This window comes from Streptomyces sp. NPDC085946, from assembly GCF_044540485.1.
Taxonomy (GTDB): domain Bacteria; phylum Actinomycetota; class Actinomycetes; order Streptomycetales; family Streptomycetaceae; genus Streptomyces.
In genome coordinates this window covers 55159-168769 of sequence record NZ_JBITSF010000015.1, presented here as the reverse complement: position 1 = coordinate 168769, position 113611 = coordinate 55159, and the positions used below count along the sequence as shown (strand labels likewise).

The following is a 113611-nucleotide window of genomic DNA, read 5'->3' as shown; positions in this document are numbered from 1 at the left end:
GCCGCGCCAGCCGAAGGCGTCCAGCAGCCAGCCCGACAGCAGGGGCGCGAGCAGGCTGAGCACACCGACCGAACCGGCGACGGTGCCGAGGGCCAGGGCGACCTTGCGGGGCGGGAACAGATCGCGGACCGCGGCCAGCACGAGGACCGCGACGGGACCGTACAGGCCGCCGACGACGCGGCCGAGGACCATCACGGGGTAGGTGGGCGCCACCACGGTGACGACGTCTCCGACCAGCCCCAGCGCGGCCAGGACGAGCATGACGCGCCGCTTCCCGTACAGGTCGCCCAGCCGTACCGCGAACGGTGTGGCCACGACGGTCGCCAGGGTGAACGACAGGCCGAACCAGGCGATCTGCGTGGTGTGGAAGTGCTGGGCGATCTGCGGCTGGGCGTTGGCGGCGATGATGCCGGCCACCACGAGGAGCTGGCCGGGCCAGACGAGGGCGGCCAGCCGGCGCAGTTCGGCGGCGCTCCAGCGGGAGCCGTCGGAGGCGGGGCGGGCCGGGCCGGGGCCGGGGGGCGTGGTGGCCGGCGCGGAGGACGGCGTCGGGTCGGGCGCTGTGTTCATGGTCGCTCCGGGGAGAGGTCGGCGCTTCGTCACGCCGAGGAGTCCGCTCGATGATGCGGAGTGAAAACCGAGTGCGCTATGTTTTCAGCGAGTGATCAACATCACACCCGTCGCCGCGAGGGCACCGGCCGGTCCCCCGCCGGGGCGCGGCGACTACGGTGAACGCCATGACCAGCAGCACCCGAAGCCGGCGCGGCAGCTACTCGGTCGGCATCGCCCGGCGCCGGAAGATCGTCGAAGCGGCGGCGCAGCGATTCGCCCAGGAGGGCTACCACCGCACGGCGCTGAACCGGATCGCCGAGGACGTCGGCATCACCGAGGGCGGCCTGCTGCACCACTTCCCCAGCAAGAAGCACCTGTTGCTCGCCGTGATGGAGCACCGCTTCACGGCAGAGGCCCAGTGGTGGGCGCACCTGCCGCAGGACGCCGACGGCCGTACGGTCCTGCGGGCGATGGTCGAGGCCACCGAACGCCACCTCGCCGAACCGGGCCTGATCGAGCTGTTCGTCCTCACGTCCGCCGAGGCGGCCGACCCCTCCGGCGCCGCGCACGCCCTCTTCGCGGAGCGCTACCGGAGCGCCGTCGAGGCACTGGCCCGGCAGCTGCGCGGCGCCGTGGACCGGGGCACGCTGCGGGCGGACACCGACTGCCACGCGGTGGCGCGGGAGTGCATCGCCGTCAGCGACGGCCTGCAGCTCCAGTGGGTGATCTCCGGGGGCACGCTGGACCTCGCCGACGCCGTCCGCACCCACGCCGACCGCATCGCCCGCACCGTCCTCACGGACGGCGGGGGACTGTGACGACGGGCCGGCCGGTGCCCCCGGCGGTCAGGCTCTGCCCGCCGGCCTTCCCGGGGCCGGCCGTCGCGGTCCGCGCCGGTCTCCTGACGGCCGGCCCCGGCCGGACGGTGTCCGTCCGGCGCGCGCGGGTCAGGAGCCGGCCCGTCCGACCGTGAAGCGGAAGTCCCGGACGGACAGGGCCAGCAGCGGAGTGCGCCCGGCGAGGAAGGCGAGCGGCCCGCCGGGACGGGCCGCCAGACGGGCCCGGCCCAGACGCACCCTGCCCGTCAGCCGCAACGGGACCCTGAGCGTGCGCCGGCCGCCCGGCGGGCCGGGGGCGGGCTGGAGCAGCCGGCCCCGTGCGGGCAGCGGGCCCGGGAGGCGCAGCAGGTCCTGGTGCCAGGCGGTCACCGGCGCGCCCGCGTCCCCGGTGGCGGCCCGGCCGTCGGGGAACAGGCCGGTGCGCACCGTCCCGCGGGGCGAGGGAGCGGCGAAGGCGAAGGAGCCCGGCCGCTTGGGCACGCCCCACAGGGCCCGTCCGCCGGCCAGGGACCGCTCGTCGTCCACCCACGCCTCCACCGCGCAGGCCGCGACGCGCCACCGCTCACGGACGGCGAGGGCCACCAGGAGTTCGCGGTAGGCCAGGGTGCCGCCGGGCCGGTAGTCCACCCAGGCCGTCACCACCAGGGCGTGCCGCCCGACGAGCAGCGGGCGCGCCGGTTCCGGCAGCTCCCAGTGGCCGGGCAGCAGCCGGCCGGGCAGCCGCCACAGGGCCGCGTACATGGTTCCGCGCAGGTGCCAGGGGGCCGGGGGGTACGTCCGCGCGTACGTCTCGTCCATCGCCCGGCTCCTCCGCACTCCGGCCGGCACCGCTCACGCCACCGACGCTTCTTCCCCCGGGTGCCCGCCTCCAGCGCCGCCACAGCCCTTGGGCCGTGGCAGCCGTCTACGGCAGCGCACGCAGGTACCGCCCGCGGACGCGGCGCTGCGCCAGCAGGAGGAGCGGGAACGCGAGCCGCCACGGGCCCGCCGGAGCCGCCCTGGTCAGGGACCGCAGGGTCAGGAAGACGCGGCCCTCGTGGTCCCGGTGCACGACGAAGGCCTCCTCCCCGCTGACCGGGTGCCCGTGGCGGGTGCCGTAGGCGAAGCCGCAGCGGTCCGGCGTCCCGACCACGGCGACGACCTCGACGGGCTCCCGGACGGCGAGCGGGCCGAGGCCCGCGGTGACGGTGTAGCGCCCGCCCCGGCGCACCGCCGCGTCCGCCCCGTCGTCGGCGGTGACGGTGAAGCCGCTGCGCGTCTTGACCTCCCACCGCGCCACGGCCCGCGCGGCGGCCGTCCAGACGTGCTCGCCCCGGCCGATCGGCACCGTCCTCTCGAAGCGGCGGAAGCCGGACGGGGTCCGGGGCCAGATCAGGGCGCCCGGGGAGGTCGCGCCGGGAGTGCCGTAGCTCAGGTCGCCGTGCGGGTGGCCGGGCGCCGCCCGGCGCGGTCCCGTCGCCCCGTCGTCGTCCGTCATGCCGTACCCCCGTGTCGTGTCCGCCGTCCGGACCCAAGCTATCCGCGGGGCCGGCGCGGCGCGGCGGCGGCCCGGGCGGGGGTGCCGGTGCGGGTGGCCGATCATGGCCGGGCGGGTGCCCGTTACCGTTGTCCCCATGGGGACACCTAGAGGGCCGCGCGGCGCCTACGCGGCGGGACAGGCGAGGCGACCGCAGATCCTGGAAGCGGCCATGAAGCGGTTCGGCCAGGACGGCTACCACAACACCTCGCTGGCCCGGGTCGCGCGGGACGCCGGGATCACCGACGCGGGGCTGCTGCACCACTTCGGCGGCAAGCAGCAGCTGCTCCAGGCGGTCGTGGAGTACTGGCACCACCAGCTGGACGAGCGCTGGCGGCGCGTCCCCGACTCGGTGCGCGCGGCGTTCCGCTGCCATGTCGAGGACATGGAGGACGCGCTGCGCATGCCGGGCATCGTCGAGCTGTCCGTGGTGCTCGCGGCCGAGGCCACCGCCGCCGGCCACCCCGCCCACGACTTCTTCACGCAGTGGCAGGAGAAGGGCGTCCGGGAGCTCACCGACCGGTTGCGCGCCGCGAGCGAAACCGGGGAGCTCAAGCCGGACCTGGACCACGAGGCGATCGCCCGCGAGTGCGCGGCCGTCGACGCGGGACTGCGGTTGCAGTGGCTGGCCAGCGGCCGTGCCTTCGACCTCGTCGGGGTCATGCGCTCGCACCTGGACCACCTGATGCGGGCGATCTCCGCCGACGGCAAGGGGCTGTAGCGGCCGACGGCAAGGGACTGTGGAGCGGGGCGGGGCCGCGGCCCCGCCCCGCTCGCCTCCTACGCGCGGTAGCGCAGGCCGTGGCCGAACGCGAACAGCGGGTCGCGGCTCTCCTGCGGCACGTCGGGCCGGCCGGCCACGACCTCGGCCATCGACCGCGGCAGCTGGAACGGCAGCCGCCCCAGGGGCTCGGCCCGGCCGAACAGGACGTCCAGCAGCGCCCGGTCGCCCGCGCCGAACGCGGCGAGCAGGGCCGCGCAGCGGTCGGCGATCTCCGGGATGACGGCCGGCCGTTCCAGGTGGACGGCCACCACGGTGGGCACCGTGTCCAGCAGCGTCAGGATCTCCTTCAGCCGGTCCTCGGCGAAGTCGAGCCGCCCGGCGTGGAAGAAGGACTCGAACAGGCCGGGCCGCGGCTCGTAGGGGGTGGCCAGCCGCAGCACCGCGAGGTCGGCGTCGGCGGGGTCGTCGACGAGCGGGGCGTACTCGGCGGCGACGGCCGGGTCGACGCCCTCGACGTACAGCCGCGGGGTGCCGGTGAGCGGCAGCAGCGCGTCGCCGTTCTTGAGCAGTGTGAGGCCGGAGCGCTGGGCGGCCTCGCCCGCGGCGCGGAAGTCGGCACGGCCGACGACGGCCTCGGCCGCGTCCACGTCGACGTAGCGGCGCTCGTCGAACAGGCCGAGGCGGAACTTCTCGGCGAGCAGCCGGGCGACCGAGGCGTCCAGGCGGGACTCCTCCAGCTGTCCGTGCCGGACGAGGTCGGCGACCAGCTCGGAGCAGGACTCGCCGCCGATCTGGTCGGCGCCCGCGTGGAAGATCCGCAGGACGCGTTCGGCCGGGGTCAGGTCCTCCACGCCCCAGGCGCGGGCCAGGTGCGGTTCCCCCAGGACGAGCTGGTCGGTGACCAGGCCCCAGTCGGTGCAGACGATGCCGTCGAAGCCGAGCTTCTCGCGCAGCAGGCCGGTGATGACGCCCCGGTTGAAGCCGAAGCCGACCTCCTCGTGGTCGGTGCCGACGGGCTTGCCGTAGTACGGCATCATCTGGGTCGCCCCGGCGGCGACGGCCGCCTCGAACGGCTTGAGGTGGTAGTCGAAGAAGCCGCCCGGGTAGACCTGCTCCTTGCCGTAGGGGAAGTGCGGGTCCTCGCCGTCCTTCTGCGGGCCGCCGCCGGGGAAGTGCTTGACCATCGCGGCGACGCTGTCCGGTCCGAGACCGCCGCCCGGTCCGCGCAGGCCCTCGATGTAGGCGGCGACGAGCCGGGACGTCAGGTCGGCGTCCTCGCCGAAGGTGCCGGAGATGCGGGCCCAGCGCGGCTCGGTGGCCAGGTCGATCTGCGGGTGCAGCGCGACGCGCAGACCGACGGCCAGGTACTCGCGGCGCACGGTGTCCGCGTGCCGGCGCACCAGGTCGGCGTCGCCCACGGCCGCCAGGCCGAGCGTCTCGGGCCACTGGGAGAACGGGCCGGCCATCATCGCGGTGCCCGGGTTGTCGGTGAAGGCGTGCCGCGGGTCGGTGGACAGGGTGACGGGGATGCCCAGCCGGGTGTGGGCGGCCAGTTCCTGGAGCCGGTTGTGGAAGGCGGCCATCTCGCGCGGGGCGGCGGCGCCCAGGACGTTGAAGTGCGTCATCCGGCTCTCGGAGAGCATCTGCTCGGCGGTGCGTCCGGCGGGCGCGGCGTGCGGGGCGGGACCGATCGCGTGGTGGAAGACCAGTCCGGCCTTCTCCTCCACCGTCATCCGGGGCAGCAGGTCGGCGACGCGGTCGCGCACGCTGCGGGCGGGGTCCTGGTACGGGTGGGTCACTGCTGCTCCTCGGCGGGCGTGGGGGTGGGGTGGGGGGTGCGGAAGGTGTGGCGGCCCGGCCCGGCCTCGACGGGCCCGGCGCCCGGCAGGTGGACCTCGGCGGTGGTGCCGGGCGGGACCAGGACGTCGACGAGCAGGAACTGCCCGGTGAGGCGCCAGGCGACCTCGGCGCGGCCGTACGGCGTCTCGTGCGCGGCCTTCGCCCAGGTCAGACCGCCGCCCGGGCGGGGCCGGACCAGCAGGCGGCGGTAGCCGGGCGCGGCCGGGGCGAGACCGGCGACCGTGCGGTGGAGCCAGTCGGCGACCGCGCCCAGCGCGTAGTGGTTGAAGGAGGTCATCTCGCCGGGGTTGACGCGCCCGTCGGGCAGCATGCTGTCCCAGCGTTCCCAGACGGTGGTGGCGCCCATGTCCACCTGGTAGAGCCAGGACGGGCAGGACCGCTCCAGCAGCAGCCGGTAGGCGGTGTCCAGGTGCCCGGTGGCGGTGAGCGCGTCGCACACCAGGGGGGTGCCGAGGAAGCCGGTGCCGATGCGGTGGCCGCGTGCGGCGACCAGGGCGGCGAGCCGGTCGCCGGCCGCGGCCCGCTCGGCCGGCTCCTCCAGCAGGCCGAAGCTCAGGGCCAGGGCGTACGCGGTCTGCGTCTCCTCGGTCAGCCGGCCGCCGCCCGCGTGGAAGCGGCGGCGGAAGGCGTCGCGCACCGCGTCGGCGAGGGCGTGGTGGCGCACCGCGTCGTCGAGGTCACCGAGGACCTCGGCGCTGCGGGCGAGCAGGCGGGCGGAGCGGGCGAAGTAGGCGGTGGCGACGAGGTCGGAGGGGGTCACGGCCCGGCCGGGGTCCTCGGGAGGGGCCGTGGGGTCGAGCCAGTCGCCGAACTGGAAGCCCTCGCCCCAGACGCGGTCCGGCCCGGCGATCCGCTCGACGGCGTCGACCCACGCCCGCATCGAGGGGTACTGCGCGCGCAGCACGTCGGTGTCGCCGTAGCGCTCGTACAGCACCCAGGGCACGATGACGGCGGCGTCGCACCAGCCGGCCATCGGCGGGTTGCCGGGCGGCAGCGGGACGTCGGCGACGACCGGGATGTCGGGGGTGAACACCGGCGGGATGCCGTGCTCGTCCTCGCCCTGGTCGGCGGCCAGGTCGCGCAGCCAGGACCGCAGGAAGGCGCGCACGTCGTACAGGAACGCGGCGGTGGGGGCGAAGACCTGCACGTCGCCGGTCCAGCCGAGGCGCTCGTCGCGCTGCGGGCAGTCGGTGGGCACGTCGAGGAAGTTGCCGCGCATGCCCCACACGACGTTCTCGTGCAGCCGCTCCAGGGCGGGGTCGGAGCAGGAGAACCAGCCGGTGCGGCGCAGGTCGCTGTGGAGGACGACCGCGGTGACGTCGTCGGGCGTCACCGGGCCGGGCCAGCCGTCGACCTCGGCGTAGCGGAAGCCGTGGAAGGTGAAGCGCGGCTCCCACTCCTCGCCGTCCGCGTCGCCGCGCAGGGTGTACCGGTCGGTGGCGACGGCGGTGCGCAGCGGCCGCACGCACAGCTCGCCGTCCTCGTCGAGGACCTCGGCGTGGCGCAGGGTGACGGTCCGGCCGGCCTCGCCGCGTACCCGGATGCGCAGGCGCCCGACGAGGTTCTGCCCGAAGTCCAGCAGGGAGCGGCCGCCGGGCAGGGCGGTGACGGCGACGGGCCGTACGGTCTCGACGCGGCGGACGGGCGGGCTGTCGGCGGGGAACAGGACGGCGGTGTCGAAGTCGAGGACGCGCACCGGGTGCCAGGCGGAGTCGTCGAAGCCGGGCTCGCTCCAGCCGGGCTGTTCGCGGCGCGCGTCGTGGTGCTCGCCCTCGTACAGGCCGGCGGAGAGCACCGGGCCGTGGCAGGCGCGCCAGTCGGGGCCGGTGGTGACGGTCTCGGCCGTGCCGTCGGCGTACTCGACGCGCAGTTCGGCGAGGAGGCCGGTGTCCGGGCCGTAGATGTCGCGGGTCCCGCCGTTGAAGCCGAGCCGGCCCCGGTACCAGCCGTCCGCGAGGTGGGCGCCCCAGGCGTTGGCACCGGTGCGCAGCAGCCCGGTCACATCGAAGGAGTGGTAGCGGTGCCGGTGGCGGTAACTGGTCCAGCCGGGGGCCAGGACGTGGTCGCCGACCACGGTGCCGTTGAGCTCCAGTTCGTAGACGCCCAGCGCGGTGACCGTCAGCCGGGCCGCCCGCACGCCGGACCGTACGGCGAACCCGCCGCGCAGCAGGACGGCGGGGCGGGCCGCCGCGTCGGCGGGCGGATCCCCCTCGGGCGGGCGGGGGCTGATGACCTGGGCGGTCCAGTGGTGCAACATCGGTGCCTTTCCTCAGGGCCCGGCCACGCGGGGCGTGGCCGGGCCGGACCGGGACGGGGGTGCGTCAGACTGCGGCGGGTGCCTCTTCGGCCTCCTCCTCGGGTTCGCGCAGCGCGGGGATGAGCAGGCCGATGGCGAGGGCGACCAGGCTGAGCAGGGCGCCGACCCAGAAGGCCCAGGTGTAGCCGGTGTCGCCGTAGAACGCGGTGCCCTTCAGGACCGTGCTGTCGGAGGCGAGGGCGGCGAACATCGCGGCGCTGAACACCGCGCCGAAGACGTGGGTGAGCATGGTGAGCATGCCGCTGCCCAGGCCCTGCTCGTCCGGGGAGACCGCGCCGACGACCAGCACCGGCGCGGCGGCGACGACCAGGCCGCTGCCCAGGCTGGCCACGCACATCGTCCAGGTCAGCTGGACCGCGTCGGCGTGGAAGAGGCCCGCCAGCAGGTAGCCGAGGCCCATCGTCGCGAGTCCCGCCCACCAGACCGGGCGGGTGTCGGCACCGCGCAGGAAGCGGCTGGCGACCAGGCCGGTGACGAACAGCAGCAGGTTCCAGGTGACGCCGACCGTGGCGCTGTGCTGCGCGGTCCAGCCGAAGCCGGCGGAGACGCCGGGGATGTGCGGGTAGAGCGCCAGCAGGATGGCGACGACGGGGGCGGTGTAGGCGACCGCCTGGGCGAGGGCCCCGGAGACGACGGTGGTCACGACCGCGCGGCGGCGCAGCACCCCCAGGTCGAGGATGGGGTGGCTGCTCGCCCGCTCCACGAGGAGGAACCCGGCCAGGGCGGCCGCGCCGACCGCGAGCCAGGCCAGGGTCTTCGCGCTGCCCCAGCCCCAGGACTGGCCCTGGCCCACGGCGTAGACGAGCACGGCCAGGGCGCCGCCGAGGACGATGCCGCCCAGCCAGTCGAAGCCGGACTCGAAGGCGTGCCTCGGGGTCTCGGGCACGAGCGTCGCCACGAGCACGAAGGAGACGGTGGTGGCGGCGGCCAGGAACCACATGGCCCCCCGGTAGCCCCAGCCGTCGATCAGCCAGCCGGCCAGGAAGGGCGAGCCGAGGGCGACCAGGCCTAGGCTGCTGCCCAGGATGCCGCTGGCGGACTTGACCAGCCTGCCGGGGAAGATGTCCCGCACCGCGGGGAAGGCGAGCGCCGGGAAGGGGCCGTAGCAGGCGGCGAGACCACGGCCGACCAGCAGCATCTCGAAGCTGCCCGCGGTCGCCGCGACGACGTCGCCCACCACGCCGAGGGCGATCATGCCGAGCATGATCCGCTTCTTGCCGTACAGGTCGCCCAGCTTGATGACGAACGGGCTCAGCAGGGCGGAGACCAGCGTCACGATCAGGGAGAACCAGGCCACCTGCGTCGTGTGGAAGCTCTGCGCCACGTCGGCGGTGGCGTTGGAGCCGAGGATGCCCACCGTGACCAGCAGCTGGGTGGGCCAGATGAGGGCGATCAGCACGCCCACGAGACGGGGGGTCCACCGGTGTCCGTGCGGGGAGGGTGCTGCATCGAGCGAGGGGCTCGCTGACGTCGGTGTCACGAGTCCGCTCCTTTCGGGGGATCAGCCGGGCGCAGGAGGCGAAGAAGAGCCGCGCCGTCAACGGAGTGGCCATGGGGGACGCGATGAGAACGAAACGTTTCAGCCGCGGCTCGATGATGAATCCGAACACCTAGTGGACACTAGGTGTTCGTGTTGTGACTCATGTCACAACTCTTCGTGCCGCCCGTGCGGCGGCCGACCGGTGACGGGGTGCGCCCGGGCCGCCGTCCGTGTGCGGGGCCGGCGCGGCGCTCGTACCCTGATGCTGCTCGGGGCCGACGCGGAGGTCTGCCATGCCCCGAACCGTCTGGTCAGGAGCCATCTCCTTCGGCCTCGTGACCGTGCCGGTCGACGTGGTCAACGCCACCGAGGACCACAGCATCCGCTTCCACCAGTACCACCTTCACGACATGAGCCGCGTCCGGGTGCGCAAGTACTGCGAGGTCGAGAACCGCGAGGTCGCCAACGAGGAGATCGGCAAGGGCTACGAGCTGACCAGGACGCAGGTCGTGCCCCTCTCGGACGAGGACCTGCGGGACCTGCCGCTGCCCACGGCGAAGGCGATCGAGATCGAGGCGTTCGTCCCGCTGGAGTCCGTGGACCCGATCCGCATCGGCGAGGGCTACTACCTCCGGCCGGCCGGCCAGGTCGCCCTCAAGGCGTACAAGCTGCTGGTGAAGGCCCTGTCCCGCTCGGCGAAGGTGGCCGTCGCCAAGTACGCCTGGTCGGGGCGGGAGCGGCTGGGCCTGCTGCGGGTGCGGGACGACGTGATCGTGCTGCACGCGATGCACTGGCCGGACGAGATCCGCGACCCCGCCGAGCTGCTGCCGCCGCCCGTCGAGGTCGGCGACGACGAGATCGAGGGCGCGCTCGCCCTCATGGACACCATGACCCGTGACGACCTCGACGGCGAGGAGTTCCAGGACCGGTACACCGAGGCCGTCGCCCAGGTCATCGAGGCCAAGCGGGAGCGGCGGGAGCCGCCCGCCGCGGCGGGGGCGGGGGCCGGGTCCGGCCGGGTCGTCGATCTGATGGCCGCGCTGCAGGAGTCCGTCGCCAAGGCGCGCGCCTCGCGCGGGGAGGACGCGCGGGTGAGCGAGCTGCCGAAGAGGAAGGCCGCCGCCGGCGGGAAGCCGGCGGCGGGGAGGTCCACGGGGCGGAAGGCGGACGGGGAGCCGGCGGAGAAGCCGGCAGCGAAGGGGGGCGCGGCCAAGCGGACCGCGAAGAAGGCTGCGGGCCGGAAGCCGCCGCGCAGCGCCTGAGGTGGTGCCGGGTCCGAAATCCGGGGCGCAGCGCCTGAGGTGGTACCGGGTCCCGGAATCCGGGGCGGCCGAGCCGCGGGCCGGGGACGGGGCCGCCCGGCATGCCGGGCGGCCGGTGCGGGGTACCGCGTACGGGTGCCTGGGCTCGGCGGCGGTCGGTGCCGGGCGCCGCGTACGAAGCGACCGCATCCCGCGGCGACCGATGCCGGACACCACACACGAAACGACCACACCCCGCCGCGACCGGTCTCGCCGCGCCGGGGACGCAGTGCCCGGAGGGCCCGTCCCGCCCGCGCCTGAGTACGCGTACTCAGGTCCGCTGTGTCGCTCGGCCCTGACGGGGGCGGCCCGTCGCTCCTCATCATGGGCGCGTTGCCGACCCACAGAGGAGCCCCATGAGTTCCGCCCTGCAGCTGCGCGCCGCCACCCCACAGGACCGCGACTGGATCCACGAACTGCGCCACCGGGTGTACGCGCGGGAGCTGGGCCAGCACGCGCCGGACCCGGCCGGGCGGCTCACCGACGGACTGGACGGCGACAACGTCTACCTGGTCGCGGCGCGCGGCGCGACCCGCATCGGCTTCGTCAGCCTGACCCCGCCGTGGGTGGGGCGGTACGCGCTGGACAAGTACCTCACCCGCGAGGAGCTGCCGCTGCTCGACGAGGACGACCCGTTCGAGGTGCGCATCCTCACCGTCGAACCGCGCTGGCGGGCCACCGCGGCGGCACCGCTGCTGATGTACGCGGCGCTGCGCTGGATCGCCGCCCGGGGCGGGCGCCGGGTCGTGGCGATGGGCCGCACCGAGCTGCTCGACATGTACCTGGCCGCGGGCCTGCGCCCGGTCGGCCGCACCGTCCGCAGCGGCGCGGTGACGTTCGAGGTGCTGGCCGGCGCCGTGGGCGAGCTGACCGGTCTCTCCCTGGGCCGGTTCGGCGCACTCGTGCGACGGCTGCGCTCGGACGTGGACTGGCGGCTGGACGTGCCGTTCGCGCCCCGGCCGGACGGCTGCGAGCACGGCGGTGCCTCCTTCACCGCCGTCGGCACGGACTTCCGCACCCTGCACCGGCGCGAGCGGGTGGTCGCGGCGGACGTGCTGGACGCCTGGTTCCCGCCCGCGCCCGGTGTACGGGCCGCGCTCACGGAGGATCCCGGGTGGGCCGCCCGGACGTCGCCGCCGACCGGTGCCGAGGGGCTGGTCGCGCAGATCGCCGCGGACCGGGCGCTGCCGGCGGACACGCTCGCGGTCGGCGCCGGCTCCTCCGACCTGATCTTCAGGGCGTTCGGCCGGTGGCTGACCCCGGCGAGCAGGGTGCTGGTCATGGACCCGGGCTACGGCGAGTACGCCCACGTCACCGAGCGCGTCATCGGATGCGCCGTGGACCGGTTCCGGCTGCGCCGCGAGGACGGCTGGCGCATCGACCCGGAGCGCCTGTCCGCCGCCGTCGGGTCCGGCCGCTACGACCTCGTGGTGGTGGTCAACCCCAACAACCCGACCGGACGGCACCTGCCGGCGGCGGAGCTGCGCCCGGTGATCGAGGCCGCGCCGGCCGGGACCCGCTGGTGGATCGACGAGGCGTACCTCGGCTACGTCGACCCGGCCGAGTCACTGGCGGGCCTGGCCGCGACCGACCCGCGGGTGGTGGTGTGCAGTTCGCTGTCCAAGATGTACGCGCTGTCCGGCATGCGCGCGGCGTACCTGGTGGCCGAGCCGGTCACCGCGGCGGAGCTGCGCCGGTGGACGCCGCCCTGGCCGGTCAGCCTCCCGGCCCAGCTGGCCGCGGTGGCGGCGCTGCGGGACCCGGCGTACTACCGCGACCGCTGGCGGCGCACCCACGCGCTGCGCCGGCAGCTCGCCGCCGGCCTGGCCGGACTGGACGACGCGGTGGAGGTCGAGGAGGCCGTGGCCAACTTCCTGACCCTCACGCTGCCGCCCGGCGGTCCGAGTGCCGCGCGGCTGGTGGAGGAGTGCCGGCGCCACGGCGTGTACCTGCGCGACCTGTCGCCGCTGTCGCCGCGTTACGAGGGGCGCACCGTGCGCGTCGCGGTCCGGGACACCGCCGGGAACGCCCGGATCGTGGCCGCCTGCCGGGCCGCTCTGGAGGCGCTGCGGCCGGGTCCGGACCCGCTCGGCGCGCGGCTCCCGGACGGCGTCGCCGCCGGAACCGCCCGGTGACCTCCGTCGCCTCCCTGGCGCCCTTCCTCGGCGGGGCGCTGGCGTTCGGCGGGCTCGCGGTGGCCGTGTCCCGGCGCCGGGAACTGATCGTCCGCTGGTGCGCGTGGGCGGTCGGCGTGCCCGTGGTGACCGCCGCGTTCTGGTGGGGCCGCCCGGGCGCCGCGGCCCTCGCCGTCGTCGCCGGGATCGTCGCGGTGCTGGAGTACGGCGCCCTGGTGCGGCTGGGGCGGGCCGACCGGGTCGTCCTGGCCGGGGCGGTGACGGGCGTGGTGCTGGCCGCCTGGCTGGCGCCCGGGCAGACGCTCCGGGTGGTCGCGGTCGGCGCGCTGGCGCTGGCCGCGGTCCCGCTCCTGGCCGGCGACGCGGACCACGGCCTGCACCGGCTCGGCGCCGGCCTGCTCGGGCTGGCCTGGCTGGGTGTGCTGGCCGCGCTGGTGCCGCTCGGGGCGAGCGCGCTCGTGCTGTTCCTGGCGGTCTCGGTCGCCGACATCACGGCGTACTTCGCCGGCCGGCGGCTGGGCGGGCCGCGGCTGTCGCCGCTGTCGCCGGCCAAGCGGTGGAGCGGCACGGTGGCCGGGGCCGCGGCGGGGCTCGGCGTGCTGGCCGTGCTGTCCGCGCTGACCTGGCCGACGGCCCTGGCGGTGGCGGTCGGCGGCCCGGCGGGCGACCTGGTCGAGTCCATGGTCAAGCGGGGGGTCCGGGCGAAGGACGCGGGCCGCTGGCTGCCCGGCTCCGGCGGCCTCCTGGACCGGATCGACTCCCTGCTCGTCGCGATGGCCGTGCTGCTGGTCCTGCGGTGACGCGGCCGTCCCGCCCGGCGGCCGGTGCGTGAGCCGCTCAGTGCCGCCGCGCCGCCGCAGGGCTGCGCCCCTCCCTGGGGGCCGCGTCCCGGCCCCGTTCCGGTCCGAACGGCCTCTCCCCGAACGCCGGACGGGCCGGTGTCACGAAGCCGGCTGCCCGTCCACCGCGTCGGCCCCCCACGCGCTCGCCTGCGGACTGAAGCCGTGTGCGGCCGCGTACGCCGCCATGCGGGCGTCGCGCGCCCGGGCCTCGGGGCCGTCGGGCAGGTGGTAGTCCTCGCCCGCCCGCACGGAACCGGCCTGCACGCTCGTGGCGGTCGCCCGCCGGCGCCGCACATAGCGGTCGAGCGCCTCGGGCACCTCGGCCGGTGCCGCGCCCGCGAGCGCGTCGCCGAGCACGGCCGCGTCCACGATCGCCTGCGCCGCGCCCTGCGCCTGGAACGGCACCATCGCGTGGGCGCTGTCGCCCAGCAGCGTCACCCGCCCGACGTTCCACCGCGCGAGCGGGACCCGGGTGTGGATGCCGTAGCGCCACACCCGCCCCGCGCGTTCGAGCAGCGCGAGCACCCGGGGGTCCCACCCGTCGAACTCGCGCAATTGCTCGCCCGGTTCCGCCCGGGCGGTCCACGACTCGCGCGCCGCCGGCGCCCGGAACACGGCCACGACGTTGAGCAGTGCGCCCCGGCTCACCCAGTAGTGGACGACGTGCCGGCCCGGGCCGAGCCAGCCGGCGTAGGCCGGCAGGTCCAGGTCGGCGACCTCGGCGGCCGGGAGCAGCGCCCGGTAGGCGGCGCTGCCGGAGTACACCGCCTCGTCCGCGCCGAAGAGCCGGCGCCGGACGGTGGAGCGCACCCCGTCCGCCGCCACCACCAGGTCCGCCCGCAGGTGTTCCCCGCCCGCCGTCGTCACCCGGGCGGAGCGGTCGTCCTGGTCGACGCCCACGACCTCGGTGCCCAGGCGCACCGACCCGGGCGGCACCGCCGCGGTCAGCACCCGGTGCAGGTCGGCCCGGTGGAGCTGGAGGTAGGGCGCCCCGAACGCGTCCTCGGCGGCGCGCCCGAGGGCGTAGCGGCAGATCTCGGTGCCGTCGGACCAGGTGCGGAAGCTCATGTACGGCGGGCGGGTGGACCGGTCCGCGACCGCGTCGAGCAGTCCCAGTGCCCGCAGCACGCGCGTGGCGTTGGGCGCCAGCTGGATGCCCGCGCCCGTCTCCGTGAAGCGCGGCGCCTGTTCCACGAGCGTGACCTCGTACCCGGCACGCCGCAGGCTCACCGCCGCGGTCAGCCCTCCGATGCCCGCTCCCACGACGATCGCCCTCATGTCCGCCCCCCGCCTCGGCGGCCCCCGCCGGTCCGCGTCCTCACCGGCCAACCTGGCCCGCCGGGCGGCTCCGGGTCAACCCGCCGGGCGCCAACTCGCGCCGTGGGCAAGGTGGTTGCGGCCTACCGGATGGGTATGTCCCGTCCGAACGCCCGCGGACGGAGGGTGGGGGGAGCTGGCCCGGTGACATGGTGGCGCCTGGGGACCGGCCGTCAGGAGTCGAGGGGTGCCCGGCGGCGGCGGGTGGTGCGCCTGCTGCGCGCCCAGGGGCGGTACGGGCCCGAGCTGCGGGAGGTGCTGCCGGCGCTGGCCGGGGTGGTCGTCGTGGCGGGCGGGACGGCCGCCGGGCTCGCGGTGGCCTCCCGGGTCCTCGGCGCGGGCGTGCCGCTGGCGGTGCTGGCCGTCGCGGCGGTCACCGTGCCGGTGGTCGTGGGGCGCCGCCGTCCCCTGGTGCGCCGGCGCCTCGGGTACTACACGCCGCAGGAGATCGCCGAGCTGGACGCCGACGGTCTCGCGCTGGCCGTGTACCGGATGCTCCGCCGGGACGGCTGGTCCGCGCGGCGGGCGGCCGGCGGCGTCCGGCCCCGGATCCAGGCGCGCCACGACCGGGGGCACCGGCTGGAGGTGGTGTTCCGTCCCGTCGCCGAGCCGCTGCCGGACGAGGACCCGCCGCTCGGCCCGGCGCGCCACGGGGGCGGCGGGCCCGCGCTGCGGCTGATCGTGCACCGCGGCACCTTCAGCCACCGGGACCTGCGGTGGGCGCGGGCCCGGGACGACACCCGCCTGATGGACGGCAGGCTGCTGAGGCGTTGGGCGTACGGCACCCCGCTGCACCGGTTGATCGACCTGCGCTGAGCGGTGGACGCGCCCTCGGACGTCCGTACGGCGAACGGGTGAGCGGCGTGCCGGGCGGGACGGGGGTGCGACAGGCTCCCGTGTCACCCGGGTCGCACGGGAACCACCCGTCCCCTCCTTGATCGGCGGCGATGCGGGCCCCGGCCAGGAAGTTCAACGGAAAACCCTCCGCGTGCCACGGCCCCCGCATAGCGTGCGGTGACCCGAACCGCTCCCCCACCTTCCGCGGTCCGTGACCGTCGGGCCCCGGCCGCGCTTGGAGACTCGGTATGTCCCACGACAACTCGGAGTTACACCCGGTCCGGCAGCGAAACGGCCGGGCCCCCTTCCCCGCCGCCCACCCGCCGGTGCCCCCGCCACCGGCCGGCGGGCAGCCGGGCAACGGGGCCCGGCCGCATTCGTGCTCCGGGTACCACCGCGCCCTGCGGGTCCTGCGGCGCGCCTGCCGCTGGCAGCGGCGGGTGGCCGCCCTCGCCGCCCTCGGGTACTTCGCCGTCTTCCTGGCGCTCACCGTCCGGGCCCCCGCCCTGATGTCCCGCCCCGCCCCCGGCGGCCTCCCCACGGGCCTGCTGCTCGCCGTGGTCCAGATCCCCGTCACCTGGCTGGCCGTGATCCTCTTCGAGTGCGCCGCGAGCCGGTACGTCGACCCCCTCGCCCGCAGGGTCGGCCGGTACGCGCGTCCCGCCGGCGGCGACGGAGGACCCCGGGGATGACGGACTTCGGCGGCTCCGCGCAGTCCTGGTCCCTCGTCGCGTTCTGCAGTGTCGTCACCGTCACGCTGCTGCTGTGCGTGGTGACCGGGCCCGACCGCGACGACCTGGAGGAGTTCTACACCGGCTACCGCTCGCTGTCCCCGCTGCGCAACGGCCTGGCCGTCGCCGGCGACTACGTCTCGGCCGCGACCGTGCTCACCATCGGCGGCGTGATCGCGCTGTGCGGCTACGACGGCGTCGTCCTCGCGCTCAGCACGCTGCTGTCCCTGCTGCTGCTGATGTTCCTGCTGGCCGAACCCCTGCACAACACCGGGCGGTTCACCATGGGCGACGCGCTGGGGCGGCGCATGCCCGGCCGGGCGGTGCGCGTGACCGCCTGCGCGGTGACGGTGCTCTCGCTGGTGCCGATGATGATCGTGCAGCTGGCGGGCGTGGGACAGCTCCTGGCGTTCATCCTGGGCTTCTCCGACAGCGCCATGAAGACCGGCTGCATCGTCGGCGCGGGCACCCTCATGATCAGTTACGCGGCGCTGGGCGGGATGAAGGGCACCGCGCTGATCCAGATCCTCAAGACGGTGATCCTGCTGGGCTCCGGGCTGGTCGTCGCGGTGCTCGTCCTGCACGCCTTCGGCTGGCACCCCGGCGCGCTGGTCGGCACGGCCGCGCGGCGCAGCGGAGCCGGCGAGGCGTTCCTGCGGTACGGGCTGCAGTTCGCGGACGGGCCGCATCCGGGGCCGGACATGATCAGCACGCAGGTCGCGATCGTGCTGGGCGGCGCCTGTCTGCCGCACGTCACCATGCGGATGTACACGGCGGGCAGCGCCCGCCAGGTCCGGCGCACCATGTCCTGGGCGGTGTCGTCGGTGGCCCTGTTCATGCTGGTGATCACCGTCATCGCCCTCGGCGCCACGGCGCTCGTCGGCCGGCAGCACATCACCGCCGCCGATCCGCGCGGCAGCACGGCGTACCTGCTGGGCGCCCGGGCCGCGTTCGGCGCGGAGGTGTCGCGCGGGGAGAGCCTGCTGTTCAGCACGGTCACCGCGGCGATCTTCCTCACGCTCCTCGCGTCCGTCGCCGGCATGACCCTGGCCTGCGCCAACTCGCTGGCCCACGACGTGGCGGCGTCCCGCCGCACGGGCATGACACCGCTGCGGGAGATGACCCTGGCGCGGGTCTGCGCGCTGGTCGTCGGGGTGCCGGTGGTCCTGCTGGCCGCCCTCGCCCAGCACCGCAGCCTCCAGCCGCTCGCGACGCTGTCCTTCTGCCTGGGCGCGTCGGCCATCGCACCCGCCCTGGTCTACTCGCTCTTCTGGCGGCGCTTCAGCCGCGCGGGCCTGCTGTGCACCCTGGTGGGCGGTTCGGCCGCCACATTGGTCCTGATGTCGGGCACCCGGCTGGTCTCCGGGTCACCGACGTCGGCCTTCCCGGAGGCCGACTTCACCTGGTTCCCGTTCACGACGACCGCCCTGGTGTCGGTGCCGCTGGGCTTCGCCTTCGGCTGGCTGGGCACCGTCCTGGGCGGCCGCCGGGGCGCCCGGCGCGAACGCGAGCGCTACGCGGCCGTCGAGCCGCTGATCCTCGCCGGACCGCCGCGGCGCAGGCCGGGGTGGAGTCCGGACGGCCGGTGAGCGCGTACGGCCGTCCGCCGCGGGACGGGCGTCCCGGCGGGCTCCCCGTGCCCGGTTCGGCAGGGACCCGTCAGGACTGGGCAAGGCGCGGGACCGGAGGGAGCATGGAAGGGCCGGTGGTCACCGCCAGGTGCGGCGGCGCCGGCACGGGCCGGCGCGTCCCGCCGGCCGGTACAGGAGGGTCAGGATGACGACCGAATCCTTCCAGCCCGACGGCGACCAGTACGGCACCGGGGCTCCCCGGACCACCAGCCTGCTGGACGTGCTGAGCGTGGCCGCGCTGGTCCTCGACACCGAGGGCCGCATCGTGTTCTGGACCCCGCAGGCCGAGGAGCTCTTCGGCTTCACCGCGGACGAGGTGCTCGGCAAGTACGCGGCGCGGCTCATCATCCACCCCGAGCACCTGCAGGCGGTCGTCAAACTGTTCACGGAGGTGCTGGAGACCGGCCGGAGCTGGGCCGGTGCCTTCCCCGTCCGGCACAAGGACGGCAGCAGCCGCCTCATGGAGTTCCGCAACATGCGGCTGCTGGACGACCTCGGGGACGTCTACGCGCTGGGCATCGCGGCCGACCACAGCCTCCTGCAGCGCGTCGAGACCGACCTGGCGCTGTGCGAGCGGCTGATCAACCAGTCCCCGATCGGCCTGGCCCTCCTCGACCCCGACCTGCGGTACCTGCTGGTCAACCCGGCGCTGGAGCGGATCGACGGCATCCCCGCCGCGGACCACATCGGCCGGCACCTGCGGGACACCTTGTCCTTCCCGGACGTCGACACCATCGAGTCCGCGCTGCGCCAGGTGTTCGCCACCGGCACGCCGCTGCTCGACCAGTACCACGTGGGCCGCCCCCCGACCGACCCCGAGCACGAGCACGCCTGGTCCCTGTCGTTCTACCGCCTGGAGGACCCCGGCGGGCGGGTGCTCGGTGCGGCGCTGTCGGTCGTCGACGTCACCGAGCGGCACCGTGCCGCGGCCGAGGCGGACCGGGCCCGGCGGCGCCTGGCCCTGATCGCCGACGCCTCCACCCGCGTCGGCACCAGTCTGGAGGTGGAGCGCACCGCCCGCGAACTGGCCGACATCGCCAGCCCCGAACTGGCCGACGTGGTCGCGGTGGACGTCCTCGACTCCGCCCTGGCCTGCCGCCGCATGCGCAGACCGGACAACGGCCCCGAGCTGTTCCGCGCCCTCGCCCTGAAGGCGGCCCACCCCACCGTGGCGGTGCGCGCCGCCGACCCGCCCGGCGACCTGGCCTCCTACGACGGCGACCGCTTCGTCACCCTGTGCGTCCACACCGGCCGGCCGGTCCTGGTGCGGCACGTCGGCGAACGGGACCTCCCGCGCATCGCCCGCGACGCCGAGGGCAGCGCGCTGCTGGCCCGCGCCGGCGTGCACTCCTACCTCGCCGTGCCGCTGATCGCCCACGGCGAGGTGCTGGGCGCGCTGGACCTCAAACGCACCCGCAACCCGCAGCCGTTCGACGAGGACGACGTCGTCCTGGCCGGCGAGCTGGCCAGCCGGGCCGCGGTCGCCATCGACAACGCCCGCTGGTTCCAGAGCGTGCGCAACACCGCCCTGACCCTCCAGCGCAGCCTGCTGCCCGACCACCCGCCGCACCACACCGGTCTGGAACTCGCCTCCCGCTACCAGCCCGCCCAGGCCACCAGCGAGGTCGGCGGCGACTGGTACGACGTCATCCCGCTCGTCGACGACAAGACCGCCCTGGTCGTCGGCGACGTCATGGGCAACGGCATCGACGCCGCCGCCACCATGGGCCGGCTGCGCACCGCCACCTGCGCCTACGCCGACCTGGACCTCGACCCGGGCGCGGTCCTCCAGCACCTCGACAAGATCACCTGCGATCTGGAGCACTACATCGTCACGTGCCTGTACGCCGTGTTCGACCCCGGCACCCGGCAGTGCCGCATCGCCAACGCCGGGCACATGCCGCCCGCGCTGGTTCGCGCCGGCCGGGCCCCCTCGCTGCTGACCCTGCCCCCCGGCGCGCCGCTCGGGGTCGGCGGCATCCCGTTCGGGACCACCACGGTCGAACTCGGCCCGGGCGACCTGCTGGTCCTCTACACCGACGGCCTCGTCGAGACCCGCCAGCACCCCATCGACGACCGCCTCGACGTCCTCCTCGGCTTCCTGGACGAGCCCCAGCGGCCCCTGGAGGAGACCTGCGACCTCCTCCTGTACGGCCTGCGCCACCCCGACGACCACGACGACGTGGCGCTGCTGGTCGCGCGGGCGCTGTGAGGCGGCGGGCGTCCGCCCGGAACCCCGCTCCGAACGCCGCCCTGGGCACCGCCCTGGGCACCGCCCGGGGCCGGTCGCGCCCCGGGAGCGAAAGAGATCCGCCGTTCCGGTCGCCGACGGGCAATCACGTGGCGGGCGGCGGGGCCGGTGTGATCGCATGGACGGACAACGTCCGCTGCGCCCAAGGGAGTTCACGGTGACCGTGCCGACGGGTCCGACGAGTGTGCGTCATGTCGTACGGGAGGTGGTGGCGGAACGGGCGGCGCACGAACTGCCGCTTCTCGACGCGCTGTGGCCGATGGACGACGAGCGGGCCGTCCGGATCCTCGCCGGGCGGGGCGAGCGCAGGGAACCCCTCGGATTCGGGCTGGTGGAGGTCACCGGGCTGGTCACCGCCGTGCTGTGGCTGGTGCTGGACCAGGCGGCCCGGCGCGCGGCCGACTCTGCGGTCGACGGACTGGTGGAGCGGGGCCGGGGCGGACTGCGCCGGCTGCTGCGCCGCGGCCCCGCCGAACCGCCGCGGGTCCTGCCGGAGCTGGACCGTGCCGAGCTGGCCGCCGTGCGGACCCAGATCCTCGAGCGCGCGGCCGAGCGCGGTATCGACGCCGCGGAGGCCCGGGCTCTCGCGGACGCCGTCGTGGCGCGGCTCGCCACGGCGGATTCCGGGACCGGCGGCGCCGGTCCCTCCGGTCCGGGGGGTGACGATCCCACGGCTCCCGGGGCGGGTTCGTGACGGCGTCCCGGTCGGCGCCGGCCGGGCACGACGCCGTCCCGGGCGGCCACGGACTGGCCGACACCGGCCCGCGCTTCGTCCTGCTGATGACCGTCCTCACCGCGTCCAGCGTGAGCATGCTGAACACGGTGCTGGCTCCGGAGCCCGACGACACCCCGGGTGACGCGCTGGGCTGTCTGCTCGCGGCCGGGATGGATCCCGACGGGCGGAACCTGGACAACCTGCTGATCAACCTGCGCAGCCCGGACGCGCTGGCGGCGTGCATGTCCGGGGTGCCGGCGGTGCAGTACGGGAAGGGCATGGTGGCGACGGCCGTCCTGCTGGCGGTCGCGGCCCTCGTCTTCCGGTGGCAGCCGCGCCTGCGCGAGCGGTGGCGGCCGACCGTGCCGAGCGAGGACCTGGACGCCGACGGTTCCCTGGCCGCGGCGCTGCGGGAGCTGTGCGGGCGCGCCGGTGTCACCTCGGGGGTGCGCTTCCGCGTGGACCCGGCGCGGACGACCTCCGGGGCGGTGGTGTACGGGCGGCCCGGCGCGTACACCGTGTGCCTGCACGCGGGGCTGCTGGTGCGGCGGACCACCGATCCGGAAGGGTTCCGCGCCGTCGTCCTGCACGAGCTCGCCCACGTCCGCAACCGCGACGTGGTGTACGCCTCCGCCAGTACGGCCCTGTGGCGGGTCTTCGTGGTGCTGGCGCTGCTGCCGTACCTCTGGCACGAGGGCGGGCTGCTCCTGTCGGGCCTGACCGGCCGGACCGACTCGCCGTTCTGGCCCGGCGCGGCCTCCCGGATCACCTTCTCGGTCCTGACGGGCCTGCTGCTGGTGTGCCTGGTGCACCTGGCCCGCGCCGATCTGCTGCGCCGCCGCGAACTGCACGCCGACGCCCGGGCCGTGAGCTGCGGCGCGCTGCCCTCGGCGTGGGCGCACCGGGATCCCGACGGCGCGGTGACCACCTCGGTCCGCCGGGTGACCGCGCTGCTGCGGACGCATCCGAGCTGGGCCGAGCGGCAGCGCGCGCTGGCCGAGCCGGGACGGCTGCCCGGTGCGGGCGCGCCGGCCCTGCTGCTCGTCGGAGTGAGCGGCACGCTGCTCGTCAACACCGTCGGCGAGGTGGTGCCCCGGTTGTCGACGAGCGAGGGCGGCGCCTGGCTCGCGACGGCGTTCCTCGCACCGGTGCTGTACGTCTCGCTGGCCCGTTCGGCGGCGACCGCGCGGACCCGCGGGCAGACGCTGTCGGGGCTGCGCGCGGGCGGGTGGCTGGGCTGCGGTCTGGTCCTGGGCGAGGTGGTGCGCGGCAACCGCGGCACCGACTGGCTCGGTCCCGAACCGCAGTTCCTGCTCGGGCTCCTCCTCACCGCCGCGGTCGCGGCGGCATGGTCGGCGCAGTGCGCGTACCTGGCGCTCGGCCTGGCGGGCAGAGGGCCGCGGCACGCGGCCGGGCTGCTGAACCTGCTGGTCACCGCGGTGGTGCTGTGGGGCGGGCTGTACTGGTGGTATACGACCGGCGCCTACCAGTCGATGGGCGTGTACAGCCGGGCCGAGCAGTTCCGCGACCTGGTCCGGCAGGCGAGCCCGGGCGCATGGGGGCCCTACGCCCGCGAACTGACGGCCATCACCGAGTCCCTGCCGACCCTCACGGCGCTGGACACCGGCGTCCTGCTGCCGGGCGCCGCGCTCGCCCTGTGGCTCCTCCCCCTGGTGCTGCGGGCGTCGACGGCCGGCGCGTCCGGGCTGCGGCTCGGCAGGACGCTCGCGGCGGGCGCGGCGGGCGGACTGCTGTGCTGGGCGATGCTGCTGGCGGTGTACCGGGTCCAGCACGGGCGCCGCCCGGCCACCTGGGCGGAACGCTCCGGGCCGTACGGCTTCGTCCACGCGTGGCTGGTCATCGCCGCTGTCCTCGCCGCCTGTGTGCTCACCGCGGCGGTGGTCGCCGCGGTGTCCCGCCGGCTGTGGCTGCCGCGCGCCCTGCTGGCCGTGGCGGCCACCCAGCTCCTCGCTCACGCGGCCGTGTTCGTGCTGTTCTCGGCCGACGGCTGCCTCGGCCCGTTCCGCGTCTTCGCGGACCGGTGCCACTGGGTGCCCTCGTCCGGCCGGGTCCTCGTCACCCTGGTCGCCGGGAACACCCTGGCCCCCGCCGTGTTCCTCGGCGCGTGCGCGGCGGTGGGCGGTGCGGCCGTGGGATGGGCGGTGCGGCGGCCGGGACGCGGACGCGCCGCACGGCCCGGGGATCCGGCGCCCGCGCCGGTGCCGGCGGCCGGCTCCCGGTGGCGGAGACCGGCACCCGCGGGCGCCGTCCTCGCCCTGGCCGTTCCCACGCTGCTGCTCTTCGTGACCGCCCGTACCGGTGACGCCCCGTCGTCGCCGGCCGGGAAGGTGAGCGCGTCGGACGCCCCCGGCGATCCGGTCACCGACCTCGTCGACGCCGCGCCGAGGGCCCGGTCGGAGAAGATCCGCGTGTGGCAGGCGCTGGCGTGGCTCGGGCACGGCGGCCTCGAACACTCCCGGGCGATCGGCGAGGCGGCCGGCGACCTCGGTGACGCGCTCACCGCCGCGGGAGAGCAGCGGCCCGGCGAGGACGGCAGGGTCAGGCTGGACGAGGGCAGGTTCCGCCGCGTCTGCGGCACGCTGGCCGAGCGGGCCACCGACGCCTTGGCCTACTTCCCCGTTCCCGACCGGGACCTCCAGAAGAGGTGGTCCGCGTCCCTGTCGGCGGTCTCCCGCCACGGCCGGACGTGCCGCGAGGCGATGACGCCCGGCAGCGGCGGGTACCGGTCCGACGCGGAACGGGCGCGCGCGTTCGACACGGCCCTCCAGAAGATGCTCGACGCGGTCGGCTCGCTCATGCCGCTGCTGGAGGAGATCGGCGAGGTGGCGCTGCCCGCGAGCCGGGACCCGGACGCCGGGTGAGCCCGGCGTCACCCGGCGAATTCCTCCCGGGTCAGGTCCTCGACGAGCCGCCACCCGTCGCTCGCCGGGGCGAACAGGAACACGCGGGACGCGAGGCAGGGCACGCCCGGCCGGGGGTCGGCTCCGGTGGGTCCGACCGTGTAGGGGGTCGTCACCGCGTCGACGTCGACGCGGGCCCGTCCGTCCTCCACGGTGACGTGCGACAGGACGGCCTCGGCCCGCGCCTCGCTCCACGTCCGGCCGGCGGGCGGCCGGTCCTGCCGCCACGGCGCGCCGGGCGCGTCGGCTTCCCGCTGGACCACCCGCTGGGCCGCGCGCCGCAGCTCCTCCCGCTCCGCCGCCTCCGCCCGGTCCTGCACCACGGCCCCCGTGGCCATGGCGACGACCGCGCCCGCGACGGCGGACGCGATCAGCTTGTTCTTCCTCCGGACGGAACCCCCCGGCTTCGACACCCCGACAGCGGCACCACGGACGGTGCCGCCGCAGCGGAGTGGATCACGTGCCCGGGAGACGGCGCGAGCCGCTTGAGCCGATCCAGAGGTCGGCGGTCCTCCCGGCCCGGGGCCGGCGCTCAGCCCAGCACGAACGGAAGCCGCGCGGCCAGGCCGCCCAGCGCGGCGGTCTCGGCGGCCGTCGGGGCGCGCCGGCCGGTGCCGACGAGCAGTGCGTCCCGGTCGGGGAACGCCTCCGGGAACGGTGCCCCGGCGATCGTCTCCAGCGTCGTGCGGGCGGCCGCGAGGGTCTCGGCGGGCGGGCCCGCGGCCGAGGGCAGGTGGGCGATCAGGTCGAGGTGGTGCAGCGTCCACTCCATGACGTACGCGGACAGGTAGTCGCCGGCCGTCAGCACCTCGTCGCGGGTGGCGACGCGGACGTCCGGGTCGGCCAGGCGGGCGGCGCGCCCGGCGGCGGAGCCCACGTCGTCGAAGTGGAACTTCAGCCACCGCGGTTCGCCGTACGCGGCGGCCAGCCGGGGGATCAGGGCGTCGAGCGGGTCCTCGCCGGTCGGGGGGTCGACGAGCCTCCAGTAGGTGACGGCGTCCACCGTCGGTTCGGCCTCGGCGGGGGTGACCAGCGTGATCAGGACGTCCTGGGCGTCGATGACCAGGTGGCACACCAGGTCCCGCACCAGCCAGCCGGTGCAGCCCGAGGGCCGTTCCCAGTCCTCGTCGGTCAGGTCGTCGACCGCCGTGCGCAGCGCGGTCCAGGAGCGCGAGAAGAGATCCACCGCGGCACCGTAGGGCCGTGCGGGAGCCGCGGACAAGCCCGATGCGCGGCCGCCACGGGTCCTGGCGTACGGTCGGCCCGTGACGTGCGCGACGCGATCCCGCCCGGTGGGCCCGTGAGCGGCTGGTGGCCCTGCCTGACGGAGGCGACCCGCCGGGAGGTCGACGACCACGTGGTGCACGACCGCCTCCTGCCGGCGGTCAGGACGGTGTGGGAGGCGCTGCGCCCCCTGGGTCTCGGTCTGCGCGAGGCGGAGGAGGTGGTGCACGCCCGCTACGGGACGCTGGGCGACCGCGTGCGGCGCCGGCCGCCCGACCCGCTGGACACCGCCTCCCTCGCGGCCCGCGCCGCGGCGCTGCCCGGCCGGGTGGCCGCCGTCGAGGCGCTCTGGGACGGCGACACCGTCCACGGCTGGTTCGTGGAACTGGTCGCGGTGCTGGAGGACCCCGTCGGGGAAGGCCGCCTGGCGACCGTCCGCCGGCGCCCCGGCGGGCCCGGGCCGGGCGCCGCCGCGGCCGGGGCGGGCCGGGCCCTGGCCGCCCGCCTCGGGGTGCCGTTCCACTTCGCCTCCCCGGACGTCCCCGACGACGGGGCCCCGCGGTGGCGGCCGGTCCGCTGAGCGGTCACCGCGCGGCCGAAGCTCTGGAGTCGCTCAAAAGACGCTTGGCCCCGTGACCGGCCGGGGCATCCCTCCCGCCCCGACGACGACGGAGTGCGGGACGACGGGGAGCGGACCATGGAGATCCCGGTGATCGTGGGCATCGTGCTGGTCGCGGTGTTCGCCGCGGCGGTGCGCGGCAAGGGCAGGCCGTCGCGGGGGCGCCGGCGGGGAGGAGGTGACGGCGGCGGCCACGCGTGCGGGGGCGGCTGGTCCTGCGGGGGCGGCTCGTCCTGCGGCGGGGGCGGAGGAGGAGGCGACTGACGCGCCCGGGGACCCGTCCGCCGCGCACGGTGGCCGGCGCCTCCCGGGTGCCGCACAGGTGCACGGGCGAGGTCCGCTCCGCGGGGGCGCCCACGGGGCGCCCCCGCCTGACGTGGGGGGGGGGGGGCCGCGGGGGCGGGGGCCCCCCCCCCCCGCGCCCCCCCCCCCCCCCCCCACGCCCGGGAACGACACGTCCGACGGACCCGGCACGTCACGCCGAGCGGGGGCACGCCCGGGCCGCGGCCTTCCGGCGACAGGACCGACGGCTCCGACGGCGGCGGCTAGCCGACCCGCTGCATCGCCTTCCGGCGCCGTTCCGCCATCGCGGCCCCGGACTCGCGGCGGGCCATCCTGCGCAGGACGGACGGTGCGAGCAGCAGCCCGACGACCGCCCAGGCACCCAGCACGCCCGCTGTCTCCAGGTGCCGCCAGGAGTCGCCGACCTCGGCGGCGACCGCGTCGGCCGGCAGCAGCGCGGCCCTGAGACCGAGGCCGAGCCAGTACACCGGGAAGAGCTGTCCGACGGTCTGCAGCCACCCGGGCAGTTCCGACAGGGGGAAGTAGATCCCGGAGACGACGACGAGTCCCATGACCGGAAGCATCAGCAGCCCGACGGTGCGCGGACTGTCGACGAGCGAGCCGATGACGGCACCCGCCGGCAGGGTGGCCAGGAGCCCCAGCGGCACCACCCACACCAGCGTCAGCAGCGCTCCGCCGCCCTGCCGGGCGACGCCGTCGACCAGGAACACGCCGGCGGCGAACGGCAGCGCCATGGAGACGAGGGCCGTACCCGACACCATGACGATCTTGCCGACCAGGTGGCCGACCATGCCGTGCGGCAGGGCCTTGGCCCGCAGCAGCGTGCCGTCCTCGCGCTCGGTCGCGAGCAGTTGTGCCGTGGTCATGACCCCGGTGAACGCGAGCGTCATCCCCACCATGCTCGGCAGCATGAAGGCGCCGGCCGAGATGCCCGCGCCCTTCAGCGGTTCGTCCCCGGCGAGGAACAGCGGAACCATGAGCAGGACCGTCCAAAGCGCGTATCCGAACACGTCCTGGCCGGAGGTGAAGGTCTGCCGGAGTTCCGTCCAGCCGCGCCGCACTCCCACGCGCACCGCGTACGCCACCGGACTCATCGCGCTCCCTCCCCGAAGGCGTGCGCCGCCCGTTCGCCGGGGACACTCCCCGTCTCCAGCTCCCGCACCATCGTCAGATAGGTGTCCTCCAGGCTCGCCCGGCGCACCTCCAGTCCGCCGATGGCCTCGCCGTGCTCCTCGAACAGCCGGCGGACGAACCGGGTCGGCTCGGCCGTCCGCCGCTCGAAGGACCGCCCGTCCCGCGTCCAGCGCACCGTGGCCTCGGCCGACGCCCGCCGCGACAGTTCCTCGGCCGTGCCGTCGGCCACGATCCGGCCACCGGCGAGGACGAGGATCCGGTCGGCGAGCCGCTCCGCCTCGGCAAGGTCGTGCGTGGTCATCAGCACGGTGGTGTTCTCGTCGGCGAGTCCGCGGACCAGGCCGTGGAACTCCTGTCTGGCCTCCGGGTCCAGACCGGCCGTCGGCTCGTCCAGGAACAGCAGCTCGGGTCTGCCGACGATGCCGACGGCCACGTCGAACCGTCTGCGCTGCCCGCCGGACAGGGTGCCCACCCGTTTGTGCGCCTGCCCGGTCAGCCCCACGGCGGCGATGAGTTCGTCGACGTCCCGCGGCCGCCGCACCAGGGGGGTGGAGTAGGGCGCGTAGTAGGACCCGAGATGGGCCAGCAGTTCCCGCACCCGCCACTTGCCGTGGTCGCGCCAGGACTGCAGCACGATGCCCAGGCGCGCGCGCCACCGCTCGTCCCCGCGGGCCGGATCGGTGCCGAGGACGGTCACGTCACCGGCCGAGCGCATCCGGAAGCCCTCCAGGACCTCGATGGTGGTCGTCTTGCCCGCGCCGTTCGGCCCGAGCAGTACGACCACTTCGCCTCGCCGGGCGGTGAAGTCCACCCCCGTCAGCACCTCTTGGCTGCGGTAGCGCATCCGCAGGTCCCGCACGTCGATGACCGTGTCGCCTTCCGGCGGCGGGCTGCTCCCCGCCCCGGAGAGGACATGAGCGGTCGTCACCCGTGTTCCCCCGTCCGTCTCGTGATCCGTCGTCCGGGGCCGGGGGCCGGAACCGCGCCGACGTCCCTGGTCGTGGGACGTGTCCGTCGCGGTCACCGCCGGTGCCGCCTGGCAGCGGCCGTTCGACCCCTCCCCGAGCGAACACATTACCGAACGGTCGGGTGTTCGCCGCTGTCGTGCCGGCCCGGCGCACCTTCCCCGGCCCCGCCCGCGGCTGTCGGGCACCCGGACGCACGGACGGGCCCGGGAGGAGATCCTTCCGGGCCTTCCGGGTCCTCCGGGCTTCCGGTGCGCGGCTTCTTGGGAGGTAGCCCCGCTCCAGGGGCCGAGGAGGTGCCGCACGGCCGGGCCGCGTGTCTCCGCGCGGGACATGCCCCGGACTCCTCCGGCCCGGGCGCGCGCGCTCAACGGGGCCGGGATCCGCGCCTCGCTCGCGATGCTGGGCTCGCTGGACGCCGCGGCGTGGTCGAGGCCGACCGCGTGCACCGGACGGACCGTCCGGGACACGGTCGCCCACGAGGTGGGCCGGTTCGAGGAACTGCCCAGGCCCTGGCTCATGGTCATGCGGGTCAGGCGGGCCCGGCGTACCCGTCCCGGGAGGGGCGCGCCCGACGGCCACAACGCGAGCCAGGTCGAGGATCGCGGCGGCGTACCGGGAGAGCGGCCGGTCCGGGGGTTCGCCCGCATCGCCCCGAAGGGGGCCCGGTCGTTGGCCCGCGTGCCGGCTCCGGTGCGGCGGCGGATCCGCACGAGCATGGTCTTTCCCGAGGCCCGGGCACTGCCCGAGGACTCCCTGGAGTACATGAACAGCGTGCTGCTCGCCCGCGACACCTGGACGCACCGCATCGACATCAGCGACGCCACCGGTACCGAGCCGGTCCTGGACGCGCACGACCGCGAGATCATGCGCCGGGTCCTGCTGGACCCGGCGCTCGGCTGGACGGGCCCGCCCTGCCTCCTGGACCCCTCGGGTCCGATCGGCGGCCGGTACCGCATCGGCACCGGTCCCCGGTGGTCACGCCGTGGGCCGACGCCCTCGTGTCCGCCCGTCACCTGCCGGGGCGTCCGCCCCTGGGTGAGCCGGTGTTCGAGGGAGATCCGGACGCCGCGGCGGCCCCCACCGCGGCCCGGGTCCTCTTCTGCCCCCGTCCGGCCGGCGTGCCGGGCCGCCGGTGCACGCCGGGAGGGTGAGCCTCGCGGCGGCCGCGCACCCCCGGGGAGGGCCGCCCGGGCGGGAGGGCCGGCGAGGCACCTGCCGAAGTCCTGCTAGGCCCGCCCGCCCCGGGAGCCGCGGGTGCCGCGCGCCCGGCCGGATCCCGCGCCGCGCCGGCGGGCGCCGCCCTTCGGCGCGCGGTTCTCCTTCCCGGCCGGCCGGCCGGTGTCCGGCAGGGACCGGCCGGCGAGCCAGTGGGCGGGCCGGGCGAACCCCGGGGGCAGTTTGGTGGCGGCGTCGCCGCCGGCCGCGTTCACCTGGGCCTGGGTGAGGAAGAGGCAGCCGGTGAGGTCGGCGCCGCTCAGGTCGGCGTCCCGGAAGTCCGCCCCGATGACGTCGGCTGTCCTGAGGTCGGCCCCGCGGAGGTCAGCGGCGATGAGGTACGCGCCCCGCAGGTCGGCGCCGCGCAGATCGGCGCCGCGCAGGCGGGCGCCCATGAGGTCGGCCCCCCGGTGGTCGGCCCGGCGGCCGGGGGCCTGGGCCCGCACCAGCTCGCTGGTCCGCAGCAGCAGGGGGTTGACCGCGCCGCGCAGCGCCGCCACGTCGAGCTCGGCGAGTTCGGCGGGGCCGGCGTGCGTGAGGCGGCCGACGGTGTCCCGCGCCTCGGCCAGTTCCCCGCGCAGCGGCCGGGCCGGCGGCAGCGCGAGCGCCTCGGTGACGTACCAGAGCAGTTCGTGCAGCTGGCGCATGACGCCGAACACGTCGAACATCTGCTGTGCGGTGCCGGGCGCGGTGCGCCAGTCGCGGCCGCCGAAGGTGACCTGGGAGACCTGCTGGCCGGCGCCGAAGCAGTCGAAGACGGTGCAGCCGGGGAAGCCCGTCTCGCGCAGGCGTGCGTGGATGCCGCAGCGGAAGTCCTGCCGGAGGTTGGCGCACGGCCGCCCGGCGGCCTTGTCGACGGCGAAGTCCGCCGAGGCGGTGAAGGGGAGCGCCACACAGCACAGTCCGAAGCACCGCGCGCAGTCGGCCCGCAGACCGGCGCGGCCGTCCTCGGGAGCGGCGGCCCGATATTCCCGTGACACCGTGGGTGAACTCCTTGCAGGGGGGGAGGTTCGGCGCTTCCGCGAGTGAACGCGCATTCGAAGACCGGGGAGAGTCTAGCCACCGCCGCGGAGGCGTGTCCGGCCGCTCTCACGCGTCGAGCAGCTGCTCCGTCCAGATCGTCTTGCCGTCGTGGGTGTACCGGCTCCCCCACCGGTGGGCCAGCTGGGCGATGAGGAACAGGCCCCGGCCGCCCTCCTCGGAGAGGCGGGCGCGGCGCAGGTGGGGCTGGGACTGGCTGGGGTCGGACACCTCGCAGATGAGCCGGTCCTGCCGGGTCAGGCGCAGGCCGATGGGGCCTCCGGCGTAGCGGACGGCGTTGGTGACCAGCTCGCTGACGAGGAGTTCGGTGGTGAAGCCCAGCTCCTCCAGGCCCCAGCGGGCCAGTTGCGTGGCGGCGAGGCCGCGGGCGTGGGCGACCATGGCGGGGTCGGCGGGCAGTTGCCAGAACGCCGTGTCCTCGGGGGACACCCGGCCGACGCGGGCCAGGAGGACGGCGATGTCCTCCCCGCGGGGCTCCTGGCGCAGTCTCGCCAGGACGCGGTCGGAGATCTCGGTGAGCGGCAGCCGGTCGCCCGCGGCGGCCCGGGCGGCGGCGAGCACGTGCCGCAGGTCCGGTTCGGTGTCCGGACCGCCGCGGCCGGGCGGGCCGCTGTGCAGGGCAAGCACGTCGCCCGGCCGCAGGTGCAGTTCGACCGGGTCGAAGGGCTCCGCGCCGCTGCCGAGCGGCGGTCCCGCCCTGAGCTCCACCTCCTCGGCGGTGCCCTGCTCGGCGCGGACCAGGACGGGCGGCGGGTGCCCCGCGCTGGCGACCAGGCACCGGCAGGTGACCGGGTCGTAGGTGACGTACAGGCAGGTGGCGTCGCGCAGTGAGCCGGCGGCCGAGGCGGGCCGCGCCGGTTCGTCCTCGGTGATGCGGCTGACCAGGTCGTCGAGGTGGCCGAGCAGTTCCTCGGGCGGCGGGTCGAGGTCGGCCAGGGTCTGGACGGCGGAGCGGAGCCGGCCCATCGCGCCGGCGGCGTTCACCCCGTGACCGGCGACCTTTCCGGCCACGAAGGCCGCGCGGGCCCCGGACAGCCGGATCACGTCGTACCAGCTGCCGCCGATCCCGGCCGCGGTGCTCGCCGGGGCGTACGTTCCCGAGGTCTCCGCGGCGGCCAGGCGCACCGTCGCGGGGGGCAGCAGGCTGCGCTGGAGCGCCTCGGCGGTGCGCCGTTCGCTGGTGAAGCGGCGCGCGTTGTCCAGGCCGAGGGCCAGCCGGGAGCCGAGCAGGTCGGTGAGGGCGGCGTCGGCCTGGTCGAACGGGATCCGCTCGGCGCACCGCCACAGCACGACGGCGCCCAGCACGGTCCCTCGGGCCTGGAGCGGGAAGACCAGCAGGGACGTGGCGCCCGGGGGCAGGATCAGCCGGCGGCGCCGCGGATCGCCGGCCAGGTCCCGGCGCAGCCGGCCGAGGTCCGGTATGACTCCGGCGGTGCCCCGCCGCAGGTGCTCGGCCTCGACCTCGCCGAGGACGACTCTCTCGCCCAGGCCGTGGATGTCCGCGGGCCACGGGCCGGCCGCGGCGGCGACGGCGACGCGCCGCATCGGTGTGCCCGGGGCGTACTCGCCGAGCTCCTGCCCGTCGAGGGCGGCCTCGGTGAGGTCGACCGCTCCCAGGTCGGCGAAGACCGGCACCAGCAGGTCGACGAGTTCCCAGGCGTTGCGCGCCAGGTCCAGGGAGACGCCGATCCGCACGGCCGCGGCGTGCAGCAGGTCGAGCCGCTGCTGCACCCGCGGGTCGGTCACCACCAGGCCGCCGCCGGCCAGCGTCACCCGCATGCCGAAGGCGTCCTCCAGCTCGGATCCCGGCGCGGGGACCAGCCGGACCAGGAGGCGTGCCTCGCTGCCCTCGGCGAGCGCCGACAGGTTCACGTCCACGTGCACGCGGCCGCCGCCCGGCCTGCGCAGCTCGGCGCGCCCGCCGCTGCACCGCGTCCGGCCGGCGCCCTCCAGCAGGTCGGCCCACGCGGACGGCTCGCTGAACATGGCCGTCAGATCGCACCCGATCACCTCCTGGGCCGGGCCGCCCAGGAGTTCCAGCGCGGGCTGGGTGCAGGCGAGCACCGTCCCCGCGCCGTCCAGCACGAGTTCGGCCGGCTGGCCCCAGTCCGCCGGCCCGGCGCGGAACCGGTCATCACGGACGGTCATACGCCTCCCCTGTGCCACCACCACGATGGGCTCCACCTCTCAGGAGACGGCCCCGCCCGCACCGCCGCAACTCAGCGCCGGACGCCGCCCCCGGCGTTCGCACAGGTCAGCGGCGAGCGGGCGGGGAACCACCCGGCGTCCGAGAGCCGCGCCCGGCCCGCCGGCCGCGCCTGGAGCGCCCGGTACGCCGGCTTCGGCCGGTACTCCTCGTCGAGGAGGTCGGCCGCCCCCTCGCCCCTGCCTTCCGGGCCGTCGCCCAGGAGAGCGGTGCCCAGCCGCTGAGCAGCGCCTACGGTGAACAGCCCTGGCCGGGCGACGCGTTCGGCTCCTCCACCGGCAACCCGGCCGCCCTGCCGGTGGACACCCACGAGACCCTCGCGATGATCGCGCCGCGCGGGCTGTTCCTCATGGAGAACCCGCGCGTGGACCGGCTGGGCGCGCGCTCCGGCGGCGTCGCGGCCCTGGGCGGCGCCGAGGTCTGCGAGGCGCTCGGCGCGGGCGGCAGCATCTCCTGCTGGTCCGACGTCCAGGACGGCACCCACTGCGCCGCGCGCGCCGAGTGGCGCACGCCGCTGCGGCAGAACATCCGCGGGTTCCTGCTGCGGACCGGCGACGACCCCGGCGTCTTCCGGGTCCCCAGCCGAAAGCAGGGGGACCTGGCGCAGTGGCGGGACCGGCGGACGCCCGTCCTCACCGGCCTGCGCCGACCGGCCGCCGCGAGGCCCGGCACCCTGCCCGCCGGGCCTCGCGGTGCGTCACGGCACCGGGTGGAAGACCGCGTGGAACCGCCGGGTGTGGTCCACGTGCCGCTCGGGCCCGGTCAGGGTCACCGTCGCCGTCAGCCGGGCGTCGGTGCTGGAGGCGGCCAGCCGCAGTTCCAGGGCGCCGGGCTCGACCACGCGCCGCCCGTCGCGGCCGGTGAAGGAGGCGAGGTCGGCCGGCACGGTGACGCGCAGCCGCCGCGCCTCGCCGGGCGCCAGCGGCACCCGGGTGTAGCCGACGAGGCGCTGCACCGGCTGGACGACCGTGGCGACCGGGTCGTGCAGGTACAGCTGCACGACCTCGGTGCCGGGCCGCTCCCCCGTGTTGCGGACGGTGAAGGCGAGCGCGAACTCGCCGTCCGTACCGGCCTCCGCCTCCTCGACGGCCAGGTCGTCCCAGGCGAAGGAGGTGTACGACAGCCCGTGCCCGAAGCCGAACGCGGCGGTCGGGTCGATGCTGGAGACCTCGCTGGCCTGCGCCAGCCGCGCCCCGAGGTACGTCGACGGCTGGGACCCCGGGCCCTTCGGCACGCTGACGGGCAGCCGTCCGGAGGGGTTGGTGCGGCCGCTGAGCACCCCGGCGAGGGCGGTGGTGCCCTCGACGCCCGGGAAGAAGGACTGCACGATCGCCGCGCTCTCCTCGACGCCGCGGCCGAGGGCGTAGGGCCGGCCGGCGAGCAGCACCGTCACCACCGGGGTGCCGGCGTCCAGCAGCTCGTCCAGCAGCCGCTGCTGGGCCCCGGGCAGGGCGAGCGACTCCACGTCGCAGCCCTCGCCGCTGGTGCCGCGCCCGAAGAGCCCGGCGCGGTCGCCGAGGACGGCGAGGACCACGTCGGCGTCGCGGGCCGCGGCCACGGCCTCGGCGATGCCGGAGACGTCGCCGTCGTCGACACCGGTGCCCCGCGCCACCGTCACCTCGGCGTCGGGGAACTCCCGGGCCACGGCCTCGCGCAGGGTGGGCAGGTCGATGCCGTCGGGGACCCCGGGGTGGTGGACGCCGACGTGCAGCGGGAAGGAGTAGCAGCCCAGCACGGCGGTGGGCACGTCGGCGTTGGGGCCGACCAGCGCGATGCGGCGCGGCCGGTCCAGGGGCAGCGTGCCGTCGTTGGAGAGCAGCACGACCGCTTCCTCGGCGATCGCGCGGGCGAGCTCCCGGTTCGCGGGGCTGTCGAGGTCGACCGAGCCGCGCAGGGCCTCCGGGTCGTCGAGGTCGGCGCCGGCGAGCGCGGCCGGCACCGGGTCGAAGTCCGCGTCGAGCAGGCCGAGACGGGCCTTCTGGGTCAGGACCCGGCGCAGGGCGCGGTCGACGACGGCCTCCGGCACCCGGCCGTCGGCGACGGCCTCGGCCAGGGGCGCCCCGAAGGTCTTCACGGTGGGCAGTTCCACGTCGACGCCGGCGCGCAGCGCGGCGCCCGCGGCACCGGCCCAGTCGCCCGCGACGCCGTGCAGGGTGCGCAGGAAGGCGATGCCGAAGTAGTCGGCCACGACCGTGCCGTCGAAGCCCCAGGTGTCGCGCAGCAGCCCGGTGAGCAGTTCCTCGTCGGCGGCCGACGGGACGCCGTCGGTGTCGGTGTAGGCGTGCATGACCGAGCGGGCGCCGCCCTCGCGGACGGCCATCTCAAAGGGCGGCAGCAGGACGTCGGCCCGCTCGCGCGGCCCCATGCCCACCGGGGCGAGGTTGCGTCCGGCCCGGGAGGCCGAGTAGCCGGCGAAGTGCTTGAGGGTGGCGACGACGCCGGCGGACTCCAGCCCCCGCACGTAGGCCGCGCCGATGCTGCCGACGAGGTAGGGGTCCTCGCCGATGGTCTCCTCGACCCGGCCCCAGCGGGCGTCGCGCACCACGTCGAGGACGGGTGCCAGGCCCTGGTGCACGCCGACCGACCTCATGTCCCGGCCGATGGCGGCGGCCATGCGGCGGACGAGGTCCGGGTCGAAGGTGGCGCCCCAGGACAGCGGGACGGGATAGGCGGTCGCGCCCCAGGTCGCGAAGCCGGCCAGGCACTCCTCGTGGGCGACCGCGGGGATGCCGAACCGGTTCGCGGCGGTGATGCGCCGCTGCGTGCGCAGCAGCGACAGCGCGCCGAGCGCGGGGTCGACGGGGGCGGTGCCGAAGGGGCGGGTCAGCTGGCCCAGCCCGGCCGGCAGCAGCGCCTCCAGGTCGACGGCCTCCTCCATGTCGTGCTGGTGGGGGGCGACCTCGCCGCCCTCGTCGGAGGCCCCGACCCAGACGCCGTACAGCTGGGCGAGCTTCTCCTGGAGGGTCATGGCGTCGATCAGGGCCGTGACGCGGGTGTCGACGTCGTGGGCGGAATCGTTCCAGACGGGTGTTTCGGGGGTGGTCTCTACGGCCACGTTGGCGGTCACTTTCCTCCGGCGCCCATGAGTCCCCGGACCAGGGCCCGGCGGGCGAACAGATAGACGAGCAGGATGGGCACCATGGAGAGCACCACGGCTCCCAGCAGGCCCGGGATGTCGATGCCGTGTTCGGTTTGGAAGTTGTAGAGGCCCAGCGTGACCACCTTGGTGGAGTCGGACTGGGTCAGCACGAGCGGGAACAGGAAGCCGTTCCAGGCCTGCAGCGCGGAGAACACCACGATCGTGGAGAGCCCGCCCCGCGACAGCGGCAGCACCAGCTGGAAGAACATCCGCCGCGGGGTGGCGCCGTCCATGGCCATGGCCTCGAACAGCTCGTGGGAGATCTCGCGCATCGCGCCGCTGAGGATCAGCGCCGACATCGGCAGGCAGAAGGCGGCGGTCGGCAGGATGACACCGAGGAGGTTGTCGTACAGGCCGGCCTCGCTGATCAGGTAGAACATCGGGACGATCACGGCCTGCGCGGGGATGGCCAGGCCCAGCAGGAACAGCCGGAAGATCTGCGACGTGACGCGGCTGGTGCTGCGGACGATCGCGTAGGCGAGCGGGGGCACGAGCAGCAGGACCAGGCCGATCACGCACACGGTGACGATGAGCGTGTTGAGGAAGTACTGCCCGAACCCCGAGTCGAACGCCCCGGTGTAGTGGTCGAGGGTGAAGGTCTCCGGGAACGACAGCGGACCGTTCCCGGCGTAGTCGGAGCGGGAGCGCACCGTGGCCGCGAGCATGACGTACAGCGGCAGGCCGACCAGGAACAGCCAGAGCAGCGAGCCCGCGCCGGCCAGGTAGTTGGGGCGTCGCCTCATGACACACCCTCCGCCGAGCCGCGCATCTTGTCGTAGCCGGACACCTTCACGACGACCAGTGAGATGACCGTGGCCGCGACGACGAGCACCAGGGCGATGGCCGCCGCGGCACCGAAGTCGAAGCCCTTGAAGGCCTTTTCGTACATGTAGTAGGCGCTGATGGTGGTGTCGGTGCCGGGGCCGCCCTGGGTGAGGATGAGGACGGTCTCGAACATGGTCAGTCCGCCGACGATCATGAGGATCATCGAGGTGATGATCGAGGTGCGCAGCTGCGGCAGGGTGATGTGGAAGAACTGCCGGTAGCGCCCCGCGCCGTCGATCTCGGCCGCCTGGTACAGCACCGGGGGGATCGCCCGGGCCGCGCCCTGGTAGATGAGCGTGTGGAACGGCGTGAACTGCCAGGTGCTGACGAACGCCAGCACCCCGATGGCCGTGGCCTGCTCACCGAACAGGTTGCCGTCGCCGAACAGCCAGGCGGCCTCCGCCGGGATGCCGAAGTTGGGGTCCAGCAGCGCCCGCCACAGCACCGACACGGCGGTCGAGGACAGCAGCAGCGGGATGAAGTAGATCACCGACAGCACGGCCCGGTTGCGCTGCGGGCCGGCGGCCCAGACGCCCAGCACGATGCTCAGCGGCGTCTGGATGACCACGCCGAGCGCGGTGAGCAGCAGGGTGAGCCAGACGCTCTTGAGCATCACGGGGTCGTCGAGGACCCGCGTCCAGTTGTCCAGTCCCACGAACTGCGGGGTGCCGAGGCCGTTCCAGCTCATGAAGGACAGGACGGCCACCATGATCAGCGGGGCGATGGCGAAGGCGGCGAAGAAGAGGGTGGCGGGGAGCGCCCAGGCGAAGCCGGGGCGCCCCACACGGGCGACGGGGGACCTCTCCGCGCGCCGGGCCTTGCTGGCGGCCGGCCCGGCGACGGGAGGGGAGTGCGTCATCTGCGTGGTCATGAGAGGTTCACTCGGTCGGGAGGGCCTGCATGGCCTTGATGAAGCCGTCCGCGTCCAGCTGTCCGTTGAAGAACTGCTGCACGGCCTGCTGGATCGGGGTGATGGCGGAGGGCGGGTACGCCTGGTCCCACGACAGCTGGAACGACGGGGCCTTCTTCACCAGCTCGTACTGGAAGCGGGAGTACTCGGGGCTGGCCGCGGTGTCGAGGAACTGCGGCGTGTTGGTGGTGGTCGGCAGGTTGCCGATGGCCATCTGCGCCTTGACGAACTCGTCGGAGTACATCAGCTTCAGGAACTCCGCGACGGCCTCCGGGTGCTTGGTCTTCTTCAGCACCGAGTAGAAGTTGTTGGTGTTGCCGACGATGTTGGCCGCGTCGCCCTTGCCGCCTTCGACGGTGGGGAAGGTGGTGTAGCCGAGGCCCTCGGCGGCGAACTCCTTGGCGTCCTCCTGCTGCTGGGCGTAGTACCAGGACCCCATCAGCTCGAAGCCGGCCTTGCCCCGGGCCAGCAGGGCGGGCGAGGCGCCGTTGGTGTACTTGACCGAGTCGAACTTGGTGCCGAAGGCGCCGGCGTCGATGAGCTCGCGGAGCATCCCCAGCGCCTTCTTGCTCTCGGCGCTCTCCCAGGCCTCCTTGTCGCCCTCCAGGGCCTTCTGGAAGAGCTCCGGCCCGGCGACCCGGTCGTAGACGTACTCCAGCCACATCAGGGTCGGCCACCGGTCGCCGCCGCCCAGGGAGATCGGGGTGACCCCTTCCGCCTTGAGCTTGCCGACCACGTCGAGCAGGTCGTCCCAGGTCTTCGGCGGCTTCACACCGGCCTTGTCCAGCACCTCCTTGTTGTGGAAGAGCAGGATCGGCTGGGTGCCGCGCATCGGGACGCCGTAGGGCTTGCCGTCGACGACCGCGCTGTTGAACACGGACGGCAGGAACTTGTTCTCCAGGTCCGGGTTGTCCTTGATGAAGCCGTCCAGGGGCTGGAGCAGGCCGGCCTTGACGAACGGCTTGATGCTTCCTCCGCCCCAGTTGAAGAACACGTCCGGGGCCTGCGGCGTGTTGATGATCGTCTGGAGCTTCTGCTGGTAGTCGGCGCCGGGGATGGTGTCCAGCACCGCCTTGACGTCCGAGGTCTTGTTGAACGTCTCGACGATCTGCTTCTCGACCTTGTTGCTGGCATCCCCGTAGACGAGGATGTGGATCTTCCCGTCGTCCGCCGAGCCGCCCCCGCCGCCCCCGCCGCACGCCGACAGGCTCACCGTCAGGGCGAGGGTCGCTCCGCAGGCGAGCAGTCTGGGCCAACGCGCACGTGTCTTCATCGTCCCGCCTTTCGAAAGTTTCGGCGTCATCGCCGAAATAACTCGCGTCGGACAGTAGGATCAATCGCGGGTTCGGGTCAACAGTCGTGCATGCATGCGTCGAAACCGTTACCAGGGCCGTGCCCTATCCTTCGGTCATGCGCGAAAAAGACGAGGTGGGCGGCAAGGTCACACTGGCCGCAGTGGCGAGGGAGGCAGGTGTCTCGCTGTCGACAGTTTCGAAGGCCCTGAACGCACATTCGGACATCTCCAGCGCGACCCGCACCCGGATCGAGCAGCTGCTCGAAGCGCACGGCTACCGCCGCCGGCCCAAGGCGACGGCCCGCGCCCCGATGATCGAGCTGGTCTTCCACGAACTGGAGAGCATCTGGGCGATGGAGCTCATCCGGGGCGTGGAGAACGTCGCCAAGGAGCACCGGGCGACGGTGGCGCTCACCGAGTGCGGCACCCGCCACGCCCCGGGTCCCGACTGGGTCGAGGGGGTGCTGCGGCGCCGCCCGCTGGGCGTGGTGCTGGTCTTCTCCACGCTGCCGGAGGAGGTCAAGAAGCAGCTGCGGCTGCGCTCCATCCCCTTCGTCATCGTCGATCCGGCCGGCGACCCGGACCCGGACGTCCCCTCGGTCGGCTCCGCCAACTGGTCCGGCGGTCTGGCGGCCACCCGTCATCTCATCGAGCACCGGCACGAGCGCATCGCGATCATCACCGGGCCCGAGGACATGATGTGCTCCCTCGCCCGCCTCGACGGCTACCGCTCGGCGATGTCCATGGCGGGCCTGGAGGTCGACCCGCGCCTGGTCCGCTTCGGCGACTTCCACGTGCAGGGCGGTTTCGCGCACGCCATGGACCTGCTGCGCAGCCCCGACCGGCCGACCGCCGTCTTCGCCGGCAGCGACCTGCAGGCGCTCGGCGTGCTGGAGGCGGCCCGCCGGTGCGGGCTGAGCGTGCCGGAGGACCTGTCGGTGGTCGGGTACGACGACGTCCCGCTCGCCCAGTGGTCGAGCCCGGCCCTCACCACCGTCCACCAACCGCTGCGCACGATGGCCGAGGAGGCGGCCCGGATGCTGCTGGGCCCGGGCCACCCCGGCGCGGCCGCCCTGCGCATGGAACTGGCCACCCACCTCGTGGTGCGGAACAGCACGGGTCCCGTGCCCGGCGGGTGACCGGGACGGCGGCGAGCCGCCGTCGGAGAGCTGTCGCGCCCGGGGGCGAGGGGGGCTGGCCGTGCCCGGGGCCGAGGAGCCCTTGCCTCGCCCGGGTCCCGGCGGACGCCAAGCGCGCCGGGGGCCCGAGGACGCTGCCCCGTGCCCGGAGGCCGAGGGACGCCGAGCGCGCACGAGCACCGGTCGGGGCCTGTGACGCGCGCGTCCCGGGGGACATTCAGCGCGCTTTGATGCCAAGGGACGCTGCCCTGCCGGAGACCGAAGGGCGCTCGGCACACCCTGGACCTGAGGGGTGCTCAGTGCACCCGCTTCCGAGGGGACACTCAGTACGCCTTGATGCCGAAAGACGCTGCCCTGCCGGAGACCGAAGGACGCTCGGCGCGCCCGAGACACGGGGACACTCGGCGCGCCTTGATGCCGAAGGGCGCTGCCCTGCCCGAGGTCCGAAAGGCACTCGGCGCACCCAAGGCCCGAGGATGCTCGGTGCGCCCGAGGCTCGGGGACACTCAGCGCGCCTCATGCCGAAGGGCGTTCGGCGCTCCCGGGGCCCGAGGGGTGCTCAGTGTGCCCAGGTGCAGGTCGGGGCCTGTCGTGGCCGGTGTCAGGGCGGGCCGTCGGGTCGTCCGTGCCGGCGGGCGGACGGCCGGATCGCCGAGAAACCTGGTGCACGCCCCTTGACCAGCCGTTGCTACCGGCCAGTAGGCTCACGCCACCCCTCGACAGCACCGGTGTCCTCCCCCTGCGGGCCGCGGCCGACCGGCCCCTCGGCGCGCCCCGCGCGCCCGCAGACACCGCTCCCGCGACCCGGGCAGCGCGCACGCAGTCCCCTCTCCCCGTCCGAACGCGCCGTCGAGCGCGTTCCCCCACCCCGTTCAGTGAGGCCCCGCGTGAAGAGATCCCTCGTGTCCGCAGCCCTCGTCGCCGCCGGCGCCCTCCTCGCCGCCCAGGCGTCGGGCCCCGCCCAGGCGTCGGGCAGTTCCCGTTTCGCTCCCGGCAGCCACCCCGTCCTGTTCGTGCACGGCTACAGCGGCAGCGCCGCCAACTGGAACACCATGGCCGACCGCTTCCGTGCCGACGGCTGGCCGTCCTCCCACCTCGACCAGTGGGGCTACGACTCGCGCCAGTCCAACACCACGACCGCCCAGCAGCTCTCCGCCGAAGTGGACCGGCTCCTGGCGGCCACCGGCGCCACGCAGGTCGACGTCGTCACCCACTCCATGGGCGGGCTCTCCTCGCGCCACTACCTGAAGAACCTCGGCGGAGCCGCGAAGGTCGACGCCTGGGTGTCGCTCGGCGGCCCCAACCACGGCACCGACAGCGCCGACAACTGCTTCGACACGTCCTGCACGGAGATGCGCATCGGCTCCGGCTTCCTCACCGCCCTGAACTCCGGCGACGAGACACCCGGCTCCCCCCGTTACGCGACCTGGTGGTCGCCGTGCGACACGGTGATCAATCCGGACAGTTCCGTTCCGCTGTCCGGTGCGGCCAACACCCGGACCTCCTGCCTGACCCACATGGGCCTGCTCTCCGACGCCACCGTCTACGCCCAGACCCGCGACACGATCAACCGCTGACGCGTCCCCGGACCGCCCCGGCGCCCCTGCCGCCACGAGCCCCGGCTCACCGCCACGAGTCCCGGCTCACCGTCGCGCCGCGCGGGCGCGCCGGGCCACGGGCAGGTAGCGGAGGCGCTCGGGCAGCAGGGGGACGACCGTGCGCACCACGCCGCCCAGGCGCCGCAGCCGGCGTTCGTCCCGTGCCGTCCAGGTCAGTCCCAGGCGGTCACGGGCGATCGGCGGGAGCAGGCCGACGGTGACGAAGACGCGCAGCCGGGCCAGCAGCGGCCAGAGCCGGCGCAGGACGGTGCCCGAGCCGGGCGGCGGGGGGACGGGGCGGCGCGGGTCGAGCAGTTCCCCGGCCACCGCCGTCCGCTCCAGTTCGTGCTCGACCATCGCCTCGAAGTAGGTCCAGAACTCCTCGGGGGTCGGTGGCATGTCGCGCTCGTGGATGCCGAGGATGGCGCCCAGGCGGAGCAGTTCGCCGTAGAGGCGGCGCTCCTCCCGCGGGGTCAGGGGCCGGGACAGGTAGCGGGCCGACCGCAGGAACACCGGGTAGGCGGTGGCGTGCACCCAGGCGTAGTGGGCCGGGGTGAGCGCGTGGTAGGCGCGGCCGCGGGTGTCGGTGCCGCTGATGGTCCTGTGCAGGCGGCGCAGCCGCCGTCCCTCCTCGAGCGCCGCCTCCCCGCCGTAGACCCAGAGCTGGAGGCTCTCGAGGGAGCGCGCCGCGCGTCCCCAGGGGTCGGTACGGAAGACGGAGTGCTCGTCGACGCCCGCGCCGACCGCCGGGTGGGCGACCTGGAGGACGAGGGCGGCGGGCAGGGAGAGGAGCAGCCGCACGTCGCCCGCGATGTCCCACAGGATGCTGCCCGGGGCGAAGGGGACCGGTTCGGTCACGGCCTTCATGGCACCACGCTCCCGGAGGCCGGCGGGTGGCGGGACCGGCGCCCGGCCCGTCGGTGGCGGGGCGGGCGACGGCGAGGGGCGCCCGTGATGCGCGGCGGGGCGGCACGGGCGTCATCGGCGGCCGGACCGGGCGCGCGAAGCGGCGCGGGGCGCGTTCCCGGCGCCGGGCCCTTCCATGATGCCCGCGCCGGACCCGGCCCGGAACCGCACGACGTCGATCGGCTCCGGCGCCGACGCGCCGGCCGCCCGGCGGCCCGGTCCCGACCGCCCGCGGTGAGCAGCGGCGGCAGGCTCCCCGTCCACCGCCGGGCGTGGACCGCGCCCGGGCTCGGCGGGCAGCCGCTCGCCGCACTCCCCGTACTCGACGCACTCCCGTACTCGACACACTGCCGGGACTCGACGCGTTCCTGGTACTCGACGCACCCCGGTACTCGACGCGCTGCCGGTACTCGACCTGTTCCCAGCGCTCGACGCACTCCCGGTGCTCGACGCGCTGCCGGGCTACCTGTGCGGCCTCCTCGACGACCGTCTGCCGCTCCACCGGCGGCAGCGGAGGACGGCCGGACGGTGCCGCGAGGTTCCCGTACGCGCGGCACGCCGAAGGGCTGCCCCGGGCGGACCTGGCACACCGTGGCGGCGACGTCCGCCGGGTCGGCACGGGGCAGGGGTGGACGTGCGAGGGGCGGTGGCCGGGCAGGCAAAGGCCCCGCACGCGCTCCGGATGTGCGCGTACGGCAAGGTGGCCGATGTGCTCGACGTGCGGCAGCGGCTCCACCGTCCGGCGCGAGCGGTGCCGGTCATGTGCCGGCGCGTGGCCGGCCGGTACCGCGCGGTGTCCGCCGGCCGCGGGGGAGGTGGCCGGGCGTCACGTACGGCTCGGCCTCGGCGCGGTCTGCTGTGTGGCGACAAGCACGGGCACGGTCGGGACGGGCACGGGTGCGGGCCCCGGCACGGCGGTCAGGAGGACGGCAGGGGTCCCCGGTGATCCGCCGGGCGGCGGCCGGCCGGCGGCGCGGCGGCCAGGACTGCGCGGGAGCCGGGGCGGACCGGCGGGTCCGCTTCGGCACCCGGTCTCCGGCCGCCGGTCACGCCGCGCGCACCCGAGGAGGGACCGGGCGCACGGACGCGGCGGGGGCGCGGTGCGCCGGCCGGATCCGGTAGGTCGTCTTGGCCGGATCGACGACGGGGTCGCCGAGCACGATCCGGCCCGCCGCGTGCAGCGCGTCGCACTCGTCGGTGGGCAGGGCCACGTAGCAGCTGCCCCGGCCGGTGGACGGGTCGAGCGGCTGCCAGTAGCTGTATCTGCGGCGGCCGCCCGCGTGCACGGTGAGGAAGACCGGGGTGCGGGAGTCGGAGATGAGACGGACGAGGTCGGAGCCCACGGAGCTGAGCGCGGTGCCCGTCCGGCTGCGGTGCGGCAGAATCATCGTCAGTCCTCCCCCTCTGTGCCCCGCGGGACGCCGATGCCCGCGGCCCGTTTCCCCGCTGCCCGTATCTCCTCGGCCCGCACCTCCTCGGCCGGTGTCCGCGTCGCCCCGATCGGGCGCGCGGAGCGGGTGACGGCGAGGGCCCGTGCCGGGCCGGAGGTGGGCTGCATCGACGGAGGCCTTTCTGGAGACGGGCGTTGTGGATCGCCTACCCCCAGCGGGCCAGGATGATCTCACTGTTGTCGCATTGTTCCGCACGGCACTGACAATGGGGCCCCGCGCGCGTTTCCGCCAGGCGGCGCGAGCGGTTCGCCGGAACCGGACCGGACCGGGCCGGCCTTTCGGCCGCGGCGGGCGCGCAGGGGCGCGGGCACACCGGTCGCCCCTGCGGGAGCCCTGGTGTTAGAAATGGGACATGATCGGACGTTACCGCCGATCCCGGACAGAAGGGGTACCGCCCCCGGGTGAACGGCGGCCCGATGATCCGTTCCGGCGTCCGGAGTCCGCGCGGCGGTCCCCCGGGCACCACTTCTCGCCCTCCCTGAGCGTCCGCACGCTCGCCACGCAGGTCTTCCTGCTCCAGGTCCTGATCATGCTGGTCCTCGTCGCGGCGGCGGTCGCCGCCCTGGTGGTGCAGGGGCGGTACGAGGGCGAGCGCAACGCCCGCAACCGTTGCCTGGCCGCGGCGGAGGGGTTCGCCCACGCGCCCGGCACGGTGGCCGCGCTGCGGTCGCCGGACCCCACGGCCCGGCTCCGGGGGGTCGCCGAGGCGGTGCGGCGCGGGGCCGGCGTCGACTTCGTCACCGTGCTGGACGAGCGGGGGGTGCGGCTCGCCGACTCCGATCCCGCCCTGATCGGCACGAGGGCGGAGGGCGTCGGCCGGGCGGCCCGCGGGGAGGCGTTCACCGAGACGTTCCAGGGCGAGCCGGCCGACGCCGTGCGCGCGGTCGTCCCCGTCACGGACGCCCGGGGGCAGGTGGTCGGCATGGTCGGTGCCGGGATCCAGTACGAGACCTTCGGGCACGTCCTGAACGAGCAGGTGCCGGTGATGCTGGGCTCGGCGGCGGTGGCGCTCGCGCTGGCGACCGGCGGCACGGCCCTGGTCAGCCGGCGGCTGCGGCGGCAGACCCACGGCCTGGGCCCGGCGGAGATGACCCGGATGTTCGAGCACCACCACGCCGTGCTGCACGCGGTGCGCGAGGGAGTCCTGATCATCGGTGCCGACGGACGGCTGCTGCTCGCCAACGACGAGGCGCGCCGGCTGCTGGACCTGCCGGAGGACGCCGACCACCGGCCGGTCGCGGACCTGGGGCTGGGACCGGCCCTGACGCGACTGCTGGTCTCCGCCGAGGCCGTCTCCGACGAGGTGCTCCCGGCCGGTGAGCGGCTGCTGGCGGTCAACATCCGGCTCACCGCCCCCTACGGCGGCGAGCAGGGCCTCGTGGCGACCTTCCGGGACACCACGGAGCTGCGGGCCCTGTCGGGCCAGGCCGAGGTGGCGCGGGCACGGCTGACCCTGCTGTACGAGGCGGGGGTGCGGATCGGTACCACGCTCGACGTGCGGCGCACCGCGGAGGAGCTCGCCGAGGTCGCCGTCCCGCGCATGGCGGACTTCGTCACCGTGGAGCTGCTGGACTCCGTGCTGCGCGGCGAGGAACCCACGGGCGCCGTGCGGCGGATGCGGCGCACCGCGCTGAGCGAGGCCCGGGCCGGGCACCCCCTGCAGCCGGTGGGAGACCTGATCCAGTTCCTCGTGGCGGACACCCCGATGGTGGCGGCGCTGGAGCGCGGCAAGGCCGTGCGCGTGCCGGACCTGCACACCGCGCACGACTGGCGGGCCCACGATCCGGAGGGGGCGCGGCAGGCCCTCGACTACGGCATCCACTCGCTGATCACGGTGCCGCTGCGGGCCCGTGCCGTGGTCCTCGGCATGGTCAACTTCTGGCGGGGTCCCGGCTCCCCCGCCTTCGAGGACGAGGACGTCGCGGTCGCCGAGGAGCTGGTGGCCCGGGCCGCCGTCGCCATCGACAACGCGCGCCGCTACTCCCGCGAGCACGCCATGGCCGTGACGCTGCAGCGCAGTCTGCTGCCCCGGGACCTGCCGGACCAGGACGCGCTGGAGGTCGCCTGGCGCTACCTGCCCGCGCAGGCCGGCGTGGGCGGCGACTGGTTCGACGTCATCCCCCTGCCCGGCTTCCGGGTCGCGCTGGTGGTCGGCGACGTCGTGGGGCACGGCCTGCACGCCGCGGTGACCATGGGCAGGCTGCGCACCGCGGTCCTGAACTTCTCCTCGCTGGACCTCCCGCCGGACGAACTGCTCGGCCGTCTCGACGAGATGGTGACGCTGCTGGACACGCAGACGGCCCACCCGCACAGCGACGGCGCCCCCGTTACGGGCGCCACCTGCCTGTACGCGATCTACGACCCGGTCACCGGGCACTGCGCCCTGTCCCGCGCCGGGCACGTCGCACCGGCCGTGGTGGATCCCGGGGGCGGGGTGTCCTTCCCCGACCTGCCCCTGTCGCCGCCGCTGGGCGTGGGCGGGCACCCCTTCGAGGCCGGCGAGCTGGACCTGCCCGAGGGCAGCCGGCTGGTCCTGTTCACCGACGGCCTGGTCGAGGACCGCAGGAGGGACATCGACCAGGGGCTGGAGATGCTCCGGTCGGTCGTCGCCCCTACGGGGCAGACGCCGGAGGAGACCTGTCGCGCCCTCATGGAGACGATGCTGCCCGCGCACCCGCACGACGACGTGGCGCTGCTGGTCGCCCGGACGCGGCTGCTCGACCCGTCCCGGGTGGCGGTGTGGGACGTGCCGTTCGACGTGACGGCCGTCTCCCGGGTCCGTACCGAGGTGAGCCGGTGCCTGGACGACTGGGGGCTCGGCGGGTCGGCCTTCACCACGGAACTCGTCCTCAGCGAACTGCTCACCAACGCGATCCGCTACGGCGCCCCGCCGGTGCGGGTCAGGATGCTGCTGGGCCGCACCCTGGTCTGCGAGGTCTCGGACGGCAGCAACACCTCGCCCCGGCTGCGGCGCGCCGCCTCCACCGACGAGGGGGGCCGCGGCCTGTTCCTCGTCTCGCAGTTCGCCGACCGCTGGGGCACGCGGTACGTGGCGCGGGGCAAGGTGATCTGGGCGGAGCAGGCCCTGGGCCGCGCCGGGGAGGCGGACCTGGCCGCGCTGATCGACGAGATGGCGTGGTGACGGGCGGGACGGCCTCCCCCGGGTCCCGGCCGCCGGGCGATTGTCAGTGGCCGGTGCAACGCTGAGGTCACAGCGGAGGATCTGCGAAAGGAAATCGCCGTGATCACCACCGACTACGTCCCCGGTTCCCCCTGTTGGCTGGACCTGGGCACCCCCGACGTCCCGGCCGCCGCGGCCTTCTACGGCGCGGTGTTCGGCTGGGACTACGAGTCCATGGGCGACGGGGAGGACATGGAAGGCGGGATGTTCCGCAAGGACGGCAAGATCGTCGCCGGGCTCGGCAGGCTCACCGAGGAGGGCGCCCGTTCGGCCTGGATGATCTACTACAGCGTCGCCGACGCGGACGCCACGACCCGGGCCGTGGAGGGCGCGGGGGGCTCGGTGCGGGTGGCGCCGATGGATCTCGACGACTGGGGCCGGATGGCGCAGTACAGCGATCCGCTGGGAGGCCAGTTCGCGGTCTGGCAGCCGGGCAGGAGCAAGGGCCTCGACCTGGTCGACGCGCCGGGCTCGCTGTCCTGGACGGAGCTCTACACGAGCGACGCGGCGGCCGCGAAGGAGTTCTACGGGATGTCCTCGACTGGCGGTTCAGCGACATGGTGCTGCCGGACGGCGGGGGGACGTACACCCTGATCACCCCTCAGGGGCAGCCCGAGGAGCGCATGCACGGCGGCCTGATGCAGCTGTCCCGGGAGCACCTGGCCCTCGCGGACGGGCGGCCCTACTGGCACCCGGTGTTCGCCGTGGAGGACTGCGACGCCGCGGTCGCCAGGATCACCGAGAACGGCGGCAGCACGCAGATGGGGCCCGAGGACGCGCCGGGCGTCGGCCGGCTCGCCGTGTGCCTCGACCCGGCGAACGCGGACTTCGTCGTGCTCACCCCCGCGGAGGGCTGAGGCCGGGGCCCGCGCGCCGGGGCCCGGGCCCGCCGGGCACCGACGCGGGGCTCGTGATCGCGGCCGACGGCGGCCGGCCGTCGCCCCGGCGGTCCCGTGACGCGCCGGAGCCCCGCGGAGGGCGCGTCAGCGTGCCGGTCCCGGCCGGGGCCGGGCCCCGTCGAGGGTGAGGGCGACCAGGCCCTGGACGAGGGACTCGTCCAGGGGTGCCCCGCTGAGCAGCAGGCGGGTGAACAGCGGTCCGCTGACGGCCTCGATCACGAGCCCCGCGTCGGTGTCCGGCGCCAGTTCGCCCCGTTCGATCCCGCGGCGGACCATGACGACGGCCCGTTCGAGGCGGTCCCGCCAGTAGGGGACGCGCCGGTCGCCGAGCACGGCGTCCCGCTCGGCGCTCAACCGGAGCAGGGCCTCGCCCTGGGCCGTGCCCAGCAGCCGGACCAGGGAGGTGAAGAACCGCACCAGGTCGTCGGCCACCCGCCCGGTGTCGGGGAGCGGCAGGGCGGCGTCCAGTTCCGTGGTGAGGGCGTCGAGGACCAGGTTCTCGCGGGTCTTCCAGCGGCGGTACACGGACGTCTCGTGCACTCCGGCGGCCCGGGCGACGGCGGCGACCGTCGTCCCGGCCAGACCGTCCGTCGACAGCAGTTCCACGGTCGCGGCGAGCACGGCCCGCCGCATGGGCTCCCCGCGACGGCGCAGGGGAGGCACGGCGGGCTCGGAGGAGGTCATGGCAGCAGCCTAAAGCAACTCGACTTGCGTTGGGTGTACGGTGCAACGCAAGGCGACCTGCGTTGTGGGCGGGCCGCCGCCGCGCCGAGGAGGTCGTCCATGGAGCAGATGCTCGCCGCCCGCCTGCACGTGCCCAGCCGCACGCTGCGCGTCGAGGAGGTGCCCCGGCCGCAGCCCGGCCCGGGGCAGGTGCTGGTGAAGGTCGCGGCGGCCGGGGTGTGCCTGTCCGACGTACACCTGATCGACGGGACCCTGACGCCCCTGTTCCTGCGGGACGAGACCGTGACGCTCGGCCACGAGGTGTCCGGCACGGTCGCCGAGGTCGGCGACGGCGTCACCGCGTGGAAGGGCGGCGAGCGCGTGGTGCTGTACGCGGGCGAGGTGCGGGACGGCGTCACGTACACCCGGGGCGTCGACTACGACGGCGGCTGGGCGGAGTACGCCCTGTCCTCGGCGGACGCCCTGACCACGCTGCCGGACGCCGTCCCGTTCGAGCAGGGCGCGATCATCCCGGACGCCGTGTCCACGCCGTGGGGCGCGATCACCGCGACCGGCGCGGTCCGGCCCGCGGAGGCGGTCGGGGTGTGGGGCGTGGGCGGGCTCGGCGTGCACGCGGTGCAGCTGCTGCGCGCCGTGGGCGCCTGCCCCGTCGTGGCCGTCGACCCGAACCCGGTGGCGCGCGAGCGGGCCCGGGCCGCCGGAGCGGACCTCGTGCTGGACTCGGCCGACCCCGGCCTGGCGGCGGCCGTCGGCGGTGTGACCGGCGGGGCGGGACTGGCCGCGGCCTTCGACTTCGCCGGGGTGCCGGCCGTCCGCGAGCAGGCGCTCTCCGTCCTCGCCCCGAAGGGCCGGCTGGTACTGGTCGGTCTGACCGACCGGCCGCTGCACGTCGCCGACGGCACCCGCTTCAGCTACCTCCAGCAGCGGATCCTCGGCCACTACGGCTCGGACATGCCGGTCGCCCTCCCGCAGCTGCTCACCCTGATCCGGGGCGGGCGGCTGGACTTCTCCGGCTCCGTCAGCGGCGTGCTGCCGCTCGCGCGGGCGGCCGACGCCGTCGAACGGCTGGAGAACAAGGAGGGCGACCCGGTCCGTCTGATCCTGCGCCCCTGACCGCCGGGGCGGCCGGGGGCGCGGGCGGTCAGTCCGCCGTCGCGGCGAGCGCCGCCGGGTGGCCCGTGGCCGGTCGGCGCCGGGCGCGTCCGGCCAGCGGCACCAGGGTGATCGCGACCGCGCCGAGGACGGCCGCCACCGCGAAGGTGGTGAAGCCGAGCCCGGCGTTGCCGCCCGCGATGACCATGCCGCCGAGCCACGGGCCGACGACCGCGCCCGTGCGGCCCACGCCGGTCACCCAGCCCAGGCCGGTCGCCCGCTCGGCGGGCGCGTAGACCCGGGCGGTGGCCGCGTAGACCATGACCTGGGCGCTGAACAGCCAGACACCGGTGACGAAGACGACGGCGTACGCCACGCCCAGCGGGAGTTCGGCGCGCAGCAGGTAGGCGCCGACGGCGGTCAGCAGGAACCAGATCGCCGAGACCCGGACCGGGCCGAACCGGTCGGCGGTGCGGCCGGCGATCAGCATGCCGAGGATGCCGCCCGCGTTGATCACCATCAGGAAGGTGACGGAGGAGGAGAGGGAGTAGCCGGAGGCGCGCATCAGTTCCGGCAGCCAGGTGGAGACGCCGTAGACGAGGAGCAGGCCGGCGAAGGAGGCGATCCACAGCAGCGGGGTGGCCCAGCGGGTGCCCGGCGCGAACAGGGCGCCGATCGCGCTCAGGCGGCCCTTGGCGCCGGCCTCGGGTGCCCGGTCGGCGCCGGGGCGGTCCAGTCCGTAGCGGTCGGCGACCGCGTACGCCTGCTCGGCGCGGCCCTTGGCGTACAGCACGCCCGGCGACTCCGGCAGCCACTTCAGCACCAGCGGCACGGCGATGACGGCCGGCAGCACGCCCGCCCAGAAGACCCAGCGCCAGCCGTGCTCGGGGGCCACGGCCAGGCCGATGCCCGTGGCCGCCATGCCGCCCGCGTGGTACGACGTCATCATCAGGCCGGTGGCCAGCGCGGCCCGGCGCGGCGGCGCGAACTCGGCGACGATGGCCAGCCCGATCGGCATCAGCCCGCCGAGCCCCAGTCCGGACAGGAACCGCCCGGCGCCGAACACGGCCGCCCCGGGAGCCACCGCGCACAGCGCCGACCCCAGCGAGAACAGCAGCACGCTGCCGGTGACCAGGGGCTTGCGGCCCAGCCAGTCGGTGAGGGTGCCGGCGGCCAGGGCGCCGATCAGCATGCCGAAGGTGGTCCAGCTGCCGACCGTGCCCGCCGTGCCGGGCGAGAAGCCCAGGCCGGGGTCGTCGAGCAGGTGCGGCATGACGGCGCCGTAGATGTTGACATCCATGCCGTCGAAGAAGACGGCCAGCCAGCACAGGGCGATGACGGGCGCGACGGTCCTGAAAGAGCGGCTCGGTGGGGACGCGGGGGCGCTCAAGGGTGGCTCACTTTCTCTCACGGCGTCGTGAAGAGCGGGTGACGGGGGCCGGCCGGGGCCCGGCCGGGAGGACCGGGGCGGCGCGGCCCTTCGGGGCGGCTCGTGGGCGGGGAGCGGCTGGACCCGCTCCTCCGACCGCGGGGTGTGTTCGTCCGGCGTGTTCGTCCGGCGTGTTCGTCCGGCGTGGTGGTCCGGCGTGCGTCCAGCGCGTTCGCCGTTGTGTTCGCTCAGTGAAAACTATTTCGCTGGACGCAAGGAGTCTCCGCACGGCGCGGGACGTTGTCAATGGGTGTGCGGCGGGGTCAGGGCTAGGCGGGCGGCCTGACCCACCCCAGCGACCGTTCGACGGCCCGTCGCCAGTTGTCGTACTCCGCCTCCCTGCGGTCCGGGTCCATCGCCGGCAGCCACTGGCCGGCCCGGTGCCAGTGGCGGCGCAGGACTTCGAGGTCCGGCCAGTAGCCGGCGGCCAGCCCGGCGGCGTAGGCGGCGCCCAGGGAGACGGTCTCGGCGACCATGGGCCGCACCACGGGCACGTCGAGCACGTCGGCGACGAACTGCATGAGCAGGTTGTCCGCCGTCATCCCGCCGTCCACCCGGAGCTGCTCCAGCGGCACCGGGAAGTCGGCGTTCATGGCGTCGACGACCTCCCGCGTCTGCCAGCCGGTGGCCTCCAGGACGGCCCGGGCCAGGTGGCCCTTGGTGATGTACGAGGTGAGGCCGACGATGACCCCGCGGGCGTCGCTGCGCCAGCGGGGCGCGAACAGGCCGGAGAACGCGGGGACGATGTAGCAGCCGCCGTTGTCCTCGACCGTCCGGGCGAGCGTCTCGATCTCGGGCGCGCTGCCGATCAGGCCGAGGCGGTCGCGGAACCACTGGACCAGGGAGCCGGTGACGGCGATCGACCCCTCCAGGGCATAGGCCGGGGGCCGCTCCCCGATCTTGTAGGCGACGGTGGTGAGGAGTCCGTGCCGGGACCGCACGACCTCGGGCCCGGTGTTCAGGAGCAGGAAGGCACCGGTCCCATACGTACACTTCGCCTCGCCCGGCGAGAAGCAGGTCTGGCCGAACAGGGCGGCCTGCTGGTCGCCGAGGGCGGCGGTGAGGGGGACGCCCGGCAGGACGGCGCGGGCGTCCCCGTAGTGCTCGGCGGAGGAGCGGATCTCGGGCAGCATCGGGCGGGGCACGCCGAAGAAGTCCAGCAGTTCCCCGTCCCAGGCCAGGGTGCGGGTGTTCATCAGCATGGTGCGGCTGGCGTTGGTGACGTCGGTGAGGTGCAGCCCGCCGTCCGCGCCCCCGGTGAGGTTCCACAGCAGCCAGCTCTCCACCGTGCCGAACAGCACCTCGCCGTCCCCGGCGCGCCGCTCCAGCCCGGGGACGTGGTCGAACAGCCAGCGGATCCGCAGGGCCGAGAAGTACGTCGAGGGCGGCAGGCTGCACCGTGCGAGGAAGAACGCGTCCCCGGGGTCGCGCCGCAGCTCCTCGACCATGGGCGCGGTGCGGGTGTCCTGCCAGACGATCGCCCTGCCGAGCGGGGCGCCGGTCCGCCGGTCCCAGAGCACCGTCGTCTCCCGCTGGTTGGCCAGACCGACGGCGGCCACCTGCTCGGCGCCGACGCCGACGGCGGACAGGGCCTCGGGGACGATGCGCCGCAGGTTGCGCCAGATCTCCACGGCGTCGTGCTCCACCCAGCCGGGCTTGGGGAAGTGCTGCTGGTGCTCCCGCTGGGCGACCGACACCAGCCGCCCCTGGTGGTCGAACAGGATGCAGCGGGTGGAGTTGGTGCCCTGATCGATGGACATTACGTACCGTTCGGTCATGACCCGGTCCGCCTTCCGATGGGGTGACGCCGGCGGGACGGCTACCAGCGAGCCGCGCCCAGGTCCCGGGAGATCGCCCGCGCGGCCTCCCGGAGCAGGGTGATCAGGCTCGGCCGGGGACGGCCCTGTCCGTCGCAGATCCGCTCGACCGGGCCGGACAGTCCGATGGCGCCGACCACGAGCCCTCCGTGGCCGCGGATCGGCGCGGCGACGCCGGCCTCGCCCATGCTCATCTCCTGCACCTCGGCGGCCCAGCCGAGTTCCCGGATCTCGGTGAGCGCCCGGGTCAGGTGCTCGGGGACGACGAGGGTGTGCCGGGTGTAGGTGTCCAGCCCGGCCTCCACGACCGGCTCCAGGGGCGCGGTCCCGTAGGCCAGCAGCACCTTGCCGAGCGAGGAGGCGTGCAGCGGCAGCAGCGCGCCCACGTCCAGGGTCTGCAGGGTGTCGTCCGGCCGGAACACGTGGTGGATCACCAGGACCCTGCCCTCCAGAGGGGTGCCCAGGCGGACCGCCTCCCCGCTGCGGGCGGCCAGGGCGTCGGCCCAGTTGATGGAGCGCGACCGCAGTTCGTTGACGTCGAGGTAGCTGGTGCCGAGGTGCAGCAGGGCGGCCCCGAGCTGGTACTTCCCCGTCGCCTCGTCCTGCTCGACGAAGTCCACGTGCTGGAGGGTGCGCAGGATGCCGTGGGCGGTGCCCTTCGCCAGCCCGAGCGAAGCCGCCACCTCGCCGAGTCCGAGCCGGCGGGGACCGCCGGCGAGCAACCGCAGGATCGCCGCCGCCCGTTCGATGGACTGGACAGGGCCGGCCATGATGCGAGCCTAGTACGCCAGGAGAGACCGGTATATGGCTATGGCCCCTTTCATCAGGGCAGGAGCCGGGGCGTTCGGTAATGCCGACCCATGTTCGTTGACCCGCTTTGCCCGGTTCCCTAGCGTGCGCAGTGGCCCCGGCACCGTGCGCTGAGGCCCGGCGTCCGGTCGGCAGCGCTCACCCAGGAGAGCAGAGATGACGGTAGAGCTCAACACGATGCCGCGGGAAGCGGTCGTGGACGTCTGTCCGCTGCCGCATTCCCCCGGCGCGGTCTCGGCCGTACGGCGCCGCGCGCGGGCGGTGCTCGCCGGCTGGGAGGTGTCGCCGCAGATCGTGGACGACTCGCTCCTGGTCGTCACCGAGCTGGTCACCAACGCGGTCGTGCACGCCCTGCCCCCGGCGTGGCTGCGGCTGTCGTGGAACGGGAGCGGGGGGACCGGCACGCTGCGCGTCGAGGTCTCGGACGCGGGACCCGCGCGCCGCGCCGGGCGGCCGCGGGCCGATGTCGACCCGGACGAGCACGGCCGCGGCGAGTGCATCGTCCGCGCGCTGGCGACGCGGTGCGGCCTGTTCGTCCACCCCGGCGGGATCACACGCTGGGCGGACCTCGTCGCGATGTGAGCGGGGCGGCCGCGCCGCGGACAGCGCGCCCACCGCCGCAAGGCAACCGCACCACCGCCGGACCACCCGCCGCCCCTCCCCTCGGCACAGGGCGGCCGCTCCACAGACAGCGCGCCCGCCACCCCAAGGCAACCGCACCACCATCGGACCGCCCGCCGCCCCTCCCCTCGGCACAGGGCGGCCGTCGCCGCAGGGGCGATCGCCCCGCCGTCAGCTCGTCCGCCGCCTCCGTCGGCGCGGCGGCGGCCTCGCCGCAGTCGGCCCGTGCCCGTCAGCGCAGGGGCGACGGCGCCGCCGGCACCCCTCGGTCTGCCCCGCGGGTCAGCTCTCGCCCGGGCCGGCTCCCCCGTCCTCCTCCCCCGGCTCGTCCGACGCCTCGACGCCCTCCAGGGGCTTGCCCGCCGTCGTGCCGCGCTCCGGCTGGTAGCCCTCCTTGGCGCTCGCCGTGCCGGGTACGGAGCGCTCGCGGGCCTGGCTCTCCCCGCCCGAGTGCGCGCCCGGCTCCTCGGGGCTGCGGGCCCGGTCGAAACGGTCCCCGCCCTGGTCCTTCTGGCCGGTCATGTCCGTCCCTCCGTCGACATCGGGGCTCCGCCGGGTTCCCCCGGCGGAGCCGCCGGAAACCGCCGGGACCCCGCGCGGGCGGGCTCAGCCGCCGTACACCCCGACCTCGCGGAGCGAGTACCCCCAGCCGGTGCCGCGTGCCACGCCCTGGACGCGCACGTACCGGGCGGTCGTGGCGGGGAAGACGGCCGTGTCGAGGCCGCCGTCGCCGGAGGTGGTGGACCAGGCGGTGCGCCAGGTCACGCCGTCGGCGGACAGCTCGACGCGGTACGCCTTCCCGTACGCGCGCTCCCAGTCGAGGGTGACGCGCCCGACCCGGTGCGCGGCGCCCAGGTCGATCCGCAGCCACTGGTCGTCGCTCCAGTGGCCGGCCCAGCGGGTGTCGCGCGCGCCGTCCACGGCCCGGCCGGGCGCGTAGCTGGTGAACGGGCTCCACTCCGTGGAGCTCGCGGTCGCGGCGGCGCCCGCCGCGAGGTCGGCCGCGGGCCGGTGCCGTTCGGACGCCCCCCAGGTGTCGAGGTAGGACTCGGCGCCCCGGAACAGGTCGTCGACCACGTCCTGGCCGCCGACCAGCCGGACGTCCTCGATCCAGTCGGGGACCAGACCGTAGTGGGCGGCTCCGTCGGTGTTCAGGTCCCAGGTGCGCTCGCCGGTGGTCTGCCGGTCGATGACGGAGCCGCCGTCGGTACTGCGGAAGGGGTACGTCACGGGGTTGCCGGTGTCGGCGCCGCGCGGGGCCGGCCAGCCGCCGACGCCGTTCATGTCGGTGCCGTAGCCGTAGCCCACGCCGTACTCGTCGCGCAGGGCGTCGGTGCGCTCCGCCTCCGCGGTGAACGCCTCGGAGCCGTGCATGTACTGGGCGACGAAGCCGCCGAGCCCGTAGACCCGCTCGGTCCAGTCCAGGTCCATCCAGCTGTGCGAGGACAGCACGCCCGGGTACGACTCGGCCTCGAAGAGGTCGAGCACCCGGCCGGTGGCCTTGACGCTCATGTGGTCGATCTCGACCATCATGTTGCGCTTCATCATGCCGCGCACGGCGTACTCGCCGAGTTCGGTGAGCCCGCGGACGTTGCACCGGGCGTCGGCGTCGTACGAGGGGACCGCCACGCCCGCCGGGAGCCTCTTCTCGGCCTCGGGGGCCGGGGCCAGGCCGATGGGGTTGTCGTGCTGCGGGCCGGCGCACCGCTCGGTCCTCCAGAAGGTGCCGGTGGAGAGGAACTGGCCGACGTTGACGGCCGTGCCGAGCGTGCCCTCGTCGAAGCGGACGCCGCACAGCGCGTTGTCGAACTTGTGGCAGAGGAACATGCTGCGCACGCCGAGCGCGTACAGCTCGTCCAGCCCCTCGTCGATGTCCTCCTCGTCGCACTGCGGGACGTCCAGGACCTGCTTGCAGCCGAACGGCTCGGAGGTCTCGACCCCCAGGACGACCGCCAGCTTGCCCTGCTCGATCACCTCGCGGGCCCGGGCGCTGTCCGTGACGATCCGGAACCAGCCCTTTCCGGTGCCGCCGTACATCCTGTCGACGTAGGCCTGCAGGTCGTAGGTGAGTTTCGCCTGGAGCCGGATCGACGTCATCTCGTCGCAGGAGCGGTCCTTGAAGAAGTACACCGAGCAGATCACGCCGTTGGTGACGAGGTCGTTGACGAGCACCCGCTGGCCGCCGCGCCAGGCGCGTTCCACCCAGGCGTAGTAGTTCTGCTGGTGGGTCAGGGAGTCGTGGGCGGGCCAGTCCCGGAAGGTGGGCCAGCCGACGGGGTCGTGCCTGCCGTCGCCGCCGTTGGTGAGGAAGTCGAAGACGGCCAGCGAGCCGTCGGGGTAGTGCTCGGGGCAGTCCTTGAGGGCGTCGGCGACGCCGGCCTCGGAGAAGGGCCTGCCGCAGATGAGCCGCCCGCCGAACGCCTCGTTGGCCATCAGGTGGTTGTGGGCGTCGACGAACCCGCGGACCTCGCCCCGGGCGTCGGTGCCCCGGAACGGCTCCCCGGTCACGTTGACCGCGGAGTCGGGCGCGGGCCGGGCGGTGGGGTTCCACCAGTCGGCCGCGGCCGCCGCGGAGCCCGGCGCGGGGCCGAGGGCCGCGGCCAGCACGAACAGCAGCAGTGACACGACGGAGAGGTTCCTGCGCCTGCGGTGGGGGTGGCGGGCCATGGTCACACTCACGTCCCTCGGTGGGCGGGGGCGCGGGCCGGCAATCGGGCCTCCGGGCCGGAATCCGGCCCGGAGGCCCGGATTGTCATGACCAGCGCAAGTTACCGACGAGGATCGTCACTGCCGGGGTCCGCGTCAAGGGTCCCCGGCCGTCCGGTGACGCACGGGAGGCGGAGGCGGCCGGCCCGCACCGGCCCCGCCCGGCCACCGGGCCCCGGAAGCGGGCAGCGGCCGCCCGGCCCGGCGCTCACGCCCCGCCCGGCACCCCCGCGCCCCGCCAGAACCCGGTCAGCGCCGCGGCCAGGGCACCGGGCGCCTCCTCGGCCATGTGGTGACCTGATGCGACCGGGCCGCCGGTCAGCGGTCCGCCCGCCCAGTCCCGCCACACGCCGAGGACGTCGCCGTACAGGTCGGCCATGTCGTCGCGGGTGGCCCACAGCACCTGCAGCGGGCAGCGGACGCGCCGCCCGGCCCGCCGGTCGGCGTCGTCGTGCGCGCGGTCGACGCCGAGGCCGGCCCGGTAGTCCTCGCACATCGCGTGCACGGTGGCCGGGTCGTGGACGGCCCGGCGGTAGTCCTCGTACGCCTCGGCGCCCATCGCCTCGGGGGTGCCCTCGTACCAGGCGTCCGGGTCGGCGTTGATGACGCGCTCGGCGGGCTTGTCGGTCTGCCCCAGGAAGAACCAGTGCCACCAGCTCGCGGCGAACGTCGCGTCGCAGCGCCGCAGCGCCTCCCCGACGGGCACGGCGTCCAGCACGCTCAGCGCGGTGACGGCCCGCGGGTGGTCCAGGGCGAGGCGGGTGGCGACGTACGCGCCGCGGTCGTGGCCGACGACGGCGAAGCGCTCGTGTCCGAGGCCGCGCATCACGGCCAGGCAGTCCGCGGCCATGGCGCGCTTGGAGTACGGGCGGTGCTCGTCGTCGGTGGGCGGTTTGTCGGACTCGCCGTAGCCCCGCAGGTCGGGGCAGACCACGGTGTGGCCGGCGGCGGCGAGCAGCGGCGCGACGCGGTGCCAGGTGGCGTGGGTGCGCGGATGGCCGTGCAGGAGCAGCACGGCCGGGCCGCTGCCGCCGTACCGCACCCGCAGGCGCACCCCGTCCCCGTCGCGTCGCGCCAGTTCGAAGCCGTGGAACACGTGACCCCCTGCATGTCGGCGTTGCCCCGCGCCTGCCCGGTATCACCCCGTTCATCCGGCCGCGCGGCCGGCGCGTTGCGCGGGCCCGCGCTTTGGGGGTAGACGAGCCGGAGATCGAGTAAAGGCTTTCGGCAGGGCCCGCGAGGTCCCGATACATACGTGGAAGGTGAGCGACGGTGCGCCGGCGCGAAGCGACCGATGTGGTCGACATGGTGGATTGGCTGCTCGACACCGACTCCTTGCAGGAGTTCCTGGAGCACCTGGTGGAGGACGCCCTCGCGGTCTGCGACGCGGACGGCTGCGGAGTCACCGTCCAGCGCCGGCGGCGTCCCCTGACGGTGGTCAGTACCGGCACCATGGCGGGCAAGCTGGACGAGAAGCAGTACGGGCTGGGCGACGGGCCCTGTCTCCAGGCCCTGCGCACGGGCGAGGTGGTGCACGTGCGCGACGTCCTGCGCGAGGAGCGGTGGAATTCCTACCCCGCCTACGCCGCCGCGCACGGCGTGCGTTCCTCGTTGTCGCTGCCCATCCCGGTGGGGACCCGGACCGCCGGCGCCCTCAACTTCTACGCCACCACCCCGGACGCCTTCACCGACCGGGACAGACTGCGGCTCGGGGAGTTCGCGGCGCAGGCCGGCGGCGGCTTCGCCCTGGCGCTGCGGCTGGCCGACGTGGAGGACTTCGCCCGCGACCTGCAGGCCGCCATGCTCTCCCGGAGCGTGATCGACCAGGCCATCGGGGCCGTCATGCAGCAGCGGCGCTGCTCGGCCGACGACGCCTTCGCCCTGCTGCGGGAGGTCTCCCAGGAGACGAACACCAAGCTGCGTGACGTGTGCGCCCGTCTCCTGACCGACATCTCGGGCCGGCCGCCCACCCCGCAGCCGCCGCTGCGGCCCCGCCCGTGACGGCGGGCCGCCGGGCGGGCCGGACACCGGAACCGCGCGGAACGGGCGGGCCGTGCGGGCCGTGTCCGCGGAAGACGTCCGCCCGGTCCTCGGAACGGCCCGGTGGTGGTGCGGAGATGAACGGACACGAGAGCCCGGCCGCACCGGCCCGCCGTGACGGCCGTTCCCCCGCGAGGGACTCGCCCGGGAGGTCGGACGACGGCCTACGGGTCCCGCGGGATCCGCGGCAGGTGTGCGTCCGCCGTCCGGTGCCGGGCCGGCGGAGGCGTCCCCGCCCGTCCGGGCGCCCGGCGCGGCCGGGACACGTGCGGCACGACGGGCCGCCCGCGGTCGTCCCGGAGCCCGGTCCGGAACGGCGGGGCGACCGGGGCGGGGTGATGTCACCGTGTTCCGTTACCTTGGGGCAGACGTGCCCGGGTGGGCCGTCGCTACGGGGAGGGCAGGGCTGACCGTATGGAGCAGGGAGCGGAGGGTGAGGGCCGGCAGTCGCTGGTGAACAGATCCGTGTCGTTGTCCCGGGCGTTCGAGGGCAGCGAGGGGATCGCCGCGGCGCGTGATCTCGCCCGCGCGTTCCTGACGCAGGTGCAGGCGGCCCACGGGCTCGCGGTGTCGGGCCGTGCGCTGGGCATGGTCCAGCTCGTGGTCAGCGAGCTGGTGACCAACGCCCGCAAGTACGCGCCGGGTCCGTGTCTGCTGACGCTGGAGATCGAGGACGGAGCGGTCCTGGTGAGCGTGTGGGACAGCAGCACGACCCTGCCCACGGTCCTGCCGGCCGACCCGGGGCGGATCGGGCAGCACGGCCTGGAGATCGTGAAGGCGGTCTGCCGGAGTCTCGTCGTCCACCGGGCCCCGGTGGGCAAACGCGTCACGGCGGCCGTCCCGCTGGACGACGAAACCGGCAGAGGGGCGGCCGGCCGCGGGCGCTGAGCGACCGCGGGCAGGGCGTCCGTGTCCGCGCACCGGTCCCCCGCGCACTACCGGCCCCCGCAGCCGCCGCCGGTGGCCACGGTCCACGGCCCCGCGGCCAGACCGTCCCTCCAGGCGTGCAGACCGGCCCGGTCGACGCAGACTATGCCGCACTGCTCGGCGTACTCCACGGCCGGCGCGGTGAAGTCACTGGTGGTCACGACGACGGCCACGTCCGCCTCGTGCACGGTGAAGCAGGTGCCCCCGAAGCGCTGGAGTTCCTGGGAGCCGACCTTGTTGTCGTCGCCGTAGCGCTTGCACTGGACGACGAGGCGCCGTCCGTCGGGCGTCAGCGCCACCACGTCGGCACCCAGGTCCCCCGCGCCGCCCACCACTTCGACCTGCGAGCAGCCGTCGCGCACGCACAGGTCGGCCACCGCCTGCTCGAACTCGTCGGGGCTCAGGGCGTCGTGGTCGAGCACGAGGGTCGGCTCCGGCGCCCCGTGCACGGCGGACGGCGGCACCTCCGGCCACGCCGCCCCGGGGGCACGGGCCGGCCGCTCCGCCTCCAGCGCGTCCAGCGCCGTCGACGTGGCCGCCTCCAGCGCCTCGGTGGTACGGCGCGCGAGCCGGGCCGCGGAGACGCGGCGCCGGCGCCTGCCGTACGCAAGGGTCGTCGCCACGGTCACCAGCGCCAGCACGGCCGCCCAGGCGGGGCGTTGCTCCACGACGTCCACCGCCGCCCGCGCGACCAGCCCCACGATGATCAGGACCACCGCGCTGAGACCGAAGAACATGGCTGTCGCACGCAGGTCGAAGCGGCGCTCGCGGTACGAGGGGCGCACAGGGCGCTCGGGCACGGCCACCGAAGTCACTCCTTCCTCCGGGAACGGACGAAGATCACCTACCGCGTGTGCCCGCGATCCGGTTGTTTAGCACGCGCGTTCGCCCCTCCCGGCGGCCGGTGCCCGGCGGGGCCCCGGGGCGGGCCGGTCCCGGCCCGTACGGTATGCAGGGTGCTTCCCGGCAACTCCCCCGATCCGCGGAGGACTTCGTGCGGCTGCTGCCCCGTTCCCCGTCCGGCTGGACCATCGCCGTGTTCGGCGTCCTCGCCGCCGCCCTGGGCGCGGTGGGCCTGGTCGCCCCGGACACCCTGCTCGGGCTCATGGGCTTCGCCCCCGTGCCCGGCTCCCGGCGCGCGGAGGGCGACCACACCCCGGTCTTCCTGACCGCGTCCTCGACGGCGGCGCTCAACATGGGTGTCTACTACGTGCTGGCCGCGCTCTCCGACTGGAGGGCGTTCTTCCGCTGGACCGTCCCCTTCCGCCTGCTGACCTGCGCGGTCTTCACCCTCGCCGTCGTCGGCGGCCGGGCCCCGTCCGCTTTCCTCGGAGTGGGCCTGTGGGAGGGGCTCGGCGCGCTCGTCACGGCCGCGGCCCTGCGCGCCGAGGGGCGACGCGCTCCGGAGTGACCCGCCGTGACGGCCGGAACCGGCTCCGCGGGCAGGGGCGTCGCGCCGGGATCCGCGCCGCCGCACGGCCGGCTCCCCGCCGGTCCGGCACCCCGCCGCACCCCCCTCACCGGTCACGCGCCGTCCGCTCCTCCTCGGCCGACGCCCCACGCCGGCAGCGCCGTCGGCGCGGACGGAAGTGCCGTCCCGGACACCGGGCCGGGGCGGGCCGCAGGGCGTCATTCACCGCGTGGATGCGGGTGATACGGGATTCGGATCGTCCGGGGGGTGGGCCGCGCGCCCGCCAGGCCGCATAGTCGTCGCCACCTGCACGTCGGCGTCCGGTGCCGCCGCCGCGTGAGGGCTCGGCGAGCACGCCCGGCGTCCGCCGGCGCCGCGCGGCGAGCCCGCTCCCCTGCCCTGCCCCGACCCTGGAGTCGCCATGCCCGCTTCCGTGCCCCTGCCCGCCGCCGCGGCCGACGAGGCCGCTCCGACGCCCGTGGCCGTCTCCGGCCCGGCGCACCTGCTGCGGATCACCGTGCTGATGGCCGGCAGCTGCCTGCCCGTCCTCGGGGCGGTGCTCATCGCTCCGGTGCTGCCCAGGATGCAGGACCACTTCGCCTCCACCCCGGGCGCCAAGGCCCTGGTCCCGCTGGCGCTGACGGTCCCGGCGCTGATGCTGGCGCTGCTCGCGCCGTTCGCCGGGGTGATCGTGGACCGGCTCGGCCGCAAGCGCCTGCTCGTGGTGGCGACCGTCCTGTACGCGGTGTTCGGGACGGCACCGCTGTGGCTGGACTCGCTCGGCGCGATCATCGCGAGCCGGATGCTGGTCGGTGTCGCGGAGGCCGCGATCATGACCTGCTGCACCACGCTGATCGGGGACTACTACTCCGGTCGCCGCCGGGTGAAGTACCTCGCCCTGCAGACCATGTGCGCCTCCGCGTCGGCCACCGTGTTCTTCGTGCTGGGCGGTGCCGCCGGCGCGGCGGGCTGGCAGGCGCCGTTCTGGGTCTACGCGGTGAGCCTGGTCATCGCCCCGGTGATGGCGGCCGCGCTGCCCCGCCCGGTGCCCGCCGCCCCGTCCGGGGACACCGCCGGGGCGCGTGGCCCGGCGGCGCGGCGCCCGTTCCCCTGGCGGCCGCTGGCGGGCATCTGCGCGCTGACGTTCTTCGGGGCGGTCGTCTTCTACACCGTTCCCGTGGAGATGGCGTACCTGCTCGACGACCTCGGTGTGGAGGACTCCCGGGTGATCGGCGCGGCGACCGCGATCGCCAGCGCCGCCACGGTGGCCGGAGCGGTCGTGTTCGCCCGGCTGAAGCGCTCCCCGGACACGGTCCTGCCCGCGGCGTTCGCGCTGTGCGCGGCCGGGTTCGGCGTGGTGTTCCTGGCGGACGGCGCCCCGCTGCTGGTCGCGGGCGCGGTCGTCAACTGCCTGGGCACGGGGCTGCTGCTGCCGGCCCTGGTCACCAGCGCCATGGGGCGGCTGGAGTACGCGGACCGCGGCCGGGGCACGGGCCTGTGGACGGCCGCCTTCTTCGGCGGCGAGTTCGTGTGCCCGCTGGTGCTGCTGGCCGTGGAGCCGGCGGCCGGCACGCTGGCCGGTGCCGTGGGGGTGCTGGGGGCGGCCTCCGCGGTCGTCGCGGCGGGCCTGCTGCTCGCCGGACGCCGCGCGGCCGGGACGGACACGGCGTACGCGCCGGACGCGCCGGGCACGGCCCACGCGTCGGGCACGGCGGTCGCGGCCGGTACGCCCGACGCCTCGGAGGAGGCGGACGCGGCACCCGCGGCGGGCCCGGCAGGCACCCGGCCGGCACCGGAGCAGGTGGCCTGACACCCCCGCGGCGCCCGAGGGGCCACCGGCCGCGCACGCCGAGCCGGCCGGCCTGCGGCCCGCCGTGCACGGCCTCCGCCCCCGCCGTGCCGGTCCCCGGGGCTCCGGGAACGACACCGCCGTGACGAAGACGCAGGCGGACAGCGGGACCACCGGCCCGAACAGGACGTCCCCGGCGGCGGGCGGCGGACGGCCCGCGGCGAGGGCGGCGACCGCCGCGTCCGCCCCGGGCCGCAGCGCGGAGACGGTGGCGGTGGTCGTGGCCAGGGTCAGGGTCAGCCGGAACGTCGTGCACACCCAGCGGTGCCCGGCCGGTCCCCGCGCGGTGCCCGGGGACGGCACCAGGCCGCTCGGCGGCGTGAGGAACGCGACGAGGAGCAGAAGCCGGTCGGCGGAGAGCTCCATGGCCCGGACCGCGGACTCCGCGGTCACCGGCGACCCGATGGTGACCGCGGCGGCACGGAGCGCGAGCGGCCCGAGCGCGAGCAGCCCGAGGGCGAGCAGCCCGAGGGCGAGCAGCCCGAGGGCGAGCAGCCCGAGGGCGAGCCCGGGCCGGCTCGCGGAGGCGGGGGCGTGGACGACGAGGAAAGCCCGGCGGGCGCGACGGCCGGGGTCCACCCGGCCACCGCGCCGGGCCGCGGCGGCGGGGGCGTCCGGCGGCGGGGGCAACCCGGTGTACTCGCCCCGGCGCAGCGCAGGTCGGAACCCCGGCCGCACCGGCCGGAATCCCTCCGCCGGACGGCCGGTGAGGCATCGGTCTCGGAGCGCGGGTAACGCACCTCACTTTTCCCGCGCGTTCCCGGCGCGGAGGGGGCGCGCGCCGCTCGAGCGGCGGCGCGAGCGGACGGACGGCGCCCGCGCGCCCGTCCGGCCGGGTTGTCAGCGCCCCTACCTGCGGACTACTGTCACGACGCCTTGGTGTTCGGGAAATCCGGTGTGATGCCGGTGCGGCCCTCGCCACTGTGATCGGGAAGTCCGGCTCCTGCCCCGCGGGGCGGCCACTGGGTCCTCGGACCCGGGAAGGCGGAGTTCGGGCGGTGGTACCCGTCAGCCAGGAGACCGGCCAAGGCGCGTCAACCATCCACGAGGTGCTGGAGAGGGTCTGCCGAGCCATGCACATTGCCGAGGGCTTTCTGCCTCCGGCGCACGCGATCGCCTGGGGTGTCGCGTCCGCGCCGTTCGTCGTCCACGGAGTACGGTCACTCACCCGCGAGGTCCGCGAACACCCCGAGAGCACGCTGCTCCTCGGGGCCTCCGGGGCCTTCACGTTCGTCCTGTCCGCCCTGAAGCTGCCCTCGGTCACGGGGAGTTGCTCCCACCCCACCGGAACCGGCCTGGGTGCCATCCTGTTCCGGCCGCCGGTCATGGCGGTGCTGGGCACCATCACCCTGCTCTTCCAGGCGCTGCTGCTCGCCCACGGCGGTCTGACCACGCTCGGCGCCAACGTCTTCTCCATGGCGATCGCGGGCCCCTGGGCCGGTTACGCCGTGTACCGGCTGCTGCGGCGCCTCGGCGTGCCGCTGATGGTCACGGTGTTCGCGGGCGCGTTCGTCGCCGACCTGTCCACGTACTGCGTCACCAGCGTGCAGCTGGCCCTCGCCTTCCCCGACCCGGGCAGCGGATTCCTGGGCGCGCTCGGCAAGTTCGGCTCCATCTTCGCCGTCACCCAGATCCCGCTCGCGGTGAGCGAGGGGCTGCTCACGGTCCTCGTGATGCGGCTGCTCGTCCAGTCCAGCAAGGGCGAACTGACCCGGCTGGGCGTGCTCGTGACCGGCGGCAGGCCGGCTCCGGCCGGCACGGAGGCGGTGGCCCGATGAGCAGGAACACTCGGATCAACCTGCTGCTGCTGCTCGCCGTGGCCGCGCTCGCGGTCCTGCCGCTGGCCCTCGGTCTCGGCGACGGCAAGGAGGAGCCGTTCGCCGGCTCCGACGGCGAGGCGGAGACGGCGATCACCGAGATCGAGCCGGACTACGAGCCCTGGTTCGCGCCCCTGTACGAGCCGCCGTCGGGGGAGATCGAGTCGGCGCTGTTCTCCCTGCAGGCGGCGATCGGCACGGGCTTCCTCGCCTACTACTTCGGCCTGCGGCGCGGACGCCGCCAGGGCGAGGAACGCGCCCGGGCGGAACTCGGCACCGCGCCGGAGGAGCCCGCCGGCTCCTCCGGCAGCTCCCCCGGCAACTCCTCCGACGGCCGGGCCGCCTCCGGTTCCGCGCCGGCGGACGCCGCGGCCGCCCCCTCCGCCGGGGCCCCGGCCGGTCCCGGCGCGACCGGCGGCTCCGCCGGCAGAGCGGTCTGAGGTCCCGTGCTGCCGATCGACGCGGCGGCGCACAGCAACCGCTGGCGCCGCCGCCACCCCGTGGACAAGGCCGTTCTCGCCCTGGGGCTGACCCTGCTCGCCGTCTCGCTGCCGCCCTGGCCGGGCGCCGCCCTGGTGCTCGTCACGGCGCTGGTGCTGCTGCTGGGACCGGCGGGGGTGCCCGCCCGCAAGCTGTGGCGCGCCTACCGGGTGCCGCTGGGCTTCTGCCTGACGGGAGCCGCCACACTGCTCGTCCAGGTGGGCGGCCCCGACGGTTTCCTGGCGCCGGCCGACGGCGGTCCCCGGCACGCCGGGGAGCTGATGCTGCGCACCTCCGCCGCCTCCCTCGGCGTCCTGCTGTTCGCGTTCACCACCCCGATGTCCGACCTGCTGCCGCGCCTGGTCAGGGCCGGGGTGCCCGCGGCCGTCGTCGACGTGGCCCTGGTGACGTACCGGATGAGTTTCCTGCTGCTGGACTCCCTGCGGCAGATCCGGCAGGCGCAGGCCGCGCGGCTGGGGCACACCACGCGGGCCGCGCAGTGGCGTTCCCTGGCCGGGCTCGGCGCCACCGCGTTCGTCCGCTCCTTCGACCGGGCGGCCCGGCTCCAGTCCGGCCTCGCCGGACGCGGCTACGACGGCACCCTGCGGGTCCTGGTGCCCGAGGCCCGCGTCTCCGTCCCGTTCACCCTGGCGAGCGCCGGGCTGCTCGCGGCCGTCGCCGCCCTGACCGTCGTACTGGAAAGGCCGCTGTCATGACCGAACCCGCCCTGGTCGCCCTGCGGGACGTGTCCTTCGCGTACGAGGAGGGGCCGGCCGTGCTCGACGGCCTCGACTTCGAGGTGCGCGGGGGGCGCGCGCTGGCCCTGCTCGGCCGCAACGGCAGCGGCAAGACCACCCTGATGCGCCTGCTCAGCGGCGGACTGCGGCCCCGGACGGGACAGTTGGCGGTGGAGGGCCGCCCCGTCACGTTCGACCGCAAGGGCCTGACGCGGTTGCGGACCACGGTGCAGCTGGTGGTGCAGGACCCCGACGACCAGCTCTTCGCCGCCTCGGTCGCCCAGGACGTGTCGTTCGGGCCGCTGAACCTCGGCCTGTCCGACACCGAGGTGCGCCGACGCGTCGACGAGGCCCTCGACGCCCTGGACATCACGGCCCTCGCCGACCGTCCCACCCATCTGCTCTCCTACGGGCAGCGCAAGCGGACGGCGATCGCCGGTGCGGTGGCCATGCGGCCGCGGGTCCTCGTCCTGGACGAGCCGACCGCCGGGCTCGACCCGGACGGCCAGGAGCGGCTGCTCGCCACGCTCGACGGGCTGCGCGCCGGCGGCACCACCGTGGTGATGGCCACCCACGACGTGGACCTCGCGCTGCGCTGGGCCGACGACGCGGCGCTGCTCACCCCACAGGGCGTGCGCACCGGGCCCGCGCCACGGATGCTGGCCCGCACCGACCTGCTGGAGCAGGCCGGGCTGCGGCTGCCCTGGGGCATCGCCGCGGCGCATCTGCTGCGCGCCCAGGGGCTGCTGGCGGACACGGCGCCGGGGCCGCGCACGCCGGACGAGCTGGCCGCGGTCGCGGCGACGACCGCGGCGCCCGTCCCGGCCGACGACTGACCCGCCGCCGGCCGGTACCCCGCCGTGCGAGCGCGGGCCGCTCAGTCCGGCAGCGGCTCGGTCGTCCGGCGGCCCGGCTGCCGCCCCTGCGGCGGGTAGTCGCAGTCGATGCCGGTCACCTCCCGTTCGGCGTCCTCCGGGTCGACCATCACCACGCCGGTGCAGGCCCGGCCGTGCGCGTCGGTCCAGGTGACGATCTCACCGCGGTCCGGCTTCGCCGCACAGCCCGCGAGGAGCAGCGCGCCGGTCACGGCCGCCCCCGCGAGCGCGCCCCTGCGTTTCCTGTCCATGGCATCCCCCGTGTGTCGTGCGAGCGCGGAACCCCGTGCGCCCGGGCGCGGAGCCCCGTACGCCTTCAGGCGTCAAGAACGGGATACGCGGCGGAGGTGAACGGTCCGCCAACAGGGCTGGACACGGCTGTCACGAAGGGCGGCGCCGCCTAGGTTCCGCGGGTGCAGCGGCCCGTCGGGGCCGTCGCCGGCGGGCCGCACTGGAGGAGGGCGTCGGCCGGGCTGGTGCTCAGGTAGCGGCCGATGCAGGTGGTCGTTGTCGTCCGGCCGCGCGCGGCGCAGTACGCGAGGGCCGCGCGGCCGTCGGTGAAGGGGCCGGGCGCGTAGACCACCCAGTAGCCCGGGCGCAGGGAGGCGTAGTCGTCGCTGCGCAGGACGGCGGCGTCGGGCACGGTCCGGCGGATCCCGGCGAGCCGCTGGTCGCGGGCCGCGGTGCCGGAGGCGACGGGTTCGGAGTGGAGCTGGGCGATCCAGCGGCCCTCCCCGGCCGGGAGCCGGGACGGTTCGGTGCGGGCCGGGGCGGACGTCGAGGGACTCGCGGCGGGGGCCGACGGCGTGGCGCGCACCGGCCGGGCGCTCCGTTCCGGTGACGGGCCGTCGGTGGCCGGCGCGGAGGAGCGGGCGCTCGCGGCACCGCCCGCCCGGCCGGTGCCCTCCGTGTCGTCGCCGGGCGAGCGCAGGGTGAGGGCGAGGACGGTCGCCGCGACCACGGCCAGGACGGCGGTCGCGGCGAGCAGCACCGGCAGGGCGCGGCGCGCGGGGCGACCGGGGCGGGACCCGGCCGGGCGCGTGGCGCCCCCGGGGACCGGCGCGGGTCCCGTCGCCGGGTGCGGTGCGGACGGCCCCGGGAGCGGGACGGGTTCCGCCGCCGTCAGGGTCGGCCGGTCCCCGTGCGGTGCCGTGCCGGACTCCGCCCGGGCGAGCAGCGCGTCCAGCCGGTCCGCGCCCGGGCGGGCCGCCGGGTCGCGGACGAGGAGCGCCTGCAGGACGGGGGCGAGCGGGCCGGAGCGCACCGGCAGGGGGACCGGGTCGTCGAGGACGGCGGCCAGGGTGGCGAGCGTGGTCGCCCGGCGCAGCGGGCTCACGCCCTCCACGCTCACGTACAGCACCAGCCCGAGGGACCACAGGTCGGACGCCGGGTCGTCGTCGTGGCCGCGGATGCGCTCGGGCGCCATGTACTCCGGGGAGCCGACGAGTTCACCGGTGACGGTCAGCGCGGTCGCCCCCTGCAGGGCGGCGATGCCGAAGTCGGTCAGGACGGCGGTGCCGTCCGGGCGGAGCAGGATGTTCGCGGGTTTGACGTCCCGGTGCTGGATGCCGGCCGCGTGGGCGACGCGCAGCGCCCGGAGCACGTGGCGGCCGATGCGCGCCGCCTCCACCGGGGGCAACGGCCCGTCGGCCAGGCGCTGGTGCAGGGAGGTGCCGGGGACCAGCTCCATCACGATCCAGGGGTGCGGGTCGGCCTCGACGATCTGGTGGACCGTCACCACGTGGGGGTCGCTGAGCCGCGCCAGCGCCCTCGCCTCGCGCATGACCCGTTCGCGTACGGCGGCGGAGGCCTCCGCGTCCGGGCGCACGGCCTTCAGGGCGACCTCGCGGTGCAGCACGGTGTCCCGCGCCCGCCAGACCGTGCCCATCCCGCCGCTGCCCAGCCGCTCGATCAGCTCGAAGCGTCCGTCGATCACGTCCCCCGGTGCGTTCATGCCGGTCAGGGTAGGGCAGGAGCGGGCGTCCGGGGACGGTTCCGGGCATCGCGGCACCCGGCACGGGGGCGGGCGGGGCGGGTCCGTGCCGTGGGCCTCGGGTGGGGCGGCGGCCCGGGCGCACGATCGGGCCGGTGTGCCCCCACTACACGTCCTCGGGCGGCGCGGTCTTCGGCGTGGGCGCCATGATCGGCTCCGGGCGCCGGTCGCGCACGGCGGCGCCGGTCGGGCACGGCATCACCGGTCAGGCACAGTGTCACCGGTCAGGCACGGCGTCACGGACCGCGTCGGCACCGTGGGAGGTGAGCACCACGCCCATCCGGTGCCCCTCGTCCGGAAGCCCGGCGTACAGGCACCGGGACAGGCTGTCGAACGCGTCGGCGGCGGGCAGAATCCCAGGACGCGGCATGCCCGCCGGTTCCGGCGGAGCCGCGGGAGGAACGCCCGTCGGCGTCTCACCCGCCACGCCCGGCCCTCCTGCTCCGTCCGGCCCGCGTCGTCCGGGGGCCGGGGCGCGGGCCTCGGTCCCCGGACGACACACCCGGGCCGGGGAGAGGCCCCCCGGGGCCGACCCGCCCCGTACACGCCAAAACGCGTCCGTCCGCACCGCACCGCGGCGCGACGCCCCGGCCTCCACCAGTACCCGGACCGCACCTCCCGCACCGTGCGTCTCGACGCGCCCGCCCGCGGTGTCACGCCCCCTTCACGGCGCCTCCACACGGGGAGGACTTCCGGCCGCCGCGGGCCGGGGGCCCGCCCGGCGGGGCAGACGGCGCGCTCCCGGCATGCCTAGCCTCCCGGGCCATGCGATCACCCCTGTGGAGACGTCTCGGTCTCACCACCGTCCTCGCCCTCGCCCTCGCCGTCTTCGGCCTGGCCCCCGCCGCGAACGCCGCCGACCCCGCGCCGGCCGGCCTGACGTTCACCGCCGACGCCGCGACCACCACGCCCGGCGGCACGGTGCAGCTGTCGATGACGCTCACCAACACGCACACCTACGACATCTGGTTCGTGTACCAGACCATCCACCCGACCTGGCTGACCACCCAGCGCCCCGACCTGAAGTACGCCTTCGCCGGGTGCAGCCTGGCCACGGCCACCGGCAGCACCGCCTGTTCCGGCACCGGCCCCGCCGACCTGGGCGCGAACTACGGCGCCACCGTCCCGCCCGGGCAGAGCCGGACCGTCACCCTGACGCTCCAGGTCGCCGCCGACTCGGGCTGCAACGGCAACATCGGCTTCTACTCGTACTACTACGCCGAGTTCAGCGACCGGACGAGTGTCAGCGGCGGTCCGGTCCACACGCCCGAGGTGCGGGTGCTCTGCTCCTGACCGGCCGCGCGCCCCGGGCGTGACCTGAAACCGGCACGCACCCCAGGGCGCCCCGTGGTCCAGACCACCGGCACTTCCACCGGCGGGCCCCGACGGCCCGCCGGTGCGTCGGGTGCGGCCCCGACCTGCGCGCGGAGCCCCGGGACCCGGGGAGCCGCCCGGCCCCAGGGCCCGTCCGGAGGCGCGTGCCGCGCCCGGCCACGGGCAGGAGTGGACCTGCGCTTTTCCGTCACGTTTCGCAACACGACCGCGAAAGCTCCACAGCGGTATCACCATGTGACGCGACGAACGCGTCGACGCGCGGTCTCTGAGGGGGACGCCGGCGTCACGCGAGGGGGTGCGTCCGCTCCGTGGCCGTGGGAGCAGTGCTCGCCCCTGCCTGGGGAGGGGACTTCACCGCATGAAGCGGACCGTACGCACCATCGCGCTCGCCGTGGGCGCGCTCATCGCCGCGTCCGGCCCGCCGGCCGGGGCGGCCCACGCCGACGACCTCGCGCCCCGCGTCGACCTGCGCGTCCTGGTCGTGAGCGACGGCGGCCCGTCCACCGGCGCCATCGCGGCCGAACTCGACGCCGCGGGCACGCCGTACACGGAGGTCGACCTCACGCGCCCCGGCCGGCCCGTCATCGACGCCGGCTTCCTGGCGGACACCGTGGACGGCCGGCCGCGCGCCAAGTACCAGGCCGTCGTCCTGCCCAGCGACAACCCCTTCCCGGCGGGCTCCGCCGAGATGGCGGCCCTCGCCGCCTACGAGCGGACGTACGACGTCCCGCAGGTCGACGCCTACACCTACGCGCGGCCCGAGGCCGGTCTCGAGTATCCGGTCGACGGCGGTTACTCCGGCAGCGTCGACGGCGTGCGGGCGCAGGTGACGGCCGCCGGGAAGGCGGGCCCCTTCGGCTACCTCGACGGCACGGTGCCCTTCGAGGACAACTCCCCCACCGTCGGCGAGAGTTACGCCTACCTGTCGACGCCCGTCGCGGGCGCGGACTTCACCCCGTACGTCGAGGCGCCGATCCCCGGACGCGCCACGCGGGGCACGCTGGTCGGCGAGTACCGGCACGACGGGCGGCGCGAGCTCGTCGTCACGTTCGTCTACAACCGCTACCAGCAGCAGTTCCGGCTGCTGGCCCGCGGGATCGTGGCGTGGATGACCGGCGGGGTGCACCTGGGCGCCTCCCGGAACTACTTCGCCGTGCACGTCGACGACGTGTTCGCCGCCGACGACCGCTGGAACACCGAGCTCGACTGCACGCCCGGCGACGTCGACTGCCCGGACGGCGCCGGCACCCCCGACCCGATCCGCATGACGCCCGCCGACGTCGACCACGCCGCCGCCTGGCAGCGCGACCACGGCTTCACCCTGGACTTCGCCTACAACGGCGCCGGCAGCGCCGACCACCGCGAGGACCACGGCGGCACCGACGCCCTGGCCGACAAGCTGATCGCCGACCGCGCGCAGTTCCGCTGGATCAACCACACGTACTCCCACCCGTTCCTGGGCTGCGAGCAGGACACCACGGTGGTGCCCTGGCGGTGCGCCACGAACGCCGACGGCACCACCAAGTGGGTCGGCCGGGAGGCCATCTCCGACGAGATCGCCACCAACCGCGTCTGGGGGCACGGCGCCGGACTGCCGCTGGAGGACGGCGAACTGGTCACCGGGGAGCACTCGGGGCTGAGGGTGCTGCCGCAGCAGCCCGCCGACAACCCCAACCTGGCCCTCGCCCTCGCCGACAACGGCATCGCCTGGCTCGGCTCGGACAACTCCCGTGAGCCCGGCCGGCGGCAGGTCGGACCGGCCACCACCGTCCCCCGCCACCCGATGAACGTCTTCTACAACGCCGGGCGGGCGGCCGAGCAGGTCGACGAGTACAACTGGATCTACACCAGCCGCGCCCAGGGCGGCAGCGGCATCTGCGAGGACAACCCGGCCACCACCACCTGCCTGCCCGCCCCGCTGGACACCGCCACCGGCTACGCCGGGCACATCGTGCCGCTGGAGACGGGCATCGCCCTCGGGCACGTCCTCGCCAACGACCCCAAACCGCACTTCATCCACCAGTCGAACCTCGCCGAGGACCGCATCGCCTACCCCGTCCTCAGCGGCGTCCTGGAGCGGTACGGCGCCCTGTTCGCCGACGACACGCCCGTGGTGAACCTGCGGATGAAGGACATCGGTGCCGAGCTCCAGCGGCGCGCCGCGTGGCGGGCCGCGCTGGAGGCCGGGCAGGTCACCGCCCACCGCGTCGGCGGCACGGTGACGGTCGAGGCGCCCGACGGGGTGCCGGTGACCGCGACCGTGCCCGCCGGCACCACGCTGGCCGGCTCCCCCTTCGGGAAGGCGTACGCGGGCGCGGTCTCGGGCTGGACGCCGTCGGCGGGCGCGCCGCTCGCGCTCACCCTGCCGTCGTCCGCGGCGGGCCCGTCCGCGCCCGCCGCGGACGGCGCGGCCGCAGCGGCGACGCGCCCCGCCCCGGACACCCGCGTCCCCGCGGGCGTGACCGAACCGGTGCCGTACACCGCCGCGCGCTGAACGGCGCACCGACGCCACGGTCCGGGCCGCCACCGCGCGGTCCGGGCCGGCACGACCACCCACACCCCGGCCGTGGAGCACACCGATGCACGTTCACCACGGCGCGCGACGCCCCGGCGCGACGCGCGTCACCCTGCTCACCGAAGGCACGTACCCGCACAGTCACGGCGGCGTGAGCGTCTGGTGCGACCAGCTCGTCCGTGGCATGCCCGACCTGGACTTCGACGTCGTGGCCGTCACCGGCACCGGCCGCGAACCGCTCGTCTGGGACCTCCCGCCGCACGTCTCGCACGTGCGGTCCGTCCCGATGTGGGGCGACGCGCCGCGGGGCCGGCCGCCGCGGGGGCGGTCGCGCAACCGGCTCGTGGCCGCCTACGAACGGTTCCTGGCCGCGCTGCTCGACCCGTGCGCCGAGGACGGGTTCGCCCCCGCCCTGTACACGATGGCGCGGGCCGCGGCCGACGGGGAGCTCAGCCCCTTCCTGCGGGGCGACCGGGCGATCGCCGTGCTGTCCGCCGTGTGGAACCGCCCCGGGCTGGCGGTGCGCGAGGCCCGGCCGACGCTGCACGACGCGCTCACCGCCACCGCGCTGCTGGAGCACGCGCTGCGCCCGCTGGCCGCGCCGCCGCCGGACGGCGGGGTGGCGCACGCGGTCAGCGGCGGGGTCGCCGTCCTGCCCGGCCTGGCCGCGCTGGAACGGCACGGCACGCCGCTGCTGCTCACCGAGCACGGCGTCTACCTGCGCGAGCGCTACCTCGGCTACCGCACCGCCCCCTACCGCTGGCCGGTGAAGGCCGTCGTGCTCGGCTTCTTCCGGCTGCTGGCGGAGGAGAGCTACCGCCGGGCCGCGCTGATCACCCCGGGCAACCGCTACAACCGGCTGTGGGAGGAGCAGGGCGGCGCCGACCCGGAGTCGATCCGCACGGTGTACAACGGCGTGGACCCCGCTGCCTTCCCGCCGGCCGGGCCCGAGCCGGAGGCCCTCACGCTCAGCTGGGCGGGCCGCGTCGACCCGATCAAGGACCTGGAGACCCTCGTCCGTGCCTTCGCCCTGGTCCGGGCCGAACGGCCGGACGTGCGGCTGCGGCTGTTCGGCGGGACGCCGCGGGGCGGGGAGGCCTACCGGGAGCGGTGCGAGGCCCTGGCCGCCGAGCTCGGCCACGCGGACGCCGTCACCTTCGAGGGCCGCGTCGAGGACATCAGGGACGCCTACGCGGCCGGGAACGTCGTGATGCTCTCCAGCATCAGCGAGGGCTTCCCGTTCACGCTGATCGAGGCCATGTCGTGCGGGCGGGCGACCGTCTCCACCGACGTCGGCGGGGTGCGGGAGGCCGTCGGCGACACCGGGCTGGTGGTGCCGCCGCGCGACCCGGCGGCGATGGCCCGCGCCGCGCTGGACCTGCTGGCGGACCCCGGGCGGCGCCGCGCGATGGGCGAGGCGGCCCGGCTGCGGGTGATCGAGCAGTTCACCCTGCGCCAGACCATCGACACCTTCCGCTCCATCTACCTGGAGCTGTCCCGGCGCGAACGGCGGCCGGGCGGCGGCCCTCTCGTCCCGCGGGCCCCCGCCGGTCCGGCCGTCGCCGCCGTGCCGCCGGCGGACCGGCCCGTGCCGAGGAGCCTGGCCCTGTGAGCGGCCCGATATCCCTGGAGCCGGGCGGCGCGGAGCGGGACACGCTCGCGCTCCGGCTCGCCGTGCCCCGCCCCCGCACGGCCGACGACCGCACCCTCGCGCTGCGCGTGCCGTACCGGGAGGCGGTCGACCGGCTCGCCGCCGACCTGGCCGACCGCATCGGTCCGGCCGTCCACCCCTACGAGGTGGCCGCGCTGCTGGAGGCGGAGGGCCTGTCCGCCGACGTGATCCGGGACCGGTACGGGCATCCGAACCTGTTCTCCCTGGCCGCCGCGCTGTACGAGCGGGTCCCGCGCACCTTTCCCGAGCCCGCCCCGGCGCCGGACCCGTGGCGTCCGGACACCGTGCGCTGCCTGCTGCGCGGGGTGCTGTTCGCGCTGCCGGGGCTGGCCTACCTGCTCGCCGCACCGCTGTGGCAGGCGGCACGGCACGCCCCCGCGCTGATCACGGCGGGCGTCGTCTCCTGGGCCTGGGGCCAGGCCCTGGGGCACCGCGCCCACCTGTGGATGGCGACGGGCCGCCGTGAGGCGGGCCGCACCCTCGTGACCGGGGCCGCGCTCGGCGCGTGCGCCGCCACGGCGGTCGCGGCGGTGCCCGCCGGGGGCGGCCCGGCGACGCTGGTGGCCGCTGCGCAGTCGCTGTACCTGGCGGCGGCCGGGGTGCTGCTGGTGCTCGCCCGGGAACGGCTGCTGCTGGCCGCCCTCTCCCCGCTGGTCGCCGGCGCCGCGGTCCTGCCGTGGTGGGAGCCCGGGCCCCTGCTGCGCGCCGGCCTTCCCCTGCTGGTCCTGCCGGCCACGCTCGCCGCCGCCGCTCTCGCCCTGCGTCCGGTCCTCGCCGCCCCGGCCGCGCCGGACGCCCGCCCGCCCCGGCTCGCGCTCTCCGTGCCGTACGGCCTGTTCGGTCTGGCCGCCGCGGTGCTGGTGCTGCTGGAGGGCCGGCGGCACCCGTACGCCGTGCTCGTGCTGACGGTGAGCATGGGGCCGGCGGAGTGGCTGCTCCACCGCTACCGCGGCTGGTCGGTGGCGGCGCTGCGGGTGACCGCGACGCCCGCCGCCTTCCTGCTGCGCTCCGCCGGCATCCTCGGGCTCTGCCTGCTGGTCTACCTGCTGCCGCTGCTGCCCGCGGCCCTGCTCGCCGGCGGCGACCCGGCCGCTCTCCTGACGCTCGCCGCCGCCCTGTGGACGGCGCTGCTGCTCCAGGCGTTCGGGGTGGCCTGGCCGTCGGCCGCGCTCTGTCTGGCCGCCGCCGGCGGCGCGGGGACGGTCACGCTGCTCGACCTGGCACCGGACCCGGCCGCGGTGCCGCTGGTCTGCGGCCCGGCCGCGCTCTGCCTGGCGGCCTGCGCGCTGCGGCTGCTCGGCCGGCCCGCCCCGCACGTGTGACACCGCGTCTCCCGCACCCGCCGTACCGCACCGACCACCGCACCGGCTTCGACCGACCTCAACGACCTCGACCGACCTCGACCGACCGGAAGGACACGTCACTTGACCTCCGCCCCGCTCGCCGCCGTCACCGGAGCCGAGGGCTTCATCGGCTCGCACCTCACCGAAGCCCTCGTCGCCTCCGGCCACCGGGTCAGAGCCATGGCCCAGTACAACTCCTTCTCCTCCTACGGCTGGCTGGAGACCCTGCCCGCCGACGTCCTCGACCACGTGGAGGTCGTGCTCGGCGACGTCCGCGACCCCGGCTCGGTCCGCGGCCTGCTCGACGGCGCGGACTGCGCCTACCACCTGGCCGCGCTCATCGCGATCCCGTACTCGTACCAGGCGCCGCACAGTTACGTGGACACCAACGTCACCGGCACGCTCAACGTGCTGGAGGCGGTCCGCGCGCTGGGCACCCCGCGGCTGGTGCACACCTCCACCAGCGAGACGTACGGCACCGCGCGGACCGTGCCGATCACCGAGGACCACCCGATCAACACCCAGTCCCCGTACGCCGCCTCCAAGGCGGGCGGGGACCGGCTGGCCGACAGCTACCACGCGAGTTTCGGCACGCCGGTGGTGACGCTGCGGCCGTTCAACACCTTCGGGCCGCGCCAGTCGATGCGGGCGGTGATCCCCACCGTCATCGGCCAGGTCGCGGCCGGGGAGCGCACCATCACCCTCGGGGACCTGCGTCCCACCCGCGACTTCACCTACGTCGAGGACACCGCGCGGGCGTTCCTGGCGGTGGGCACCGCCCCGGCCGAACGGGTCGTGGGCCGCACCTTCAACGCCGGGACGGGCGGGGAGATCTCGGTCGGCGACCTCGTCGCGCTGATCGGCAAGGTGATGGACACCGCCCTCGACGTGCGCGAGGACACCGCGCGCCTGCGGCCCGCCGGCTCCGAGGTGATGCGCCTGGTCGCGGACGCGACGCGGCTCGCCGCGGCGACCGGCTGGCAGCCCGCCCGCACGCTGGAGGAAGGGCTCGCGCGCACCGTGGAGTTCTTCCGCGACCCGGCCAACCTCGCCCGCTACAAGACCGGCATCTACAACATCTGACCCGACGGGCACGAACCGCAGGAGGTACGCCATGCACGCAGTGATCCTCGCCGGTGGGAAGGGCGTCCGGCTCCGGCCGTACACCACCGCGCTGCCCAAGCCGCTCGTCCCCATCGGAGACCAGCACGCCATCCTGGAGATCGTGCTGCGCCAGCTCGCCACGGCCGGCTTCACCCACTGCACCCTCGCCATCGGCCACCTCGGCGAGATCATCCGCGCCTACGTCGGCGACGGCCGCCAGTGGGGCATGACGGTCGACTACGCCACCGAGGAGAGCCCGCTGGGCACCATGGGCCCGTTGCTGACCATGCGCGAGCGGCTGCCCGAGACGTTCCTGGTGATGAACGGCGACATCCTCACCGACCTCGACTACGCCGACGTCCTGCGCCGCCACGAGGCATCGGACGCGCCGCTGACCATCGCCACGTACGCCCGCGAGGTCCACATCGACTTCGGGGTGCTCACCACGGACGCGAGCCGGGTCGTCGCGTTCACGGAGAAGCCGAGCATGGACTACCGCGTCTCCATGGGCGTCTACGGCCTGTCCCGCGCGACGCTGGACGGCTACACCCCCGGCCTGCCGCTGGGCTTCGACGAACTGGTCCTGGACCTGATCGCGGCCGGACGTCCGCCGCACGCCTACGAGTTCGACGGGTACTGGCTGGACATCGGCCGCCCCGACGACTACGACCGGGCCAACGCCGAGTTCACCACCCGCAAGTCGCTTCTGCTCAAGGGAGCCTGAGCACCGCATGCGCATTCTCGTCCTGGGCGCCACCGGCTATCTGGGCCGTCACGTCGCCGAGCGGCTCCGCGCCCTGCCGGGTGCGCTGGTGCTCGGCGGCGGGCGCTCGCCCGGCGCCGACCACGCCGTCGACCTCGCCCGCGACCGTCCGGAGCACCTGGCCAAGACGCTGGTGGCGGCCGCGCCCGACACGGTCGTCAACTGTGCGGGCGCGACCGGCGGCGACGCCGTCACGCTGGCCGAGGTCAACGCCCGCGGTCCCGCCGTCCTGTGCGCCGCGCTGCGCCGGGCGGCCCCCGCGGTGCGGCTGATCCACCTGGGGTCGGCCGCCGAGTACGGTCCCGGCGCCCCCGGCACCAAGGTGACCGAGTCCGCGGCGACCAGCCCGGTCGGCCCGTACGGCGCGACGAAACTCGCGGGCACCGCCGCCGTCACCGCCTCCGGCCTGGACGCGGTGGTCCTGCGGGTGGGGAACCCGGTGGGGCCGGGCGCACCGCCCACCGGGCTGCCCGGCCGGATCGCCGCGCTGCTGCGCGAGGCCGGCGGGGACCCGGACGCGGTGCTGCGGCTCGGCGACCTGTCCGCGCACCGCGACTTCGTCGACGTGCGTGACGTCGCGCGGGCGGTGGCGCTCGCGGTCACGGCGCCCGGTCCGCTGCCGCCCGTCCTCAACATCAGCGGCGGCGCGGCCGTCCCCGTGCGGGACCTGGTCCGGGAGCTGGCCCGCACGGCGGGCTTCCGGGGCCGGGTGACGGAGCAGGCGGGCGGCTCGGCCCGCTCGGCGGAGGTGTCCTGGCAGTGCTCCGCCGTCGACGCCGCGGACGACGCCCTCGGCTGGCGGCCGTCCCACACCCTGGCCGACGCGCTCGCCGCGCTGTGGGCCGCCCCGCCCGGCCCGGAAGGCGACCGCACCCCATGAGCCTGCTCGTTCCCCTGTACGTCCACCCCGCCGAGGACCCGGGCGCCTGGCACCGGCTCATCACGGCCGCCGCCCGCACCTACGCGGTGGTGCTCAACCCGGCGAGCGGTCCGGGCGACGCGCCCGACCCCGCGTTCGCGGCGGCGGCGGGCGCGCTGCGGGCGGCCGGCGCCCGGCTGCTCGGCTACGTGGACACGGACTACGGCGCCCGGGACGCCGCCGGGATCCGCGACGACATGGCGCGGCACCGGGAGTGGTACGCGGCGGAGGGCTGCTTCCTGGACCGGGTGACGGCCGCGCCCGGCGGGCTCGCCGCCTGCCGCAGGCTGGTGCGGTCCGTCCGCCGGCTCGGGGCCACGACCGTGGTGCTGAACCCGGGCGTGCACCCGGCGCCCGGGTACGCCCGGCTCGCCGACCTGACGGTCACCTTCGAGGGGCACTGGTCGACGTACGTGTCGGCGTTCAGCCGGCCCGCGTGGACGGCGCGGCACCCCGCCGAGCGGCTGTGCCACCTCGTGTACGGCGTGCCCGAAGCGCTCGTGCCGCTGGCCGTGCGCACCGCGCGGGAACGCGGCGCGGCGGTGTGCGGGCCCGTGACGGGAGAACCGCCCAACCCCTGGTCGCAGTTGACCCCCGCGCTCGCCGGGACGCCGCGATGAGGGGCACGGCACCGGCCCGGCTGGCCCTGCTGGCCGCCCTGGCGGCCTCGGCGCTGGCCGGATGCACCGGCTCGGGCGGCGCCGGCGGCGCGGGGCCCTCCGCCGGCGCGCACGGCGGCACACCGGGTCCGTCCGGCGCCACCGCCTCCGCCACCGCCGGGCCGACGGCCGACGGCACCGCGCGGCCGCCGGCCGCCGGCCCCACGGGTCCGCCGTCGTCCGGGGGCCGGGCGTCCGCCTCCCCCGGCAGCCGTCCGCCGCGTCCCCCCGCCCCGGGCGGCACCCGCACGGCGCTGTGGAAGCCGCGCCCCGGGCTGGCCTGGCAGTGGCAGCTGGACGGCCGCGTCGACCCCTCCGCCGACGTGCCGGTCTACGACATCGACGGCTTCGAGAACTCCGCGTCGGACGTGGCCCGTCTGCACCGCGACGGCCGCAAGGTGATCTGCTACGTCAACGTCGGGGCGTGGGAGGACTTCCGGCCCGACCGGGGCGCCTTCCCGCGGTCCGTCCTCGGCAGGCCCAACGGCTGGGAGGGCGAGCGCTGGCTCGACATCCGCCGGATCTCCGTCCTCAGGCCGATCATGGAGCGCCGGTTCGACATGTGCCGGGACAAGGGCTTCGACGCGGTCGAGCCCGACCTGGTGGAGGGGTACGGCAACGACACCGGCTTCCCCCTCACCGCCCGCGACCAGCTCCGCTACAACCGCATGATCGCGGACATCGCGCACGCCCGCGGCCTGTCGGTGGGTCTCAAGAACGACCTCCCGCAGATCCCGCAGCTCGTGGACCACTTCGACTTCGCCGTCAACGAGGAGTGCGCGCAGTACGACGAGTGCGAGCGGCTGGCTCCGTTCGTGGCGGCCGGCAAGGCGGTGTTCCACGTGGAGTACAGCGAGCCGGCCGGGGCCTTCTGTCCCGCCTCCCGTGCGCTGCGGCTGTCGTCGATGCTGAAGAAGCCGGAGCTCGGGGTGTGGCGGAAGCCCTGCTGAGGGGCAGGGCCTCCGCCGGGGAGCCGTGCGCGGCGCGTCAGTCCACGATCACGGCGGCGCGCCGCACGTCAGGGGCCAGGCCGGTGAGCACACCGCCGAAGTTCCCCTCGACCTCGGCCTGTTCCGCCGCGTTCGGGTACGGGTTCTTGCAGGAGACGCCCGCGCTGGAGCCGGACATCAGGCTGGTGCAGGGGCCGGGCTTGCGGTCCGGCAGGCCCAGGATGTGGCCGAGTTCGTGGGACGAGATGCGGACCGTGTCGTAGCCCTGGTTCACGGCCTGCCGCCCGATGTAGACGGTTCCGTTGCCCAGGCTGCCGGGCAGGGCGCGGGGCCAGCCGTTGTCGGCGAGGACGCGGATGTTGGCGCGCTGTCCGGCCGCGACGGGACGCAGTTCGACGGCGTCGACGGTCTCGTTCCAGATCGCCGCGCCGCGGTCGACCGCGGCCTTGAACTCCGCGGCGCCGCTCGCGTCGTAGGTGAGGACGCGCGCCGCCGCGGCGGCGGGCTCGGCGGGGGCGGCCGTGGCGGGGCCGCCGGTGAGGGGCAGGGACACCAGCAGGGCGGCGGCGATTCCGCCGGCCAGGGTGCGGACGTGCATGGTCGACCTCCTTGTGGGGGAAGGGCAGTCGTGCGCATGACATTCCCTCCCACCGTGCCCTCTCGGCACACGCGTCAATCCCTCAATCCGGTGGCGGCACCGAACCGCCTGCCGGACGGACCCGGACGGGCCACGGGGGCTTGACGGGGAGAGGCGGGATCGGCCTACTGGAAAGCGCAGTCAGGGGGATGGGGGGACTCGTCCGGTGCCGACACCGCCTGCCGAAGCCGCGGCTCGGCCCTCCGCCGCCAGGCGCGTCCGGGGCCCGGTCGCGCGGCGCCGATGGGCGGCGGCGGTGGTCGCGCTGGCGTCCGCGCTGCTGCTGCCCCTCCTGGTGGCGGGGACCGCGGGTGCCGGCGCGGAGGGCGCCGGGCCGGCCACGGGCGCGGGAACCGGCGGACGGACCTCCCCCGCGCGGACGGCCCCGCAGACCTCGGGCGAGGAGACCGCCCCTCGGCTCCGCCGCGAAACGGCCGGGGAGTCCTCCCCGGCCGGGGAGGACGCCTCACCGCGGGCGCTCCCGGCACGGTCGCCGAGGCCGGCGGGGGCGGCGGGGGCGGACCGCGCGGTGGCCGGGGTGCCGGCGCGGCTCCCGGGCACGGAGGGACCGGCCGGGGACCTCCCGCCGGCGGGAGCGGCACGGAGTCCGGCGGCGGGGGCGGGCCCTCTCGGCGCCGCCGCCCTGCAGACCTTCCGCTGCTGAGCGACGGCAGGACCGACAGGGCCCGCGCCGTGCCCCCCGCGTACTCACCGGACACCGGCCGGCACCGGACGCCGGTCCACGGCCGTCGGCGGGCCTTCCTGTGTGCAGCATGCTGACGACACTGGAGGCGGAGTTGCCCGGAAAGCGCGTTCTCGTCCTCAGGCCGGACGACCTGAGCCCGGACGACCACCAGGTGTGGAGAGAGCTGCGGACCGCGTCCGCAGCCCCGCGGAACCCGTTCCTCGACCCGGTGTTCACCCGCGCGGTCGGACGGGTCAGGCCGGGGGCCAGGGTGGCGGTCCTCCAGGAGGACGGCTCCCCGGTCGGCTTCTTCCCCTACGAGACGGGGCCGTTGGGGCAGGGCCGGGCCATCGGGCTCGGGGTGTCGGACAGCCAGGGCGCCGTCCTCGCCCCCGGTGTCCGGCCGGACGCCCGCCGGCTGCTCCGCGCCTGCTCGCTGTCCTCCTGGGAGTTCGACAACCTGGAGTCCGGCCAGCGCCTGTTCGTCCCGCACGCGGCCGGGGAACTGCCCTCCCCCGTCGTGGACGTCGCCGGCGGCTTCGAGCGGTACACCGAGGGGCTGCGGGCGCGGGCGCCGGGCTTCCTCCGGCAGACCCTGGCCAAGGAGCGCAGGCTCGCCCGGCAGGTCGGCGAGGTCCGGTTCGCGTACGACACCCGCGATCCGGACGCGCTGCGGGCGCTGATGGAGTGGAAGTCCGCGCAGTACCGGCGCACCGGGCGGCGGGACCGGTTCGCGCAGCGGTGGATCACCGGACTGGTCGGGCTGCTCGCGCGCAGCGAGGAACCCGAGTGCCGCGGGGTGCTGTCCGTGCTCTACGCCGCCGGCCGGCCCGTCGCCGCGCACTTCGGGCTGCGTTCGCGCACGGTGCTCTCCTGGTGGTTCCCGGCGTACGACCGGGCGTACGGCAGGTACTCGCCCGGGCTGGTGCTGCACCTGCGGATGCTGGAGGCCGCCGCGGCGGACGGCATCGCGCTGGTCGACCTGGGGAGCGGGGCGGCCCGCTACAAGGAGTCGTTCAAGACCCGCGACCTGCGGGTGTACGAGGGCGCGGTGGTGCGCCCGGGTCCCGGCGGCGCCCTGCACCTGCTGCGGCGGGAACCGCCCCGCGCCGCCCGCCGCTTCGTACGCGACCGGCCGCGGCTGGCCGGCGCCGCCGCGCGGACGCTGGCGGAGCTGGGACGGCTGCGCGAGCGGCGGCGGTGACCCGGGAGGGCGGCCGGCCCGGCCGCCCGGTGCCCGTTCACCTGCCAGGGCGCGACGGCTCCGGGTCCGTCCCGGCCGCGGCCGGGCGCGTACCGGTGCGGTACGCGCCCGACAGGCGGCGGGCACAGGGATCCGCCTGGCCTGGGTGAGCGTGCGGCTGAGGCGGCCCGGCCGCCCCTCCCGGGCGGCCGGGCCGCGTTCGCGCAGCGCGTGGCGCACGGGTCGAACGGATATTACTGAACCGTAACCTGCCGACTGCTACCGCGGGTAACACCTGGATCAGTACCGTCCTGACGATCCGTCCAAGAACGGTGCGGGGAGCGGCCGGACGAGCCGCGCCCCCGCGCGTCCCGCCGCTGCCCGGGCGGGACGCCCGTCACCGAGCCGCAGAGGAAGGCTTCGCCTCCCCTCTCCCAGGAGGTCCCGCCATGCCCGCTTCCACCCGACTGCTGGCCGCGGCCGTCACCGCGGCCGCCTGCCTGGGCGCCCAGGCCGTTCCGGCCGCCGCCGCGGAGCCCGTGGTCTCCCGGGGCGTCAGGATCCCGGAGTTCTACACCCCGCCCGCCACCCTGCCCGCGCAGAACGGCGCCCTCGTGCGCAGCGAGCCGCTGCCGCTCGCCCTGAGCCTGCCCGGCCTCGACGGCCCGCTGCCCGGCCGGGCCACCCGTCTGATGTACAGGTCCACGGACGCCGCCGGCCGGCCGGTGGCCGTCACCGGCGCCTACCTCGAACCCGCGGCCGCCTGGCGGAGCGGCGGTCCCCGGCCCCTGGTCGCCGTCGCCCCCGGCACCATGGGCCAGGGCGACCAGTGCGCCGCCTCCCTCGGCTTGCAGCACCCGCTGCGGATCACCGCCCGGACCGTCTCGGTCGGGTACGAGAACCTGGCCGTCTACCGCCTCCTGGCCCGGGGCATCGCGGTCGTGATCACCGACTACGGCGGCCTCGGCACCACGGACCGGCTGCACACGTACGTCAACCGGGTCGATGAGGCCCACGCGGTCCTGGACGCCGTCCGCGCCGCCCGCTCGCTCCGCGGCGCTTCCGTGACCGCGGCCTCGCCGGTGGGACTGTTCGGCTACAGCCAGGGCGGCGGCGCGACGGCCGCCGCGGCCGAGCTCCAGCCCTCCTACGCCCCCGACGTCACCCTCGCCGGAACGTACTCGGGTGCTCCGCCCGCGGACCTCGCCGCCGTCACCGAGGCCATCGACGGCAGCGACCTGGCCGGGGCCCTCGGGTGGTCGGTGAACGGCTTCCTGCAGTCCGAGCCCGCCCTCGGAGAGGTCGCGGAGCGGCACCTCAATACGGCGGGCAAGGCCGCCCTCGCCGACCTGTCGACCATGTGCGTCGGCGACGCCCTGCTCGCCTACAACTCCGCGCGCAGCACCGCCTGGACCACCGACGGCCGCACGATCGGCGAGGTCGTCCGCGACGAACCCGCGCTGCGCGCCTTCCTGGAGGAACAGCGCATCGGCACCATGAAGCCGAGCGGACCGGTCCGCGTGGCGACCGGCGTCAACGACGACCTGGTCCCCCACGACCAGTCCCGCGAACTCGCCGTGGCCTGGTGCGCGAAGGGCGCGGACGTCACCTACAAGCCGGTCGTGCTGCCCGACCTCGGGCGTTCGCTGATCAACCACTTCACCCCGCTGCTCGCCGACCAGGGCGGCGCCATCTCCTGGCTGACCGACCGCCTCCGGGGCGAACCGGCCCCCTCGGCCTGCGCCGCGCTGCCCTCGCAGCCGTGAGCCGGACGCCCGGCACACGGCGGCCCCCCGTCCCGCGGGGGGCCGCCGTGCCGGCGCGGGGGCCGCTCGCGCCGCCGGGTCAGCTGCCGAGGGCCGCCAGCACCACGGTCTTGGCCTCCTCCTGCACCCGCCGGAGGTGGTCGGTGCCGAGGAACGACTCGGCGTAGATCTTGTAGACGTCCTCGGTGCCCGACGGGCGGGCCGCGAACCAGGCGTTGTCGGTGGTCACCTTGATGCCGCCGATGGGCGCGCCGTTGCCCGGCGCCTCGGTGAGCACCGCGGTGACCACGTCGCCGGCCAGGGTGTCCGCGGTGACCTGCGCGGGGGAGAGCTTCGCGAGCAGGGCCTTCTCCTCGCGGGAGGCCGGCGCGTCGATCCGCTCGTACGCGGGTTCCCCGAAGCGGGCGGTCAGCGCGGCGTAGTGCTCGGACGGCGTCTTCTCCGTGACGGCCGTGATCTCGGAGGCGAGCAGCGCGAGGATGATGCCGTCCTTGTCGGTGGTCCACACCGAGCCGTCCCGGCGCAGAAAGGAGGCGCCGGCCGACTCCTCCCCGCCGAAGCCGAGGGAGCCGCTGACCAGTCCGTCCACGAACCACTTGAAGCCGACGGGCACTTCGACCAGCTCCCGGCCGAGGTCGGCGGCCACCCGGTCGATCATCGCCGAGGACACGAGGGTCTTGCCGATGCCCGTGCCGGCCGGCCACTGCTCGCGGTGGGCGTACAGGTAGGAGATCGCGACGGCGAGGTAGTGGTTGGGGTTCATCAGGCCCGCGTCCGGGGTGACGATGCCGTGCCGGTCGGCGTCGGCGTCGTTGCCGGTGGCGATCTGGAAGCGGTCGCGCTGCCCGATCAGCGACGCCATGGCGTACGGCGACGAGCAGTCCATGCGGATCTTGCCGTCCCAGTCCAGCGTCATGAACCGCCACGTGGGGTCGGTGAGCGGGTTGACCACGGTCAGGTCGATGCCGTGCTGTTCGGCGATGCGGCCCCAGTAGGCGACGGACGCGCCGCCCAGCGGGTCGGCGCCGATGCGCACCCCGGCCGCGCGGATCGCGTCCAGGTCCAGCACGCTCGGCAGGTCGGCGACGTACGTGCCGAGGAAGTCGTAGCGGCCGGTGCCGGGCGCGGCCAGGGCCCGGGCGTAGGGGACGCGCCGGACGTCCTTCAGGCCGCCGGCGATGATCTCGTTGGCCCGGTCCTGGATCCAGGAGGTCGCGTCCGAGGCGGCGGGGCCGCCGCTGGGCGGGTTGTACTTGAAGCCGCCGTCGGCGGGCGGGTTGTGCGACGGGGTGACGACGACCCCGTCGGCCAGGCCCGTGGTGCGGCCCCGGTTGTGGGTGAGGATGGCGTGCGAGACCGCGGGGGTCGGCGTGTAGCCGTCCGCGCTGTCGATCAGCACCGTGACCTCGTTGGCGGCGAACACCTCCAGCGCGGTGACCCTCGCGGGCTCCGACAGGGCGTGCGTGTCGGCGCCGAGGAAAAGGGGGCCGTCGGTGCCCTGCCGGGCGCGGTACTCGCAGATGGCCTGGCTGGTCGCGGCGATGTGGTCGTCGTTGAACGCGCGGGCCAGGGACGACCCGCGGTGCCCGGACGTCCCGAACGCGACGCGCTGCCCCGGGTCCTGCGGGTCGGGGCGAAGCGCGTAGTACGCGGTGACCAGCCGAGCGACATCGACGAGGTCTTCGGGTCCGGCCTGCTTACCCGCTCGCTCGTGCTGCATGTGCCCGCTCCTCCGTAGGGGGTGATCCTTCGCTTGCGGTCACATCATTCCCCGTGACGGGCGGGACGCACGAGCGGGGGCGGGGTGCGTGACCACCGGGCACCCGGACACCGGCGGCCGGGCGGGTTCCGGCGCGCCGGGACGTCCCGCACCCCGCGGGGGCCCCGGCGGCGGAAGAGCCGCCCCGCCGGTCAGATGCGCCCGCCGGTGAGCCGGGTCAGGGGACCGTGGGTGTGGCGTCCCGCACGGCGCCCCACGGCGTACGAGGCGGCGCTCAGCGCGGTGATCCCGGCGCCGACGCCGGCGGCGACCAGCTTGCGGTGGGCGATCACCGTCCAGGCCGTCTTGGCCGTGGCCGCGACCTGGCCGGAGGCCGTGGCGATCGCCTGGCGGCCCGCCTCGACACCCTTGGCGGCGCTCTGCACCGCCCCGGTCGCCGCCCCGGCCGAGCGCTCGGCGCCGGACTTGGCCGCCGACGCGGCGTCACCCGCCTTGCCGGCGGCGGACTTGGCGGTCCGCGCCGCGGGAACGGTGGCCTGCTCCGTGGCCCGGCGGGCCTTGGACTCGGCCGTCCGGACGGACGCGGACTTCTGCTGCGTGCTCTTGTTCTGTTCGGTCATGGACATCGCTTTGCCTTCAACGCCCACCCCAAACACGCCCTGCCCGGGGCGCGGACCGCCGGGATCCGGGCCCCGGCGAAGGGCTGAGTTCCGCCACAGCGGGTAACCGGCTAGCGCAGGGACGAGCAGCTGTCGTCCGAGGGAAGGAGTGTCATGGCACGCATGCTGGAACGGATCAAGGAGTTCGCCCGGAGCCCTCAGGGGCGACGCGCGACCGAGCAGGCGCGGCGTGCCGCGGCCGACCCGCGGCGCCGGGCCCAGGCCCAGCGCCTGCTGGGCAGGCTCCGCGGCGGCCACGGCGGCCACCAGGGTCACCGCTGACCCCACGGTCCCGCCCGTCCGCGCGGCCCGGCACCCCCTCGGTGCCGGGCCGCGCGCTGTCCGGTGCGGTCCCGGGCCGCCCGGGCGGTCGCGCCGGTCATCACCCGGTCGGCGCAGTATGGGTCCGCCGGGCCGGGGCACACGCATCCCACCGGAGCGGTACTCCTCCGCCGGTCCGGACCGAGGGCGGGCCGTGGTGGGAACCCCCGAGCCGGCTGCGGCCCGCCTCACAGACTCCCCGGAACGGGGCCTTCCCCTCCTCGGGCCGGTGGCCCGGCCGCGCCGCTCCGGCCGGCCTCAGGGGACGTCGCCCCGCCAGTCGTACCGGCGCTCGCCCGTGCGCCGCGGCACGTACACGGCCCGGCCGCCCGGGCCGTGGCGGCCGATCTCGGTGCGCAGGGCGACCCCCTCCCCCGGCTCGCCGTCACAGCGGTCGGTGATGTCCAGCAGCAGGCCGTCCAGCGGGCCGCCGACCAGTTCCGCGTAGACCCGCCCGTGGCGCGGTCCCGGATCGTCGTGGTCCGCCCCGTAGACCCGGCCCCGCATGAACTCCAGTTCATCCATACGCGCAGGGTGGCATCCGGCACTGACAATCACGGGCGGGCGCAGGCCGTACGGGCACGGACGGGCGGGGCTCCCGCCGCAGCAGGAGCCCCGCCCGTCGCCCGTCCGCCGTCGCAGGACGGGGTGTTCACCCATGCCGACGAGGCCGTGCGGCCCCTCGGGGGCGTCAGTGCTTGAAGACGTCCTTCGTCTTCTCCTTCGCCTGGCGCGCGTCGCCCTTGGCCTGGTCGGACTTACCCTCCGCCGTGAGCCGCTCGTTGCCCACCGCGCGGCCGGCCGCCTCCTTGGCCTTGCCCTTCATCTGCTCGCTCTTCGCCTTGGCCTTCTGCTCTTCCGCCACAGCACGTCACTCCCAGCCGTTTGCGACTTCACGGTCCCCGGACGGGTGGCCACGGGAGCCGTGTCCAAACCCGTCCCGCATCGCGGCGGCGATCCGGGAAACCCGCCCGGCATGACCCCACACGAACAGCACCACCGCTCTCCCCAGGACGACGTGCGGGTCGTCGAACGGCTCGTCCCCCTGTGGCTGGAGGAGACAGGACGCCATGACACCGAGGCCGCGCGCCGGGCACGCGAGGGCTGGGAACAGGGCTCGCTGCCGCCGGACACCGCGCAGGACCTCGCCCACTGGGTCACCGCCCGCGTCACGGACACCGCGTTCAACGAGGACGAGGGCCCGGACGTCGACGGACCCGCCCGCATCACCCCGGCGGACAAGGAGGCCGTCCACCGCTGGCTCGCCGCACAGGGACACCCGGTGTGACGGCACGGCACATGCCGCCTGACCCGACCGGGTGATCGTCCGGGCCGCCGGGAACGAACCGGCGGCCCGCGGCGCGTCCGGCCGTTGCCCGCACGACGCCTTCCGCGTAACCGTCTGAAGGCTTCCTCACGGCTGCCGGCCCACCAGGGTCCGGACCGGGCTCGCCGGTGACGGGGCGCGGGAGCCGCTGGTACGTCCCGCTGCCGTCCCTGACCGTCCTCGGGCGGCCGTGCCGCTCGCCCTGGTCGGCATGCCGCCGCTGACTCCCGCCGGGGCCCTTTCGTCCGCTTCCGCCGCGCCCACGTGGTCGTCGGCGGGGTCTGCACCGGCAGGACCGCGCCGATCGTGCGGCTCACCGAGCGGCCGGCCCGGGACAACCACCGCGTGGAGTTCACCGAGGCGTTCTGCCGGGCGCAGCCCGGCCCGCTGTCGCGGCCCCGTTCCCCGTTCTCCCCGCAGGCCCCCTGGCAGCGGCACACGGACCTGGCCGAACTGCGGGACTTCCGGGAGCGGATGGGCCGCCGCGCGCGGAACGACCTGCGCGGGAGGTGACGTCCGGTCACCGCTCCCGGGGCCGCGCCCCGCGCGCCGCCGCGATCGCTGCGCCGGCCGGACTCCGGGCCGCGGGACGCCTCAGCCGAGAGAGGCGCGCTGCCCGCCTCCCGGCCCGAAGCGGACGGCCATGCGGTCGGCGAGGTCGGAGACGGGGACCGTCCCGTCGATCACGATGGTGTCGAGGCCGTGGAGCGGGGCCTGCCTGCGGACCTCCTCGTCCCGCAGAGCGTCGCGGGCCAGGCGTCCGGCGAACGCGCTCGCCCCGTCCTCGCTGCCCCAGGCGGCCCGGGCACGAGCGGGATCCGCGTAGCGGGAGGCGAGTGCGGTCTCCCTGAACTCGGGGGTGGGCAGGAGGAAGACGGCCTGGTCGGGCCGGCGCAGCAGCGGTGCGAGGTGACCGGGCGGAATCCCGAAGTAGTCGACCAGGAGGACGCGCTCGCCGGACAGGGCGAGGAGGTCGTCGACGACGAAGCCGACCATCTCGCCGTACAGGCTCGGCAAGGCCCGGAACACCTGGTCCGGGGTGCGGTCGCGCCACAGGGCCCCGGGCGGCGGGCCCCGCATGCCGGCGAGACGCGGGTGGCGTTGCGCAGTACACCGTTCCAGCCAGTCGTGCTCCGCGCGGTCACCCTGGTGGACCGCGACGTCGTACCGGTCGGCCGGCGACCGGGTCAGCGTGCTCTTGCCGGCACCCGTGCCGCCGGCGATCCAGCGCACGTGCGCGAGCCGGTCCGTGAGGACGAGACCGGTCCCGGTGTCCGAGAAGGCGGAGGTCATGTCCCCAGGGTGACGGTTCCGACGCGGAAAGAGCAGTCTCGATCCCCGCCGCCGGCGGCATGAACACGAAAGGGAGGGCACCTGCCGGCCGGCCCTCGTCCGGCGGGAGGTCTCCGGGCGAGCCCGTCACCGGCTCCGGGGCGCGCCCCGGAGCCGGTCCCGGCTCGCCCGCACGGGACCCGGCTCACGGGCGGGAGACGAACGTGACGGCACACGAAGAGGACCCCGCCCCCGGTGTCCCGGGGGCGGGGTCCTCGATCGAGCGCCGGGCAGGCCTTGCACCTGCATCTCCCCACAGGAAGTGGGGCGTCTTTCCTTGGACCACCAACGCACTGCCTGCCACCGGCATTTCGGCGGCGAGCTCATGATCGAGCTTAGCAGAAGTGCGGCACCGGTGCTCGGCCGGGCCGCCCGGACGGTGCCGGTCCGGGCGGCCCGGCCCGGTGTCACCACCCCCTCGGCAGAGGGGTGACGACCGGTGGGGCCCTAGCTCAGCGCACGCCGCTCCAGGTGTGGGCGACGTCGATCACGATGCGGTCGTGCAGCGGCAGGACCCGGAAGGGCAGCCGGGCGCGGACGCCGAGGCCGACCTGTGTCTCGCCCTCGAAGCTGCCGGCGAACCGGGCGTCCCGGAAGGTGCGGTAGCCGGTGAGGTCCACGCCCGGCAGGGGGCGTCCCGCCCGGGCCGGGTAGACGGCCGCCCCGGTCTCGGGGTCGTAGGCGGGCGCGCCCACCCGGATCTCCAGGACGGCTCCGCCGGCCACCGCTATGGGGCGCCCCGAACCGTCCTGGTGGAGACGGTCGACGTACCGCACCGAGTAGCCCAGGCCGCTGCCGGCTCCGGGGATGTCGACGACCATCCGGTCGAAGCAGGCGTGGCGGCCGGTCCTGATGTTGTTCACCGGCGTCGTCGTGGCGGTGCCGCCGGTCTTGGCGACGCTGCCCCAGCCGGTGGGGCAGGCCGTGGTCTGCGCGGTCGCGGCGGTGGCCGGCACCGCGGCCGCCGTGAGCGTGGCGCCGATGAGCGCGATCGCCGCGCACGCCGCTCTGGTCTTCCTGTTCCGTAGCATCTCTCGCCCCCGGGATCTGCGTGGTGTTGGTATGGGGTGAGACGACCGGGTTGACCGAAAGGTTGCGCTCTGCGCGAGGCGCATGTCACGGAAGTCGCGCAGTTCGGTGCCGGGGTCCCGGAGTGCCGGGCCGGACCGGTGCGCCGGGGCGGGGCGGCCGGAATCCGTACGCTCCCCCGCCGCGCCGGACCGCCCGCCATGGCACATCCTGGTGGGAGGCGAAAGGTGTCCGGTGCGTCCGCACCGGGAGGACGCGACATGGATCGCGACATGGATGAGGCAGCCGCGGGACCGGACGGGGTCCGGCCACCCGGTGCCCCGGGCGGGGGCGGCGACGGCCGGGGCACCGGCGCGCCGGGCCTGGACGGCCGGAGCGGGGACGCGGCGCCCGGCGGGGACGCGGCCCGCGCCGAGGGGACCGCGGAAGCGGCCGCGGCCACCGGCGCGGAGCAGACGCCGGCCGCCGCCCGGATCGAGGACGCGCTGGCGGGGCCGCTGGTCGCGGCCGTGCAGGCGGCCCGCGGGTACGGCGGGCTGGTCTACCTCCGCTCCCGGGACCGGCGTTCCCTGGTGCTGGCCGTGGTGACCGGCGTCCCGCGATCGCTGCTCAAGGCCTGGTGGCGGGTGCCGGTGGGCGGCGCCCTGCCCATGGCGGAGGCGTACCGGCGGAGCGAGAGCCTGTGGCTGCCGGACGAGCGGGCGGCGATGCCGCGCTTCCCGCAGTTCACCGCCGGACTGCCGTACTCGTTCGCCTCCGCGCACCAGCCCGTCCGGGTCGGCGGCGAGACCGTGGGCGTGCTGGTGGTGCTCTGCTCGGCCGCCCGCGGGCCGGGCGACGCGCGGGCCGCGGACACCGTGCTGCGCGCGGCGAGACAGGAGCTGGAGGACCGGCTCACCCGCCGGACGGGTGAGCCCGGCGGCACGGCGGGGATCGGGTACGACGCCGATCCGGTCAGCGTGCGCTTCCCCGCCCCGGCCGCGCACGCCGTGCGGATCGGCCTGTTGGACTGGGACCTGGACACCGGCCGGTGCTCCGCCGACGACGAGGCGCTCGCCGTGCTCGGCGTGCGCCGGAGCGACTTCGGCGGCACCCTCGCCGACATCGAGGCCCGGATCAGCCCCGACGACCTGCACGAGCTGCGGGCCGGCCGGCAGGACGCCCTGGTGTCCGGGCGGGTCAGGGCCCGGCACTTCCGGGTGCTGGACGAGTCGGCGGCCGAGGGCGAGATCCGCTACCGGCCCGTCGAGCTGTGGGGGCACCTGGTGCCGAGCAGCGCCGGTGCCGGACGCCTCCTGGTGGGCGCCCTGGTCGACGCGGCGGGCGGAGTCACCGCGGCCGAGGCCGCCGAGCGGCTGCCCGACGGCCTGTTCTCCCTCGACCAGGACGGCCGGGGCATCTACGCCAACCGCCGCTGCGCGGAGCTGCTGGGCTGCGAGCGGGAAGAACTGCTGGGCCGCTACCCCTGGGACGTGATCACCTGGCTGCGCGATCCGGCGTACGAGGACCGCTACCGGGCGGCCATGCTCTCGCAGGAGCCCGTGTCGTTCCTGGTGCGGCACCCCGACGGCGGCTGGCTCGGCTTCGTGCTCTACCCCGGTGTGCACGGGCTCACCGGCCGCGTCTACCCGTCCGGCCCGCCCACCGGGACCGAGCCGGTCACCGCGACCGCCGACGGTGTCGTGCCGGGCACGGGGAACGGGGCACCGCCGCCCGAGCCGGTCACCACGGCCCGCGCGGGCGCGCTCTACCACGTCGTGCAGATGGCGAGCGCGCTCACCGAGGCGGTCACCGTGCGGGACGTGTGCCGGGCCGTGTCCGAGCAGTTGCTGCCGGCGTTCGGGGCCGAGCAGCTGGCCCTGTACACGGTCAGCGAGGGCCGCATGTACCTGCTGTGGGAGTCCGGCTACCCGAAGGACTTCCTGGTGCCGTTCGAAGGCGTCACCCTCGACACCCGGCTGCCCGGCGTCCACGCCCTGACGACGCGGCTCCCGCTGTTCTTCGAGTCGCCCGAGGCCCTGGCCGGCGCCTACCCGGGCATCGCCCTGGACCGGATGAGCGCCTGGTCGTTCCTGCCGCTGATCGCCTCCGGCCGGTCGGTGGGCTCCTGCATCGTCGGCTGGGACCGCGCGCGCCGGTTCACGCCCGACGAGCGCTCGGCGCTGACCGCGCTGAGCGGACTGGTCGCCCAGGCTCTGGAGCGGGCCCGGCTGTACGACGCGGAGTCCGCGGTCGCCCGGGGCCTGCAGGAAGGGTTGCTGCCGCACCGGCTGCCGGTCATCGAGGGGCTGCGCACCACCGGCCGCTACCTGCCCGGCACCCAGGGCATGGCCATCGGCGGCGACTGGTACGACGTGATCCGCACGGGCCGCGGGGTCGCCCTGGTCATCGGCGACGTCGAGGGGCACAGCGTCGGCGCGGCCGCCGTCATGGGGCAACTGCGCAGTGCGGTGCACGCGTTCGCCGCGAGCGAGAGCCCGCCGCAGGAAGTCATCACGCACACCAACCGGCTGCTGACCGAGCTGGACGCGGACGCCTTCGCCACCTGCTGCTACGTCGAACTGGACCCGCGCACCGGCCGGGCCCTGGCCGTGCGGGCGGGCCATCCGCCGCCGCTGCTGCGCCACCCCGACGGGCGGGCCGAGCTGCTGGACCTCGTGGGCGGGGTCATGCTCGGCGTGCAGCCGGACGCCGACTACCCGGTGACGGCCCTGACCCTGGACCCCGGCAGCGTCCTCGTCCTGTACACGGACGGGCTCGTCGAGCAGCCCGGCAGCGACATCGACACGGGGATCCAGGAGGTCACGCGCTGCCTCGTCCGGACCCCCGCCGATTCGGTGGAGCACCTCGCCGACCAGCTGATCAGGACGGCCCGCCGCACCCCGGACCGGCCGGACGACGTGGCCCTGCTCCTCACGGCGTACGGCGGACCCCGGGAACCGCCGCCCGGCCGGGGATGAGCGGGCGGGTCCCGGGGACCGGAGCGCGCGGCGCCCCGGGGGCGGCCGTGCCGGTCGGCGTGCCGCTTCCGAATCCCTCACCGGCGCGGCGCCCGCGCCCGTCGCCGGGCCCGACGGCCGGGCGGCCCGGAGTGCCGGCCGCCCGCACCGCTCGCCGATTGGTCCCCGAAGGCGCCCCGCGAGTGGACCTCCTACCGGGCCGCGGTGCTCCCTAGCGTCGTCGGCATGAACGCCACCACCACGCGGGGTTCCCTCCTCGCCGCGCTCGCCTGCGTCCTCGTCGGAGGGTCCTTCACCGCGAACAGCCTCCTGGGCGACTACCCGTACGCGGGCGGCCAGTTCCTGCGCTACGCGCTCGCCTGTCTGCTGTTGTTCCCGTTGGCCGGGCGGGGCGGCCTGGCCCGGCTGCGGACCCTGACGGCCCGCCAGTGGGGGCGTCTCGCGCTGCTGGCGGCCGTCGGCATGGTGGGGTTCAACCTGGCCGTGCTCGCCGCCGAGCGGACGGCGGAACCGGCGGTCCCCGGCGTCTTCGTGGGCTGCGCGCCCGTGGTCGTCGCCGTCGTCGTCCCCCTCCTGGACGGGCGCAGGCCCCGGCGCGCCCTGCTGGCCGGGGCGTCGCTCGTGGCCGTGGGGGCCTTCACCGTGCAGGGCTGGGGGCGCACCGACGGCTCGGGCATCGCCTTCTCGCTGTGCGCGCTCGCCGGCGAGGCCGGTTTCGCCGTCCTCGCCGTGCCCGTCCTGCGGCCCCTGGGACCGAGGCTGCTGTCGGCGACGGTGTGCGGCCTCGCCGCGGTGGAGTCGGCGGCGGCCGGCGTGCTCCTGGACGGCGCCGACTGGCTGCGCCGGCCGGACGGCACCGAGGCCGCCGCGCTGCTGTGGCAGGCGGTGGTGGCCACCGTCATCGGGTTCGTGTGCTGGTACATGGGCATGCAGCGCATCGGGGCGGAGCGGGCCACGCTGTTCTCCGGCCTGATCCCGGTCGCGGCTGCCTGCACGGCCCCGCTGGTGGGCACCGGCTCCTACGGGTTCGCCCAGGCCGCCGGCAGTGTCCTGGTCGGTGCCGGAGTGGCGCTGGGGTCGGGCGTGTCGACGGCGGTCCGCCCGCGGGTCCGCCTCCGGCGGACGGCCGCCCGGCCGGTCGCCGACGCGGTGGGCCGCGCGGGTGACGGGTGGTGGGTGGCGGGACCTCCGCGGCAGGCCGCACGGGACGGCGAGGCCGGCCGGTGACGGGGCCTCCACGGCCGACCGCACCGGACGACCGGGCCGATCGGGCCGACCTGGCCGACCAGCGACCGGACCTCCACAGCAGGCCGTACGAGACGGCAAGACGACCACTGACAGGGCCTCCACGGCCGACCGCACCGGACGACCGGGCCGGCCAGGCGACCAGGCCGACCAGCGACCGGACCCCCACAGCAGGCCGTACGAGACGGCAAGACGACCACTGACAGGGCCTCCACGGCCGACCGCACCGGACGACCTGGCCGGCCAGGCGACCAGGCCGACCAGCGACTGAACCCCCGCGGCAGGCCGTACGAGACGGCGAGGCCGGCCGGTGACGGGGCCTCCACGGCCGACCGCACCGGACGACCTGGTCGACCAGCGACCGGACCTCCGTGGGCAACCGGTGACCAGACCTCCGGACGGACGTGTGTGACGGCGAGGGGCTCCGACGCCCGCCGCGATCCGCGGCACACGCCGCGCCTCGCCGCCTCGCCGGCGCGTCAGCGCGTCGGCTTCGGGCGAAGAGCTGGATGCTCGAGCGGCACGGCTCCCGAGCGGCCCGGCCGCCGAAGGCCGCGCGGGCCCTTCCCCCGAGCCGGGCCACGGCCACGGGCACGGGCACGGGCATGACGACAGCGGCGGCCACGGGTACGGGCATGACGACGGCGGCGGGACCCGTGCCTCAAGGGTCCCGCCGCCGTACGTCCGCCGCCCGGGGCGGTCTCAGCTCACGCCCGGCCGCGCCGCACCCGGCGGAGCAGGACGACGCCCACGATCACCAGCAGGCCGCCCGCGGCCCCCGGCCACACCTGCGCGCCCGTCGCGGCCAGTCCACCGCCCACGGTCTGCGGCTCGGTCTGCCCGGCGGCCGCCGGGACCTCGTCGCGCGCGGTCGGCGAACCGACGGCACTCGGTGTCCCGGCGGCACCCGCCGCGTCCGCGTCGCCCTCCTGCGTGCCGCCCCCGCCGGGCGTCGACGCGGCGCTGCGGGTGGTCGGGGCCGCCGATCCCGCCCGGGGCTCCGCCGTACGCGGGGGCGAGCTCGCGCCGCCGCCCGCCGGCGCGGTGCCCGGCCTCCCGGCCACGGGCTCCGACTCCGAGGGCTGTGAGGGCTGTGCGGGCTCCGCGGGACCGGAGGATTCCGCGGGCGCGGAGGGCTCCGCGGGCCGGGAAGGCTCTTCTCCCCCGGCGTCGCCGTCCGCGGGCGGCTCGGCGGTCCTGGTCGGCTGCTCCTGCGGGCCCTCGGGAGCCTCGGTCGGTTCGTCGCGCGGCGGCTCGGGGGTGGCCGTCGGCTGCTCTTCGGGTTCCTCGCCCGGTCCCGGGCCGGAACCGTCGCCGGCGTCGCACGTCCGGCCCTCGTTGATGCAGTCGACCATCTCCCGCATCAGGTCCTCGTCGAAGACGTTGATGAAGTCGCCGTGGTCCGTGACCGGCTTGTGCAGCTGTTCGGGGAAGGAGTCCACCGCGAACAGCGGGGTGGTGCGGCCGCCGTCGTCCAGGCTCGGGGCGTCGACGTCGTACACGAGGCGCTGCACCAGCTGCGGGACGGGCCGGAAGCCGGCCGGGCAGCTGCCGTCGGCCGCCGCGAACGCCACGTGGGTGCGGTGGTTGGCGCTGTCGATGTTGCGGCCGTCCCAGCAGCTCTGGAACCGGAAGGTGCGCACCACGTCGCTGCCCTGCGGGCACAGCGGGTACTTGTCCTTCAGCTGGCGGTCCTCCAGGCCGGTGCAGCTCCAGGAGGCGTTGGCGTTGGCGGGCCCGTTGACGAACGCCTTGGCGTCGCCGGTGATGATGCGCAGCAGCCGCGGCATGGCGGTGACCTCGCCGCGCGGGTTGCCGACGAACGTCAGCGTGACCTGCTTCGGGGTGACGATCTCGCCGGCGTTGCCCTCGACGCCGCCGCCGGGCGACTGGGCGTCCTGCTCCTGGGTGCCGTTCTGCAGCCGCAGCACGGGCCAGAAGTAGGAGGACCTGTCGCCCGGGTTCTCGCAGGTCGTCTCCCCGCCCGCGAGGTCCTCGTCGCTGGCGAAGGCGTCGTTGGCCTGGTTGCCGACGTAGTCGTGGAAGTGGTGGGCGCCGTTGCCGACGCCGGGGGCCACGATCACGTTGTCGGAGTTGAACCGGCCGTTCTCGTTCACGCCGCAGCTGGTGGTGAAGGAGCCGCGCGAGGCGTCTTCCGTCCGGGGCGGGTTCGGCACGTTCGGCCGGACCGCGGTGAGGTCGGCGTAGTCCGCGGCGACGGGCCCGTTGCCCGCCTGTCCGCCGTTGCCGGGCTGCTCGCCCTGCTGCCCGCCGCCGTCGCCCTGTTCCTGGCCGCCCTGCTGCCCGGCGGTGGCCCGCACCGTGCAGGCCGCGAGGGCCTCCAGCCCCTCCGGGCGGTCGCCCGCGCCGCCGATGGCGGCCGTGATGCGCCCGATCGTCGCGGTCCGCTGCTCCTCCAGCGGACCGGTGACCGCGTCCTGCGCGGCGGCCGGGTCCGGGGCGCCGCTCCGCGCGGACTCGCTCAGCTGCCGGTACGCCCGGGCGATCTGCTCGTCGAGGGCGGCGAGCTGCTGGTCGACCTCCGCCTGTGCCGCGCCGGGGACCGAGGTGAGGCGGCTGCCGACGTCCGGGCAGTCGATCGTGGCGGCGCCGGGCGCGCCGTTCGCCCGCCCCGCGGGGTCCCCGCCCGTGCCGCCCTCGGTCGCCGAGGCGTAGACGTTCGCCGCCACCAACCCCCCTCCGCCGAGGATCAGGGCGAACGCGGCGAAGGTCGCGCGCTGTGGGCCTCTGGGGCGTCTGCGCGTGTTGCGTCCCAAGGAAGTACTCCTACGCTTCGTGGCGGCGGGGCGGCATGGAAATCCCCCCGCCCCATACGCAGGCGGGCCCGGGTGCGTTCAATCGCCTCACGGATTCTTCGGGAACTCTCAGGAACCGCGGGGCCGGCGGGCGTTCCCGCCGGCCCGGTGACACGGTGCGGACACGGCTCCCCGCCGGACGGGAGCGTCCGGCGGGGGCGGTGCGGCCCGTGTCAGCGGAAGTTCACGTCACTGCACAGGAAGTACGTCTGGTCCATGTGCGAGGCCTGCCAGACGGTGTACACGACGTGGCGGCCGCTCAGGCCCGACGTGCTCACCGGGATCGAGTAGTTCTGGCCGGGCGCGTACTTGCCGGTGCGGGCGACCAGCTGCAGGTCGTTCCAGGTCAGCGGCTGGGTGGTGGGGTCGAAGCCCTGCCGGGTGACGTAGACCAGGATGTAGTCCGCGCCGTGGCCGGCCTGGTCGTGCAGCTTCACCGTGAAGTTGCTCGTGACGTCGGTGGTCTTCCACGGGCCCACGGCGTCCAGGGCGTTGTAGCGGCCGCTCTCGGTACGGCCGCCGCTGCACAGCTGGCCGTTGGGGACGACGGACTGGAAGTTGCCGCCGGAGCCGTTGCGGTACAGGCCGTTCCAGTTCCACATGGCGTTGGGATCGGCCTGCCACGCCTGCCAGCACATCGGGTCCTGCTGGGCCATGGCCGGGTTCTGGAAGTCGCTTCCCCACCGCAGCCAGCAGCCGTAGTTGCGGGACGCCGGGTCGACGACCGAGCCGTGGGCGCGGGCGGTGCCGCTGCCGGGGATCAGGCAGAGCAGGACGGCCGCGAGCACGCTCAGGGCGAGCGTCACCCGCGAGCGCACGCTAAGGACATGGGCATGACAACTCATGATCTTCTCTTTCGATGTGGGGGTCTGTCTGTCTTCGGGGTGGTGCGCTGTGGGGAGTTCGGGGGCGTGGGAGCGCTCCCGCAAACCTCAGGCTGCGCCTCGCGTAACACTGCTGCAACACACGATTGCGCCACTTCCGCGCCCGGTGGCGCGTTGCTGTCGGTCGGCCCGCACCGGGGAGCGCCCGGCCGCGGCGGGCGCGCGTCCCGTGCTCCCGTCCGGCGGAAATCCGTGCGGGCGGCGCCGCGCGGAGGGGACAGTGGGAACCCCGCAACCGCCCGACGGAGGAGAAGCCCCGGCATGGCCGTCGTCCATCGCACCGAACTCAAGCCGAGCAAGCTCGAACTGCTCACCGCCTGGCTCCCCTCCCGGCCGTGGTACCGCGGCGGCGGCGCACCGGAGTTGGCCAAGGCGGGCGGCTTCCGGCTGGACGACCCGGAGGGTGAGGTCGGGATCGAGTTCATGGCGGTCACCGACGCCTCCGGCACGCTCCCGGTCACCTACCTGGTGCCGCTCACCTATCGCGGCGCCCCGCTCGACGGGGCGGAGCACGCCCTCGTCGGGACCATGGAGCACGGGACGCTCGGACGGCGCTGGGTCCACGACGGCTGCCACGACCCGGTGCTGGTCGCCCAGTTGACGGCGCTGATCGAGGGCCGCGTCCAGGCCCAGGACCAGAACACCAGCGACACGCCCGACCGTGAGGTCACCCGCTCCCGCTCCGGTGACGGCGGCGCCCTCCCGGCCTTCACCGCGCGCGCCACCGACGACCCGGAGGGCACGGAGCTGCGCGCACCCGCGGGCACGGCACTGCGCCTGCGCCGCGTTCTGAGCCCCGCCCCGGCCGGCGCGCCCCTCCCGCCGCCGGGCGCGGCCGGTCACGTCGCCGGCTCCTGGCGGCTGCCGGACGGGACGCGGGCGCGGGGGCTGTTCGTCGTCCTGCACGAGGACCCTCGCGCCCGGACGGCGGACTCCGAGGAGTAGGCGCGACCGCGGGGCCCGATGAGCCCTTCGGGTTCCTGTGTCCGGTCCTGTGTCCGGTTCCTGTGTCCGGCGGCCTCCGCGGGAACGATCAGGTCCGGTCGACGGCCCTCCCGCGGGACGGCCCGGCGGAGCGAACACCGGTCCTCGACGCAGGCACGGACGAGGAGCACCACCGGTGACCGGTGGCAACCGCACAGGGCCGCTCCGTCTCGGCGGCGGACGCGACGTGCTGCGGGCCTTCTCCGGCCACCACCGCGCCCCTCGCCCCGAAGGGCGCAGGGCTCACCGACGAGGGGCTGCGACGGCGGTCGATGCCGCCGTCCGCGCTTTCGCCGCTCGGCCCGGTGCGGCACCTGGCGGAGGTGGGGCGTGCCTGGTCCCGTCGGGTGTTCGAGGACGGCGACGCGCCCATGGTCCGGTCCGGCGGGACCGGCTTCCAGGCGGCCTGCGACGCGGGCGCGCCGGCCGGGGACGAGGCGTTCGCGGCCCGGGAGGCCGAGGTGGGGAACTCGCGGCCGTCGGGCGGGGGGCGGAGTCCCTGGACCGGGTCGCCGGGTACCGGCCCCGAGGGGGCGAGGAGGCGTCGCCGCGGAGGGTGATGACGCATGTGCCTCCGGAGTACGGCCGCCGCGACGGGCACCCGGACCTTCTGCGTGCGGGTCTCGACGGGACCGTGGGCGCGGCAGCCGGTGCGACGGCGTCCCCCACCCGCCTCCCGAGGCGTCGCCCCCCCGCGTGCTACCTCCGGGCGGGGTCGGGTGTGCCGAACGCCCGTCGGGCGTGCGCGAGCAGCTCGCGTACCGCGGGGTTGTGCGCGCCCTTCCAGACCAGGGCGAGCAGTGCCGGCGTGGCGAGGTCGTCGATGAGGCGGGCGGTGAGCCGGTCGCGGTGGCTCTCGGCCATCGACCGGCTGAGGACGGCGACGCCGAGGCCGCGGGCGGCGAGGCCGGCGACGGCGTCCGCGGCACTGGCCTGCAGCGCGATCGAGGGGTGCAGGTCCTGGGCGGCGCAGGCCCGGTCGAACACGGTGCGCAGACCGGTGCCGGGCGGCATGCACACGATCGGGTGGGCGGTCAGGGCGCGCAGGGTGACGCGCCGCCGGCCGGCCAGGGGGTGTCCGGGCGGGACCGCCGCGACGAGCCGCTCGCTGACGATCGTCAGCGCGTCCAGCCCGTCGGGGGCGGCGCTCGCGGTCCCGACCAGCGCCAGGTCGGCGGTGCCCGCGCGCACCCGCTCGACGAGCCGGTCGGAGTGGTCCTCCAGCAGGGAGAGCTCGACGCCGGGATGCGCCCGGTGGAAGGCGGCGAGGGCGTCGAACAGCGGGGTGACGGTGCAGCCGGTGACCATGCCGACCGTGAGGCGGCCCCGGATCACGTCGGTGACCTCCCCCACCGCCTGGCCGACCGCCCCGGCCGCGGCGAGCGCGGCGCGGGCGTGTCCGAGCGCGGCCTTCCCCGCCACGGTCAGGGTGACGGTGCGCGCCGACCGGTCGAACAGCTCGGCGCCGAGTTCCCGTTCGAGCTGACGGATCTGGGCGCTGACGCCGGACTGGCTGATGTGCACGCGGTCGGCGGCCCGGGTGAAGTTGCGTTCCTCGGCGACCGCGACGAAGTACTCCAGCTGCCTCAGTTCCATGACTGTGGATTCTAGTTTCCATGACAGCCATCTGTTGGACTTCTGGTCGGCGGGCGACCACGCTGGACGGCACCGGAACCCGACGCGAGGAGGACGCCATGCCGGAGTACGAGAAGGCCCTGCGGCCCGAGGACATCACCCGCCTGTTCGTGGAGCGGTCCAACGCCGGCGACGCGGCCGGGGTCGCCGCGCTGTACGAGGAGGACGCGGTGCTGGCCTACCCGCCCGGCGAGCTGACGGTGGGCCGGGAGGCCATCCGGGCGCTGTGGGAGAAGGTGCTGGCCGGCCGTCCCCGTTTCGAGCCGGAGCCGCCGCTGCCGACGCTGGTCAGCGGCGACCTCGCCCTCACCTCGACCCCGCCGGGGGACGGGGCCGGCGCCCGGGCGCAGGTCGTCCGGCGCCAGCCCGACGGGAGCTGGCTGCGCGTGCTCGACCAGCCCGAGTTCACCCGGCCCGGCCGCTGATCCCACGGCTCCCGCCGGCAGGGGGGCCGGTCAGACCGGCTCCTTCGTCGACCGGCCCAGGTAGGTGACCGTGTCGTCGCGGGGGACCTGGTCGAGTTCCCGGAAGCCCAGCCGGTCGTAGAAGGCCCGGGCCGGGGTGTTGGCGGTCACCATGGAGAGGTGGACGGCCTCCACGCCGCGGTCCGCGAGGGCCTGCAGGAACGTCCGCATGAGGCGGCGGCCGTGGCCGTGGCCCTGCCACGGCGGCAGCAGGTCGATGTGCAGGTGGGCGGGGTGGCCGGCCAGTTCCGGGAGGACCATCCGCTCGGGGTGGTGCAGGAGGTGGGCCATCGTCTCGTCGCGGGTGCGCGGCGGCCCCGGCGGCTCCGGGTAGCGGTCGGCCACCAGGGGCAGCCAGGTGGTGCGGAACGCCTCGGCGAAGCGGGCGGTGTCGGCGGTGCCGAGGATGTAGCCGACCGCCCGCCCCTGCCCGTCGTCCAGGACGAAGGCCAGCTCGGGCTCCAGGTGGACGTAGGGGGCCGCGAAGATCACGGGGAAGATGCCGGGGTCGTCGTAGAAGGGGCGGCTGTCCTGGCCGAGGTGCGCGGTGCGGACGCAGACGTCGTCGAGGGCCGGCCGGTCCTCGGCGCGGTAGGGACGGATGAAGGCAGACGTGGTCACCGGAGCATCCTGCCCGTGCTGGGAGCGCTCCCACAAGGGTTGTGGCCCAGCCGCCCGCAGGCCGCCCCGGCACGGGCGCGTCCGGCCGCAGGTGTGGGCGGACCCCTCCCGGAGAACCGGCCCCACGGGGTCGGCGGCGTCCGCCGCCCCGCCCGGCCGTCCGCCCGCTGCTTAAGGAGCCGGTCCGGGGTTACCCGGAGTGCATGGTGAAGCTGCACATTCCAGGGCGAAAAGACCAGCACACCGGCGATGCTCCGCCGCCGGACGAACCGGGGCCGGACCCGGAGGTGGAGCGGGCGGCTCCGGACTCGCCGACGAAGCTGCCCCGCGGGTCGTGGAAGGCGGTGCTGAAGGGCAGCCTGCGGGAGTTCAAGGACGACGAACTGACCGACCGGGCCGCCGCCCTGACGTACTACGGGGTGCTGGCGCTGTTCCCGGCGCTGCTGGTGCTGGTGTCGCTGCTCGGCATCACCGGCAGGTCGGCCACGGAACGGGTGCTGGACAACCTCCAGAAGCTGGCGCCCGGGTCGGCCCGGGACATCATCACCCGGGCCGTGGAGCAGCTGCAGGGCAACGCGGGCGTCGGCTCGCTGATGGCGATCGTCGGTCTCCTGCTGGCCGTGTGGTCGGCCTCCGGGTACGTGGCGGCGTTCATCCGCGCGGCCAACGCCGTCTACGACATGCCCGAGGGACGTCCGGTGTGGAAGGTCCTGCCGGTGCGGCTCGGCGTGACGGTCGTGCTGATGGTGCTGGCCGTGGTCAGCGCGGTGATCGTGGTCTTCACCGGCGGCCTGGCCCGCCAGGCGGGCGGCGCCCTGGGGTTCGGGGACACCGCCCTGACCGTGTGGTCGATCGCCAAGTGGCCGGTCCTCGTGGTCCTGGTCACGGTCATGATCGCGATCCTGTACTGGGCGAGCCCGAACGCCAAGGTGAAGGGCTTCCGCTGGATCACCCCGGGCAGCTTCCTCGCCCTCGCCATCTGGCTGATCGCCTCCGCCGGGTTCGCGTTCTACGTCGCCAACTTCGCGTCGTACAACAAGACCTACGGCACGATGGCCGGTGTCATCGTCTTCCTGATCTGGCTGTGGATCACCAACCTGGCCGTCCTGCTGGGCCTGGAGTTCGACGCCGAGACGGCGCGGCAGCGGGCCATCGCCGGCGGTCATCCGCCGGAGGAGGAGCCGTACACCCAGCCCCGCGACACGCGTAAGTGGGACGAGCAGGACCGGCGCCGCCTGGAAGGCGCCTGACCGGCCCGGCACCGGGCCGCGCACACCTCCGCCCCGGACCGTGAGGAGTCCCTCCGGTCCGGGGCGGAAGTGTGCGCGGGGCGGGCCGTTCAGTCCATGAGGCCGGCGGCGAGGGCGGCGCCCAGCTCCCAGCAGCGCTCGGTGTCTGCCTTGCCGGGCTCGCCCGTCACGGTGACGGCGTCGGCCGCGCGGCGCCAGCCGAGGCCCGTCGTGATCGCCTCGATGCCGCGCACCGCCCCCGTCACGTCGTTGCCGCCGTGCACCCAGTAGCCGAACGGCCGGCCCCGGGTGGCGTCCAGGCAGGGGTAGTAGACCAGGTCGAAGAAGTGCTTGAGGGCGCCGGACATGTAGCCGAGGTTCGCCGGGGTGCCGAGGAGGTAGCCGTCGGCGGCGAGGACGTCGGAGGCGGTGGCGGACAGCGCCGGCCGCCGTACCACCCGGACGTCCTCGATCTCCGGGGCCGTGGCGCCGGACAGCACGGCCTCGAACATGGCCTGGCAGTGGGGGGAGGGCGTGTGATGCACGATCAGCAAGGTGGGCACGCCCCGACCCTGCCGTGCCGGGCCCGGCCCCCGCAAGCGGCGCCCCGATCCGCCGCCCCCGTTGTGCGGGCCGGACCGGCGGTGACACGATGCCCAGCCGTACGCCGGCCGGCACGTGGCTGGCGGGCCGACGAGGGGGGATGTCGTGACCGACCGGGACGAACGGCGGCGGGCCGCCGCGGTGTTCGACGCGCTGGGGGCCCGGTACGAGGAGGCGTTCGGCGGCTCCGCGGCGCACCGGGAAGCCCTGGAGTGGCTGCTGGAGCGGCTCGGGCCCGGCAGCCGGGTGCTGGACGTGGGCAGCGGCACGGGACGGCCCACGGCGGCCGTGCTCGCCGCGGCCGGCCACGACGTGCTGGGGATCGACGTCTCCCCCGTCATGGTGGAACTCGCCGCCCGGCAGGTGCCCGGGGCCGCCTTCCGGTGCGCCGACATCCGCGACGTGCCGCTCGACGACGGCTCGTACGACGCGGTCTGCGTGTTCTTCTCGCTGCTCCAGATGTCCCGCGCCGAACAGTCCGGCCTGGTACGGCGGCTGGCCGCGGCCCTGCGGCCGGGCGGTCACCTGGTCCTGGCGACCGTGCCCGTCGACGTGGAGGACGTCGAGGCGGTCTTCATGGGGCAGCCGGTGCGGGTCACCAGCTTCGCCGCCGCGGACCTGGCCGCCCTGGTGGAGGCGGCGGGCCTCACGGTCGTGTCGGAGCAGCAGGTGCTGTTCACGCCCGGACTGCCGGAGGCCGAGCCGGAACCCCACCTGTTCCTGTGCTGCCGGCGATCGCCATGACTAGCCCGCGCCGGGCCAGGTACCCGTCCCCCACTGTCCGTCACCAGACAGAGGAGAGCGAGGGAGTACGCATGTCGAAGGTCGAGGAATCGATCGAGGTCCGCGTCCCGGTCCACACCGCCTACAACCAGTGGACCCAGTTCGAGAGCTTCCCGGAGTTCATGGGCGGGGTGGAGCGCATCGAGCAGCGCACCGACACCCTCACCCACTGGGTCACGAAGGTCGACGGGGTGCGGCGCGAGTTCGACGCGGAGATCACCGAGCAGATTCCCGACGAGCGCGTCGCCTGGACCACGGTGGACGGCGAGGCGCGGCAGGCGGGTGTGGTCACCTTCCACCGCATCCAGGACGACACCACGAAGATCATGCTGCAGATGGACTTCGAGCCGGCCGGCGCGGCCGAGGCCGTCGGCGACAAGCTCGGCTTCGTCAAGCGGCAGGTCACCGGCGATCTGAAGCGCTTCAAGGAGTTCATCGAGAAGCGCGGCGCGGAGACGGGCGCCTGGCGCGGCGAGGTCTGACCCTCCTTCACGCGGCCGACGGCGGCGGCCGTCCCGGGACCGGTTCCCGGGACGGCCGCCGCCGCTGTGTCCGGCCGCCGTGCTCCCCGCGTCACGCCACCGGCCGCGCGATGCCGCTGTGCAGCACGCCGCGGGCCTGCCGGTTCAGGTCGTTCAGGCGCAGCGCCAGCCGGGTGGCGTGGGCGTACGTCCGCCGTACCGGCTCCATGCGCTCCAGGCGCGGGGCCAGGGCCGACAGGGTGATGGCCAGGGCCACGCCCGTCCAGGCGCCGGGGCCGAGCGGGGTGCAGCCGAAGAAGTGGCTGACCCCGGGGGTCTGCACGAGGGCGGCGAGGACCAGGGCCGAGCCCAGGGCCGTCGTCCACACCAGGGGGCTGTGGCGGCGGCCGGAGAGGGTCTGCACCAGTTGGGCGCCGACCACGCCGCACAGCGCCATGGTCGTCGCGCGGCGTTCGGTGCCGGGCGTGAACCGCCCGATCAGGTACGCCGTCACCGCGCCCAGGCAGGTCGTCACGCCGCGGCGCCGGATGGCGCGCAGCAGGGGCGCGCCGAGGACGTCGAGCCCCATCGGGCCGCTCGCCGCGTGCTCCGCGGTCGAGGGGTCGTCGCTGGGGGTCACCGCCACCGCCATGGCCGGGAACATGTCGGTGAGCAGGTTGACCAGCAGCAGCTGACGGGTCGACAGCGGGGAGGAGCCGGCCAGCAGGGTGCCGAGGACGCTGAAGCCGACCTCGCCGGCGTTGCCGCCGATGAGGATGCTGACCGCGTCGGCGACGCTGCGCCACAGGGCCCGGCCCTCCTGGACCGCGTCCACCAGGACCGACAGGTCGCCGGTGGTGAGCACGAGGTCGGCGGCGTTGCGGGCGGCCGCCGAGCCGCGGGACTCCACGCCGACGCCGACGTCGGCGGCGCGGATGGCGGCGGCGTCGTTGGCCCCGTCGCCGGCCATCGCCACGACCCGGCCGGCCTGTTGCAGGGCCTCCACGACGTGCAGTTTCTGCTCGGGGGCGACCCGGGCGACGACGCCGGCGCCGTGCAGGGCGCGGACGCGGTCGCGGCGGCCCATGGCGACGAGTTCGTCGCCGGTGACGACCTCGGTCTCCTCCGGCCAGCCCAGTTGCAGGGCGATCGCCCGCGCGGTCTCCGGGTGGTCGCCGGTGAGCATGACGGGCACGATCCCGGAGCGGCGCAGTTCGGTGAGCAGGGCGTGCGAGGTCTCGCGCGGCACGTCGGCCAGCGCGACGAAGCCGCGGAACTCCAGGTCGCCGAGCGGCGCGTCGAGTTCGGTCTCGGCGTCGTCGGCGCGGCAGGGCCGCTGGGCGACGGCGAGCACCCGCAGGCCCTGTGCGGCCAGGTGGTGGGCGGTGTCGGTGGCGTCGCCGGGCAGGTCGCGGCAGGCCGGCAGGACCGTCTCGGGGGCGCCCTTGACGACCAGGAGTTCGCCCGCGCCGGCGTCGCGGCCGACCGCCGCGGCGTAGCCGCGGCTGGCCTCGAAGGGCAGTTCCCCGGTGGGGGCCCAGCCCTCGTCGGGCGGTGCGGCGTCGAGGACGGCCTCGTCGGTGGCGTGCGCGATCCGCCGTCCCTGGCCCGTCTCCTCCTGCGGGCAGGCCCGCGCGGCCAGCCGCACGACCGGTACGGCGGGCTCGTCGCCGGGTGCGTGGACGGCGTGGTCGGCGGTGGCGACGCGGACCAGGCGCAGCCTGTTCTCGGTGAGCGTGCCGGTCTTGTCGAAGCAGACGGTGTCGACCCGGCCGAGCGCCTCCAGGGTGCGCGGGGTGCGGACCAGGACGCCGCGCCGGGAGAGCCGGCGGGCGGCGGCCATCTGGGCGACGGTCGCGACCAGCGGCAGCCCTTCGGGGACCGCGGCGACGGCGACCGCGACCCCGCCGCTGACGGCGCGCCGCACGGGGCTGCCGCGCAGCAGGGACAGCCCGGTCACCAGCGCGCCGCCGGTGAAGGTCACCGGCAGGGCCTTGCGGGTGAGTTCCTGCAGGCGGGCCTGGACGCCGGCCGGCGGCGGGGTGCGGGCGGCGAGGGTGACGGCGCGGCCGGCCTCGGTCTGCTCGCCGGTGTGGACCACGAGCGCGGTGGCCCGCCCGGCGACGACGGTGGTGCCCTCGAACACCATGCAGGCGCGCTGCGCCACGGGGGCGCCGGGCGTCGCCTCGACGGCCTTGGTCACCGGGAGGGACTCGCCGGTGAGGGCGGACTCGTCGACCTCCAGCCCGTCGACCTCCAGCAGCCGCGCGTCGGCGGGGACGACGTCCCCGGCGGCGAGGCTGATCTCGTCGCCGGGCCGCAGCCGGGCCGCGTCGACGGTGACGGTGCGCTGCTGGGCGTCCTGCTTGCGCGCCTTGGGCTGCTGACGGGCGGCGAGCCGGGCGAGGGCCTGCTCGGCGCGCATCCGCTGCAGTCCGCCGGTGATGGCGTTGAGGTCCATGGCGCCGAAGACGAGCAGCGCGTCGACGAGCGAGCCGAGCAGCGCCGAGGCGACCGCGCCGGTGGCCAGGACCGGGGTGAGCGGGTCGTCGAGTTCGCGGCGGACGGCACCGGCCGCCTGCCACGTCCAGCGCGCCGGGGTCACGAGGGGGTTGCGGGCGATCCGCTGCGCGCGCTCCCGGGAGCGGTCGGCGAGCAGGGCCACGCCGCGCGGTTCGGCGTCGTCGCGGCTGCGGTCGAGCCGGCCGCGCGCCTCGTCGGGCTCCAGCGCGTGCCAGGGGATGTGCAGCCGGGGCCGGGGCGGGGTGGCGCGGGACACCCGGACGGCTTCGAGCCAGCCCGTCAGCAGGGCGCACGCGGCGGCGATGTTGACCGGCGCGTGCCGGGTGAGCGGGGGCAGCCAGCCGCGGGTGGAGGGCGGCCGGCCGCCGCGGGCCACCATCAGTCCCGCCAGGGCCGCGCCGGCGCGGGCCATGGTCTGCGACCGGCGGCCGACGCGCCGGGCCGCCGGGATGGCGGTCAGCAGCCGCCACACGTCGGCCAGCCCGCCGGGGGCCAGTGCGTCGGCGCCCCAGACGACCGCGGCCCCGGCGTCGGTGAGGGCGATGGCCACGTCACCGGCGGGCAGCCCGGCCGCGACGTCGCCGTCGCGGTCCGGGGCCAGGCGGGCGACGGTCACCACGCAGCGCCCGTCGTCCTGCAGGGCCCGTACGACGTCGCCGAAGCTCTGCCCGGACGGGGCGGCCTCGTCGGCGAGGCGGGTGATGTCCTTCAGGTCGGAGCCGCCCGCGACGACGACGTGCAGGCCGGCCCGGCGGGCCGCGTCGAGGACGGCCTCGGCGAAGGGGTCGACCGGGTCCTCGGGCGCCTGCGGGTCGGCGGTGGCCGGCCGGTTGCGCAGGGCGTCGGCGTGCAGGACGAGGGAGTCGGCGATCTCCAGCTGCCGCAGGCGCTCGGCGCTGCGCACCAGGATGCCGGAGCGGGCGAGGAAGGTACCGAGGGCGGCGCTGAAGGCGCCGGGTCCGTACCGGGCGGCCTTGGGGGAACCGGCCAGCACGGCTTCGGCGGCCTCGTTCGGGTCGTGCATGACCAGCAGGGTGGCGGCGGCACCCGCGACGCTGCCGGTGCTCGCGTGGGCCGCGTACTCCTTGGCGGGGGTGACCCGCAGCGGGGGCCGGACCTCCGGCGGGCAGGCCAGGCTGGTGCGGTGCTCGCGGCAGACGTCGTCGTGCAGCGCCTCGAAGGCGGCGGCCCGGGCGACCGCCTCGGTCAGCTGGCCGCCGCGCAGCAGCGCGTCGAGGACCAGCGACACCGGGGACTGTCCCGCGCCGTGCGCGGCGGCGTTGGCGGCGGCGAGGACGAGTTCCCGGCCGGACCGGCCGAACCGCTGCCGCAGGAAGGCCCGGAAGCGCGGGTTCTCGCGCAGCAGGGTGACGGCGGCGGTGACCATGCGCGGGGACGGGGGCAGGCGCATCGAGCGGCCGGCCATCGCGCCGGCCACTCCGGCGGCGTCCATCAGCAGGGCCGCCGCGGCCACGCGCACCTCGCGGGGGCTGCCCGGGTGGGCGGCCTCCTCCTCGTCCTCCGGGTCGGCGCCCTCGGCCAGGCCGAGGCGGGCGGCGAGTTCGGCGGCCCGCGCGGCGACCCGGTCGGTGGCGGCCTCCTCCACGGCGGTCACCACGAGACGGGACAGGCCCTCGTCCCAGTAGGCCGCCAGGACTTCCGGGTGGTCGACGAGTTCGGCGGCCACGGAGCGGGCGAGGGCGGCCGTGTCGCCGCCGGGCCCCCGCAGCGCCAGGTGCACGCGGTGGCCGCCCCGCCAGTGGGCACCGCCGCCCAGGGCGTTGCGGGCGACGTGCCGGACGCGCAGGGTCGTGCCGTAGGCGGTCGCCATCCCCGCGGCGGTGCTGCGGGCGGCACCTGCTGCCGCCCCTGCCACGGCCCCGGCCAGCGGGGCCACGTCGAAGCGTGTGAGCATCTCCTGTCGTCCCGACTCAGCTGCTGTGGCGGTCGTCGTCGGCGGGCCGGTGCTCCGGGTCGGGGCCCGGATGTCCGGTGTGGGGGCCGTGGTGGCCGGTGGCCTCCGCGACCTGCTTCAGCGCCGACGCGGTACGGGTGTCACCGACCTTGGCGGGCTGCTCGTGGACGTGGTGTTCGGGCTGGTCGTGCCGGTAGTGGCTGGTGGCCAGCCGGTCGCCGGCGCCGGCCGGCGTGGGGTCCGCGGCGGATCCGTCCTCCGCGGTGCCGTCGGCGGCGGACCGGGTGGTGTCCCCGTCCGCGGGGCGGTCCGGGCGCGGCTGGGTCAGCCAGGCGACGGCGGCGCCGGTCAGGGCCACCGGCCACTCGACGACTCCGGCCACGCCGAGCACTCCGGCGCCGGCGTAGACGGCCATGCGGCGGCCGCGCGGGGAGACCGCCCCGATGCGGTCCAGGGCGCCGCCGGCGACCTTGCCCACCTGCTCCGCTCCCGGCACGTGGCGCAGCCCGGAGGCCACCGCGCGCAAGGGCTGGGGGAGATCCGACGGACGTTCCTTCACCTGGTTCATGTCGACCTCCACGAGCGCGTCACCTAGGGGCATGGGCCAGCTTCCATGCTTTAAGCCCATATTCCGCCTTTTGTCGGCCGCTCGCTTGCCTTGTTCCGCGCGGTGACGGAATACCGGGTGCCGGTGTACCCCCGTGCCGCCGTCCCACGCGCCGCGAGCCCGCCGGTACGGCGGCGCGGCCCTCGGAGCGTCCGGGCCGGTGCCGACGGGGTCCCGGCGCGCAGGCCGGCCCGGCGTGCGCCGGCGTGGGCGGCGGCGGGCGGCCGTTCGTGCGGGCGGGTGACGCGGACGGGGTGGCGGGCCCGGCGTACCGGGTCAGGAGCCGGGGCCGGCCGGGCGGCCGCCGCCCGTGCGGCTCACAGGACCGTCCGGCCGTCGTGGAGTCCGCCCGCGCAGTGCTTGGACCACACGATCTGCCCGTCGTCGCTCCGGGCCTCGACGACGACCATGCCGCCGCCCGCGATGCAGTCGCTCGCGGTGACGTCCGCCGGGGCGGCCGCCGCGGCGGCGGGGACGAGCAGTGTGCCCGCGGCGGCCAGGGCGACGATCAGGGCGCGGGGCGGCTTTCTCATGGGTGCTCCCTCGGACGGGGGCGGCCGGGGGTGCGGGCCGGGCCGCCGCTGCCCTCCCAGCGTCTCCAGCCCGGCCCCCGGCCGCCACCGCAGCCGGACTCGCGGGGAGTCCCCCTCCCCCGGCGTCCCTCCCCAGGGGCTGTCGTCCGGCTCACGCCGCGGACGCGGGGCCGACGACAGACAGTCGATTCCCCGCGACCTGATCCGGACGACAGTCCCTAGTCGTCCAGGGCGTCCAGGACGACGCCGAGGTCGACGAACTTGAAGCCGGTGGCGGCCCGGTCACCGTCGCCGGGGGTGTCGTGGCCGTCCTGGACGACGAGCAGGCCGTTCGGGTACTTGCCGCCGAGCGGCTGGTTCAGCACGGCCGCGCCGTCGCACTCCTCGGAGCCGTCCAGCGTCGCGGAGGCCGCGGTGACCCGGAAGCCGCCCTCGTACTCGTTGTCGTCCCCGCGCTCGCGGTCGTAGGCGGCGAAGGTGTCGTCGCCCTGGCTGGAGGCCAGCAGGTAGCCGTCGCCGTCGGACTCGGTGAGCAGCGTCAGGCCCTCCACGTCGGCGGAGAGCACGGTGCCGCCGTAGCCGGGGTCGGCGCCCGCCTCGCACTCCTCGGTCGCCTCGTCGTACGTGCCCGGAACGCCGTACTCGCGGACCGTGTCGACCAGTTCGGGCGCGGAGGTCAGGTCGGCGCGCAGCCGCCAGATGCCGACGTCCTCCTGGCCGGCGTACAGGATGCCGTCGGCGGGGTCGACGACCATGCCCTCGACCTGCGGGAGTTCGCCGGGTTCCGCGCACGGGGACCAGGACGTGCCGTTCGGCAGGCGGAAGGAGGCGGGCAGGTCCAGGGAGCGGACCTTGCGGTAGCCGACCTTGCCGTTCGCGGTGGGCAGGAGCTCCAGCAGGGCGATCGAGGTGCGCTCGCGCCGGCTGACCAGGGCGTAGGAGCGGCCGGTGGCCTTGTCGGTGTAGGTGGCCAGGCCGTAGGCGGTGCGCTGGTCGTTGATCTCCTCCTGGCCGGCGGAGAAGACCGGGGCGGCGGCCGGGTCGGTGACGTCCGTGAGGGGGCGGCCCGGGGCGTTCGGGTCGATGCGGTAGACGCGCAGGCGGTCGTTGCCGCGGTCGGTGGTGACCGCCACGTCGGCCCGGCCCGTGCTCAGCCTCAGGCCGCCGACGAGGTCGACGTTGTTGAAGCGGCCGGGGGCGTCGTCGGCGTCGGGTCCGGGCGGGGCGGCGATCGACTGGACCAGGCGGGCGTCCAGGTCGTAGACGCGCAGCCCGCCCTCCTTCGCGGTGGCGACGACCAGGCTGCGGGCGGGGTCGGCGGCGTTGCGCCAGATGGCGGGGTCGTCGGCGTCGGCGTTGCCGCCCGCCTCGTCGTCGTACAGCGTCGCGGTCTCCGCGCGGGGCACCACGGTCGGCAGGGCCGCGTCGTCGGCCGCGACGGCGGGGACGGCGGACAGCAGCGCGAGGGTCGCGGCGAGGGCCACGGCGCCGGTACGGCTCTGGCGGTGTCTGGTCACGCGGAGGCTCCCTGGGTCGATGACATGACAAAACCGCACGTGATCTTGGTGCGGGCGGCGGACGGCCCGCGGGCCCCGGAGTGAAGAGCGACCGCCGCGCGGGCGAACATCCGGTGCGGGGCGGGCGGGCCGTGCGGGCGTGCGGGTCGTGCGGGGACGGAGGGACGACCGGTGTACCGGCCCGGACCGGACCGGTCAAGAAGGCGGGGAGACGTCCCGGAGGGCGGGTACACGAAGAGGCCGGGAGCCGTGCCGGCCAGGGCGGCGGTCCCGTTCCGGCCCCGTCCGTGTCGGAGCGGGCGCGCCGGGTACTCAGAGCACGCACCACGGCCGTCCCGAGCACGGACGCCACCAGGCACATCGTCGAAACGGAGGGGTCATGACGCAGAACGGCGACGAAGCGATGCTCGCCCGGCAGCCGGGGATTGCCGGCCTGCGCCTCGCCCCCGACTCGTCCGGGCACGCGCCACCGCAGGACCCGGCCCTCGAAGACCCCGAACAGCTCCTGCCCCGGGACCGCAACCAGGCGATCCTGGAGGCGGCCAAGCAGGTCGGCGCGCTGCTCAAGCGCCAGGGGCACCTGTTCGCGCTGGCCGGCAGCGT

General features: G+C 75.6%; 93 protein-coding genes, 4 pseudogenes and 1 riboswitch (2 of these 98 running past the window's edge). Of the genes and pseudogenes, 52 read left to right on the top strand and 45 right to left on the bottom strand.

The window, feature by feature from the left end:
- Positions 1–570, bottom strand: partial view of an MFS transporter gene (locus tag ACIF8T_RS27160; RefSeq protein ID WP_400038724.1) — the beginning only. It extends 993 nt beyond the left edge of the window; the window shows 570 of its 1563 coding nt (coding positions 1–570); the start codon lies at positions 568–570; its stop codon lies beyond the left edge, outside the window.
- Positions 571–737: 167 nt separating this feature from the next.
- Between ACIF8T_RS27160 and ACIF8T_RS27155 the strand changes: the two genes are divergently transcribed.
- Complete coding sequence (locus tag ACIF8T_RS27155; RefSeq protein ID WP_400038723.1) at positions 738–1370, top strand: TetR/AcrR family transcriptional regulator; 633 nt, start codon at positions 738–740, stop codon at positions 1368–1370.
- A gap of 129 nt (positions 1371–1499) precedes the next feature.
- Here ACIF8T_RS27155 and ACIF8T_RS27150 read toward each other — a convergent pair whose 3' ends face one another.
- Together ACIF8T_RS27150 and ACIF8T_RS27145 are read right to left on the bottom strand one after the other, a co-directional pair.
- The gene (locus tag ACIF8T_RS27150; RefSeq protein WP_400038722.1) at positions 1500–2189 is read right to left on the bottom strand and encodes an acetoacetate decarboxylase family protein; all 690 of its coding nucleotides are present in this window, start codon (positions 2187–2189) and stop codon (positions 1500–1502) included.
- Positions 2190–2295: 106 nt separating this feature from the next.
- The gene (locus ACIF8T_RS27145) at positions 2296–2868 is read right to left on the bottom strand and encodes a DUF1990 family protein (RefSeq protein ID WP_400038721.1); all 573 of its coding nucleotides are present in this window, start codon (positions 2866–2868) and stop codon (positions 2296–2298) included.
- Positions 2869–3004: 136 nt separating this feature from the next.
- Between ACIF8T_RS27145 and ACIF8T_RS27140 the strand changes: the two genes are divergently transcribed.
- On the top strand, positions 3005–3628 hold the full coding sequence (locus ACIF8T_RS27140) for a TetR/AcrR family transcriptional regulator (RefSeq protein ID WP_400038720.1): 624 nt from the start codon (positions 3005–3007) through the stop codon (positions 3626–3628).
- 59 nt (positions 3629–3687) lie between these two features.
- On the opposite strand, the gene ACIF8T_RS27135 is transcribed toward ACIF8T_RS27140, so the two are convergent.
- From ACIF8T_RS27135 to ACIF8T_RS27125, 3 genes are all read right to left on the bottom strand, one after another.
- Positions 3688–5430: a glycoside hydrolase family 3 N-terminal domain-containing protein gene (locus ACIF8T_RS27135; RefSeq protein WP_400038719.1), complete on the bottom strand. Its 1743-nt coding sequence runs from the start codon at positions 5428–5430 to the stop codon at positions 3688–3690.
- Positions 5427–7748: a family 78 glycoside hydrolase catalytic domain gene (locus ACIF8T_RS27130; RefSeq protein ID WP_400038718.1), complete on the bottom strand. Its 2322-nt coding sequence runs from the start codon at positions 7746–7748 to the stop codon at positions 5427–5429. The genes ACIF8T_RS27135 and ACIF8T_RS27130 overlap by 4 nt, the downstream gene beginning before the upstream one ends.
- Positions 7749–7812: 64 nt before the next feature.
- Entirely contained in the window at positions 7813–9288 is a 1476-nt protein-coding gene (locus ACIF8T_RS27125) for an MFS transporter (RefSeq protein WP_400038717.1), read from the bottom strand.
- A gap of 293 nt (positions 9289–9581) precedes the next feature.
- Here ACIF8T_RS27125 and ACIF8T_RS27120 point away from each other — a divergent pair, with 293 nt between their 5' ends.
- The 3 genes from ACIF8T_RS27120 to ACIF8T_RS27110 all read left to right on the top strand — a co-directional run bounded on the left by ACIF8T_RS27120 (position 9582) and on the right by ACIF8T_RS27110 (position 13524).
- On the top strand, positions 9582–10550 hold the full coding sequence (locus tag ACIF8T_RS27120; protein WP_400038716.1) for a Ku protein: 969 nt from the start codon (positions 9582–9584) through the stop codon (positions 10548–10550).
- A 395-nt stretch (positions 10551–10945) separates the two neighbouring features.
- Positions 10946–12724 (top strand): aminotransferase class I/II-fold pyridoxal phosphate-dependent enzyme, encoded by a 1779-nt coding sequence (locus ACIF8T_RS27115; RefSeq protein WP_400038715.1) that lies wholly within the window; start codon positions 10946–10948, stop codon positions 12722–12724.
- Positions 12721–13524 (top strand): phosphatidate cytidylyltransferase, encoded by an 804-nt coding sequence (locus ACIF8T_RS27110; protein ID WP_400038714.1) that lies wholly within the window; start codon positions 12721–12723, stop codon positions 13522–13524. The genes ACIF8T_RS27115 and ACIF8T_RS27110 overlap by 4 nt, the downstream gene beginning before the upstream one ends.
- A gap of 141 nt (positions 13525–13665) precedes the next feature.
- On the opposite strand, the gene ACIF8T_RS27105 is transcribed toward ACIF8T_RS27110, so the two are convergent.
- Positions 13666–14844, bottom strand: a complete 1179-nt coding sequence (locus tag ACIF8T_RS27105) for an FAD-dependent monooxygenase (protein WP_400038713.1) — start codon at positions 14842–14844, stop codon at positions 13666–13668.
- 183 nt (positions 14845–15027) lie between these two features.
- On the opposite strand from ACIF8T_RS27105, the gene ACIF8T_RS27100 reads away from it, so the two are divergent.
- The 6 genes from ACIF8T_RS27100 to ACIF8T_RS27075 all read left to right on the top strand — a co-directional run bounded on the left by ACIF8T_RS27100 (position 15028) and on the right by ACIF8T_RS27075 (position 23930).
- Complete coding sequence (locus tag ACIF8T_RS27100) at positions 15028–15699, top strand: hypothetical protein (RefSeq protein ID WP_400038712.1); 672 nt, start codon at positions 15028–15030, stop codon at positions 15697–15699.
- A gap of 269 nt (positions 15700–15968) precedes the next feature.
- Positions 15969–16412, top strand: a complete 444-nt coding sequence (locus tag ACIF8T_RS27095) for a DUF485 domain-containing protein (RefSeq protein ID WP_400038711.1) — start codon at positions 15969–15971, stop codon at positions 16410–16412.
- Positions 16409–18040 carry a cation acetate symporter gene (locus ACIF8T_RS27090; protein ID WP_400038710.1) on the top strand — a complete coding sequence of 544 codons (1632 nt, stop codon included), beginning with the start codon at positions 16409–16411 and terminating at the stop codon, positions 18038–18040. The genes ACIF8T_RS27095 and ACIF8T_RS27090 overlap by 4 nt, the downstream gene beginning before the upstream one ends.
- A 187-nt stretch (positions 18041–18227) precedes the next feature.
- On the top strand, positions 18228–20294 hold the full coding sequence (locus ACIF8T_RS27085; RefSeq protein ID WP_400038709.1) for a SpoIIE family protein phosphatase: 2067 nt from the start codon (positions 18228–18230) through the stop codon (positions 20292–20294).
- A gap of 157 nt (positions 20295–20451) precedes the next feature.
- Positions 20452–21027 (top strand): hypothetical protein, encoded by a 576-nt coding sequence (locus tag ACIF8T_RS27080; RefSeq protein ID WP_400038708.1) that lies wholly within the window; start codon positions 20452–20454, stop codon positions 21025–21027.
- Positions 21024–23930 carry a M48 family metalloprotease gene (locus ACIF8T_RS27075; protein WP_400038707.1) on the top strand — a complete coding sequence of 969 codons (2907 nt, stop codon included), beginning with the start codon at positions 21024–21026 and terminating at the stop codon, positions 23928–23930. The genes ACIF8T_RS27080 and ACIF8T_RS27075 overlap by 4 nt, the downstream gene beginning before the upstream one ends.
- 8 nt (positions 23931–23938) lie before the next feature.
- On the opposite strand, the gene ACIF8T_RS27070 is transcribed toward ACIF8T_RS27075, so the two are convergent.
- Positions 23939–24382, bottom strand: coding sequence for a hypothetical protein (locus ACIF8T_RS27070; protein ID WP_400038706.1), 444 nt, complete (start codon positions 24380–24382; stop codon positions 23939–23941).
- A gap of 119 nt (positions 24383–24501) precedes the next feature.
- A complete protein-coding gene (locus tag ACIF8T_RS27065) occupies positions 24502–25155 on the bottom strand; it encodes a maleylpyruvate isomerase N-terminal domain-containing protein (RefSeq protein ID WP_400038705.1) in 654 nt (217 codons plus the stop codon).
- 114 nt (positions 25156–25269) lie between these two features.
- On the opposite strand from ACIF8T_RS27065, the gene ACIF8T_RS27060 reads away from it, so the two are divergent.
- Positions 25270–25773 carry a hypothetical protein gene (locus ACIF8T_RS27060; protein ID WP_400038704.1) on the top strand — a complete coding sequence of 168 codons (504 nt, stop codon included), beginning with the start codon at positions 25270–25272 and terminating at the stop codon, positions 25771–25773.
- Positions 25774–25890: 117 nt separating this feature from the next.
- Complete coding sequence (locus tag ACIF8T_RS27055) at positions 25891–26076, top strand: hypothetical protein (protein ID WP_400038703.1); 186 nt, start codon at positions 25891–25893, stop codon at positions 26074–26076.
- Between the two features lie 281 nt (positions 26077–26357).
- On the opposite strand, the gene ACIF8T_RS27050 is transcribed toward ACIF8T_RS27055, so the two are convergent.
- Together ACIF8T_RS27050 and ACIF8T_RS27045 are read right to left on the bottom strand one after the other, a co-directional pair.
- Entirely contained in the window at positions 26358–27209 is an 852-nt protein-coding gene (locus ACIF8T_RS27050; protein WP_400038702.1) for an ABC transporter permease, read from the bottom strand.
- Positions 27206–28093 (bottom strand): ABC transporter ATP-binding protein, encoded by an 888-nt coding sequence (locus ACIF8T_RS27045; RefSeq protein ID WP_400038785.1) that lies wholly within the window; start codon positions 28091–28093, stop codon positions 27206–27208. Before ACIF8T_RS27045 ends, ACIF8T_RS27050 begins: the two co-directional genes overlap by 4 nt.
- 454 nt (positions 28094–28547) lie before the next feature.
- Between ACIF8T_RS27045 and ACIF8T_RS27040 the strand changes: the two genes are divergently transcribed.
- Positions 28548–29447 carry a maleylpyruvate isomerase N-terminal domain-containing protein gene (locus tag ACIF8T_RS27040; protein WP_400038701.1) on the top strand — a complete coding sequence of 300 codons (900 nt, stop codon included), beginning with the start codon at positions 28548–28550 and terminating at the stop codon, positions 29445–29447.
- 134 nt (positions 29448–29581) lie between these two features.
- Here the strand turns inward: ACIF8T_RS27040 and ACIF8T_RS27035 are convergent.
- Both ACIF8T_RS27035 and ACIF8T_RS27030 read right to left on the bottom strand, forming a co-directional pair.
- Positions 29582–30469 (bottom strand): annotated as a pseudogene (locus tag ACIF8T_RS27035) (pentapeptide repeat-containing protein); the annotation flags it as partial.
- 52 nt (positions 30470–30521) lie between these two features.
- Positions 30522–32621: a SpoIIE family protein phosphatase gene (locus tag ACIF8T_RS27030; protein WP_400038700.1), complete on the bottom strand. Its 2100-nt coding sequence runs from the start codon at positions 32619–32621 to the stop codon at positions 30522–30524.
- 11 nt (positions 32622–32632) lie between these two features.
- Between ACIF8T_RS27030 and ACIF8T_RS27025 the strand changes: the two are divergent.
- Positions 32633–33055: pseudogene (locus tag ACIF8T_RS27025) on the top strand (hypothetical protein); the annotation flags it as partial.
- A gap of 321 nt (positions 33056–33376) precedes the next feature.
- On the opposite strand, the gene ACIF8T_RS27020 reads toward ACIF8T_RS27025, so the two are convergent.
- The 4 genes from ACIF8T_RS27020 to ACIF8T_RS27005 are packed head-to-tail and all read right to left on the bottom strand — an operon-like array spanning position 33377 to position 38826.
- Complete coding sequence (locus ACIF8T_RS27020) at positions 33377–35746, bottom strand: beta-glucosidase (RefSeq protein ID WP_400038699.1); 2370 nt, start codon at positions 35744–35746, stop codon at positions 33377–33379.
- On the bottom strand, positions 35743–36561 hold the full coding sequence (locus ACIF8T_RS27015) for a carbohydrate ABC transporter permease (protein ID WP_400038698.1): 819 nt from the start codon (positions 36559–36561) through the stop codon (positions 35743–35745). Before ACIF8T_RS27015 ends, ACIF8T_RS27020 begins: the two co-directional genes overlap by 4 nt.
- On the bottom strand, positions 36558–37514 hold the full coding sequence (locus tag ACIF8T_RS27010) for a carbohydrate ABC transporter permease (protein WP_400038697.1): 957 nt from the start codon (positions 37512–37514) through the stop codon (positions 36558–36560). Before ACIF8T_RS27010 ends, ACIF8T_RS27015 begins: the two co-directional genes overlap by 4 nt.
- Before the next feature lie 7 nt (positions 37515–37521).
- Complete coding sequence (locus tag ACIF8T_RS27005; protein ID WP_400038696.1) at positions 37522–38826, bottom strand: ABC transporter substrate-binding protein; 1305 nt, start codon at positions 38824–38826, stop codon at positions 37522–37524.
- Positions 38827–38963: 137 nt separating this feature from the next.
- Between ACIF8T_RS27005 and ACIF8T_RS27000 the strand changes: the two genes are divergently transcribed.
- Both ACIF8T_RS27000 and ACIF8T_RS26995 read left to right on the top strand, forming a co-directional pair.
- On the top strand, positions 38964–39986 hold the full coding sequence (locus ACIF8T_RS27000) for a LacI family DNA-binding transcriptional regulator (protein ID WP_400038695.1): 1023 nt from the start codon (positions 38964–38966) through the stop codon (positions 39984–39986).
- Between the two features lie 902 nt (positions 39987–40888).
- Positions 40889–41563 carry an esterase/lipase family protein gene (locus ACIF8T_RS26995; RefSeq protein WP_400038694.1) on the top strand — a complete coding sequence of 225 codons (675 nt, stop codon included), beginning with the start codon at positions 40889–40891 and terminating at the stop codon, positions 41561–41563.
- 66 nt (positions 41564–41629) lie between these two features.
- Here ACIF8T_RS26995 and ACIF8T_RS26990 read toward each other — a convergent pair whose 3' ends face one another.
- Both ACIF8T_RS26990 and ACIF8T_RS26985 read right to left on the bottom strand, forming a co-directional pair.
- A complete protein-coding gene (locus tag ACIF8T_RS26990) occupies positions 41630–42451 on the bottom strand; it encodes an oxygenase MpaB family protein (protein WP_400038693.1) in 822 nt (273 codons plus the stop codon).
- A gap of 1085 nt (positions 42452–43536) precedes the next feature.
- Complete coding sequence (locus ACIF8T_RS26985) at positions 43537–43878, bottom strand: hypothetical protein (protein WP_400038692.1); 342 nt, start codon at positions 43876–43878, stop codon at positions 43537–43539.
- Positions 43879–44293: 415 nt separating this feature from the next.
- Between ACIF8T_RS26985 and ACIF8T_RS26980 the strand changes: the two genes are divergently transcribed.
- Positions 44294–47083, top strand: a complete 2790-nt coding sequence (locus ACIF8T_RS26980) for a SpoIIE family protein phosphatase (protein WP_400038691.1) — start codon at positions 44294–44296, stop codon at positions 47081–47083.
- Between the two features lie 99 nt (positions 47084–47182).
- Positions 47183–47979, top strand: a pseudogene (locus ACIF8T_RS26975) (VOC family protein).
- Positions 47980–48105: 126 nt separating this feature from the next.
- On the opposite strand, the gene ACIF8T_RS26970 reads toward ACIF8T_RS26975, so the two are convergent.
- Positions 48106–48705, bottom strand: a complete 600-nt coding sequence (locus tag ACIF8T_RS26970) for a TetR-like C-terminal domain-containing protein (protein WP_400038690.1) — start codon at positions 48703–48705, stop codon at positions 48106–48108.
- Between the two features lie 99 nt (positions 48706–48804).
- Between ACIF8T_RS26970 and ACIF8T_RS26965 the strand changes: the two genes are divergently transcribed.
- Positions 48805–49818, top strand: a complete 1014-nt coding sequence (locus ACIF8T_RS26965) for a zinc-binding dehydrogenase (protein ID WP_400038689.1) — start codon at positions 48805–48807, stop codon at positions 49816–49818.
- Between the two features lie 28 nt (positions 49819–49846).
- Here ACIF8T_RS26965 and ACIF8T_RS26960 read toward each other — a convergent pair whose 3' ends face one another.
- From ACIF8T_RS26960 to ACIF8T_RS26950, 3 genes are all read right to left on the bottom strand, one after another.
- A complete protein-coding gene (locus ACIF8T_RS26960) occupies positions 49847–51187 on the bottom strand; it encodes an MFS transporter (protein WP_400038688.1) in 1341 nt (446 codons plus the stop codon).
- Positions 51188–51495: 308 nt separating this feature from the next.
- Entirely contained in the window at positions 51496–53004 is a 1509-nt protein-coding gene (glpK, locus tag ACIF8T_RS26955) for a glycerol kinase GlpK (RefSeq protein ID WP_400038687.1), read from the bottom strand.
- A 41-nt stretch (positions 53005–53045) separates the two neighbouring features.
- Positions 53046–53813, bottom strand: coding sequence for an IclR family transcriptional regulator (locus tag ACIF8T_RS26950; protein ID WP_400038686.1), 768 nt, complete (start codon positions 53811–53813; stop codon positions 53046–53048).
- A gap of 196 nt (positions 53814–54009) precedes the next feature.
- Here ACIF8T_RS26950 and ACIF8T_RS26945 point away from each other — a divergent pair, with 196 nt between their 5' ends.
- A complete protein-coding gene (locus ACIF8T_RS26945) occupies positions 54010–54435 on the top strand; it encodes an ATP-binding protein (RefSeq protein WP_400038685.1) in 426 nt (141 codons plus the stop codon).
- 321 nt (positions 54436–54756) lie between these two features.
- On the opposite strand, the gene ACIF8T_RS26940 is transcribed toward ACIF8T_RS26945, so the two are convergent.
- The 3 genes from ACIF8T_RS26940 to ACIF8T_RS26930 all read right to left on the bottom strand — a co-directional run bounded on the left by ACIF8T_RS26940 (position 54757) and on the right by ACIF8T_RS26930 (position 58276).
- A complete protein-coding gene (locus tag ACIF8T_RS26940; RefSeq protein ID WP_400038684.1) occupies positions 54757–54996 on the bottom strand; it encodes a hypothetical protein in 240 nt (79 codons plus the stop codon).
- A gap of 84 nt (positions 54997–55080) precedes the next feature.
- The gene (locus ACIF8T_RS26935) at positions 55081–57141 is read right to left on the bottom strand and encodes a discoidin domain-containing protein (protein WP_400038784.1); all 2061 of its coding nucleotides are present in this window, start codon (positions 57139–57141) and stop codon (positions 55081–55083) included.
- Positions 57142–57388: 247 nt separating this feature from the next.
- The gene (locus ACIF8T_RS26930; protein WP_400038683.1) at positions 57389–58276 is read right to left on the bottom strand and encodes an alpha/beta fold hydrolase; all 888 of its coding nucleotides are present in this window, start codon (positions 58274–58276) and stop codon (positions 57389–57391) included.
- 209 nt (positions 58277–58485) lie between these two features.
- Between ACIF8T_RS26930 and ACIF8T_RS26925 the strand changes: the two genes are divergently transcribed.
- Positions 58486–59181 carry a GAF and ANTAR domain-containing protein gene (locus tag ACIF8T_RS26925; RefSeq protein ID WP_400038682.1) on the top strand — a complete coding sequence of 232 codons (696 nt, stop codon included), beginning with the start codon at positions 58486–58488 and terminating at the stop codon, positions 59179–59181.
- Positions 59182–59634: 453 nt separating this feature from the next.
- Entirely contained in the window at positions 59635–60108 is a 474-nt protein-coding gene (locus ACIF8T_RS26920; protein ID WP_400038681.1) for an ATP-binding protein, read from the top strand.
- Positions 60109–60155: 47 nt separating this feature from the next.
- Here ACIF8T_RS26920 and ACIF8T_RS26915 read toward each other — a convergent pair whose 3' ends face one another.
- A complete protein-coding gene (locus ACIF8T_RS26915; RefSeq protein ID WP_400038680.1) occupies positions 60156–60953 on the bottom strand; it encodes a restriction endonuclease in 798 nt (265 codons plus the stop codon).
- A gap of 188 nt (positions 60954–61141) precedes the next feature.
- On the opposite strand from ACIF8T_RS26915, the gene ACIF8T_RS26910 reads away from it, so the two are divergent.
- The 6 genes from ACIF8T_RS26910 to ACIF8T_RS26885 all read left to right on the top strand — a co-directional run bounded on the left by ACIF8T_RS26910 (position 61142) and on the right by ACIF8T_RS26885 (position 67277).
- Complete coding sequence (locus ACIF8T_RS26910) at positions 61142–61558, top strand: hypothetical protein (RefSeq protein WP_400038679.1); 417 nt, start codon at positions 61142–61144, stop codon at positions 61556–61558.
- A 421-nt stretch (positions 61559–61979) separates the two neighbouring features.
- Complete coding sequence (locus tag ACIF8T_RS26905; RefSeq protein WP_400038678.1) at positions 61980–63368, top strand: MFS transporter; 1389 nt, start codon at positions 61980–61982, stop codon at positions 63366–63368.
- An 899-nt stretch (positions 63369–64267) separates the two neighbouring features.
- Positions 64268–64451: riboswitch (cobalamin riboswitch) on the top strand.
- A gap of 29 nt (positions 64452–64480) precedes the next feature.
- The gene (locus ACIF8T_RS26900) at positions 64481–65185 is read left to right on the top strand and encodes an energy-coupling factor ABC transporter permease (protein ID WP_400038677.1); all 705 of its coding nucleotides are present in this window, start codon (positions 64481–64483) and stop codon (positions 65183–65185) included.
- Positions 65182–65664 (top strand): energy-coupling factor ABC transporter substrate-binding protein, encoded by a 483-nt coding sequence (locus tag ACIF8T_RS26895; RefSeq protein WP_400038676.1) that lies wholly within the window; start codon positions 65182–65184, stop codon positions 65662–65664. Before ACIF8T_RS26900 ends, ACIF8T_RS26895 begins: the two co-directional genes overlap by 4 nt.
- 6 nt (positions 65665–65670) lie before the next feature.
- Positions 65671–66420, top strand: coding sequence for a cobalt ECF transporter T component CbiQ (cbiQ, locus tag ACIF8T_RS26890; RefSeq protein ID WP_400038675.1), 750 nt, complete (start codon positions 65671–65673; stop codon positions 66418–66420).
- On the top strand, positions 66417–67277 hold the full coding sequence (locus ACIF8T_RS26885; RefSeq protein ID WP_400038674.1) for an energy-coupling factor ABC transporter ATP-binding protein: 861 nt from the start codon (positions 66417–66419) through the stop codon (positions 67275–67277). The genes cbiQ and ACIF8T_RS26885 overlap by 4 nt, the downstream gene beginning before the upstream one ends.
- 41 nt (positions 67278–67318) lie before the next feature.
- On the opposite strand, the gene ACIF8T_RS26880 is transcribed toward ACIF8T_RS26885, so the two are convergent.
- Both ACIF8T_RS26880 and ACIF8T_RS26875 read right to left on the bottom strand, forming a co-directional pair.
- On the bottom strand, positions 67319–67567 hold the full coding sequence (locus ACIF8T_RS26880) for a hypothetical protein (RefSeq protein WP_400038673.1): 249 nt from the start codon (positions 67565–67567) through the stop codon (positions 67319–67321).
- Between the two features lie 149 nt (positions 67568–67716).
- On the bottom strand, positions 67717–69270 hold the full coding sequence (locus ACIF8T_RS26875) for a protein kinase (protein ID WP_400038672.1): 1554 nt from the start codon (positions 69268–69270) through the stop codon (positions 67717–67719).
- Between the two features lie 804 nt (positions 69271–70074).
- Here ACIF8T_RS26875 and ACIF8T_RS26870 point away from each other — a divergent pair.
- The 9 genes from ACIF8T_RS26870 to ACIF8T_RS26830 all read left to right on the top strand — a co-directional run bounded on the left by ACIF8T_RS26870 (position 70075) and on the right by ACIF8T_RS26830 (position 80569).
- Positions 70075–70602 (top strand): hypothetical protein, encoded by a 528-nt coding sequence (locus ACIF8T_RS26870; protein ID WP_400038671.1) that lies wholly within the window; start codon positions 70075–70077, stop codon positions 70600–70602.
- A 400-nt stretch (positions 70603–71002) separates the two neighbouring features.
- The gene (locus ACIF8T_RS26865; RefSeq protein ID WP_400038670.1) at positions 71003–73138 is read left to right on the top strand and encodes a hypothetical protein; all 2136 of its coding nucleotides are present in this window, start codon (positions 71003–71005) and stop codon (positions 73136–73138) included.
- Between the two features lie 85 nt (positions 73139–73223).
- On the top strand, positions 73224–74771 hold the full coding sequence (pelF, locus tag ACIF8T_RS26860; protein ID WP_400038669.1) for a GT4 family glycosyltransferase PelF: 1548 nt from the start codon (positions 73224–73226) through the stop codon (positions 74769–74771).
- On the top strand, positions 74768–76153 hold the full coding sequence (locus tag ACIF8T_RS26855; protein WP_400038668.1) for a hypothetical protein: 1386 nt from the start codon (positions 74768–74770) through the stop codon (positions 76151–76153). Before pelF ends, ACIF8T_RS26855 begins: the two co-directional genes overlap by 4 nt.
- 102 nt (positions 76154–76255) lie before the next feature.
- Positions 76256–77257, top strand: coding sequence for a GDP-mannose 4,6-dehydratase (locus ACIF8T_RS26850; RefSeq protein WP_400038667.1), 1002 nt, complete (start codon positions 76256–76258; stop codon positions 77255–77257).
- Positions 77258–77288: 31 nt separating this feature from the next.
- Positions 77289–78002 carry an NDP-sugar synthase gene (locus ACIF8T_RS26845; protein ID WP_400038666.1) on the top strand — a complete coding sequence of 238 codons (714 nt, stop codon included), beginning with the start codon at positions 77289–77291 and terminating at the stop codon, positions 78000–78002.
- A 7-nt stretch (positions 78003–78009) separates the two neighbouring features.
- Positions 78010–78921, top strand: coding sequence for an NAD-dependent epimerase/dehydratase family protein (locus tag ACIF8T_RS26840; protein WP_400038665.1), 912 nt, complete (start codon positions 78010–78012; stop codon positions 78919–78921).
- Positions 78918–79580: a spherulation-specific family 4 protein gene (locus ACIF8T_RS26835; RefSeq protein ID WP_400038664.1), complete on the top strand. Its 663-nt coding sequence runs from the start codon at positions 78918–78920 to the stop codon at positions 79578–79580. Before ACIF8T_RS26840 ends, ACIF8T_RS26835 begins: the two co-directional genes overlap by 4 nt.
- Positions 79577–80569 (top strand): endo alpha-1,4 polygalactosaminidase, encoded by a 993-nt coding sequence (locus ACIF8T_RS26830; protein WP_400038663.1) that lies wholly within the window; start codon positions 79577–79579, stop codon positions 80567–80569. The genes ACIF8T_RS26835 and ACIF8T_RS26830 overlap by 4 nt, the downstream gene beginning before the upstream one ends.
- A 37-nt stretch (positions 80570–80606) precedes the next feature.
- Here the strand turns inward: ACIF8T_RS26830 and ACIF8T_RS26825 are convergent, their stop codons facing one another.
- Positions 80607–81167, bottom strand: coding sequence for a snapalysin family zinc-dependent metalloprotease (locus ACIF8T_RS26825; protein WP_400038662.1), 561 nt, complete (start codon positions 81165–81167; stop codon positions 80607–80609).
- A gap of 812 nt (positions 81168–81979) precedes the next feature.
- Between ACIF8T_RS26825 and ACIF8T_RS26820 the strand changes: the two genes are divergently transcribed.
- Positions 81980–83095, top strand: coding sequence for a GNAT family N-acetyltransferase (locus tag ACIF8T_RS26820; RefSeq protein ID WP_400038661.1), 1116 nt, complete (start codon positions 81980–81982; stop codon positions 83093–83095).
- Between the two features lie 428 nt (positions 83096–83523).
- On the top strand, positions 83524–84840 hold the full coding sequence (locus ACIF8T_RS26815) for a lipase family protein (protein ID WP_400038660.1): 1317 nt from the start codon (positions 83524–83526) through the stop codon (positions 84838–84840).
- A gap of 79 nt (positions 84841–84919) precedes the next feature.
- Here the strand turns inward: ACIF8T_RS26815 and pgm are convergent, their stop codons facing one another.
- Together pgm and ACIF8T_RS26805 are read right to left on the bottom strand one after the other, a co-directional pair.
- On the bottom strand, positions 84920–86560 hold the full coding sequence (gene pgm, locus ACIF8T_RS26810; protein ID WP_400038659.1) for a phosphoglucomutase (alpha-D-glucose-1,6-bisphosphate-dependent): 1641 nt from the start codon (positions 86558–86560) through the stop codon (positions 84920–84922).
- 191 nt (positions 86561–86751) lie between these two features.
- Positions 86752–87186 (bottom strand): hypothetical protein, encoded by a 435-nt coding sequence (locus ACIF8T_RS26805; RefSeq protein WP_400038658.1) that lies wholly within the window; start codon positions 87184–87186, stop codon positions 86752–86754.
- A gap of 147 nt (positions 87187–87333) precedes the next feature.
- Here ACIF8T_RS26805 and ACIF8T_RS26800 point away from each other — a divergent pair, with 147 nt between their 5' ends.
- Positions 87334–87501, top strand: a complete 168-nt coding sequence (locus ACIF8T_RS26800) for a hypothetical protein (protein ID WP_400038657.1) — start codon at positions 87334–87336, stop codon at positions 87499–87501.
- Between the two features lie 297 nt (positions 87502–87798).
- On the opposite strand, the gene ACIF8T_RS26795 is transcribed toward ACIF8T_RS26800, so the two are convergent.
- Together ACIF8T_RS26795 and ACIF8T_RS26790 are read right to left on the bottom strand one after the other, a co-directional pair.
- A complete protein-coding gene (locus tag ACIF8T_RS26795) occupies positions 87799–88065 on the bottom strand; it encodes a hypothetical protein (protein WP_400038656.1) in 267 nt (88 codons plus the stop codon).
- Between the two features lie 166 nt (positions 88066–88231).
- Complete coding sequence (locus ACIF8T_RS26790; RefSeq protein ID WP_400038655.1) at positions 88232–88405, bottom strand: CsbD family protein; 174 nt, start codon at positions 88403–88405, stop codon at positions 88232–88234.
- 111 nt (positions 88406–88516) lie between these two features.
- On the opposite strand from ACIF8T_RS26790, the gene ACIF8T_RS26785 reads away from it, so the two are divergent.
- Positions 88517–88828: a hypothetical protein gene (locus ACIF8T_RS26785; RefSeq protein ID WP_400038654.1), complete on the top strand. Its 312-nt coding sequence runs from the start codon at positions 88517–88519 to the stop codon at positions 88826–88828.
- Between the two features lie 345 nt (positions 88829–89173).
- Positions 89174–89380: a hypothetical protein gene (locus ACIF8T_RS26780; protein WP_400038653.1), complete on the top strand. Its 207-nt coding sequence runs from the start codon at positions 89174–89176 to the stop codon at positions 89378–89380.
- Between the two features lie 81 nt (positions 89381–89461).
- Here the strand turns inward: ACIF8T_RS26780 and ACIF8T_RS26775 are convergent, their stop codons facing one another.
- Positions 89462–90160 carry a hypothetical protein gene (locus ACIF8T_RS26775; protein WP_400038652.1) on the bottom strand — a complete coding sequence of 233 codons (699 nt, stop codon included), beginning with the start codon at positions 90158–90160 and terminating at the stop codon, positions 89462–89464.
- 491 nt (positions 90161–90651) lie between these two features.
- Positions 90652–91230 carry a hypothetical protein gene (locus ACIF8T_RS26770; RefSeq protein WP_400038651.1) on the bottom strand — a complete coding sequence of 193 codons (579 nt, stop codon included), beginning with the start codon at positions 91228–91230 and terminating at the stop codon, positions 90652–90654.
- A 270-nt stretch (positions 91231–91500) separates the two neighbouring features.
- Between ACIF8T_RS26770 and ACIF8T_RS26765 the strand changes: the two genes are divergently transcribed.
- The gene (locus ACIF8T_RS26765; RefSeq protein WP_400038650.1) at positions 91501–94188 is read left to right on the top strand and encodes a SpoIIE family protein phosphatase; all 2688 of its coding nucleotides are present in this window, start codon (positions 91501–91503) and stop codon (positions 94186–94188) included.
- A gap of 225 nt (positions 94189–94413) precedes the next feature.
- The gene (locus tag ACIF8T_RS26760; protein WP_400038649.1) at positions 94414–95415 is read left to right on the top strand and encodes a DMT family transporter; all 1002 of its coding nucleotides are present in this window, start codon (positions 94414–94416) and stop codon (positions 95413–95415) included.
- 725 nt (positions 95416–96140) lie between these two features.
- On the opposite strand, the gene ACIF8T_RS26755 is transcribed toward ACIF8T_RS26760, so the two are convergent.
- The gene (locus tag ACIF8T_RS26755; RefSeq protein WP_400038648.1) at positions 96141–98210 is read right to left on the bottom strand and encodes a DUF1996 domain-containing protein; all 2070 of its coding nucleotides are present in this window, start codon (positions 98208–98210) and stop codon (positions 96141–96143) included.
- A 212-nt stretch (positions 98211–98422) separates the two neighbouring features.
- Complete coding sequence (locus ACIF8T_RS26750; RefSeq protein WP_400038647.1) at positions 98423–99094, bottom strand: lytic polysaccharide monooxygenase; 672 nt, start codon at positions 99092–99094, stop codon at positions 98423–98425.
- Between the two features lie 300 nt (positions 99095–99394).
- On the opposite strand from ACIF8T_RS26750, the gene ACIF8T_RS26745 reads away from it, so the two are divergent.
- Complete coding sequence (locus ACIF8T_RS26745; protein WP_400038646.1) at positions 99395–100078, top strand: 1,4-alpha-glucan branching protein; 684 nt, start codon at positions 99395–99397, stop codon at positions 100076–100078.
- Positions 100079–100253: 175 nt separating this feature from the next.
- A pseudogene (locus ACIF8T_RS26740) lies at positions 100254–100760 on the top strand (DUF664 domain-containing protein); the annotation flags it as partial.
- Positions 100761–100816: 56 nt separating this feature from the next.
- On the opposite strand, the gene ACIF8T_RS26735 reads toward ACIF8T_RS26740, so the two are convergent.
- A complete protein-coding gene (locus ACIF8T_RS26735) occupies positions 100817–101713 on the bottom strand; it encodes a LysR family transcriptional regulator (protein WP_400038645.1) in 897 nt (298 codons plus the stop codon).
- A 98-nt stretch (positions 101714–101811) separates the two neighbouring features.
- On the opposite strand from ACIF8T_RS26735, the gene ACIF8T_RS26730 reads away from it, so the two are divergent.
- Entirely contained in the window at positions 101812–102177 is a 366-nt protein-coding gene (locus ACIF8T_RS26730; protein WP_400038783.1) for a YybH family protein, read from the top strand.
- Positions 102178–102207: 30 nt separating this feature from the next.
- Here the strand turns inward: ACIF8T_RS26730 and ACIF8T_RS26725 are convergent, their stop codons facing one another.
- On the bottom strand, positions 102208–102837 hold the full coding sequence (locus tag ACIF8T_RS26725) for a GNAT family N-acetyltransferase (protein WP_400038644.1): 630 nt from the start codon (positions 102835–102837) through the stop codon (positions 102208–102210).
- 203 nt (positions 102838–103040) lie between these two features.
- Here ACIF8T_RS26725 and ACIF8T_RS26720 point away from each other — a divergent pair, with 203 nt between their 5' ends.
- Positions 103041–104087 carry a YihY/virulence factor BrkB family protein gene (locus ACIF8T_RS26720; protein WP_400038643.1) on the top strand — a complete coding sequence of 349 codons (1047 nt, stop codon included), beginning with the start codon at positions 103041–103043 and terminating at the stop codon, positions 104085–104087.
- A gap of 89 nt (positions 104088–104176) precedes the next feature.
- On the opposite strand, the gene ACIF8T_RS26715 is transcribed toward ACIF8T_RS26720, so the two are convergent.
- Positions 104177–104629, bottom strand: a complete 453-nt coding sequence (locus ACIF8T_RS26715) for a flavodoxin family protein (protein WP_400038642.1) — start codon at positions 104627–104629, stop codon at positions 104177–104179.
- A gap of 145 nt (positions 104630–104774) precedes the next feature.
- Here ACIF8T_RS26715 and ACIF8T_RS26710 point away from each other — a divergent pair, with 145 nt between their 5' ends.
- Both ACIF8T_RS26710 and ACIF8T_RS26705 read left to right on the top strand, forming a co-directional pair.
- Positions 104775–105413 carry a class I SAM-dependent methyltransferase gene (locus tag ACIF8T_RS26710; protein WP_400038641.1) on the top strand — a complete coding sequence of 213 codons (639 nt, stop codon included), beginning with the start codon at positions 104775–104777 and terminating at the stop codon, positions 105411–105413.
- 71 nt (positions 105414–105484) lie between these two features.
- The gene (locus ACIF8T_RS26705; protein ID WP_400038640.1) at positions 105485–105934 is read left to right on the top strand and encodes an SRPBCC family protein; all 450 of its coding nucleotides are present in this window, start codon (positions 105485–105487) and stop codon (positions 105932–105934) included.
- Positions 105935–106025: 91 nt separating this feature from the next.
- On the opposite strand, the gene ACIF8T_RS26700 is transcribed toward ACIF8T_RS26705, so the two are convergent.
- The 4 genes from ACIF8T_RS26700 to ACIF8T_RS26685 form a co-directional block, all read right to left on the bottom strand.
- Complete coding sequence (locus tag ACIF8T_RS26700) at positions 106026–110351, bottom strand: cation-translocating P-type ATPase (protein ID WP_400038639.1); 4326 nt, start codon at positions 110349–110351, stop codon at positions 106026–106028.
- A 16-nt stretch (positions 110352–110367) separates the two neighbouring features.
- Positions 110368–110952 (bottom strand): hypothetical protein, encoded by a 585-nt coding sequence (locus ACIF8T_RS26695; protein ID WP_400038638.1) that lies wholly within the window; start codon positions 110950–110952, stop codon positions 110368–110370.
- 323 nt (positions 110953–111275) lie between these two features.
- Positions 111276–111491 carry a hypothetical protein gene (locus tag ACIF8T_RS26690; protein ID WP_400038637.1) on the bottom strand — a complete coding sequence of 72 codons (216 nt, stop codon included), beginning with the start codon at positions 111489–111491 and terminating at the stop codon, positions 111276–111278.
- Positions 111492–111709: 218 nt separating this feature from the next.
- Positions 111710–112975: a phytase gene (locus tag ACIF8T_RS26685; protein ID WP_400038782.1), complete on the bottom strand. Its 1266-nt coding sequence runs from the start codon at positions 112973–112975 to the stop codon at positions 111710–111712.
- 412 nt (positions 112976–113387) lie between these two features.
- Here ACIF8T_RS26685 and ACIF8T_RS26680 point away from each other — a divergent pair, with 412 nt between their 5' ends.
- Positions 113388–113611, top strand: partial view of a nucleotidyltransferase family protein gene (locus tag ACIF8T_RS26680; protein ID WP_400038636.1) — the 5' portion only. It continues 475 nt past the right edge of the window; only the first 224 of its 699 coding nucleotides appear in the window; its start codon is at positions 113388–113390; the stop codon falls past the right edge of the window.

Bases quoted from the DNA above. Each gene is read 5' to 3' on its own strand.
- ACIF8T_RS27155 (WP_400038723.1), top strand. From the start codon at position 738: ATGACCAGCAGCACCCGAAGCCGGCGCGGCAGCTACTCGGTCGGCATC.
- ACIF8T_RS27150 (WP_400038722.1), bottom strand. From the start codon at position 2,189: ATGGACGAGACGTACGCGCGGACGTACCCCCCGGCCCCCTGGCACCTG.
- ACIF8T_RS27145 (WP_400038721.1), bottom strand. From the start codon at position 2,868: ATGACGGACGACGACGGGGCGACGGGACCGCGCCGGGCGGCGCCCGGC.
- ACIF8T_RS27140 (WP_400038720.1), top strand. From the start codon at position 3,005: ATGGGGACACCTAGAGGGCCGCGCGGCGCCTACGCGGCGGGACAGGCG.
- ACIF8T_RS27130 (WP_400038718.1), bottom strand. From the start codon at position 7,748: ATGTTGCACCACTGGACCGCCCAGGTCATCAGCCCCCGCCCGCCCGAG.
- ACIF8T_RS27120 (WP_400038716.1), top strand. From the start codon at position 9,582: ATGCCCCGAACCGTCTGGTCAGGAGCCATCTCCTTCGGCCTCGTGACC.
- ACIF8T_RS27115 (WP_400038715.1), top strand. From the start codon at position 10,946: ATGAGTTCCGCCCTGCAGCTGCGCGCCGCCACCCCACAGGACCGCGAC.
- ACIF8T_RS27105 (WP_400038713.1), bottom strand. From the start codon at position 14,844: ATGAGGGCGATCGTCGTGGGAGCGGGCATCGGAGGGCTGACCGCGGCG.
- ACIF8T_RS27095 (WP_400038711.1), top strand. From the start codon at position 15,969: ATGTCCCACGACAACTCGGAGTTACACCCGGTCCGGCAGCGAAACGGC.
- ACIF8T_RS27090 (WP_400038710.1), top strand. From the start codon at position 16,409: ATGACGGACTTCGGCGGCTCCGCGCAGTCCTGGTCCCTCGTCGCGTTC.
- ACIF8T_RS27085 (WP_400038709.1), top strand. From the start codon at position 18,228: ATGACGACCGAATCCTTCCAGCCCGACGGCGACCAGTACGGCACCGGG.
- ACIF8T_RS27080 (WP_400038708.1), top strand. From the start codon at position 20,452: ATGGACGGACAACGTCCGCTGCGCCCAAGGGAGTTCACGGTGACCGTG.
- ACIF8T_RS27055 (WP_400038703.1), top strand. From the start codon at position 25,891: ATGGAGATCCCGGTGATCGTGGGCATCGTGCTGGTCGCGGTGTTCGCC.
- ACIF8T_RS27050 (WP_400038702.1), bottom strand. From the start codon at position 27,209: ATGAGTCCGGTGGCGTACGCGGTGCGCGTGGGAGTGCGGCGCGGCTGG.
- ACIF8T_RS27045 (WP_400038785.1), bottom strand. From the start codon at position 28,093: ATGCGCTACCGCAGCCAAGAGGTGCTGACGGGGGTGGACTTCACCGCC.
- ACIF8T_RS27040 (WP_400038701.1), top strand. From the start codon at position 28,548: ATGCCCCGGACTCCTCCGGCCCGGGCGCGCGCGCTCAACGGGGCCGGG.
- ACIF8T_RS27030 (WP_400038700.1), bottom strand. From the start codon at position 32,621: ATGACCGTCCGTGATGACCGGTTCCGCGCCGGGCCGGCGGACTGGGGC.
- ACIF8T_RS27015 (WP_400038698.1), bottom strand. From the start codon at position 36,561: ATGAGGCGACGCCCCAACTACCTGGCCGGCGCGGGCTCGCTGCTCTGG.
- ACIF8T_RS27010 (WP_400038697.1), bottom strand. From the start codon at position 37,514: ATGACCACGCAGATGACGCACTCCCCTCCCGTCGCCGGGCCGGCCGCC.
- ACIF8T_RS27005 (WP_400038696.1), bottom strand. From the start codon at position 38,826: ATGAAGACACGTGCGCGTTGGCCCAGACTGCTCGCCTGCGGAGCGACC.
- ACIF8T_RS27000 (WP_400038695.1), top strand. From the start codon at position 38,964: ATGCGCGAAAAAGACGAGGTGGGCGGCAAGGTCACACTGGCCGCAGTG.
- ACIF8T_RS26990 (WP_400038693.1), bottom strand. From the start codon at position 42,451: ATGAAGGCCGTGACCGAACCGGTCCCCTTCGCCCCGGGCAGCATCCTG.
- ACIF8T_RS26985 (WP_400038692.1), bottom strand. From the start codon at position 43,878: ATGATTCTGCCGCACCGCAGCCGGACGGGCACCGCGCTCAGCTCCGTG.
- ACIF8T_RS26980 (WP_400038691.1), top strand. From the start codon at position 44,294: ATGATCGGACGTTACCGCCGATCCCGGACAGAAGGGGTACCGCCCCCG.
- ACIF8T_RS26970 (WP_400038690.1), bottom strand. From the start codon at position 48,705: ATGACCTCCTCCGAGCCCGCCGTGCCTCCCCTGCGCCGTCGCGGGGAG.
- ACIF8T_RS26965 (WP_400038689.1), top strand. From the start codon at position 48,805: ATGGAGCAGATGCTCGCCGCCCGCCTGCACGTGCCCAGCCGCACGCTG.
- glpK (WP_400038687.1), bottom strand. From the start codon at position 53,004: ATGACCGAACGGTACGTAATGTCCATCGATCAGGGCACCAACTCCACC.
- ACIF8T_RS26950 (WP_400038686.1), bottom strand. From the start codon at position 53,813: ATGGCCGGCCCTGTCCAGTCCATCGAACGGGCGGCGGCGATCCTGCGG.
- ACIF8T_RS26945 (WP_400038685.1), top strand. From the start codon at position 54,010: ATGACGGTAGAGCTCAACACGATGCCGCGGGAAGCGGTCGTGGACGTC.
- ACIF8T_RS26940 (WP_400038684.1), bottom strand. From the start codon at position 54,996: ATGACCGGCCAGAAGGACCAGGGCGGGGACCGTTTCGACCGGGCCCGC.
- ACIF8T_RS26935 (WP_400038784.1), bottom strand. From the start codon at position 57,141: ATGGCCCGCCACCCCCACCGCAGGCGCAGGAACCTCTCCGTCGTGTCA.
- ACIF8T_RS26925 (WP_400038682.1), top strand. From the start codon at position 58,486: ATGGTGGATTGGCTGCTCGACACCGACTCCTTGCAGGAGTTCCTGGAG.
- ACIF8T_RS26920 (WP_400038681.1), top strand. From the start codon at position 59,635: ATGGAGCAGGGAGCGGAGGGTGAGGGCCGGCAGTCGCTGGTGAACAGA.
- ACIF8T_RS26905 (WP_400038678.1), top strand. From the start codon at position 61,980: ATGCCCGCTTCCGTGCCCCTGCCCGCCGCCGCGGCCGACGAGGCCGCT.
- ACIF8T_RS26900 (WP_400038677.1), top strand. From the start codon at position 64,481: ATGCACATTGCCGAGGGCTTTCTGCCTCCGGCGCACGCGATCGCCTGG.
- ACIF8T_RS26895 (WP_400038676.1), top strand. From the start codon at position 65,182: ATGAGCAGGAACACTCGGATCAACCTGCTGCTGCTGCTCGCCGTGGCC.
- ACIF8T_RS26885 (WP_400038674.1), top strand. From the start codon at position 66,417: ATGACCGAACCCGCCCTGGTCGCCCTGCGGGACGTGTCCTTCGCGTAC.
- ACIF8T_RS26880 (WP_400038673.1), bottom strand. From the start codon at position 67,567: ATGGACAGGAAACGCAGGGGCGCGCTCGCGGGGGCGGCCGTGACCGGC.
- ACIF8T_RS26875 (WP_400038672.1), bottom strand. From the start codon at position 69,270: ATGAACGCACCGGGGGACGTGATCGACGGACGCTTCGAGCTGATCGAG.
- ACIF8T_RS26870 (WP_400038671.1), top strand. From the start codon at position 70,075: ATGCGATCACCCCTGTGGAGACGTCTCGGTCTCACCACCGTCCTCGCC.
- ACIF8T_RS26865 (WP_400038670.1), top strand. From the start codon at position 71,003: ATGAAGCGGACCGTACGCACCATCGCGCTCGCCGTGGGCGCGCTCATC.
- pelF (WP_400038669.1), top strand. From the start codon at position 73,224: ATGCACGTTCACCACGGCGCGCGACGCCCCGGCGCGACGCGCGTCACC.
- ACIF8T_RS26845 (WP_400038666.1), top strand. From the start codon at position 77,289: ATGCACGCAGTGATCCTCGCCGGTGGGAAGGGCGTCCGGCTCCGGCCG.
- ACIF8T_RS26840 (WP_400038665.1), top strand. From the start codon at position 78,010: ATGCGCATTCTCGTCCTGGGCGCCACCGGCTATCTGGGCCGTCACGTC.
- ACIF8T_RS26835 (WP_400038664.1), top strand. From the start codon at position 78,918: ATGAGCCTGCTCGTTCCCCTGTACGTCCACCCCGCCGAGGACCCGGGC.
- ACIF8T_RS26830 (WP_400038663.1), top strand. From the start codon at position 79,577: ATGAGGGGCACGGCACCGGCCCGGCTGGCCCTGCTGGCCGCCCTGGCG.
- ACIF8T_RS26825 (WP_400038662.1), bottom strand. From the start codon at position 81,167: ATGCACGTCCGCACCCTGGCCGGCGGAATCGCCGCCGCCCTGCTGGTG.
- ACIF8T_RS26820 (WP_400038661.1), top strand. From the start codon at position 81,980: ATGCTGACGACACTGGAGGCGGAGTTGCCCGGAAAGCGCGTTCTCGTC.
- ACIF8T_RS26815 (WP_400038660.1), top strand. From the start codon at position 83,524: ATGCCCGCTTCCACCCGACTGCTGGCCGCGGCCGTCACCGCGGCCGCC.
- pgm (WP_400038659.1), bottom strand. From the start codon at position 86,560: ATGCAGCACGAGCGAGCGGGTAAGCAGGCCGGACCCGAAGACCTCGTC.
- ACIF8T_RS26805 (WP_400038658.1), bottom strand. From the start codon at position 87,186: ATGTCCATGACCGAACAGAACAAGAGCACGCAGCAGAAGTCCGCGTCC.
- ACIF8T_RS26800 (WP_400038657.1), top strand. From the start codon at position 87,334: ATGGCACGCATGCTGGAACGGATCAAGGAGTTCGCCCGGAGCCCTCAG.
- ACIF8T_RS26795 (WP_400038656.1), bottom strand. From the start codon at position 88,065: ATGGATGAACTGGAGTTCATGCGGGGCCGGGTCTACGGGGCGGACCAC.
- ACIF8T_RS26785 (WP_400038654.1), top strand. From the start codon at position 88,517: ATGACCCCACACGAACAGCACCACCGCTCTCCCCAGGACGACGTGCGG.
- ACIF8T_RS26775 (WP_400038652.1), bottom strand. From the start codon at position 90,160: ATGACCTCCGCCTTCTCGGACACCGGGACCGGTCTCGTCCTCACGGAC.
- ACIF8T_RS26770 (WP_400038651.1), bottom strand. From the start codon at position 91,230: ATGCTACGGAACAGGAAGACCAGAGCGGCGTGCGCGGCGATCGCGCTC.
- ACIF8T_RS26765 (WP_400038650.1), top strand. From the start codon at position 91,501: ATGGATGAGGCAGCCGCGGGACCGGACGGGGTCCGGCCACCCGGTGCC.
- ACIF8T_RS26760 (WP_400038649.1), top strand. From the start codon at position 94,414: ATGAACGCCACCACCACGCGGGGTTCCCTCCTCGCCGCGCTCGCCTGC.
- ACIF8T_RS26750 (WP_400038647.1), bottom strand. From the start codon at position 99,094: ATGAGTTGTCATGCCCATGTCCTTAGCGTGCGCTCGCGGGTGACGCTC.
- ACIF8T_RS26745 (WP_400038646.1), top strand. From the start codon at position 99,395: ATGGCCGTCGTCCATCGCACCGAACTCAAGCCGAGCAAGCTCGAACTG.
- ACIF8T_RS26735 (WP_400038645.1), bottom strand. From the start codon at position 101,713: ATGGAACTGAGGCAGCTGGAGTACTTCGTCGCGGTCGCCGAGGAACGC.
- ACIF8T_RS26730 (WP_400038783.1), top strand. From the start codon at position 101,812: ATGCCGGAGTACGAGAAGGCCCTGCGGCCCGAGGACATCACCCGCCTG.
- ACIF8T_RS26720 (WP_400038643.1), top strand. From the start codon at position 103,041: ATGGTGAAGCTGCACATTCCAGGGCGAAAAGACCAGCACACCGGCGAT.
- ACIF8T_RS26705 (WP_400038640.1), top strand. From the start codon at position 105,485: ATGTCGAAGGTCGAGGAATCGATCGAGGTCCGCGTCCCGGTCCACACC.
- ACIF8T_RS26700 (WP_400038639.1), bottom strand. From the start codon at position 110,351: ATGCTCACACGCTTCGACGTGGCCCCGCTGGCCGGGGCCGTGGCAGGG.
- ACIF8T_RS26695 (WP_400038638.1), bottom strand. From the start codon at position 110,952: ATGCCCCTAGGTGACGCGCTCGTGGAGGTCGACATGAACCAGGTGAAG.
- ACIF8T_RS26690 (WP_400038637.1), bottom strand. From the start codon at position 111,491: ATGAGAAAGCCGCCCCGCGCCCTGATCGTCGCCCTGGCCGCCGCGGGC.